Here is a 115,343-nt window from a genome sequence, read left to right on the forward strand (position 1 = left end):
TAATGGATATTCACCATTGGCTAAAATTTTCCACTTGTAGCATACTACATTAATCGTTGCGTTCATTAGATTTTGGTTGAACTCTTGGTTGAACTCGTAGGGTCAACTGTGGGTTCAACCGCTATTGCTACAAAACAAAAATCAGATAGAAATCTTGCGATAACTATCTGATTTTCAGAAGAGCGGAAGACGGGGCTCAAACCCGCGACCCTCAGCTTGGAAGGCTAATGACTTCCGCAATTTTAGTGGGCAAAGATGGATTCGAACCACCGAAGGCGTAAGCCAGCAGATTTACAGTCTGCCCCATTTGGCCACTCTGGTATTTGCCCTTTTGCTACCGAGAACTCCTTAAATCTCTCTTTAAGCAGCTTTGTTTCTCAATTGCGGTGCAAAGATACGACTATTTTTGTAAACTCCAAGCAAAATCTATCATTTTTATTGCAGTAATTGCACATTCATCGCCTTTGTTACCCAGCTTGCCGCCTGCACGGTCCTCTGCTTGCTCCATTGTATCGGTGGTAATTAATCCGTAAATTACTGGAACATCGCCACTTGCGTTTAATTGGGTGATTCCTTGCGTTGCGCCCATGCAAACGTAATCAAAATGCGGTGTATCTCCACGAACTACGCAACCAATCGCAATTACAGCATCGACTTCGCTGTATTCTATAATTTGATTGGCGCCGAAAGTCAACTCGAAACTGCCGGGTACGGTTTTTATCATGATATTTTCGTCTTTCGCTCCGTGTTTTTTTAAGGTATCGACCGCTCCTTTTAAAAGAGCGCCGGTGATATTGTAGTTCCATTCGGATACTACGATGCCGAATTTCATATTCTCTGCACTGGGTACTGAATTGAAATCATAATCCGAAAGGTTGTGATAAGCTGTAGCCATGATGAATTAAAGATTAAGAATTAAATAATAGGAAAGTATAAAAGAGGAGCACGGATTACACGGCGCTCACGGTTTTGACTTCCGTGTATATCCGTGTAATCCGTGCTCGAAATATCTTATATATAATAAGGTATAAATTACTTCTTCAAGAGCTTGGCTTGTTCGATGTATTTATCAATGTCCATAGCCTGATATGAACGGAAGTATTTATCCTTAATGGAAGTATATGCCTTGATAGCATCGTCGTACTTACCCTGCTTAACCAGGATTTCTCCGGCTTGCTTCAAGTAGATGGGGCTGAGCGTATTGTTATCGGCTTCGTCGGCGGCTTTCAGCAACATGGAAGATGCCTTGTCGAGTTGACCGAGCTGAGCGTAGCAGTTACCCATGGCGCCTTTCATGGCGGGAGCTACCATCTGGTCGTCTCCGTCAAAGCTGTCCAATGCTTTTACGGCTTCGTCGAATTTGCCGAGATGTGCATAGCAAAGACCTGCGTAGGCTTTTGCAAGGTTGGCTGCGTCTGTACCGCTGTATTGGTCGGCTATCTTGATGAAACCTACGTAACCGATGCTGTCACCGTTCAAGGCTTCTGCGAAAGCGTCGGCTTCAAAGTATTCCTGTCCTTTGAAAAGAGCTGCCTGCGCTTTTTCCTCACGAGGTTCCGCATAGAGGTTCTTGTACATTACTATACCTGCTATAATGATGATTATAGCCAAAATAGCACCGATGATTGCCTTTTTGTTCTTGATGAGAAATGCCTCTGATTGTGTAAGTGCGTCTTCCACGTTTAAGGCTTCGTTCGTCTTCTTTTGTTCTGCCATTTTTTATATATTCTTTTTGTTATTATTCATTAATAGCTGATTCGACCCGCAAAAGTAAGTTTTTTATAGCTATCAACGAAATTTAGCGGCATCTTTTTTTATTTTACATCTCAAAACCGCGGAATTATTTTGCTTTGTATTCTCTTTATTTAAAAATGAAGAGAAGCCGCACTTCGGCAGAATAAGATGAATGACTTCGTTTTATTCTGCCCTCGGTTTAAATGAATTCTTCACGCTTGTAAGAGGAAACAAGTATCCTCTTGACTCACTTAATCGGAATTTTGCATTATCTTTGCGTGGAAAAGCAAAGATAAGCCGTCATATGATACTGAAGCGTATATCCATACTCAATTATAAGAATCTGGAGCAAGTGGAACTCGCGTTCTCTCCGAAGCTGAATACCTTTTTCGGACAGAACGGAATGGGAAAGACTAACTTGTTGGATGCCGTTTATTTCCTTTCTTTCTGCAAGAGCGCGGGCAACCCCATTGACTCGCAGAATATAAGGCATGATGCGGACTTCTTTGTGATTCAGGGATTTTATGAAGCTGCCGACGGTACGCCGGAAGAAATTTACTGCGGCATGAAACGACGGCAGAAAAAGCAGTTCAAGCGGAACAAGAAGGAGTACACGCGTTTGTCCGACCATATCGGTTTCTTGCCGCTGGTAATGGTATCTCCCGCCGATTCGGCATTGATAAACGGAGGCAGTGACGAGCGCCGCCGCTTTATGGATGTCGTGATTTCACAGTACGACAAAGAATATCTGGATGCGCTGATTCGTTACAACAAGGCATTGGCGCAGCGAAATACATTGCTTAAAAGCGAAACGCCGGTAGAAGAAGAACTTTTTCTGGTGTGGGAAGAGATGATGGCGCAAGCCGGTGAAGTGGTGTTCCGTAAGCGGGAAGAGTTTATCAGGGAGTTCATTCCGATTTTCCAGTCTTTCTATTCGTTCATTTCGCAGGATAAGGAGAAAGTCGGGTTGACTTATGATTCGCATGCCCGTGACGCTTCCCTGCTGGAAGTGCTGAAAGAGAGCCGTACGCGCGATCAGATTATGGGATTTTCCCTGCGCGGCGTACATAAAGACGAACTGAATATGTTGCTGGGTGATTTCCCTATCAAGCGGGAGGGTTCGCAAGGGCAGAACAAAACGTATCTGGTGGCTTTGAAGCTGGCGCAGTTCGACTTTTTGAAACGGACGGGTACTACGGTTCCGTTGTTGTTGCTCGATGATATTTTTGATAAACTGGATGCTTCGCGCGTGGAGCAGATCATCAAACTGGTGGCAGGCGATAATTTCGGGCAGATTTTCATTACGGATACCAACCGCGAACACTTAGACCGCATTTTGCATAAGGTAGGCAGCGATTATAAGATGTTTCGCGTAGAGAAAGGAGCCGTTTCCGAAATGGCTGGAAACCAAACATTGATCGATGAGGAGAGTGAAGCATGAAACGGAATGATGCCGAACAGATAGGTAAACTGATACGGAGCTTCCTGCGGCAGGAAAGCTTGGAATCGCCGCTGAATGAGCGGCGGCTTATCAGTTCATGGGCCGAGGTGCTGGGACCGACCATCGCATCTTACACGCGCGAACTTTATATTAAGAACCAGGTGCTGTACGTGCATCTTACTTCCGCCGCTCTCCGTCAGGAACTGATGATGGGACGGGACTTATTGGTGCGGAATCTGAACCGGCACGTAGGAGCGCAGGTGATTACCAATATCATATTCCGGTGATATGTGTACGCTTTACGCAGCTTTCTTTTAGCGTATCATTCTTAGCGTGTCTGTTGTTTTAATCTTCAAATCTTTCAGTTCCTGTACGGCGCGTCCGTAATAAACGGGAGTTTCAAAATCTTTATTATTGTGCGCATCCATTCCGATAATGGCTGTACATCCCTCGTTGGCGGCAATGCGCCAGAAATCCGGACAGGGATAAGTGGTCAATCCATGCGCTTCGTTGTAGGCCACATAGCCTATATTGTATTCCAGCGGAATATTGAGACGCGCCGCAGCCCGGCAGATATGGCGGCTGATTGCGGTGCAGTGATGGTCGAACCGGGGATAAGAGCGCATGAACAGGTCGGGGTGGGCAAGGCAACTGTACAGGCCGCTTTCCATGCCTTCGACGGCGCTCTCCTCGTACAGGTCGAGCATATCCCGGCTGTCTGTGTGGTGTCCGAAGTAAGGGAACTTCTCGTCCGTATGGAAATGGTGGTTACCGAAAATGATATAGTCCAGCCGATATTGTTTAATCTGTTCTTTCAGCCAGGGAATATAGTCGGGGAAGTATTCGCATTCCAACCCTATCTTTATCCGGATTTGCTCTTGATACTTCTCTCGCAGATGTTGCAGGCTTTCGATATAGCCCGGCAGTTCTTCGGGAAGCATACGCATATCGGCTACATAGTCGGTACGGTATTTCCAGGGAGTGTGGTCTGAGAAACCGAGTATTTGAAAACCGCCTTTGATAGCGCTGAGAACGTACTCTTCATCGCTTCCGACGGCATGCATGCAGCGTGTGGTATGAGTGTGATAGTTAGTTTTCATTGTTGTGTTATGACTTCATCCATACGGATGTCGAAAGGCTCCGCAGGAACTTCTTCTACGAGTTGAAACGGGAAACAGATGCCGGCTTTGTATGCAGAGGGTATGCGGGGAAGCAGTCGGTCGTAATATCCCTTCCCGCGTCCTAAACGATTTCCGTTGCGGTCGAACGCTACGCCCGGAACAGCGATAAAGTCTATTGCGGCGTAGTCGGTGAACAATGCTCCGGTAGGCTCCTCAATGCCGTATGCTCCCGGGGTGAGGTCTGCGGGGCCTGTATAGACGCGAAGTTCCAAATCGTCACCTACGACGACGGGCAGAAGTATCTGTTTCTTTGTACTCCATTTTCGGATGAAGTCGTGCGTATCTACTTCATCCGGTAAGGAGTGGTACAGCAATATTATGTTTGCCGCCCTGAAAGCCGGGTGCGTTTCGAGGGCGGCAAGTATCTCAGCAGACTGCGACTGATGCGTAATGGTAGATTTGTGAAGGGTCTTCAACAAAGCCATACGCTTGCGCAGTTCTTTTTTCTTTTCCATCAGCATTCTCCTCTTCTTGGCCGGCTTGTAGCGGAGCTTTCGGGAAAGCCTCGTCACGTTCCAGAATTTCCAACGCTTTCTTTACGGTAGCGTCGCTCTCGTTGACATACCGGATATAGGCTTCTTTACCCAATGTATTGTAGATGATATTGCCGTAGAGGTTTCGTTCCAGCAGTTTATAGGAACGGTGTATCAGCAGATTGCGCCTTTTTACTCCTTTGGAATCGGCAAAACGTATGAATTGCTCTACGATACCTTGGTGACGCAGGTATTTCAGTAAATCCTGTTCATTCTCGAACGTACTCAACTTGGCACGGTTGCGGTCGGTATATTGGAAGCTGAACTGTATAATCAGCCCTTTGTTGCCGACCTCTATCAGATAGGAGGATACTCCGGTCGTGTCTTGCGGTACGAATACGTCGGGCATGATGCCGCCGCCGCCATAAACGGGGCGTCCCAGCCCGGTGGAGTAGCGCAGGTTTTCGTCGAGCTTGATACTGTCTTTAGAGAAGAACTCTCCATGTTCGTAGCGTGTCAGCCAGTCCATTTCGTATTTGGAGTCTTTTCCGCTTTCGTAGGGGCGTTGGATGCAACGTCCGGACGGGGTGTAGTAGCGGGCGATAGTCAGGCGGATGGCCGAACCGTCACTGAAGTCGATAGGTTGTTGCACCAACCCCTTACCGAACGAGCGACGGCCTACGATGGTTCCCCGGTCGTTATCCTGAATGGCGCCTGCAAAGATTTCGCTGGCAGAGGCCGAGCCTTCATCCACCAATACTACGAGCGGTGTCTTTTGGCAACTGCCCGTACCGTTGGCATACTCTTCCATACGGGGATATTTACGTCCCTGTGTATATACGATGAGCTTTCCTTCCGGAAGGAATTCGTTTACCATACGTGTGGCGGCTTCCATGTAACCGCCGGTATTGCCGCGCAGGTCGATGATGAAACCCTTGCACTTTTGGTGACTCAGTTGGGCTATGGCATTCAGCAACTCCACGTGTGAGGTACGTCCGAACTTGCTGACTTGTATGTAGCCGAAATCATCGTTGAGCATATAAGCGGCGTCAATCGTGTTTTGAGGAATGTCTCCGCGCGTAATGGTAAAGTCCAGCAACTCTTTTTCGGTGGCGCGCTTTACTCCTAATTTCACTTGTGTGCCTTTAGGGCCTTTCAGGTTGCGCATGGCTTTTTCATTAGTCAGCCCTTTACCGACGAACAAGCTGTCGTTGACCATGACGATACGGTCGCCCGCCATTAGTCCTACCTTTTCGGATGGGCCGCCCTGAATAACGCTGTTCACGTGTATGGTATCTTCCTGTATCGTAAACTGGATACCGATACCGCTGAAACTGCCTTCCAACTCGGAGTTGACTTCTTCCAGCTTCTGTGCGGGAATATAAGTGGAGTGGGGGTCAAGCTCCGCCAATATCTGCGGCATGGCTTTTTCTACCAAGTCGGTCATGTCGACACTGTCTACATACTGGTCGTCCACCACTCGCAGCAAGGCGTTCAGCTTGTTGGACGAGCCGTTGATAATACCCAAACGGTTTCCTGCGAAGTGTTTGGCATAAAACGTTCCGATAAGGATACCCGCTACTACACTGATTGCAATAATAAGCGGTGTGAAACGGGAAGAGTTCTTTGTACCCATAATGATATGTACTATTTTACAATTTACTATTTACTGTTTTGGCTGCGCATGAGGTTGGAGGCTGTCGACTTTCAGCTTTCAATGCTCCGCTGAAACAAATATTACCTCGATGCCTGCTCGTTTCAGCAGTTCGATACCGTCTTCCAGCCGATATTTTTCGGAGTATACGACACGCTTGATGCCTGCCTGGATGATGAGCTTGGCACATTCTATGCAAGGGGAAGCCGTGACGTACATGGTGGCTCCGTTACTGCTGTTGTTGGAGCGCGCTATCTTGGTAATGGCATTGGCTTCGGCGTGGAGTACATACGGTTTGGTGACATTGTTTTCGTCTTCGCATACATTCTCAAAACCGGATGGCGTGCCGTTGTATCCGTCCGAGATAATCATTTTATCTTTTACGATGAGTGCGCCTACCTGGCGGCGTTGGCAGTAAGAGTTTTCCGCCCAGATGCTTGCCATGCGTATATAACGCTTGTCCAACGCTTCTTGTTTGCTTCTCGTAGTCTCGTCCATATCTTCAGTTGTATTTAGCGGGCTGTGAATCCCATGACTTTCGTTGTATTTCCGTCTTTAAAGTAGAGGGTCAGATTGTGTATATCCCCCTCGTACTTGAATACGTTCAGCACGCCGTTGATGAATACCTTTGCCAGTTTATCGCTTTCCGTACCGATAACTTTTCCGCCGATGTTTATGGTATGTTCCTTGCCGTCTATTTTCAGGGTAGCGTCATCGATGCTTGATTTGACGGCATGGGCGCTGACGGTACCGGTTACTTCTCCGTTTACTTCGGCGCAGTTGAAGTTCAAAGTGAAGTTTCCATCTGTTTTGAGCAGTTCACGACTGGCTTTCTCTTCGGCTTCGTTATTCCACAAACCTTGATAGAATTGTTCTTTCCCTTTTTCGGTGGCTATGCGGCTCAGCTTCCAGGTTTTGTTGTTGAAGATTTCCATTACGTCATCCTCATTGTTGCAGGCGCTGAAACCGAGAAGTATAGCCAGCAGCATCAGGCTGCAGCCTATCGTCTTTATATTTATTTTCTCTTTCATTTCTTTATTCCGTTTCTGATTAATAGTGCGTCTATGGTCGGCTCTTGTCCGCGAAAACGTTTATAGAGTGTCATCGGATGTTCCGTTCCGCCCTTCGATAGGATGTTTTTGCGGAAAGAGCCGGCTACTTCCGGATTGAAGATACCACGCTGTTTAAAGAGTGAGAACGCGTCTGCATCCAATACTTCCGCCCATTTATAGCTGTAATATCCGGCAGAATATCCGCCGGCAAAGATATGTGAGAACTGGGTGCTCATACAGGTTTCCTCCACAACGGGAAGGATTTGAGCTTTTTTCCAAGCCTGTTTCTCATAGGCTTTGACGTCTCCTTCGAATGGAGTGTTACGCGTGTACCATGCCATATCCAGCAATCCGAAACTTACTTGGCGCAGGCAGGCATAGGCTACGTTGAAATTCGATGAGTCTACGATGCGCTGTACCAATTCGTCGGATATGAGTTCTCCGGTTTGGTAGTGGCGGGCAAAGGTGTGCAGGAACTCTTTTTGGGTGGCGAAGTTCTCCATGAACTGAGAAGGCAGTTCCACAAAATCCCAATAGACGTTTGTGCCGCTCAGGCTTTCGTAAGTGGAGTCGGCGAATATTTCGTGCAGGCTGTGCCCGAACTCGTGCAGGAAAGTTTCCACTTCATTGAAAGTCAGCAGGGCGGGAGTGTTCTGCGTGGGCTTGGTGAAGTTCATTACGATAGATACGTGCGGGCGGCTGTTTTCGCCGCTTGCTTCGTCTATCCACTGCCCTTTGTAGCTCGTCATCCATGCCCCCGAACGTTTTCCGGCTCTGGGATGGAAGTCGGTATAGAGCACGGCAAGATATGTGCCGTCCTTGTCGAATACTTCGTAGGCTTCCACATCTTTGTGATAGACGGGAATATCTGCGTTTTTCTTGAAGGTGATGCCGTATAGCTTGCTTGCCAGTCCGAATACACCTTCTTTTACTTTGCTCAGCTCAAAGTAGGGGCGGAGCATTTCGTCGTTGATGCTGAACTTCCGGTCTTTCAGCTTTTGAGAGTAATAACTCCAGTCCCACGGCATCAGGATAAAGTCGGCTCCTTCTTCACTGCGTGCCAATGCCTGTACTTCGTCATATTCTTTTTGTGCGGTGGGCGTATAGGCTTCCAACAATTGATTTAACAGTTTGTATACGGTATCGCTGTTTTGAGCCATTCGCTCTTTCAGGTTGTATTCGGCAAAGTTATCATAACCTAGCAACCGGGCTATCTCCATGTGGATGTTGGCAATCTTCTTTACGATTTCCAGATTGTTGCAGGCATTGTCGTGCGTACACTTCGTATTATATGCCATGTACAGCTCACGGCGTAGGTCGCGATTGTCGGCATACGTCATAAAGGGGCTGTAGCTTGGGGCGTGCAAGGTAAATACCCAACCCTCTACACCTTTTTCCTGTGCGGTTTCTGCGGCGGCGTCAATGGCGCTTTCAGGTAAGCCGGAGAGTTGGGACTTCTCGGTGAGCACCAATCGGTAATCGTTCGTTTCTTTCAGGGTGTTTTCACTGAATTGAAGTGTCAGCAGGCTCAGTTCCTTGCATAAGTTGCGGTACTGTTCTTTGGCGTCTCCTTGCAAGTTTGCCCCGTTACGTACGAAGCCGGTATAAATATCTTCCAATAATTTGGATTGTTCCGGGGTAAGTTTTGCCTTGTCAGCCAGCTCATATACGGTTTTGATGCGGGCAAACAGCTTTTCGTTGAGGCTGATGTTGTTCTCATGCTCGCTCATCAGCGGCATGATTTCCCGTGCGAGCTCCTGTAATTCGTCGTCGGTTTCAGCACTGAGCAGATTACCGAATACGGTATTGACACGATGCAGTAACTCACCGGACTTTTCATAGGGTACTATCGTATTCTCAAAAGTCGGTGCGTCGGGATTATTGATGATGGCGTCTATCTCTCCATTTTGCCGGCGGATGCCTTCGTGGATGGCAGGCGCATAATGTTCGGTCTTTATCAGGTTGAAAGGAACAGTCCCGTGCGGAGTAGAATAAATTTCAAAGAAAGGGTTTGAGGCTTGTATCTTGTTCATGATTAATAATGCAAATTAAATGTTAGTTTCGACTATGTTTACCCGTAATTTATCCAATTTATCAGGTAAAGAATATTCTAACTGCAAATGTGCAAAAAAAATAGGCGACTTCATAAAAGAAGCCGCCTATTTTTTATTATTTTCTAACTGTATATTAGCAGTTAACAGATGCCATGTGAGCGATCAGGTCAAGAACCTTGTTAGAATAACCGATTTCGTTGTCGTACCAAGATACAACTTTAACGAAAGTGTCAGTCAAAGCGATACCAGCCTTAGCGTCGAAGATAGAAGTACGAGTGTCACCCAAGAAGTCAGAAGAAACCACTGCATCTTCAGTGTAACCCAGAACACCCTTCAATTCGCCTTCAGCAGCTTCCTTCATGGCAGCGCAGATTTCAGCGTAAGTAGCCGGTTTAGCCAAGTTAACTGTCAAGTCAACTACAGAAACGTCCAAAGTCGGAACACGCATAGACATACCGGTCAGTTTACCGTTCAAAGCCGGGATAACTTTACCTACAGCCTTAGCAGCACCTGTAGAAGAAGGGATGATGTTACCTGCAGCGGCACGACCACCTCTCCAGTCTTTCATAGAAGGACCGTCAACTGTTTTCTGAGTAGCAGTTGTAGAGTGAACGGTAGTCATCAAACCGTCAGTGATACCCCATTTGTCGTTCAATACTTTAGCGATAGGAGCCAAGCAGTTAGTAGTACAAGAAGCGTTAGATACGAATTGAGTACCCTTAACGTAAGTCTTCTCGTTAACACCGCAAACGAACATCGGAGTGTCATCCTTAGAAGGAGCAGACATTACAACGTATTTTGCACCTGCTTCGATGTGAGCCTGAGCTTTGTCTTTGCTCAAGAACAAACCTGTAGATTCAACTACGTATTCAGCGCCTACTTCGTTCCATTTCAAGTCAGCCGGGTTTCTTTCAGCAGTGATGCGGATAGCCTGACCGTTAACGATCAGCTTGCTGTTTTCAACATCAGCTTCGATAGTACCGTCGAATTGACCGTGCATTGTATCGTACTTCAACATGTAAGCCAAGTAATCTACCGGGCAAAGGTCGTTAATACCAACGATTTGGATATCGTTTCTTTTCATTGCAGCGCGGAATACGAAACGTCCGATACGTCCGAATCCATTAATACCTACTTTAATCATTTTGTTTAAACTTTTAAGGGTTTTATAATGTTTATTTCAAACTTTTCCTACAATTCTTTTGGAATTGCGGTGCAAAAGTAAGAAAATGTTTTTATATTCGTACTTAAAATCATAATTAAATAATTGAAAAGATGGGAAAAAGTTCATTTTTACAGGAATTTAAGGCTTTTGCCATGAAAGGTAATGTGGTGGATATGGCTGTCGGTGTCATCATCGGCGGTGCGTTTGGCAAAATCGTGTCTTCTGTCGTGGCCGATGTGATTATGCCGCCTTTGGGTTTGCTGATCGGTGGCGTAAATTTTACCGACTTAAAGTGGGTGATGAAGCCTGCCGAAGTGGTAGACGGTAAGGAGATTGCCGCCGTAACGCTGAATTACGGTAACTTTCTGCAGGCTACTTTCGACTTCCTCATTATCGCTTTCTCCATCTTTATGTTTATTAAGCTGATAACCAAGTTGACGGAAAAGAAGAAAGCGGAAGCGCCTGCCGCTCCTCCTGTACCGCCCGCACCGAGCAAGGAAGAAGTGTTGCTGACTGAAATCCGCGATATCTTGAAAGAAAAATAATCATTGGTCCTTTATTTGTAAGGACAGTTCATGGGATGTGTCAAAATGATGATTAATCGTCATTTTGACACATCTTCTTCATTGGATAAAAAGATTGTTATTTAGTCTTCCTTTAAGTTGTATTTCAGTCTTTGATATTTGCGGGTGGTTTCCCGTTGAAGGCCGCTAAGCGTACTGATTTCAATGGATAGTTGTTGAAGGTCGGGATTGGTTTCTTTAAGAATGCGTTCTGTCTTATAATTGTAGATTTCCGGAACGATTTCCCGATTCTTTTTACATTCATTCAATAAATAGTAAGCGCAGGCAATGTAATGTTCTTTGATGGCTTTGCGTCTTTTTTCAAGTAGGGGGCGGTAAGCTTTATCCTCCTTGTATATACGCTGGTAGAAACCATCCAAAGCAACTTTACGGTCTTTCTTCTGCTCTGTGGTGATAGCTCTTTTATATAAGGAATCAAGGGTTATGTATTCGGGATAGGATTCCAGTAATGCGTCAAATTCTTTTTTTGCTTCTTCGTAAGCCAATCTCAACGGTTCCAGTTCTTGCGGTTTGATGGTGGTGGCAAGTTGTACTAACCGGGGTTCCTGATTGAAGTTTGTGATTCTGGAGAGCTTCTTGCAATACTCTATATACTTTTCCGTCAGTTCCCAATTGTACTGTAAAGTTTTCTCTTGTAAGTCGGCTTGTATATTTGTCAATGCATTTTCCAATAAAGCGATTTCGTTCTGTAATGAATCTGCCTTGGAGAGCGTTTGGGCTGTTACCGGTAATAGACAGCAAACAGCAAAGGTTAGAGATAGGATGCTTTTCTTCATGATAGTAGATTTACTTTGGTTAGTTATTTCGAGGGCAAATATAAATTCTTTACTTTATAAATCCAATAAATTCTTTATATTTTAGGTAAATACAGACTCCATTCGCAGGTAAAGTGTATTCTTTCCATACTGAAGTGTGGATATACTTTCCGGGAAGGCGGGAAAGGCGATACGAAGAATTCTCCCGCAATATTTCTTTCAGTTTTAGAAATAATCGTATCTTTGTGCTCCAAATTATTAACACCTCTGTTTCTATGCAAGAAAAGATTATCATTCTTGATTTCGGTTCGCAAACTACGCAGCTCATCGGCCGCCGGTTGCGCGAACTAAATGTCTATTGCGAGATTGTGCCTTACAACAAATTTCCTCAGGGAGATGCGAGTGTAAAAGGAGTTATCCTTTCGGGTAGCCCCTTTTCTGTTTATGACAAGAGCGCATTCAAGGTGGATTTGAGCGATATTCGCGGGAAATACCCCATTTTGGGTATCTGCTACGGTGCGCAGTTTATCTCTTATAGTAACGGCGGACGGGTGGAGCCGGCAGGAACCCGCGAGTATGGACGTGCTCATCTTGGCTTCTTCGATTCGGAGAACATCCTTTTCAAAGGGATAAGGAAAAATACCCAGGTATGGATGAGTCATGGAGATACGATTACTGCCATTCCCGATAACTTCAAGGTTATAGCTTCTACGGATAAGGTGGCGATTGCCGCCTATCAAGTGACCGGTGAGAAAATCTGGGGAGTACAGTTCCATCCGGAAGTGTATCATAGTGAGGATGGTACGCAGATGTTGCGCAACTTTGTGGTGGACGTTTGCGGTTGCAGCCAGAGTTGGAGTGCCGCATCGTTTGTAGATACCACTGTCGCCGAACTGAAGGAGCAGCTTGGCAATGACCGCGTTATCCTGGGACTGAGTGGCGGTGTAGATTCTTCGGTGGCCGCCGTATTGCTGCATCGTGCCATTGGCAAGAATCTGACCTGTATTTTTGTAGATCATGGTCTGCTCCGCAAGAACGAATTCAGGAATGTGATGCGCGACTACGAGTGTCTGGGACTGAACGTAATTGGTGTAGATGCCAGCGCGAAGTTTTTCAAGGATTTGGAGGGAGTGACCGAGCCCGAACAGAAGCGTAAAATCATCGGTCGTGATTTTATCGAAGTATTCGATGCCGAAGCGCACAAGATAACCGATGCCCGCTGGTTGGCGCAAGGTACCATTTATCCCGACCGCATCGAGAGCTTGAACATTACGGGCAAGACTATCAAAAGCCATCACAATGTGGGTGGTCTGCCCGAGGAGATGAATCTCCGTCTGTGCGAGCCGTTACAATGGCTGTTCAAAGATGAGGTTCGCCGCGTGGGACGTGAATTGGGAATGCCCGAACATTTGATTACCCGTCATCCTTTCCCCGGTCCGGGATTGGCAGTCCGTATTCTGGGAGATATAACGCCGGAGAAGGTACGTACCCTGCAGGAAGCCGACGATATTTTCATTCAGGGCCTGCGTGACTGGAAGGTTCAGGATACCGCAGGAAACGAGACATCACTCTACAATCAGGTTTGGCAGGCGGGCGTCATTCTTCTGCCGGTGCAGAGTGTGGGTGTGATGGGCGACGAGCGTACCTATGAACGTGCGGTGGCTTTGCGTGCCGTTACTTCCACCGATGCCATGACGGCGGACTGGGCGCATCTGCCCTACGAATTTCTGGGCAAGGTATCCAATGATATTATAAATAAGGTGAAAGGCGTGAACCGCGTAACCTATGATATATCTTCAAAACCACCCAGCACAATAGAGTGGGAATAAGACCGACTGAAATTATTAACTTAAAAAATAATATAGAAGAATGAAGCAGGATATGATTGTGATTCTGGATTTGGGAAGTCACGAAAACACGGTGCTTGCCAGAGCGATTCGTGCGTTGGGAGTATATAGCGAAATCTACCCGCACGACATTACCGCAGCCGAACTGAAGGCCTTGCCGAATGTAAAAGGCGTTATCATCAACGGTGGTCCCAATAATGTGATTGACGGGGTATCCATCGACGTACTGCCCGAGATTTATGAAGCGGGATTCCCTGTAATGGCTGCCGGTCATGATAAGGCTTTGTGCGAAGTGAAACTTCCCCGGTTTACAGATGATGTGGAAGCTATTAAAAACGCGGTCAAGTCTTTTGTATTCGATACTTGCAAGGCTGAAGCCAACTGGAATATGACAAATTTCGTCAATGATCAGATAGAACTGATACGTCGCCAGGTAGGTGACCGTAAGGTACTGTTGGCGCTGTCCGGCGGTGTGGATAGTTCTGTGGTGGCTGCGCTGTTGCTAAAAGCTATCGGTGACAATCTGGTGTGCGTACATGTGAATCATGGACTGATGCGTAAGGGTGAGTCGGAAGCCGTTATTGAAATTTTCAAGAATAAGCTGAACGCTAACCTTGTTTATGTGGATGCTACAGATCGTTTCTTGGATAAGCTGGCAGGCGTAGCCGACCCCGAGCAGAAGCGTAAGATTATCGGTGGCGAGTTTATCCGTGTCTTTGAGGAAGAGGCCCGTAAGTTGGACGGCATTGACTTCTTGGGACAAGGCACTATTTATCCTGATATTGTAGAGAGCGGTACCAAGACTGCCAAGATGGTGAAGTCTCATCATAATGTAGGCGGTTTGCCTGAAGATTTGCAGTTTGAATTGGTAGAGCCGCTGCGTCAGTTGTTCAAGGACGAAGTACGCGCTTGCGGTCTTGAACTCGGTTTACCGTATGAAATGGTGTATCGCCAGCCTTTCCCCGGACCGGGTCTGGGTGTACGCTGCCTGGGAGCTATCACACGTGACCGTTTGGAGGCAGTCCGTGAGTCGGACGCTATCTTGCAGGAAGAATTCCGGTTGGCAGGTCTGGATAAGAAGGTATGGCAATATTTCACTGTTGTACCCGATTTCAAGTCAGTAGGTGTACGTGATAATGCCCGTTCTTTTGACTGGCCTGTCATTATCCGTGCCGTCAATACGGTGGATGCCATGACTGCCACTATCGAACCGGTGGATTGGTCTGTCCTGATGAAGATTACCGACCGTATTCTCAAGGAGGTGAAGAATGTCAACCGTGTTTGTTATGATATGTCTCCGAAGCCCAATTCTACCATTGAATGGGAATAAAATTATAGACTGATTATTTTCAGACGCGCGATGACGCGGATGACACAGACTTTTCTTCTTAGGCTGCGTCATTCGCGTCATCTGCGTTAAAGAGATAGCAGATATAAGTTTTCAGACAGCTTCTCCGCATCGGGTATTACGATTTCTCCGCGATGTAATTCCGCCAATCCCTTGGCTTGCATACTATTGAGAGCTTTCGATACTCCTGCCCGGGTATCGTTGACGATTTGCGCCAAGTTTTCCATTTTTATTTTCAGTGCTTTCTCGCCCGATAAACGTTCTACATGGCTGAGGATGAAGTGGGCGATGCGGGCTTCGAGGTTATCACCGGACACAGCCCATAAACGGTTATGCAGCATTTGAGTACGGTTACTGACTATATTCATATAGTTCAAACGGAATATCTCATAATTAAAGAGTTCTTTCATGACGAACGCCTTGCTGATGCTGACGGTGTGCGCTTCCGTTTTTGCCCGATATGTAGAGGCATAATGCGTTTTCATACCGAACATCGAGTAAGCCTCAATCAGGTAGGGAGCCGGAAAGTATTCTGTAAAGCTGTAAGAAGAATCGACGGATGAGGTGGAAGATGCGACTTCTCCTTTTAGGACGAAGACCAGTTCATGACAGGAAGTCCCTTCTTTTAAAAGAAGTTCGCCCGGCTTATGTTTTGTGAAGTGCAATTTGACTTTTTCCAAAATACGGGTAAAGTCTTCCTGGGCAAGTCCTTGAAAGAGGGGTAATTGTAATAGCGTATCAAACATTGTTTCCATATCATTCTCATCTTCTGGTTTACGAGCAAAAGTAGATATAATCGAAGTCTGCCGTAAACACTTGCCCTCTCTTTTTGTTTTTTTTATTATTTCTTAAACGTGCTATTCATTCGCTTTTAAGAAATTTTGCGAAATGCATAAAAATAGATTATCTTTGCAGAAAAAAGGAGGGACGTATGTTTTCAGCATTTAATTGGCAACAGATGACCAGCGCTTTTATCGTGCTGTTTGCCGTGATAGATATCATTGGTTCTATTCCTATTATCATTAACTTGAAGGAGAAAGGGAAAGATGTAAACGCATTGAAAGCCACATTAATATCGTTTGGCTTGTTGATTGGCTTCTTCTATGCGGGTGATATGATGCTGAAATTGTTCCATGTGGATATTGAATCATTTGCCGTTGCCGGTGCATTCGTCATATTTCTGATGTCATTGGAAATGATTCTCGATATTGAAATCTTTAAAAACCAAGGACCGATTAAAGAAGCAACGCTGGTTCCGTTGGTTTTTCCGCTATTGGCCGGAGCAGGGGCTTTTACTACTTTACTTTCTTTGCGTGCCGAATATGCCAGCGTCAATATCATTATAGCGTTAGTGCTGAATATGATATGGGTATATTTTGTTGTCAGTATGACAGGACGGGTTGAGCGATTCTTAGGTAAAGGCGGTATTTATATTATCCGTAAATTCTTTGGTATCATTCTGTTAGCTATATCGGTACGTCTGTTCATGGCAAACATCTCGTTACTTTTGGAGAGCTTCCATCAATAAGGTTGTTTTGTTTCTTCTTCAGAGGAGGCTTCTTCCTCTTTCTCATCAATGTCTTCCTCGTCTGCGAAAGGTTCCGGACGTTGAGGACCGTATTTCATAAAAGCGATGGAACAGAGCGTTCCTGTTATGGCACCGCTGAGATGTCCTTCCCAAGAGGTCGTTTCTTTGGCGAACTGTGGAAACATGTTCCATACCAATCCGCCATACAGAAAAGTTATTAATAGAGAAATTGCTATGAGTGGTACGTGTTTTCGTAATAATCCGCTAAAAAACAGGAAGAATGCCAAGCCGTAAATAATACCGCTCGCGCCGATGTGCCATCCCGGTTTGCCTATAAGAAAGGTGAATACTCCGCAACCTATCCAGATTGTAAAAAAGATATAGGGCGCAATATCCCGATAGAAATAAAACAAACACCAAGACAAGAAGAAAAAAGGAATCGTATTGGCAAAAAGATGTTTAAAACTACTGTGTACTAACGGATGTGCAAATATACCGAATACTCCTCGCTTTTCCATTGGATAAACTCCCAGCTTTGTAAAGTCCCAATCCATGCCTGTTTCCAAGAATTTCAGTATATACAGGATGAATAGTAGAAATAGCGGTATAATCGCAGCCAGAACTATTCGTTGCACGTCACGCTTCATATATTGTACAGGGATTTGTTATTTTCGTACAATGCTACGAATTATTTACTTGAAAAACGAAAAAAAACTGACTTTTTATTTTGCGTATAGGCTTTAATTCGTATTTTTGGGCATCGCTACAAGCTTTGTAGCGCATATACCTGAATAATTAACCTTTAAATAATGCACAACTATGAGTTATTTACGATTTGACAAGACCTTGATGGTTAATCTGCAAGAATCTTTGCCAAGGGAGATACTTCGGACTAACAAATCGGGGGCCTATCATTGTACAACGATTGTAGATTGTAACACACGCAAATATCACGGCTTGTTGGTGATTCCTGTTCCCAACCTGGATGATGAAAACCATGTGCTGCTGTCTTCTTTGGATGAAACGGTAATTCAGCACGGTGCGGAGTTTAATCTGGGGTTGCATAAGTATCAGGGAAATAACTTTAGTCCGAATGGACATAAGTATATCCGTGAATTTGATTGCGAGCATATCCCGGCGACTACCTACCGTGTGGGAGGTGTTATCCTCCGTAAAGAGAATGTTTTTGTACATCACGAGAACCGGATTCTGATTCGTTACACCTTGGTCGATGCCCATTCGGCAACAACGCTCCGGTTCCGTCCTTTCCTGGCATTCCGCAGCGTACGCGAATACACGCACGAGAATGCGCAGGCAAGCCGTGACTACCAGTTGGTGGAAAATGGCATTAAAACCTGTATGTATCCCGGTTATCCGGAACTTTATATGCAGCTGAACAAAAAGAACGAATTTCATTATCAACCGGATTGGTATCGCGGCATTGAATATCCGAAAGAACAGGAACGCGGATATGATTTTAATGAAGACTTGTATGTACCCGGTTATTTTGAAGTAGATATAAAGAAAGGTGAAAGCATTGTTTTCTCTGCCGGTATTTCAGAGATTTCACCGCGTAAACTGAAACAGGCCTTTGAGGCCGAAGCCGCAGACCGCACTCCGCGCGACAGTTTCTATCACTGTTTAAAGAATTCCGCTCACCAATTCCACAATAAGCAAGGAGAAGAACATTATGTACTTGCAGGTTATCCCTGGTTCAAATGTCGTGCACGCGACTTGTTTATTTCCTTACCGGGACTAACTTTGGCAGTGGACGAACAAGATGAATTCGAAGATGTTATGAATACGGCGGAAAAAGCTATCCGCAATTTCATAGAGGATAAACCGGTAGGTTATAAAATCTATGAAATGGAACATCCCGACGTGCTTTTATGGGCAGTGTGGACTTTGCAACAATATGCTAAGGATACATCGCGCGAACAATGCCGCTTGAAGTACGGTAAGCTGTTGGAAGACATCATGAGATATATCCGTGACCGTAAGCATGACAATCTTTTTTTGCATGAAAACGGCTTGCTTTATGCAAATGGCAAGGAAAAGGCCGTTACATGGATGAACTCTACGGCTAACGGACATCCCGTAATTCCTCGTACCGGATATATCGTTGAGGTGAATGCGTTGTGGTACAATGCTCTGCGTTTTGTTTCGGATATTGTACGTGAGGGAGGAAATGACATTCTTGCGGATGAGTTGGATACTCAGGCGGAGATAACGGGTAAATCTTTTGTGGAGGTTTTCCGCAATGAGTACGGTTATCTGTTCGATTATGTAGACGGCTATATGATGGATTGGAGTGTTCGTCCCAACATGATATTTGCCGTAGCTTTTGATTACTCACCGTTAGACCGCACGCAAAAGAAGCAAGTTCTTGATATTGTGACAAAAGAATTGCTGACTCCGAAAGGTCTGCGTACGTTGAGTCCTAAGAGCGGAGGGTATAATCCGAATTATGTCGGTCCTCAGACCCAGAGAGATTACGCTTATCATCAGGGTACAGCCTGGCCGTGGCTTATGGGCTTTTACATGGAAGCGTATTTACGTATCTATAAGATGAGTGGCATTTCGTTCGTAGAACGTTATCTGATTGGTTTTGAAGATGAGATGACGAGCCATTGTATAGGTTCTCTGCCTGAATTGTTCGATGGAAACCCACCGTTTAAGGGAAGAGGCGCAATATCGTTTGCCATGAATGTAGCGGAAATTCTGCGCATTTTGAAATTATTGTCTAAGTATAATTTATAAGAGGAGGAACGAAGATGAAAGTTTTAATGTTTGGTTGGGAATTTCCTCCCAAAATATATGGCGGTCTTGCAGTTGCATCATACGGAATAACTAAAGGATTGAGCTTGCAGGGGGATGTGGAAACGACTTTCTGCATGCCCAAGCCAACAGGTGAAGAAGAGCAATTCTTGAATATAATCGGCATGAACCAAGTGCCTATCGTATGGCGTGACGTCGATTATGATTATCTGAAGTCGCGTTTGTCGACAATGAGTCCGGAACAATACTACGCTCTGCGCGACCATATCTATTCGGATTTCTCTTATATGCACGTCAACGACCTTGGCTGTATGGACTTTGCCGGCGGTTATCCGGGAAATTTGCATGAAGAAATCAATAACTTTTCGATTATAGCCGGAGTGGTGGCGCGTCAACAGGAGTTTGACATTATCCACGCACACGACTGGTTGACCTATCCGGCCGGTGTGCATGCGAAAATGGTAAGCGGCAAGCCGCTCTGCATTCATGTTCATGCCACTGATTTTGACCGTTCGCGAGGAAAGGTTAATCCTACTGTCTATTCTATGGAAAAGAACGGAATGGATTACGCCGATTGCATTATGTGCGTATCGGAGCTTACCCGTCGCACAGTTATCAATGAGTATCATCAAGACCCAAGAAAGGTATTTGCCATGCACAATGCTGTGTATCCGCTGTCGCAGGAGCTTCAGGATATTCCGCGTCCGGATCATTCTAAAGAGAAGGTGGTGACTTTCCTCGGACGTATCACCATGCAGAAAGGACCGGAATACTTTGTGGAAGCTGCTGCGCTGGTATTGCAACGTACCCGTAATATCCGTTTTGTAATGGCCGGTTCGGGTGATATGTTGAATGCCATGATTAACCTGGCTGCCGAACGCGGTATTGCCGACCGTTTCCATTTCCCCGGTTTTATGAAAGGCAAACAGGTATACGAGGTTTATAAAAACAGTGATGTGTTCGTTATGCCTTCTGTTTCCGAGCCTTTCGGTATCGCTCCGCTGGAAGCCATGCAGTGTGGAACTCCATCTATTATCTCCAAGCAGTCCGGATGCGGTGAAATCCTTGATAAGGTGATTAAAACCGATTATTGGGATATTCACGCTATGGCCGATGCTATCTATTCCATCTGTATCAATCCGTCTCTATTCCATTATCTTCAGGAAGAAGGAAAGAAAGAAGTGGACGGAATTACTTGGGAAAAGGTGGGCTTGCGAATTCGCGCTCTTTATGAGGATGTGTTAAGAAACTATGGTAAATAATAAAACAATAAATACTAATGAGAACTATCTGTCTTTATTTTGAGATACATCAAATTATACATCTGAAACGTTATCGTTTCTTTGATATCGGTACAAATCATTATTACTATGATGATTATGCTAATGAAACAAGTATAAATGAAGTTGCCGAACGCTCGTATATTCCTGCACTGAATACGCTTATCGAAATGGCGAAGAATTCGGGCGGCGCGTTTAAAGTGGCTTTATCTATCTCCGGCGTGGCATTGGAACAACTGGAAATCCATGCGCCTGCTGTAATCGATTTGCTGCATCAGCTCAATGATACAGGATGCTGTGAGTTTTTAGCCGAACCGTATTCTCACGGACTTTCTTCTTTGGCCAATGAGGATTGCTTCAAGGAAGAGGTTATGCGTCAGAGCGCTAAGATGAAACAGATGTTTGGCAAAGCTCCGAAAGTGTTCCGTAATTCCAGCTTGATTTATAATGACGAGATTGGCGCTGTGGTGGCCAGCATGGGCTTTAAAGGTATGCTGACTGAGGGTGCTAAGCATGTACTTGGTTGGAAGAGCCCGCACTATGTATATCATTGCAATATGAATCCGAATTTAAAATTGTTGCTACGCGATTTTAAATTATCTGATGATATCAGCCTGCGCTTCTCTAATTCGGAATGGAGTGAATATCCTTTGTTTGCGGATAAGTATATCAATTGGATTGACGCGTTCCCGCAAGAAGAACAAGTTATCAATATATTTATGGAGCTTTGCTCGTTGGGAATGTCACAACCTCTGTCTTCCAATATTCTGGAATTCCTGAAGGCGTTGCCTGCATGTGCTAAAGAAAAAGGCATTACTTTCTCAACTCCTACGGAGATTGTTACCAAACTGAAATCCGTATCGCAACTGGATGTTCCATATCCTATGTCATGGGTTGATGAAGAAAGAGACACAAGCTGTTGGCTGGGTAATGTAATGCAGCGCGAAGCTTTCAATAAACTGTATAGTGTTGCCGAACGCGTACACATCTGTGACGACCGCCGCATCAAGCAAGACTGGGATTATTTGCAGGCAAGTAATAACTTCCGCTTTATGACGACTAAGAATAGCGGGGTGGGGCTGAATCGTGGTATTTACGAATCACCTTATGACGCTTTCACCAATTACATGAATATTTTAGGAGATTTCATCAAGCGTGTCGATTCCTTATACCCGGTAGATATCGATAATGAGGAATTGAATGCCTTGCTGACTACAATCAAAAATCAGGGGGATGAAATAGAGGAACTCCATAAAGAGTTGGAAAAAGCGCAGAATAAGCTGGAGAAGGAAAAGGCCGCTGAGAAGAAGAAAGAAGCGAAAGCTGCTCCTAAGACTGCTGCGAAACCTGTTGCCAAATCTACTGCAAAAAAAGCCGCATCAAAGAAGAGCACCGCGAAGGTCGCCAAAGAGTAAAGTTTGACTTACAATAATGTGAGAAGTCCTCCATGCTTTTAAGTATGGAGGACTTTTTTTGCGTACAATTAACTTCTTTTTATTTTTTCATTTAATTATATACAATTAAATTTGCATCTGCCTTGTTGATTGGGCAATCTATATGATACTTACATGAGATTGGAGAATGACGATATATACCGAATTATAAATGGAGATGAATTTGCATTTGAACGTTTTATGCAATACTATTCTTCACGTTTATATCATTATTCTTTAGGGTTATTGGGAAATAAGGAAGCAGCAGAGGAAATTGTTAGTGATGTCTTTTTCGAGGTGTGGAAGAATAGACGGCAATTAGCAGAGATTAATAGTATGAGTGCCTGGTTGCAAACAATAACTTATCGAAAGGCAATCTCTTTTTTGAGAAAAGAAAACGGTAGGCATGATTTATCTTTCGATGAAATTGAGGATTTTACTTTTGAGCCGGTACAATCACCAGATGAGGAAATTATAAGTAAGGAAGAAATTCAAGAGATTAATAATGCCATAGAACAGTTACCGGCTAAATGTAAACATGTTTTCTTTTTGGCTAAAATAGAAGGATTACCTTATTTGGAAATTGCTGATATGCTTCATATTTCCGTAAAAACAATTAACTATCATGTAGCTTATGCTATAGATAGTATTGCCAAAAAGCTAAAAAAAGACTTTCGCAAGAAATAATTTGAAAAAAGTTCATTTCTGACCTAGATATCTTTTTGAAAATTGCGTCTATATTAATAGAACAACAATTTTCGAAAAGAAATATGAACATAGGAACGCGCGATAATAATTTGCCAGAACTATTTGATAAACTGAATTCTCATCAAGATATTGAGGAAGAATTTGTTTCAATACCGAAAGGAGAAAAGCTTCTTTTCTTTTGGAAGGAATGTAAACAGGATGAGGTGGATTCTGCTTCCATAATAGAGAAAACAAGGCAAAAGATTAGATACAATACAATAAAGCGTAAGAGAAGTCATTTCTTGGTTGTTTCAGCTTCTATTGCTGCATCTGTTTTAGTATGTATATCAACAATTTATTTCTTAAATCAAAAAAGTGAAAAAGGAATTAGAATTGAATTTAATACGATTGCAGAGCAGTTGGATAATAAAAGATTGGAAGACGTTACTCTTATTACTTCTAACGAGCAAGTAAAGCTAAATAATAATGCTTATGTACTATATTCAAAAGATGGTAATGTTGCTATTGACTCTCAAGAGATCTCAGTCGAAGAAAATAAAGATGAGATAAATTATAATCAGTTATTGGTTCCGGCAGGTAAACGAGCAAAAGTAAAACTTTCTGATGGAACAATTCTTACTGTAAATTCTCTGTCGAAAGTGATTTATCCTACCTCTTTTACAGGTAACGTTCGTAAAATATATGCTCAAGGAGAAGTGTTTTTAGATGTTGCTCATGATAAAAAACATCCGTTCATAGTTGAATCCAATGATTTTTCCTTGCGTGTATTAGGAACCAAATTTAATATTTCTAATTATAAAGAAATGGGTGAAACTACTATTGTTTTAGTAGAAGGCTCGGTAGAGGTGACTGATACTAATGAAAACAAAGCGAAACTTTCACCTAATGATTTATTGAATATAACTAATGGCGCTGTTAACGGACAGAAGAAAGTAGATGTAAATGAATATATTAGTTGGATGAATGGAATACTTTTTTTAAATGGTAAGGACTTGGAAAGTATTACTCAAAAGTTGAGTATTTATTATGGTGTTTCCATTTGTTGTTCTTCTGTAGTTGCAGATAAAAAAATATATGGAAAATTGGAGCTAAAAGAAAATCTGGCTGATGTGTTAGAATGTATTCAACAACTTCTTCCTGTTACAATAGAAAATAAAGATGCTATAATATATTTAGATAAATAATTAAAACAAATTGCCTATGATAAATGACTAATACTATGATAAAAAATCGGATAAATATTGGCGTATTTATCCGATGATAATTCCTTAATAAATTAATTAGATCCAAAATTGTTAACCTAAAAAGAAATTTTTATGGTAAAGAAAGCTATTTTTCTTAAATTAAGAAAGAAACTTGATTCCTTTTGCAAAATAAATATTGTTTTTTATACTTTTTTTTCTTCTCCTTTGATTTGGGCAGTTTCAATGTTTTCATTGTCCAGTCCGATTATTGCAGCTAATTCTGTAAATAATAATATAAGAAATGAGGAAAATACACTTCAAGGAAATATTGTTGTCACAATAAATCCAGATAAGGAGAATGTTATTCGTAATCCTTTGACTGGTTGGACTCTTTATTTAGGACGTAATTGGGATGAGAATTTTTGGACGAAAGAAGGGTATGACCATATGGTTGTTCCCGGGATGTCTAAACCTGTAAAGGTATCTGATTACGCGAATACTTGTTATATACGTACCAGTTGGAGTTCTTTAAATCCTTCGGAAGGAGTTTATATTTGGGATGATCCGAACGCCCGATTAACCAAACTGATACAAAGTGTACTAAATAGAAATATGCGTTTAGCTTTCCGTATTGTAGTGGATGGACGTGATCAAGGACAGAATACTCCTCTTTATGTATTTGAGGCCGGAGCAAAATGGTATTCGGACCCTAATAGCGGTAAAGAGACGGTTCGGAAATCACCTTATCCAGATGATCCTGTTTTCCAGGAAAAATATACAACTTTTATAGAAGCCTTCGCTAAACAGTTTAATAATCCTGATATTGTGGATTTTATTGATGGATACGGATTAGGTAAATGGGGTGAGGCACACTCTATGGTTTATGAAGATTATAGTAATAAGGCAAAAGTCTTTGATTGGGTGACGAGTTTGTATGCTCGTTGTTTTGACCGGATACCTTTGCTGATTAACTATCATCGTTTGGTGGCTGCCAACAATGTTACTGGTTGGGGAGAAGTTGCTCCTGATACAGATTATTTGTTGCAAAGTGCTATTGACAAAGGATATAGTTTACGTCATGATGCATTTGGTATGAATGGCTATTACCAAGATTGGGAAAAAGAATATGCGGCACGTTGGAATTATAAACGTCCTATTATTATGGAGGGCGGTTGGATAACTGGTGGTACACACCGTTATTGGATAGATCCGAGTGGTGAATATAGACAAGGTCATCCAGAGGATGTACGTCAAGGAGAGTTTAACGCATCTGCTGAGGCACATGTTAACATGATGGATTTCCGTATAGGTGATGAAACGAACTCTTGGTTTACTAAAAGTTTCTCTTTAGTAAAGCGCTTTATTGCTGAAGGTGGATATCGTTTATATCCTGATAGGATTTCTTTACCGGTAAAAGTTAATACTGGACAGGAAATCGTGATAGAACATCGCTGGAATAATTTAGGTTGGGGGTATTGTCCAACGAATATTCCGCAGTGGAATCAGAAATATAAAGTTGCATTTGCTTTATTAGATAGTAAAAACAGTGTAATGCGAATATACGTTGATAAACAAACTGATTTATCTAGATGGCTGAAAGGTACTCCGACGTCTTATAAGTTCAATTTAAAGTTGGAAGGTGCACCGACAGGGAATTATTCATGGGCTGTTGGGCTTGTAGATGTAACTAAAAAGAATAATATTGGTTTACAGATGGCTGTTAGTGAAGGTTTGCTGGAGTCTGGTTGGGTAAAATTATTGCCGGTAACTATCCGTTGAAAATGTATCAATCATAAATAATAATTTAAGTAAAATATATTGCCTATGAAGAACTAACAACGACTATAATAAATTCCAGATGACTATAAGTATACTCATCTGATATACCTCAAATTAATAAAATCCAAAATTGTTAACCAAATAAATAGTATATGTTTAAGAAAACTACTTTTTTACACTTAAAGAAGAGAATAAACTTTCTTGGTGTAATGAGCATCTTCTTGATGATTCCTTGCTCGGTTTTTGGCGAAACTGTAGTAAAATGGAATGCAGAAGAAAATTTGTTTACAGTACAAGCTACCAATTCAACGGTGAAGGACATCTTGAATTATATAGAAACACATAGTGACTATGTTTTTGTCTATTCGGAAAATGTACAAAAGGTACTTAATAATAAAGTTTCAATATCAGTTGTCAATAGGAAAATAGATACGATTCTGAAAGAACTTTCAACACAAACAAAATTAGAATATAAAATCTCCGGACGTCAAGTAATAATTTCCATGCCGCAGGTTGATAAAACTCAGCAGGAAATTAATAAGAAGAATGTAAAGGTTACGGGTAATGTAGCCGATGAAAATGGAGAAGCTTTAATTGGTGCTTCAGTCATGGTTAAAGGTAGCACTATGGGCACTATAACCGATATAGATGGTAATTTTTCGCTAGATGCATTTAAAGGAGCGACATTACTTATTTCTTATATTGGCTATACATCACAGGAGACGTCTATAGATAATCGGACTTCTTTTAAGATTGTATTGAAAGAAGATTCTAAAACACTGGAAGAGGTGGTAGTTATTGGTTATGGAACAGTAAAGAAGAAAGATTTGACAGGAGCTGTTGCTGCAGTGAAAGGTGATGATTTGGTTGCTAAAAAAACGACAACTCTTTCTACTGCATTACAAGGCTCTGTCTCTGGTATGATGGTCCGTCGTGATAACAATGCTCCGGGTGCTTCTGCTAGTAGTATTCATGTACGGGGTATTACGACAATGGATAATTCCGAACCGTTGATTATTGTTGACGGAGTTCAATGTGATAATATCGACTACGTAAATTCAAATGATGTAGAGAATATCTCTGTATTAAAAGATGCGGCGGCTGCTTCTATTTATGGTGCCAAAGCTGCTGCTGGTGTTATTTTGATTACTACAAAAAGAGGCTCTCAATCGGATTTAAATTTGACATATACGGGGGAGTTTGGTTGGGAAATTCCGACTAAACAACCAAGTATGGTGGGAGTTACTCGTTATCTGGAGATGAATAACGAACTGCTTTATAATGATAATCCTGGTGGCGGACTTTTCCAACTTTATACTTCAGATCAAGTAAAAAACTGGGTAAAGTATAATAAAACAGATCCCAATAATTATCCTATAGTAAACTGGCGTGATTTGATGCTGAATAATTCGGCACCAAGACAAACGCATACAGTTTCTCTTTCCGGGGGTAATAAATCTGTGAGAACCCAAGCTTCTCTTTCTTATGATGAAGTCGATGGATTATATGATGGTCGAGGTTTTCAACGTTACATGTTTCGTGTTAACAATGACTTTACTATCAATGATAAATTAAGTGCCACGTTGGATGTTAATATACGGCATGCCAAAAATAGAAATTCAATTTATGATCCTTTTGGCGATATGCGTAAGATGCCGGCCGTATATCCGGCAACTTGGGATGACGGACGTCTTGCATCGGGTAAGTCTGGCGCAAATCCTTATGGTCTGTTATTATATGGTGGCCGTACAGTTGCACATAGTACACAAATAGGTGGAAAGGCTGCTCTTAATTTCAAGCCTTTCGATGGACTTAGTTTGCAGGCAATTGTTGCTCCATTTATCAATTATCAAAAGAATAAAAAATTTAGAAACCAAGTTTCTTATACTTTGATGGATAATCCGGATGCAATAGGTGGTAATCTAGAAGGTGGTGGAGTGACGTATAGTACGAACGAATTGACAGAAGAACGTAAAGACAATTGGCATGTTACTACTCAGGTGATAGCCAATTATATGAAATCCTTCGGTAAACATGATATTACATTAATGGCTGGATATGAAAATTATGTGATGAAAAAAGAGGAATTGACGGCTGGTCGTGACCAGTATGAACTTACACAATATCCTTATTTGAATATCGGTCCCGAGGATTATATGGCTAATAGTGGAACAGGCAGTGAATATACTTCCAATTCTGTTTTTGGGCGTGCTATTTACAGCTATGCCGACCGTTATCTTTTTCAGGCAAATATACGTTATGATGGTTCTTCCCGTTTTGCAAGTCAATATAGATGGGGGACATTTCCTTCATTCTCTGCCGGTTGGGTAGTTAGTGAGGAGAAGTTTATGAAGAATGCCAATATTGATTGGTTGTCATTTTTGAAACTAAGGACCTCGTGGGGTATGCTTGGTAATGAGCGCATTGGGGATAACTATTTTCCATATATGGCATTGATGACATTTAATAATGCTTTGTTTTATAAAGATGGGGCTGTTGTCTCTGAAAAAACAGCTGCTCAGCGTAATCTGGCAGTAGAAGATATTACATGGGAGACTACCACTTCGACAGATATAGGTGTTGATTTGGGGTTTCTGAATAATCGCTTACGTGTAACTGCGGATTATTATTGGAAAAAGACGAAAGATATGCTTTTGTCTATTGAAATCCCTTATTCAATGGGATATGCTAATCCGAAGAATAATGCCGGTAAGATGTCCACCACAGGTTTTGACCTTGAAATAAGTTGGAATGACCGTATTAATGATTTTAGTTATGGTATTTCTGCAAACCTGTCAGATTTCAAGTCGAAAATAGATTATCTTAGAAATAGCGATATTATCAGTGATGGTAAAGTGAAACGTGCCGGTGTCCTGTTTAATGAATGGTATGGTTATGTTTGCGAGGGTATTTATCAGACACAAGAAGAAGTTGATAATTCTGCTACCTTAAATAACCAGATAACAGTAGGTGATTTGAAATATAAAGATATATCCGGCCCTGACGGAGTTCCGGATGGAAAAATTTCTGCAGACTATGATCGTGTACCATTAGGTAACTCCTTGCCTCGTTTCCAATATGGTGGAAATATTCATGCAGGTTATAAAGGAATTGACTTGTCTGTTGCATTTCAGGGTATTGGAAAGCAAAATGCTTATCTTACGAAAGAAATGGTGCAGCCATTGCGTGATAACTATGGCAATATTCCTTCTATTGTTGATGGTAATTATTGGAGTCCGTTTAATACTGCCGAAGAAAATGCCAAAGCCAAATATCCTCGTTTGAGCCAAGTCAATAGGGACAGCAACTACGCAACTTCCAGTTTTTGGTTGTTTAATGGCGCTTATTTCCGTTTGAAGAATGTTACTTTAGGATATACTTTGCCAAGTGTTTGGACACAAAAAGCGGGAATTAAGAAAGTACGTCTGTATGTCAGCGCTTCCGATTTATTCTGCATAAGCAATTATCCGGAAGGTTGGGACCCTGAAATGGGAGTATCCTCATATCCTATCACGACTTCTTTATTGTTTGGACTCTCAGTAAACTTTTAAATGAATATATTATGAAAAATCAACTGATAACATTTATGGCAGGCTTGAGCCTGGCCTTTACCTCCTGTGTTGACATGGATATGGTGCCTAAGTCACAGGGAAACAGTGAATCATGGTATACCACGGAAACAGAGTTAAAAATGGCTGTTAATGAATTCTATATACTTGGTTACTGGAAGATGGATTCTCCTGAGAGCATGGAGCAGTATTCTGATAACTTCACTTATCGTAATACGAACCGTAAAACTTTATTAGACGGTACATTGAATGGACAGACTTATGAAGTTTATCACCTGTGGCAACAGTCGTATAAACTGATAGCGCGTGCCAATTCATTACTTGAAGGCGTTGAACGAGCGAGAAATGCCGGTTTGTCTGAAGAGGTTATCAACCAGTACGAGGGTGAGGCCTATTTTGCCAGAGCTTGTAAATATGCCGATTTGATATTTTATTGGGGGGATGTTCCTTATTTGGATAAGTATATGACTATTACTGAAGCGGAGCGGATGGGGCGTAAGCCAAAAGCAGAATTGATACCATTAGTATATGAGGATTTTGATAAAGCGATTGAGTATCTTCCGGTTTCTTATGGTTCGGAGGCTGAACATTTCACTAAAGGAGCTGCCTATGCTATGAAAGCTCGTTTTGCTCTGTATATGAGTGATTGGGAAATTGCAGCTAAAGCCGCTAAGGACTGTATGGATTTAGGTATATACTCCTTGGAAGCCGATTTTAGTAAATTATTTCTGCAAAGTACTAAAAGTAATCCGGAAAAGATTTTTGTAATCCCTCGCTCTATTGCCAATGAAGTAGTATTGACCCCGTGGATTGTAAAAAATGAGTTACCCCGTAACGCAGGCGGATATGGTTCTGATAATCCGTCATGGGATTTGTTGGCGGCTTTTCTTTGTACTGACGGGCTTCCCATTGATGAATCACCTTTGTTCGATCCTCGTAATCCTTTTAAAAACAGAGACCCGCGTTGTGCCCAAACTATTGTAGAATTTGAAACTGCTCATTGTGGTTTTGAATATAATCCTCGCCCGGATGCAAAAGAAGTCATGAATTACTCAACAGGTAAGAAGCAATCCAATCAAGATTCGCGTGCAGTTCAGCAATATGCTTCATATAATGGGTTGCTTTGGAAGAAATGTATTGATGCTTCTTGGACAGAAAACGGACAACAGGTAGAATCTGATCAAATATTTATGAGATATGCGGATGTATTATTGATGTATGCAGAAGCAAAGATAGAGTTGAATGAAATAGATAATTCTGTACTGAATGCTATCAATTCAGTTCGTGCACGTGCTTATGGAGTAGATGCGGCTAATGTAGCAATGTATCCTGCTGTTACTACTACTGATCAAACAGAACTGAGAAAAACAGTAAGAATAGAACGGCGTATGGAGTTAGCTAATGAAGGATTACGTTATATGGATTTGATTCGTTGGAAATTGGCATCTAAAGCCTTGAATAGTTATAACTATATAATGTTGGCGCCGGATGATTTACAGAATAATATAGTTGCTAAAGGTTTATGGTTTTGGCCGTCAACCCCACTTATAGATGATGACGGACTGGCTGATTTTTCTACTATGTACAATGCCGGGCAAATTGCTGTTGGTGCGAAAAGAGTCTTTCCCGACCGTCAGTATTTGTGGCCGATACCTACTCATGATATGGAACTTTGTCCTAATCTGGGGAATAACGATGGATATTAATTTCTTAAGAAAATCGTAGTATGAAACAGAAATATGAAATAAAGAAAAGTTGTTTGAGGCTGCTGGGTATGACTGTGTTATCTTTCTTCTTTGTAGCTTGCGGCAATGACGATATAGATAATAATTATTCACGGAACAACTATGAGGTTAATTTGACAGCTTCTTCCGAGAATGTGATATTGGATGAAAGTAAACCGAATGAAGTAGCCTTAACATTAGAATGGACACCGTCTCATGACTATGGGAATGATTATATCGTTACCTATAATTATCAAATGGAATTGGTCGGCAGCAAAGCTGATGCCATTAAAGAATATGAGGATGGTGGAATGTTTATCCGTAACTATACGAATAAGGAACTGCAGGATTTATTGGTTGATAAGTTTGACCAATTGACCAGCACTAAAGGAGTAATGAAATTTACGGTTACGGCTTCTACTGAAGGGCCTCGCCTGATTGTACCTGATATTGCTACAGTTAGTGTGACGGTAAAAACTTATGGCGCGAAACAATTTATGGCAGACAAGGTATTCTTGGCTGTTGAAGGGCAAGAAGATATTGAACTTGTTCCGACTGCCAGCAATCCTCAACAATATGTGTATAGTGGTGAGTTACCTGCCGGAAGAATTTATTTCCCGGTATTGTATGGTGATGAAGAGAATGCTATATGCCCTGTAACGCCAGATATGGCTATAACTACCGAATCTATGGAAGCGACGGTGGTAGACCGTACCGAAACTAATGCATGGATTTTGCCGGAAACAGGTAATTATCGCATTACAGTAGACTTTGACGCTAAGACTGTGAAGATTATCGCATTAGGAGAAATAATAGAAATAGATAAGCTATATCTTGCAGGAAGTGCTGTAACAGGTGAAGATATAGAGGTTGCCCGTACATTGGAAAATGACAACTTGTATGCATTTAGAGGTGAACTGAAAGCAGGCTCACTGTATTTGCCAATATTATTTGCAGATACAAAACAATATGCTATTGCACCAAAGACAGAGGGTGTACAAGATGTTGAATATGCTCAAGATATGCCGCTTAAACAGATTGCTCTGGAGAAGGCTATGAGGGGAGCTTATTGGAATATTCCGGAGGATGGTATTTATCGTATTGTGGTAGATGCCGAGAATCAGAATATTAGAATTTATTCACAGGATACAGATATACAATCAAAAGTGGTGGGTCCGTGGAATGCACAGAATGCTTTTGGCAATACACAGGATGAGACTTTAAAAACATATAGCGGACCTATTGAAAAGTTATGGATGTACGGTACGTTTAACGGTCGGCAAACACATGATGACGGTGTTCCGGCGGGTTTCCAAGACAAATATACATTAAATCAAAGCTTAGCCAATCCTAATGTATTTGTTTATAAAGGTGCCAATTTACCTCGTCAGACGGCTGGGGATTATTGGGAAAAAAATCAAATAACGGGTTCGGTAATGTTCTTTGTGGGAGTTAAAACAGATGATGGAGTAGAGAGAACTAATAATAACGCTTATGCTTTTGGGTCTACTGCGGATGCTGACAGAGATGAGAAAAGATGTGGTTATATTACGGCAACCGCTGGCACTTCTTTGGAATTGGTTGAAGGACAGGATGATAATCGCTACGCTTACTTCATTATTCCTGAGAATACCAACTATGTTATGGTAGATGTTGAGAATCTGAAAGTCATTTTCGATCATAAATAATAAGAGCTATGTATACAATAGATAGGTTGAAATATAAAAAATACGGCTTCTTGTCCGGTATTATGTCTATATTATTAATTGTCATCGGAGCTTGCTCCGATGACAACAGTACAGGAACTGATGTTTGGGAAACTCCCGGTAATGTTGTTGTTTCTACTATTCCGGAACGTACCGCAATAGTTAAGAATCCCATGATGGGTTGGGTGCTCTACGCGGGGCTTGGTGATGGATTGGCTGATTCTTATTGGGAAGATTATGACAATATGCAGTCCTCCGCAGGAATTGTGAGAGTTTCCGATTATGCTACCACACTGTTTATTCGTGCTTCTTGGACAGATTTTAATCCGGAAGAAGGTAAGTATGCATGGGATGAAGATGTAAATACTAAGGCGGCTCAGCGTTTCAAGATGCTGGTCGAGGGTGCTGCCGAAAGAGGCTTGAAGTTGGCATTTGCGGTGATTATAGATAGTCAGGATAAGAGCTATGATTTCACACCTGCATATGTGAAAAATGGCGGTGCGGCCGGTTATACGTCTCAAACAGGTTCTAAAACAGTATGGTCTCCTTATCCGGATGATCCCGTTTTCCAACAGTATTATGAGAAGTTCATCATGGATTTCGCTAAAAAGTATAATGATCCGGATGTAGTGCAATATTTCAGTGGCCAGGGATTCGGTAAATGGGGAGAATCTCACACTGTATTCTATTCCACAGGAGACAATACTCCACGTGAAGCTGTATTCAATTGGTCTACCGATCTCATGCGGAATGCTTTTGACAAAATTCCTGTAGTAGTATATTATCATCGCTATATCGGATTACGCGGTACGGATTCCGGTTATGATGAAGAAACGGAACGTTTATTGCAAAGTGCAGTAGATAAAGGCTATTGCCTTCGTCATGATGCTTTTGGAATGAAGAGTTATTACTCAACCTGGGAACGTGCGTTTGCTACCAGCCAGCGTTATAAACGTCCTATCATAATGGAAGGCGGATGGGTGAAAAAGACTCATGGAAACTCTATTAAGGGAGATGGTTATAACGATTTCGCTGATGTTCGTCACGGAGAATTTGATGAAGGAAAAGGTTCTTATGTAAATATGATGGACTTACGTTACAGCAGTGATATCATAAACGGTGAAACGTACTCATGGTTCAACGATGCGTACGGTCTGGTGCAGGAATTTATTGCAGAAGGCGGTTACAGACTGTATCCAGATAAAATTTCGGTACCTTATGAAGTAGCTAATGGCTCAACATTACGCATCACTCATCGTTGGTCTAATTTGGGTTGGGGATACTGTCCGACTAATATTCCGCAATGGAAAGATAAATATCAGGTGGCATTCGCATTATTGGATAAAAACACACTTCAGCCGAAGTATACTTTCTTGGATTCAGAGCCGGCGCTGTCCGATTGGATTGAGGGTTCTCCGAAGACTTATACTTTCAATTTAAAGCTGACAGATGTTGCTGCCGGTGATTATCTTTGGGCTGTTGGATTGGTGGATACAACCAAAGACAATACTATCGGTATACAAATTTCAGCCAAGAAAGACAGATTGACTACCGAGGGCTGGTTGAAATTATGTGATGTTACAGTTCATTAATGCCTTTAATCTATGGTAAAAAATATATTAGTATACTTCTGTTTGCTTTTTGTTTGTTTGCAAACGAGAGCTGCATCCGTATGGTTAGAGGCGGAGAATTTCACGAATAAGGGTGGTTGGGTAGTAGACCAACAGTTTATGGATCTTATGGGATCTCCTTATTTGATGGCTCACGGTATGGGAGTTCCGGTAGAGGATGCTTCTGCAAAAGTGCAAATTCCGGAAAGTGGAGCCTACTGTGTATATGTCCGTACCTTCAATTGGACTTCTCCCTGGCATCAGGGGGAAGGACCGGGAAAGTTCCGTTTAAAAGTTGGTAATAAGAGGTTCTCTACCGTTTTAGGATGTGAAGGTAATGAGTGGAAGTGGCAATATGCCGGTAAAGTAAGTCTGAAGAAAGGGGAAACCACTATCTCATTGACAGATATGACCGGTTTTAATGGCCGCTGTGATGCCATTTACCTTACGACGGATTCTAAAGAAGTCCCTCCTGCTGATAAAGTCGGATTGGAAGCTTTCCGGCGAAGGATGCTGGATTTGCCTGTATCTCCCGTAATGCATCAATCTTATGATTTGGTTGTGATTGGCGGTGGTATTGCCGGAATGTGCGCAGCAGCAGCGGCTTCTCGTTTAGGATGTAAAGTGGCGCTGGTTAATGATCGTCCGGTTTTGGGAGGAAATAACAGTTCCGAAGTACGTGTACATTTAGGTGGACATATTGAAATTGGGCCTAATAAAGGGCTGGGGCGTATGATTCGTGAGTTCGGGCATTCACGTAAGGGAAATGCACAACCCGGTGAGTACTATGAAGATGAAAAGAAAGCAGCTTTCATAGCCGGAGAAAAGAACATTACCTTATTTTCCAATTATAGGGCTGTTTCCGTTACAATGGACGGCACGCGTATTGGTTCGGTCATTATCAAACACGTTGAGACCGGTGAAGAACAAAGCTTGCAAGCTCCACTCTTTTCCGATTGTACAGGTGATGGTACTATTGGTTATTTGGCCGGTGCCGATTATCGTATCGGACGTGAATCCCGTTCGGAATTCGGTGAAGAACTGGCACCCCCTACTGCTGATAGAATGACAATGGGAGCTTCTGCCCAATGGTACTCGGAAGAAACAGATAAGAAAACCTCTTTTCCGGAATTTTCTTATGGTGTGGACTTTAATGACACTAACTGTGAAAAAGTGACGATGGGAGAGTGGAAATGGGAAACGGGAATGAATTTTGACCAGATAAGTGATGCGGAACGTATTCGTGATTACGGGCTTATGGTAGTTTATTCGAATTGGAGTTTCTTGAAAAACCACTTAAAAGATAACGGAGTTTATAAAAAACGTTCTTTAGCTTGGGTAGCGTATGTTTCCGGTAAGAGAGAGTCCCGCAGGTTGTTGGGAGATTATATCCTGAAGCAAGATGACATTGATAAGAACGTTTTCCATGAGGATGCTTCATTTGCTACTACCTGGAGTCTTGATTTACATTTCCCTGATCCGGAGAATTCCAAAAAGTTTCCCGGAGCAGAATTTAAGGCTGCAACCAAGCACATTTATATACACCCTTACGCGGTTCCTTATCGCTGTTTGTACTCCCGGAATGTGGAGAATCTGTTTATGGCCGGACGTAATATCAGCGTGACCCACGTGGCTTTGGGTACAGTGCGGGTTATGCGTACTACCGGTATGATGGGGGAAGTGGTCGGTATCGCAGCTTCTCTATGTAAAAAGTATCAGGACTCTCCTCGTGGAGTATATCAACATCATTTGGCAGAGTTGAAAGAATGGATGCAAAGAGGAGTCGGTAAGGAGAGCGGTTTACCGGATAATCAACGTTTTAACGAAGCCAATGAGCTGTTACCGGTGCCCCGTGCTTTAATCAAACGATAAAACAGGTTATACTATGAGAATATTACTAATATTATTAGCCGTATGTTGCATACAGCCCTCTGTTTCCGCAGGCAATTCTTGCTATAGTAAATGGACAGGAGATACGCTGATCATTGGCAATAACCGTATTGAACGGAAATTTATTTGGAATGGAGGTAATCTGATAACTTATAGTTTGAGTGATAAGTGTAATGGAAAAACCGTATTATCGGCATCTGCCACTCCTGATTTTTTTATTTCTAAAGGTGATAAAACAGGACTTGGCGGAGATTGCCGGGTTGAGGATATAGCGGCAACGGATATTCATCCTGCCTATCAGCAGACCATTGTTACCTTTTCCGTAGGGACCTTGGATGTGAAACGAGTGTATCGTGTCTATGATGATTGTCCGGCAATAGCCTGTGATACGTATCTGAGAGGTACTGCTAACAGTGTTTTTGGCGGGAGAGAGACTGACATGGCCGATCGTAAGAATATTGAGTTTGCCGAAGATATGAAGTCCAAGTCGGTTACGGCTATTTTGGATCAGCTCCATTTTAAGGGACAGCATTGGCATGTCAAAACCGTTGAGTTTTGGGATGTAACAGACTGGAACAATAATTTGGTGACTGAACGGAATATCATAGCTTATCGTAAAAACAACTATCGCGGTAATCTTTTTTTTGCGCGTAACGGTGAAGACAACTGCGGTTTCTTTTTTTTGAAAGAAGCTCCATGCTCCGGTGTGCAGTTAGCTTATAACGGAGTGGACTTCATGGCAGAGTTTGGCAAATTCATGGTTACCGGTTTGGGTATTACGGAAAAAGATATTCAGCAAGATAGATGGATACAAACTTACAGTTGTGTAACAGGTGTTTATGGTGAAGGAGAATTGCAGGCTTTGACAGCGCTCCGTAATTATCAGAAGAATATTCGTCGTCATTTCCGTAGTCGTGATGAAATGATTATGATGAATACGTGGGGCGACCGTAGTCAGGACACTAAAGTAAATGAGAGTTTCTGTCTGCAAGAATTGGAGCGTGCTGCCAAGTTAGGAATTACTCATTTTCAGATAGATGATGGGTGGCAAGTTGGGAAAAGTCCTAATTCTGCTGTAGCCAAAGGTTCTTTCCGAAATATTTGGGATAACGAGGACTATTGGACTCCGGACCCGGTCAAGTATCCTCACGGACTGACTCCAATCGTTGAGAAAGGAAAAGAGCTGGGTATTGAAATCGGTTTATGGTTTAATCCGAGCGTTCAGAACGATTTTGCTGATTGGGAAAAGGATGCTGAAACTTTGATAGGGCTTTATCGTAAATATGGCATTCGTGTATTTAAAATTGACGGGCTGACTATTCCGACAAAAAGAGCGGAAGTTAATCTGCGCAATTTGTTCGATAAGGTATTGGCGGAAACGGGCGATAAAGTAATGTTTAATTTGGATGCGACGGCAAGCCGCCGTGCCGGTTACCATTTTTTCGGTGAATATGGAAATATCTTCCTTGAGAACCGATATACCGACTGGGGAAATTATTACCCTTATTGGACGCTTCGCAATTTATGGATGCTTGCTAAATATGTTCCGGCTGAAAAGTTACAGATAGAATTCCTGAATAAGTGGAGAAATACTGAAAAGTATGGTAATGAGCCGTTTGCTCCGAAACATTATTCGTTTGAGTATCTATTTGCAACTGCTATGGCAGGGCAGCCATTGGCATGGATGGAAGCTTCCAATCTGCCGGACGAGGCTTTCTCCGTAAAAGCATTGATAGACCGTTACAAAGAAGTTCAATATGACTTTCATCAAGGAGTTATACTGCCGATAGGTGAGGAGCCGTCCGGACGCTCTTGGACAGGATTTCAGTCTATCAGCGACGATAAAAGCGGCTATCTGCTTGTTTACAGAGAGAATAACGGACAGAATAAAAGCTGGATAGAAACATGGTTGCCTGCAGGTGCGAAAATTAAATGTATGCCGGTGCTTGGTAATGGCAAAGCTATGACTACGGTTGTGGGTAGACTGGGAACAGTGGAAATTTCACTACCTGCGATAAATGATTTTGTAATGTATAAGTATGAAATAAAATAAGTATATATCATGAAAAGTTATCGTTTTATTTTCTTGATACTGTTTGTTGGCTTGAGCATAATGTTATATGCCCAGCCGGCAGAGAGAATGGTGCAAGTGATTGTTTCTCCCGAACGTGCCGATTGGTTGTATAAAGAGGGAGAAAAGGTTAATTTTAAAGTTATGGTATTGAGATGTAACGTTCCGGTTCAAAATGTGGAGATACGTTATGAAGTATCTGAGGATATGATGAAAGCACATAAGACGGGAACACAGCTGTTGAAGGCGGGTACGGCGGATATCAATGCCGGAACCATGAAGAAACCGGGATTTCTGCGTTGTCGTGTATTTGCCAAATATCAAAATCGGGAATATGAAGGGCTTGCCACTGTTGGTTTCAGTCCGGAAAAGTTACAGCCGGTAACGGAGATGCCCGATGACTTCCTTGATTTTTGGAAAACAAATAAAGAGGCCGCTGCTAAATGGGATTTGGAGCCTACCATGACATTGGTTCCGGAAAGATGTACGGATAAGGTGAACGTTTATCATATTTCTTTTCAGAATAATGATTACGCTTCTCGTATGTATGGCATGTTGTGCATACCGAAAGCGCCGGGTAAATATCCGGCGATATTGAAAGTGCCGGGTGCAGGTATCCGTTCTTATAGAGGAGAGACAGAACGTGCAGCGAAAGGGGCTATCATTTTGGAAATAGGCATTCATGGAATTCCGGTAAATATGCCGGGAAGTGTTTATAATGACCTGTCTATGGGAGCCTTGAAAAGCTATCATTCATTCAATTTGGATAATCGCGATAAATATTATTATAAGCGCGTTTATATGGGGTGCGTAAAGGCTATTGACTTTATCTATACTCTTCCTGAGTTTAATGGTAATTTGGCCACCTTTGGTGGCAGCCAGGGCGGGGCACTTTCCATTATTGTTGCCGGTTTGGATAGCCGAGTAAAGGGATTGGTATCCTATTATCCGGCTCTGTGTGATATGGCAGGATACGCTTACGGGCGTGCAGGTGGTTGGCCTCATATGTTTAAAACGGAAATTAACCGTACTCCTGATAAGCTGAAAACTGCCGGATATTATGATGTAGTGAATTTTGCCCGCCAAGTAAAAGTTCCCGGATTTTACACTTTTGGCTATAACGATATGGTTTGTCCGCCTACCACTACTTATTCCGCTTATAACGTAATCAATGCCCCGAAAGAATTATTTGTGGCCGAGACTACCGGGCATTATGCTTATGCGGAACAGACAAATGCGGCGTGGAGATGGGTAATGAACTTCTTGAAAAACTGTAAGTAATCACACAAGAAAAGAAGAAGATGAAAAAACATTTGATACTATGTTTGCTATTCGCGCTGTTTACCGGTGAATTGGCGGCACAGGAGCTTATCACGAATGTATATGGACGTAGTGTGCGTTCGTTAAATGGTAAGTGGAATGCTATTGTAGACTTATATGACCAGGGACATCGCATGGAAGTTTATAAAAACATGTCTCCTCAAGGAAATACGGACTTCTATGAATATTCGTTTGAAAACGGATTGCGGTTGAATGTTCCCGGCGATTGGAATTCGCAGATGCCGGAGTTGAAGTATTATGAAGGAACAATTTGGTATGCCCGTCATTTCGATGCTCGTCGTGAGCCGGGTAAGCGACAATTTCTGTACTTTGCCGCAGTCAGCTATCGTAGCCGTGTCTATTTGAATGGAGTGGAAATTGCCGACCATGAAGGTGGCTTTACTCCCTTTCAGGTAGAAGTAACGGACTTATTGAAAGAAGGTGATAATTTCCTGACAGTAGAAGTCAATAATCGCCGTATCAAAGATGCTATTCCCGCACTGTCGTTCGATTGGTGGAACTATGGCGGTATCACTCGCGATGTATTGCTTGTAACTACTCCGCAAACTTATATTGAAGAATATGTCGTCCAATTGGATAAAGAACAACCGGATCGATTGATTACTAAAGTACGGCTCTCCGAGCAAAAAGCCGGCGAGAAGGTTTCGGTAACCATTCCCGAATTGAAAATCACATTCGAGTTGTATACCGATTCGGAAGGAAAGGCGGAAGCTGTGAAAACAGTGAAGAAGTTTCAGCGTTGGTCTCCCGATACCCCGAAATTGTACGAAGTCCGGGTTACTTCTGCTACTGATTGCGTAACGGAACAAATAGGTTTTCGTAATATTACGGTGAAGGGTACCGATATTTATCTGAACGGTAAACCCATGTTCATGTGTAGCATTTCTTTCCATGAAGAAATACCTCAGCGAATGGGACGCGCTTTCTCGGAAGCGGATGCTGCCATGCTGCTGAATGAAGCCAAAGCATTGGGAGTAAATATGATTCGTTTGGCGCATTACCCGCAAAATGAATATACTGTTCGTCTGGCGGAAAAGATGGGATTTATTCTTTGGCAGGAGATTCCTATTTGGCAAGGTATAGACTTTACAGATGATACAACTCGCCGGAAAGCGCAGAATATGTTGTCTGAGATGATTAAGCGTGACCGTAACCGTTGTGCGGTTGGCTTTTGGGGTGTTGCTAATGAGACGCAACCTTCCAAAGAGAGAAATGCTTTTCTGTCTTCGTTGCTTGAAACCGGTAAACAGTTGGATACAACACGCTTGTATGTGGCCGCTTTTGATTTGGTACGTTTCAATGCCGAGAAGCAACGCTTTGTGATGGATGATTCGTTCACCTCTCGGCTGGATGTGGTAGCTGTCAATAAATATATGGGATGGTACCACCCTTGGCCGGTCGAGCCGAAGGATGCCATTTGGAATGTTGTTCCCGACAAACCGCTGATTATTTCAGAGTTCGGTGGTGAGGCCTTGTATGGGCAGTCCGGTAGTGAAGATGTAGTCAGTTCCTGGAGCGAAGAATATCAGGCGCGTTTATATCGCGACAACATTCGTATGTTCGATAATATTCCTAATTTGCGTGGAGTTTCGCCATGGGTATTGTTTGATTTCCGTTCCCCATTCCGTTTCCATCCGACTAATCAGGATGGTTGGAACCGCAAGGGATTAATCTCTGATCAGGGAATGAGAAAAAAGGCCTGGTATCTTATGCGTGACTACTATCAGAAGAAAAAACTTACTAACAGATAATTAACCAAAAACTAATGATAATGAAGAATTTACTATTAAAGAGCAAAACATTGCTAAATGTTTTGTTCATACTGATGGTTACATTGACCGGTTCGGTAACCCTGTTGACGGCATGTTCGGAGGATGATGATACTACTCAGAATTTAAGTAATACATGGATGAAATCTGCTTCTGACGAGGTGGAACTTGAAATAGGTGTTCGTACTCCGGTGAATTTATTATTTAAGGATGCGGTAGCCGAGAAATTAGAATATACATGTACTTCTTCTGATGCGGCTGTTGCCACGGCAGCGTTGAGTAAGGGTAATAAAACAGTTACCATTGAAGGACTTGCCGAGGGGACTGCTGACATCAAGATAGCTTATGCCTCCAGTGCACTTGATAATCTGACGGCAACAATCACAGTGACAGTAAGCAAACCGAGCGGTGATTATGAAGCCGAATATGCGGACAATGGACGCTGGATGAAAGCGGCTGTTGAGAAAGCGGAAGTAAATATAGATGAAGAAACTCCGGTGGCGCTTACTTTCAGCGATGATGAAATGAAGGCGTTGGAGTATGAGTGTAAATCGTTCGATGAGGCTGTTGCCATTGCAACAGGATTCTCAATGGATGCCGATAATAATAAGATTGTCAATGTAAAAGGTGTAAAGGTTGGAACCACTAAAGTCAAGATACAGTATTGGAAACCTCTTGAAGGTGGCGGTAGAAGAATTATCCGTTGTTTGTCCGATACTATAGAGGTTTCTGTAAAGGATAGATTGGCAGGAGCTACTATGACACTTGCCAAGGAGGAAATGAAATTGAAACCATCTGAAGAAATGCAGATTCCGATGATATTCGGAACAGAGGAAACGATTATCGCATCGGACTATATTTGTACACCCTCTGATGAGGCTATTGCTACTGCGGAAGTGAAAGAGGTGGAAGGTAAATTGTTTTTAGCGGTAAAAGCGAAGGTCGACGGAGAAACAACTATTAAAGTAGAGTATAATAGGAATGGAAGAAAAAATGCGGCTCTTTCTGGAGATATAAAAATTAAAGTTGTGAATGGTCTCACTCGTGTGCTTACAATAGGTAATAGCTTCTCTCAAGATGCAGTAGAACAATATTTATATGAGTTGGCCGAGGCAGCAGGACAGGATTTGGTAATTGGAAGTATGGTGATTGGTGGTTGTGACTTAGACAAACATTGGACAAATATGCAGAATGATAATGCAGACTATTTTTATCGGAAAATAGATAGGCGGGTTGATAATGGAGAAAAGAAAGAAACGAAAGATTATAAACTGTCCCAAGCATTAGTTGATGAAAAGTGGGATTATATCAGTTTGCAGCAGGTGAGTGGTAAATCTGGATTATATGAAACATACACAAATCTTCCAAATTTGATTGCAGGCGTGAAGAAAGTAAGACCGGATGCTAATATTGTCTTACATCAGACTTGGGCGTATGCATCTAATTCTACTCATAGTGACTTTAAAAACTATAACCAAAATCAGAACGCAATGTACACTGCAATTGTTGAGACGGTGAATAAGGCAAAATCTGATAATCCGGAAATCACTATGATTGTTCCTTCAGGAACAGCTATTCAGAACGGACGTACTTCTTATTTGGGGGATACGTTCAATCGTCCTGATGGTACCATGTACTACCACTTAGAAACAACTTATGGGCGCTACACAGCGGCATGTACCTGGTTTGGTGCTCTTCTGGGAGACGTGCGACACAATACTTACCAACCGGAAACTGTAAATGATAATCAAGCAAAGATAGCACGGCAATCGGCTTATGCAGCAATACAGGAGCCGGATAAGGTGACAGATATGAGTCGATACGATCCGCCTATTAGTTTTGAATCTCCAGTATATGTTGACTTTGGCTCTGGAAAAAGCTCATCTCCGTGGAATAATGTGACGATATCTGCAGCAACCGTTCCTGTTACTTTAGTGGACGCTAATGGAAATAATACAGGCTTAAAACTGACCGTTTCAAATGATTTTGAAAATTATGAAGGACATGGTGGAAAAAATGAAGCTACTATAGAGGAGATTGTATTCCCAACAGCAGTATGGAATGATGGCCTATTAGTGAAAGAAGAAAATGCGAAAGGAACTGTGACTATTTCTCATTTAGACCCAGCAGCTTCCTATAATTTCATGATTCAAGTGGCTCGTTATAATAGTAATAACATGGAAGCTCGTAAGTCTTTAATTTCATTGAATGGTGGGGATGTTAGAACAGTGCAACAAGCAGTTTCTACAACTGCTCCTAATAGACCAACAGTAGATAATACAACGACATTTATAGGTATAACCCCAACAGAGGAAGGTCTTGTTGTAATAGAAATTGGTGCAGGTGGCACATTGTTTGAAGGACGTATTAATTCCTTGGTTATTACTCCTATTCTAAATGATTGAAAGGGGTAAGGTAAGGGTAGGTTTATAATCTAGTTGGATTAAATAATACAATCACTTAATATCCATTGCTATACAAGTACCAATTTTATATCACCCTTTGGTATTGGAAGTACCATGTTTTGGTACGACAAATACCAAAGGCTGATACTCCTTGTACCAATCGTCGGTACCTCTCGTACCTACGGTTGGTACGAAAGTTACCTTGTGGAAGGAGTTAGGAATAGACGGGGCGTTTGTCCTTTTTAAATACAGACCAAATGAATATCAGTAAGAGAGTTTTTTTGAACATATTATTGCTTTATTGTTATATGCTTGCTGCCGACGCTCAAGTATACATCACTCCCCAAGCGGAACAGCGTGCCAAAGCCTTAGTTTCCCAAATGACTTTGGAAGAGAAGATTGATTATATCTCCGGTCCCAAGTCATTTTATATTCGTGCTGTTCCCCGATTGGGGATTCCCGAAATAAGAATGGCTGACGGACCTCAAGGAATACGTAATAATACCCAAAGCACTTTGTACCCTTGTGGTATTCTCTCCGCTTCAACATGGAACCGGAGACTAGTCCGGGATTTGGGTAATGGCTTGGGACAAGACGCAAGAGCTCGCGGAGTTAGCATTCTGTTAGGTCCTGGTGTCAATATCTACCGTTCTCCCTTGTGCGGACGTAATTACGAGTATTTCGGTGAAGACCCTTATCTGACGGGTGAAGTTGCTAAAGAATATATATTGGGCGTTCAGGAAGAGGGAGTGATGGCTACGGTGAAACATTTTGCCGCTAATAACCAGGAATGGAGCAGGCATCATGCAAGCTCGGACGTAGACGAACGTACTTTGCAAGAAATTTATTTCCCAGCTTTTCGTAAAGCGGTACAGGAAGCCCGGGTAGGAGCGGTGATGGATAGTTATAATCCGCTCAACGGAGTACATGCCACCGAGAACCGATGGCTTAACATTGATGTGCTGCGTAAGCAATGGGGATTTAAAGGGATTCTGATGTCGGACTGGACTTCTGTATATTCCGGGGTGGGAGCCGCCAATGGCGGGCTGGATTTGGAAATGCCTGTCGGCCGATTTATGACAAAGGAGATTCTGATTCCGGCAATAGCGAATGGTATTGTAACCGAAACAACGATTGACCTTAAAGTACAGCATATTCTTCAGACATTAATAGCTTTTGGAGCCTTTGACACCCCAAGAGAGGATAAGTCGATTGCCAAAGATAATGTCCGGTCTAAAGAGATAGCCCTCAATCTTGCCCGGGAAGGGGTTGTTTTGTTGAAAAATGATAATCAGACCTTGCCTTATCGGAAAGGCAGGACACTGATTCTCGGTCCTAATGCTGATATTATCCCGACAGGTGGCGGAAGCGGGTTTGTCACTCCTTATTCTACCGTATCACTTTATGACGGTATGGTTCAATTGAAAGGAGAAAAACAAGTAGAGTTGCTGCCCGACAATATTCTGTATAAAGATATATCCGGGCGGATTTACACAGACGAAAGCCTCACCCGAAACGGATTTAAGAGCGAATACTATAATACTCCTAATCTTACCGGGAAACTTTTTAAAACGTCGATAGAACAGAATATAGATTATACCTGGAAATATGGCGCACCCTTTGAAGGTATGCCGGCGGATAAGTTTTCTGTTTGCTGGAACGGTCTTTATCAGGCTGATAAAGACGGTACGATTAAGTTTCAGTTGGCGGGAGATGATGGCTATCGCTTGTTTGTGAACGATAAAATGGTAACCGGGGATTGGGGCAATCATTCGTTCAGTACCCGTAGTGCATTTATGCAAGTCAAAGCAGGGGAGTTGTACAAATTACGCATCGAATATTTCGATAATGCAGGTGAAGCAACTGTAAAATTCCAGGCCGGCATGCTGGATGAAGAACGTTTGTCGGCTTCTTTGAGGCGTGCGGCAAATGTGATTGTATGCGCCGGGTTCAATAGCAGTACCGAAGGAGAAGGGTTCGACCGTCCGTTTGCATTGTCTCATGGGCAGGAATATCTTATAAATAAGGTGGCATCGCTTCATAAGAATGTAACGGTGGTTGTAAATGCCGGTGGCGGTATTGACTTCCGTAACTGGGGAAAGAATGTGCAAGCCGTTCTGATGGCCTGGTATCCGGGACAAGAGGGGGGAAAAGCCATCGCTGAGATTATTACGGGAAAACTCTCGCCAAGCGGAAAGTTGCCTGTCAGTATTGAAGAAAGGTGGGAAGATAATCCGGTATATGATAATTATTATGATAACCGTAACGTGCCTCACAAAAGAGTACAATATGCGGAAGGTGTTTTTGTAGGCTACAGGGGATACGACCGGACAGGAAAGCGACCGTTATATCCTTTCGGTTACGGACTTTCCTACAGTCGTTTTGAGTACAGTGATATGACCGTAGAGAAGCTTGGCGACAACCGTGTCTCAGTAAGTTTCGATGTGAAGAACATCGGAAATATGGATGCTGCGGAAGTGGTGCAGGTATATGTGCGGGATGTGAAGTCTTCTGTGCCACGTCCGCTGAAAGAACTGAAAGGATATGATAAAGTTTATTTGAAAAAAGGGGAGACCAAGCGTATCGGTATATCTTTGGATAGGGACGCTTTTGCTTTTTACGACATAAATACCCGGAGCTTTATCGTGGAAGAAGGAGAATTTGAAATCTTGGCAGGAGCTTCTTCCGAAGATTTGCCTTTAAAACAAACTATTACTTTATAATATGAAACAATCTCGAATATTAAAACTGTTACTTGTCTGCCTGTTGTTTTGTTTCGCGGGTGAGACTTATGCCCGGCAGAAGGCCGTTAAGATTCTTGCTATCGGCAATAGCTTCTCACAGGATGCTGTGGAACAATATTTGCACGAACTGGCCGAGGCTGACGGTATTTCTACTATTATCGGCAATATGTATATCGGCGGGTGCTCTTTGGAGCGCCACGTAAAAAATGCACGTGCTAATGACTCCGCTTATTATTACCGTAAGATAGGTCTTGACGGAAAGAGAGTTGAAAAAAAGAAAGTTTCATTGGAAACAGCTCTGGCGGATGAAGAATGGGATTATGTCAGCCTTCAACAGGCCAGTCCGTTTTCCGGTATGTATGAAACGTACGAGGTGTGGTTACCCGAATTGGTACAGTATGTGCGCGAACGGTTGCCAAAGAAAACTAAACTGATGTTGCACCAAACTTGGGCTTATGCGGCTGATGCCAAACATACGGGTTTTAATAACTATAACCGCAATCAGCTGACGATGTATCACTCTATTGTGGATGCTGTGAAGCAGGCTGGTAAGCTGGTAGGTATAAAGATGATAATTCCTTCGGGTACCGCCATACAAAATGCGCGTACTTCTTTTGTCGGCGACCACATGAACCGTGACGGTTATCATCTGGATTTGAAAATAGGCCGGTATACGGCTGCCTGTACATGGTTTGAACGTATCTTCAAACATTCTGCCGTTGGTAATGCTTATGCGCCGGAGGGCTTGGACGACGCGCGCCGTAAAGTGGCGCAGCAGGCTGCTCACGAAGCTGTGTTGCATCCTTATCGGATTACCGATTTGGGCGGTGAAAAGAATCCCTTGTACAAAGACCCGAAAGCTCCGATTGAAGAACGTGTCAATGATTTGGTTGCACGAATGACATTGGAAGAAAAAGTTCTCCAACTGAACCAATACACATTGGGGCGTAATAATAATGTAAACAATGTGGGAGAGGAAGTGAAGAAGCTTCCGGCAGAAATCGGTTCCGTGATTTATTTCGATACAGATGCTGAGCTGCGTAACGGTTTGCAACGTAAGGCGATGGAAGAGTCCCGCTTGGGCATTCCTGTTTTGTTCGGTTACGATGTAATTCATGGTTTCCGTACCGTTTATCCTATCTCTTTAGGACAGGCATGTTCCTGGAATCCCGGATTGGTGGAACAGGCTTGCGCTGTTGCCGCCCAAGAGGCGCGTATGTCGGGAGTAGACTGGACTTTCTCTCCGATGATTGATGTGGCGCATGACGGTCGTTGGGGACGTGTAGCCGAGGGGTACGGAGAAGACCCGTATACCAACGGGGTTTTCTGTGTGGCTTCGGTGAAAGGCTATCAGGGTGATACCTTGGCGGATGAACGGAGAGTGGCTGCCTGCCTGAAACACTATGTGGGGTATGGAGCTTCGGAAGCGGGACGCGATTATGTTTATACGGAGATTTCCAAACAGACGCTTTGGGATACCTATATGCTTCCTTATGAGATGGGAGTTAAGGCCGGAGCTGTTACTTTGATGAGCGCATTCAATGATATTAGCGGAGTTCCCGCATCTGCCAATCGTTATACGATGACTGAAATACTGAAAAACCGTTGGAAGCATGACGGATTTGTTGTATCCGACTGGGGAGCAGTGGAACAGTTGGTAAATCAGGGTGTGGCATCGTCAAAGAAAGAGGCCAGTCTGAAAGCCTTTCAGGCGGGTATGGAAATGGATATGATGTCTCACGGTTATGATAAATATCTGGCGGACTTGTTGAAAGAAGGGAAAATCTCGGAAGAAAGGCTGAACGATGCGGTTCGTAGGGTGTTGCGTGTTAAATTCCGGTTAGGGCTGTTTGATAATCCTTATACTAAGAAGAGTACGGAGGAAGAGCGGTTTCTGCTTCCGTCAAGTTTGGAGATAGCCGGAAAGCTGGCGGAAGAATCAGTCGTGTTATTGAAGAATGAAGATAATGTACTGCCGCTTTCTGCATCTGCCAAGATTGCAGTGATTGGTCCGATAGGTAAGAATAAGTGGAACTTACTGGGCTCTTGGTCCGGTCATGGTCGTGACGGTGATGTGGTAAGTGTATATGAGGGTTTGGAAGCGGAGTTTAAGGATAAGTCCCGGTTATTGTATGCTAAAGGATGTGACTTTGAAGGTGAAGATGAGTCGGGATTTGCCGAAGCTGTAGCTGTTGCCAAGCAATCGGACGTTATTCTTCTTTGTCTGGGTGAGAAAAAGACCTGGAGCGGTGAGAATGCCTCGCGTTCTACACTGGCATTGCCGCAAATTCAGGAAAAGCTGGCTATGGAGTTACAGAAAACAGGCAAACCTATTATATTGCTTCTTTCTAACGGACGTCCTTTGGAGTTAAATCGGTTGGAACCTGTCAGTAAAGCTATTGTAGAAATATGGCAGCCGGGTGTTGCAGGGGGCAAACCTATTGCCGGTATTCTTAGCGGCCGAATCAATCCTTCCGGAAAGTTGGCTATCACCTTCCCGTACTCTACCGGACAGATTCCCATCTATTATAATCAGAGGAAGAGTGGACGCTCGCATCAGGGATTCTATCAGGATATAACCAGTAAGCCGCTTTATCCGTTCGGTCATGGTTTGAGCTATACGGAATTTGAGTATGGTGCAATCACTCCTTCTGCCACAGTGGTAAAACGTGGTGAAAAGCTGACGGTGGAAGTACCTGTCACTAATGTGGGAGAGCGTGACGGCGCAGAGACTGTACTTTGGTTTATCTCCGATCCGTACAGCTCGATAACCCGTCCGGTAAAAGAACTGAAATTTTTTGATAAACAGCTTATCAAAGCCGGAGATACAAAGGTTTTCCGTTTTGATGTTGATTTGGAACGTGATTTCGGCTTCGTAGATGAGAATGGAAAACGGTTTTTGGAAGCAGGCGAATACTACATCATGGTGAAAGACCGGAAAGTGAAGATCGAGCTGGTTGATTGAGAGTCTTGACTTCATAGAAATAAATAAGCCCTTCAAAAATAATCATTTTGAAGGGCTTATTTATTTCTATGAAGTATTTCGCTTTATTTGTTGAAAGAAGTATAGGTAACTTCTATCTGCAAGTTGCTTCCGCCATAGGTCGGATCTCCACCTTTTAGCTTGGCATACGTAGGTTTCAGGTCATGCTGAATGCCAATCATGGAAGGAGTGGTGCTGTTCGTATCATACGTCACGACTACGGGGATTAATACAACCTTATCCCAGTTCTCCCCTTCACCGCCGGGCTGGCTCCATCCCGCTTCCCATGCCGCTTCATCCCACGCTGCGCCTGCGTCTTCTTTTGCTTTCTGTTTGGCGGCCTTTTTCTCGTTGATGCAAGCGGAGACTAAACGGGCGATATTCTTAAATGTATATTGGTTCGTTTCCACACTGTTGTGAGTGGCGACAAAAGAGGTAACATTGTCCGTAAGTTCGTTATTGACAAAGAAAGTGTCCATGTCTTTCTTGCGCAATAGCAAAACCGTTTCCGGCGCACTCATGCTGAACTTATATTTGTTGTTATTCTCCTGATTATAATTCGTGAAAGTCAGTTTAACGGCATTCAGCGTGTCGTTGGTCAACTCTTCATGTATTTTATCGTAGGGCAAAGTAGCCTCTGTGAAGATGCCGGCGGGCGATTTGAGATAACTCCAGCCTTTCTCGCTGTCGCTGGTCACTTTCTTTTCCAGTTGCGGGGAGTTCTCGAATCTGTTGGCTTGGACAACTTCTTTCGTAGAGGCAAATACGGTTGCCGTACTGTAATATAAAGAGTCGGCGGGTTTGCCTTCCGCATTCAATGTACCGTCTTTCTTAGTGAGTTTTACCCCTAAGCTGTCCACATAATGGAAACGGAATTGCATTTGTAAGTCCACGCGGTCGACATATAAAATGGTTCCATCGCCATAATCGGTTTCAATATATACGCCTTTCAATACATTATCGATAAACTTATCCGAGTTCTTGAAGAAGTCGTTCTCTCCTCTCTGATAAGCTCTGTTTAACTGCAGCAGCTCGTTACCGAACTCTTTGCTTAAAGGCAGGGTTACATTCGGATAGAAAAGACTGTTACCATTGGAGTCGGTGGCGTTTCTTACCGAATCGGGTACGGAAGTATCGTAGGCCGTATACGCTTTGTGCAGTTGGAAATATCCGGTTGTAAAGTTCGGCTTATTCGCTGTTACCTTGCTGAAATAATCTTCCGGATTAATATCGGTATAGTGGTTGTTCGTTAATCTTCGGTTCAATTCGTATACCGACATTCTGCATGGATTCAAAGAATCTCCGTACCATGAAGCGTAGTATATTGTCAGTTGGGCGGAAGATACGGTATCGCCGGCCATCGTTCCCGTATGGGTCTCGTCGTTGTATTCCGCAGGAAATCTAAAGTCATCGGCGCAGTTCAACTCTGTCAGAAAACTGGCTTTATAATTCCCGAAACCGTTCGGATCGGGGTCGGTGAACGTACCGACGTATCCCGTGCTCGTCTTGGCATAAACAGGTCCTGCAAGAATGGATTTTGTAGAAACCTCGAAAGTCTTGGTTTGGGCGGAAATACCATCCGAATCGGGCAGCATACCCATACCCAGTGTTCCGGTATTATCATCGCATCCGTAGAAAGCCAGGAGTGCCAGAAACAATATCCCTAAATATTTTACTTTCATAATTCTTCGTCTTGAAATCAACTTTATTCTTGTTCTACTCCCCAAACCCGGTCGTAGAAGTCGTTGCAGGCATCCGCGAAGTTTTCGGGAGATTGATAGCCTAAGATAGGCTTACCGATTTGACGGGCATACTCCATGACTTCCTCATTCACGTGTTCGCTTTGCTGGATAACACCGTCGGAATAGTCTACCGCTAATTTGCAGAGAGCCGTATAATCAATCGGTTCTTTCAAATCGGCGATATCTTTCTTGCTGATGCCCTTCAATAGGAGCTTGCTGGCAAAATCGGGATGGAACGGCTCTTTAAAGTCATTGTCATACAGTGAAAAGACAACTTTTGCATCTCTGAACGATGGTTCGTCTTTATACGCTTTTTTGATATATAGCGGCGCCAATGCGGTCATCCAGCCATGACAGTGGATGACGTCCGGACACCAGCGTAATTTCTTAACCGTTTCCAGTACGCCGCGGGCATAGAAAATAGCGCGTGCGTCGTTGTCTTCATATTCGACGCCGTTCTCATCAACCACTTGCAAGCGGTTCTGGAAGTAATCGTCGTTGTCGATGAAGTAAACTTGCATGCGGGCAGACTGTATGGAAGCCACTTTAATGATAAGCGGATGGTCGGTATCGTCGATGATAAGGTTCATACCGGAGAGACGTATCACTTCGTGCAACTGGTTCCTGCGCTCATTGATGTTTCCCCATTTGGGCATAAACGTTCTGATTTCTCTGCCTTTTTCTTGGATTGCTTGCGGCAGGTTTCTGCCAACAAGGGACATCTCGGATTCTGAAACGTAAGGGGTAATTTCTTGTGTTATAAATAAAACCTTGTTCGCCTTTGTCATAATAACAATGTTCTCAATTATTCTGCAAAGATATAAAAAAAATCGGGCAATAAAGCAAGACGAGCTCGTCTATAATTCCTTATGAATTGTTAAGCGGTTGTGTATCAGTGGTAAATGCGTCTACTGACATCTCTTGGTACAGGGTAACTTTTGCATTAATTTACGATATTTCTTCTTTATATGGTAAATAATAGCTTATTTTGCACCGTTTTTGCGAACAACCAAGTTATTATATAACCGAAAAAATGGAAATAGTACATACTATCAAGGACTTGCAGGCCGGACTTTCGGCTATGAGAGCCCAAGGTAAGAAGGTGGGTCTGGTACCTACGATGGGAGCCTTGCATGCCGGTCATGCTTCATTGGTAAAACGTTGTGTGGCGGAGAATGATGCCGCTGTGGTAAGTGTTTTTGTAAATCCTACTCAGTTTAATGACCGGAATGATTTAATCAAATATCCCCGTACGCCGGAGGCCGATTGTCGTTTGCTGGAAGAATGCGGGGCGGCGTTTGTCTTTGCTCCGGCGGTGGAAGAGATGTATCCGGAACCGGATACCCGCAGGTTCAGCTACGCGCCTTTGGATACGGTAATGGAGGGAGCCTTCCGCCCGGGACACTTCAACGGTGTATGCCAGATTGTGAGCAAGTTGTTTGATGCGGTGCAGCCGGACCGCGCTTATTTCGGTGAAAAGGATTTTCAGCAATTGGCTATAATCCGTGAAATGGTGCGTCAGATGAGTTATCCGCTGGAGATTGTGGGCTGTCCTATCGTACGTGAGGAAGATGGCCTGGCTCTGAGCAGCCGTAACGCCCGTCTGTCCGCCGAAGAACGTAAAAATGCCTTGAAAATTTCGCAGACTTTATTTGAAAGTCGTACCTTTGCGGCCTCGCATACGGTTGCCGAGACACGGAAGTTTGTGGAAGATGCCATTGCGGCCGCTCCCGGCTTGCGTTTGGAATACTTTGAGCTGGTGGACGGCAATACGTTGCAGAAGATTGCCGATTGGGAAGACACTGCGTATGCCGTAGGCTGCATTACGGTATTCTGCGGAGAAGTCCGTCTGATTGACAATATCAAGTATAAGGAGTAATAAACATAAAAAAGCCAATCTTATGATGATTGAAGTGTTGAAGTCGAAAATCCATTGCGCCCGTGTCACGGAGGCTAATCTCAACTACATGGGAAGCATTACGATTGACGAGGACTTGATGGATGCCGCTAACATGATTGCCGGCGAAAAGGTTTATATTGCCGACAATAATAACGGTGAACGTTTTGAAACTTATATCATTAAAGGCGAGCGCGGTTCGGGTAAAATCTGTTTGAACGGCGCGGCGGCCCGTAGGGTTCAACCGGATGACATTGTTATTATCATGTCGTATGCATTGATGGACTTTGAAGAAGCCAAGACGTTTAAGCCGACGGTGATTTTTCCCGATCCGGCGACAAATAAGGTGGTGAAGTAGTCCTTTATCAGATAGAAAGAAAAAGTCCCGTTTGCCGAATGGCGAACGGGACTTTCTTTTTATGGTGAAGTAACTTTAGTGCTTCAACTGCTCATTCATGGCTGCGGCGGCTTTTCGGCCGTCACCCATGGCGAGGATTACGGTAGCGCCACCACGAACGATGTCGCCGCCGGCATAAATGGTCGGGATGGACGACTGCATACTGTCGTTTACGGCAATTGTTCCTTTACGTCCCAATTCGAGCCCTTTGATAGAGCTGGGAACGATAGGGTTCGGGGATACGCCTACGCTGACGATGGCAAGGTCTATGTCAATCGTTTCGGTGGCTCCCGGAATGGGCACAGGACTGCGGCGTCCGGATGCGTCGGGTTCGCCCAATTCCATTTTTTGGAGAACTACCTGTTTTACTTTTCCTTGTTCATCGGCAATGTATTCTATCGGGTTGTGGAGTGTCAGGAATTCTACTCCTTCTTCTTTGGCATGTTTCACTTCCTCAATACGTGCAGGCATCTCTTCTTCCGAACGGCGGTAGATAATCATGGCACGTTCGGCACCCAGGCGACGGGCCGTGCGGACGGAGTCCATGGCCGTGTTGCCGCCGCCGATGACGGCTACGCATTTGCCGAAAGGCACAGGTGTATCGGAATCCTCGCTGGCAGCGTCCATAAGATTGACACGTGTCAGGTATTCGTTGGACGACAGAATGTTGATGGAATTTTCACCGGGGATATTCATGAAGTTCGGCAGTCCGGCGCCGGAAGCGACGAATATGCCTTTGAAATCTTCTTCTTCCAGTTGCTCCACGCTTAATGTCTTACCGATGATGCAGTCCTTGACGAACTTTACACCCATTTGGGCAAGGTTCTCGATTTCGACATCCACGACCTTGTTGGGCAGACGGAATTCGGGAATACCGTATTTCAGTACACCGCCGATTTCGTGCAGTGCTTCGAATACGGTAACATCGTAGCCGTATTTCGCCATATCCCCTGCAAAAGACAGGCCGGCAGGACCCGAACCGATTACGGCAATCTTGATGCCGTTCTTTTCTTTGATTTCCGGTACGGAGATTTGTCCGCTTTCACGTTCATAATCTGCGGCGAAGCGTTCCAGATAGCCGATGGCAACCGGCTTTTCGTTCATCTTTAAGTGGATACATTTGGACTCGCATTGCTTTTCCTGCGGACATACGCGACCGCAAACAGCGGGCAATGCGCTGGTTTCTTTCAGTGTCTTGGCGGCTTCCAGAAACTCGCCGCGTTCTATATTCTTGATGAAACGGGGGATATCTATACCCACGGGACATCCCTCGGTACAGCCCGGATTGGCACAGTCCAGACAACGTTTGGCTTCTGTTAAGGCTTGTTCCTCGGTCAATCCCCGGTTTACTTCTTCCTTACGGCTGTGTGAACGGTATTCGGCGTCCAACTCGTTCATTTCCACGCGGGGAATGGCGGTACGCTCTTTTGCTTTCATGGATTTGCGCAGCTCTTGACGCCAAGCGGCATTACGGCTTTTTTCGTCCTCTTCCGGGGTGTTTTCTCCGGTTGCCTGACAAGTTTGCGGTTCTTCCAGCTTATGCATTTCTTCGCGTTCGATGTTTTTGAATGCGCCCATACGCTTCAGCATTTCATCGAAATCTACCTGATGGCCGTCAAATTCCGGTCCGTCTACGCATACGAATTTGGTTTTACCGCCGATAGTGATGCGACAGGCGCCGCACATTCCTGTTCCGTCTACCATGATGGTATTCAGGGATACATCGGTAGGTATCTCGTATTTCTTCGTCAGCAAACAAACGAATTTCATCATAATGGCCGGACCGATGCAGAAGCATTTGTCTACTTTCTCGCGGTTGATGACGCTTTCCACGCCTTCCGTAACCAGCCCCTTATTGCCGTACGAGCCGTCGTCTGTCATGATAATGACTTCATCGGAACTTTCCCGCATCTCTTTTTCGAGGATAATCAGCTCTTTGGTACGGCCTGCCAATACTGTAATCACACGGTTACCGGCAGCTTTCAATGCCTGTACGATAGGAAGCATCGGAGCTACGCCCACACCGCCACCGGCGCAAACAACAGTTCCGAAGTTCTCGATATGGGTGGCTTGTCCCAACGGACCAACAACATCGGTTATATAATCACCCTCGTTCAGCTCGCACAAACGGGTAGATGAGAGACCTACCTCTTGTACAACCAAAGTGATAGTTCCTTTTACAGGATCGGCGGAGGCGATGGTCAGCGGCATACGCTCGCCTTTTTCGCCTACACGTACTATTACAAAGTGTCCTGCCTTGCGTGATTTAGCAATTAACGGTGCTTCGATTACTAACTTGAAGACCTTTTCTGAGAAATGTTCTTTGCTAATGATTTTATTCATTATCTTATAATTTTGTTGGTATAATTACGTAATCTCTTTCAGAATGATAGATTTTGCAAAGATACGGGTTATTTGTTAATAACAAAGAATGTATAGGGAAAAAAGAGTGCGGTGGGAGTGGATAAGGCGATTTTGAAGATAGAGAATAGTTTTCTGGGAGAGGGGTGCTTGGGGGGGGAAGTTGTTTTGGGAGAGAATAGCTATTTTGAAATAAGGTTACTTATTTGCTTAAAGATTTTTATTGGCCTGAATAATATTATTAGCTTGAATAATCTTAATTTGCTTAAGAGCTTTTATTTACTTGAAGATTTTTATTTGCTTAAAGATTTTTATTGGCTTGAATAATCTTATTTGCTTAAAAACTTTTATTTGCCTAAAGAACCTTATTTGCTTGAAGAATCACTTTTATACAGGAAGGCTGGAAGCCTTCTATCTTATAGCCCGGGGTATCACCCCGGGGAAGTATATATTTCTCTTTTGCGCCCTGAAAGGGCATAAGAATCAAATCCACAAATATTCTTCTTTATATTCAATTTTATAATTTTTTAGGAACTCCACAAATTCTTCTTTAAAACTTTTCTTTGTATGATGCTCTTTCTGGTTTCGGATATAATTGGTGACGGTATCCACTTTTGATTGGCTGACTGAAAATGCGGCATAACCGTTTTGCCATGCAAAGTTGGGATGTTGGGGGTAGGCGCATTTTATCCATTTGGAGGAGCTTCTTTTGATTTCTTGTAACAGTATGGCGGTAGAAACGGTGCTTGTCAATTCACAAAGAATATGTATGTGGTTGGCGGTACCGCCTATGATAATGCTTTTACATAGGTTTTGATTGATGATTCCTCCTATATAAGAGTGTATTTCATTCAGATTTTTTTCGGGTAATAGGTCTTCGCGATTTTTGGTGGAGAAGATGATATGTATGTAGATTTTGTTTAAGGATTGTGACATGATGTGGGGTTTTGCCCTTTCAGGGCGTAATAGAAAATAGGGGGATGATTTGATAATTACCCCAGGGTGTTACCCTGGGCTGTAAGATATAAGGCTTTCAGCCTTCAGTTCTGTATTTCAGCTTTTCAGTTCAGTGTTTTCAGTCTTCAGTTCTGCACCTCAGCCTTCAGTTCTGTATTTCAGCTTTCAGCTCAGTATTTTCAGTTCAGTTCTGCATCTCAGCTTTCAGCCCAGTATTTTCAGTCTTCAGCTTTGTACCTCAACCTTTAATTCTGTGTTTCAACCTTCAGTCTTGTATTCTTAGCTTTTAACGTCATGGCTTTTTGTTCTAATTTTCATGACTTTTATCCTTATTGCTTTACCTGTCTTAGTTTTTCTCGAAAAAAGGTGCGTCAGAATATGAAATTCCTATATTCTGACGCACCTTTTATTATTTTGAATTTGAAATGACGCTTCTTCAGTCAATCATTTCGAATCCTGTATACGGAACCAATGCTTTCGGAATACGGATACCTTCCGGAGTCTGGTTATTTTCCAATAAAGCTGCTACGATACGCGGCAGTGCCAGTGCGGAACCATTCAAGGTGTGGCAAAGCTCTGTCTTCTTTTCTGCCGTACGGTAACGGCATTTCAGTCGGTTGGCCTGGTAAGTATCGAAGTTGGATACCGAACTTACTTCCAGCCAGCGTTTCTGTGCTTCGGAATATACCTCGAAGTCGAAGCAAAGGGCAGCGGTAAAGCTCATGTCGCCACCGCACAGACGCAGGATACGATAGGGTAATTCCAATTTCTGAAGCAATCCTTCCACATGGTTCAGCATTTCCTGATGAGATTCTTTGGAATGTTCCGGCTTGTCGATGCGTACTAATTCTACTTTGGAGAATTCGTGCAGACGGTTCAGGCCGCGTACGTCTTTACCGTATGAACCTGCTTCGCGACGGAAGCATTGTGTATAAGCGCAGTTTTTGATAGGCAACTGCTTCTCGTCGAGGATAACGTCACGATAAATATTCGTTACGGGAACTTCGGCGGTCGGAATCAAGTACAAATCGTCTACCTCGCAATGATACATCTGACCTTCTTTGTCGGGTAACTGGCCTGTACCGTAACCGGAAGCGGCATTAACCACCGTCGGAGGCATTATCTCGGTATAGCCGGATTTGCGTGCTTCGTCCAGGAAGAAGTTGATAAGCGCGCGTTGAAGTTGTGCGCCTTTGCCTTTGTACACGGGAAAACCTGCGCCTGTAATCTTAACGCCCAGGTCAAAGTCTATCAGGTCGTACTTCTTGGCCAATTCCCAATGGGGGAGCGCGTCTTTGGGAAGTTCGGTCTCCATGCCGCCCATTTTCTCTACCACGTTGTCGTCGGCGCCTACGCCTTCGGGTACGCTGTCGTAAGGAATATTGGGGATTGTATACAGTAAATTCTGTAAATCGGTTGCAGCCTGATCCATTTCTTCCTGCAACGCTTTGTTGGCTTCTTTCAATTCGGCTACGCGGCTTTTTGCGGCTTCCGCTTCATCTTTCTTACCCTCTTTCATTAACAGTCCGATAGACTTGGAAAGGGAGTTTACTTCCGACAGGTTCTTATCTAAGATTGTTTGGGTATTGCGTCGTTTGTCATTGGTTTCCAGCACTTGCCCGATGGTTTCTTGGGCGTTTTTGAAGTGCTTTTTCTCCAGTCCACGGATTACCGCGTCGGTGTTGTCTGTAATTTGTTTAATGGTAAGCATATCTTATACTTGTTTTTATGATACTCGGGATTTGCGAGGGCAAAGATAGTGCAAATCAAAAGTAATACAAAAAAGAAACTTGCTTATTTTTAAGTATAAAAAGAAAGGGATGCAATCAATCGGATTGCATCCCTTCGCTTTATTTTTTTGTCCGGAAACTTATGCTTCTGCGCTTTCAGCGGGAATAACAGAAACAGAACGTCTGTCTGCTCTACCTACTTTGAACTGTACAGTTCCGTCTACCAAAGCGAAAAGAGTGTGGTCTTTACCCATACCGATGTTTTCACCCGGATGGAATTCAGTACCTCTTTGACGAACGATGATGTTACCTGCCTTGCAAGCTTCGCCACCAAATATCTTAACGCCTAATCTCTTACTCTGTGATTCGCGGCCGTTCTTAGAACTACCGACACCTTTTTTATGTGCCATTTCTTCTTACTTTTTTAATTGATTAAGCTACTACTTCCTTAATTGTTAACTCTGTGAATTGTTGACGGTGACCGTTCAGTTTGCGATAACCTTTTCTTCTTTTCTTGTGGAAAACAAGAACTTTGTCGCCTTTTACCAGACCTGAAACAACTTCGCAAACTACTTTTGCGCCTTCTACGGTAGGAGCACCTACAGTGATGTTACCGTCTTTGTCTACCAAAAGAACTTTCTCAAATTCTACCGTTGCACCGGCTTCTGCATTTTGCATGTGGTGTACAAACAGCTTTTTGCCAGCTTCTGCTTTGAATTGCTGACCGTTGATTTCTACAATTGCGTACATTTCTTATATATAATGTATAAGTTAGAATCACTTAGAAAGCACTTAATTAAACCCGGTGCGGAATAATCGGGCACAAAAGTACCTCTTTTATTTGTAATGGACAAATCTTTCTTTCTCTTTTTTAAGACAATTAATACTTTATAAGTAAGGCCATAAGAATTGATTCCTATCAAGAGCATCTGTCATTCGGAGCGTGGCGCTAAGCGGCGGAGATACGACTGTTTATTCGTTCCATCATGGTGAACATTTTGTTCCGCTGTGAGGGAAGTTTTGTTCCACCATGGTGGAACAAAACTTTCTCCATAGTGGAACGATTTAATTATAGCAAGGAAATTCCTTGAACGTCATACCAAAGTGAGAAAGCAAATGAGGGCGGCGAATGCGGCGAAAAGTACTAACAGAAGTACGATACGGCGTACACCTATATTCTTCGGCGATGCGGCGGGTAATGGTTCCCGTTCCAATAATTCTTCCAGACTGCTCATTATTTTCTTGTGCGGGTATTGCCGCAGTTCTTCGGCGGTAGTCATGCCATGCGTGATACCTGCAAAATCCACTCCTGCCTTTTGTGCGGTTTCTGCGTCTACCGTACTGTCGCCGATGTATAATGTCTCGGCTTTGGTAGCATGGAGTTGCTTGATGGCAAGCAACAAACCTTCCGGAGACGGCTTAGGGGTTTTTACATCTTCTCCGCCGATAATGATGTCCAGAAAATCATCGGGAAAGTGCTGATTCAGTAATTCCTTGATGCGGTAACGAAATTTGGTGGAGATGATTCCGATACGGGCTCCGGAATCTTTTAACGCCATCAGCACGGATTTGGTTTCGAGGAAAAGCACCGTATTGACAGTCATATGTGTATCTGCCTCTTTTACATATTCCTTTTTGAATTCTGCAAGCTGCTGAGGGTCGGTTACACCGGAAAGAATGGAAAAAGAATCTTCCAAGGTCTTGCCGATAGTACGCTTGATGTCGTCATCAGTGGGGTGAATGTAGCCGTGACGGTTCAGTACATTGCGGAAACAGGTAACGATGCCGCGCGAGGAATCGGCAAGCGTATAATCGAAGTCGAAGAGGTAGGTTGTATAATTCATATGCCTTTTTGCGGCAAAGTTATGAATAAATTGGCATTTTATATTTGTTTGTTACTCTTTTTCATTTTACTCTTCCGCCGCAAAGCCAGTGTTGCGTGTAATATTTCTCCTTGAGACTGCTCACGATAACTCCTTGGCTGGTACTGGCATGGATGAATTTTCCGTCTTTCAGATAGATGCCTACGTGAGCTACTTTTTTACGGGACGAGCGACTGGTGAAGAATACCAAATCACCTTCACGCAAGTTGCGGCGGGCTATTTTATTGCTTTCTTTTAATTGTCCGTCCGTGCTGCGCGACAGACGCATACGGTAGGTCTTTTTATAAAGCTGGGATACCAAGCCCGAACAATCCGTCCCATGCCTACTGTCGCCACCCGCACGATAGGGAGTGCCTATCCATTCGGCGGCGTTGACATACAATTTATGGTTGTCCGTCAGCTCGATATCCATACCCAGACGTACCGAGGCTTGCGCCAGAGCTTTATAATCGAGCCGGGGAGCGGAAGTATGGCAGGAACTTAAACAGAACATTAGTCCGAGAAGGACAATTATATAAGAAAAGGATTGCTTCATGTTTATTCTTCTGTCGATATTTCTTCGTCCGTATTATTTTCAACTTCAACGGCTTCTTCTACGCTGACATTGAAATAGGCTTCCAATTCTTTTTCAGCCGAATTGTTTTCGTTTTGTATGTCACGGATAATGACGCCGTGCTCCAACAAGGCGATACGCGGGCATACGTCTACCGTATGGTTAAGGTTGTGGCTGGAGATGATGACGGTCGCTCCGTGCTCCTCGTTGTACTTTTTCAGCAGTTGCTTGATGATGGATTGCGAGCTGGGGTCGAGGAAATTGAAAGGTTCGTCCAGTATCAGTAGTTGCGGATGGTGCAACATGGCGGAGATAATGCCTATCTTTTGTTTGTTTCCCGCAGAGAAATTGCGTATGAACTTTTTCTGTCCCATGACCTCGCCGTTCATAAAACGTTCGAAAGGAGCGATGCGTTCATCTACTTCTTCTTTTTTCAGGCCGTACATCTTGCCGATGAAATGGAAATATTCTTCCGGGGTGAGATAGTCTATCAGGAAGCCGTCGTCAATGAAAGCGCCGGTAAAGTTCTTCCAGTCTTCACTTTTGCATACGTCTATATCATTGATGGTGACATTTCCGCGGTCAGCTTGCAACAAATCCAGTATCAGGCGGAAAAGGGTGGTCTTTCCGGCTCCGTTATTACCTACCAAACCCAACATATCACCTTGATTGATGATGTAATTGTCAATATTTACAGCGGTCTTTGCGCCGAATTTCTTTTGCAAATTATTTATCTGAATCATAACCATAAATCTTAAATAGTAAATCTTACTGTCTGCTGTCTCTGAATCCTTCCATGTTTTTGTAGCGCCGCTTCATAAAGCGGTGATATACATTTTTCAGCCAAAAGCGGGAAGTGAGTATGAAGCCCGCGCCGATAACAATCAATATCCAGGCTGTGACTGTGGGGCCGAAAAAGGTTGTCAGCACAAAGTTCATAAGCAGAGGTACGCCGAATGCTGCTCCGGAAATCAGATTTTGCAATCCGGTTCCCATATTCTGGCGATTGGTCATTTTAGCATTCAGGTCTACGGTCTTGTTATTGTAGACGGCCAATTGGAACAGGCAGAAATACACACCGCCGGCAACGAATATAGCCCAGGCGATACAGCTCAGGACGGACAGTTTACCGGTTGCCATAGCCGGTATCATCAAGATTAGAGGTATGAGTATGGCGATGCTGTATAGAATATATTTGGCGCGGAGCAATGTGTAGATGGATTCCTTACGGCTCATCAGGCCATCGATGTAGTTGCCTTCGTAACTCATCAGGCTCGATAAAAACAGAATACCGAAAATCACAAAGTTGTAGACCATGATAAAGTTTTTCATTCCCTGGCCATCGTATGCTTCGGTAAAACTCAGGATACAGGTGAAAGCGACGACTACCAGGAATACCGTGCGCAGAGCTGTCTTGCAGACTTTGTTGCGCAGTAACATTTTCAGTTCCAATCGCATGTATTCGCCGATTTCTCCGTAACGGTCCAGGAATTTGTATTCGGATACGTGTTTGACTTTGGTGTCTTCCACTTTATTGATTTCATTATAAATCAATTTTATCATCAGTCCGCGGTTGATGAGCCATAGTGCCACGATAGCCGCGAATGTTCCGATGAAAGTAAGAAAGTGTCCGAGGATAAATCCTTCTCCCAGGTCGATAGACCAGTCGAACAACGGGCTGTCATCCGGTATGAACATTCCGGCAGCGATAATCCCGTATACCAGTATAGGCAGGATTATCCACCATACACGCTCGTTCATCAATGTCCGGCATAGCAGGAACCAATAATTGTTGAGTATCATCAATAGCCAGATTCCGATGCTGTAGGTCAGTACCCCTGTTATTCCGTAAAATTTAGTAATGCTGATGATAGCGAACGGAACAAAGAAAAACAGCCATATCAGGTTGAAGCCGTTCAATCCGGAGCGTGTCAGCAGGAAATCGATAAGACGGTTGCGCTTTACCGGTAATAGCAGATAAGGCTTTACTTCCTGAGCGGGTGTTTTCTGAAATGGAAAGCGCATGAGAAAGTCCAGGAACAATACGAATATCAGTCCGCTGTTCAAGACATGATATGCTTCCGTTGCCCCGTCGCCGAATGCAAAAGCGAAAGTCGTTCCGAAGAATATCAGGTAGCCGGCCCAGAATACTGCCATGAAGTACATCCAGAACTTTCCGAATTTGTTCTTCTCATACATCGGATTCCGTTTGGCAGCCAACTTTCCGTGCTTACGTAATTCAATAAAGAGGCTCATAATGGATGGGGGGTTAATGTATATGAAAAAGGCTGCGCTGCTTCACGAACAACGCAGCCTTTGGGTAAGCTCTATTTTTTATTTCTTTTCGGGACTGATCATTGAAACAGTGATTTGATTCTGCTGCTTCAGGAGCTCATTGGCAAATTGACGGACATCTTTTGCTGTGATGCTGTTGACGATTTGCTCGTAGTCCTTCACCGGGTCGATGCCTGTATACAGATATTCGTCTATGCTGTTCAGCCAGTAGCCGTTTTCTTTCAAATCCTCGTTATGTTTCTTCAGCATATATTCTTTCACTTTGTTCAAGCTGGCTTCATCAGGACCGTTCTTGGCGAAAGCGTCCGCTTCGGCATAGATAATCTTCATCAGTTTTTCCTGCTTTGCGGGGGCTGTGTTGAAGAAGATTTGCAGAACGGCTCTTTCGACAGGGTATTTAACGAGTTGCCCCATAGGATATACACCGTAAGTACCGCCTTCGTCTTCACGTACTTTCTCCGTATAGATTAAGTTGAGAAGCTGGTCGGTCATGCTCATAAGGATGTCGTTGCGGAGATTATATTGGCAGGTGCCGCTATAACAGATGAAGTTGTTTACTTTCGGAGTTTCCTGTTGGCGGATAAACTCGTTTTTGTAGATACCCTTACGCATGGCGATATGGTTGTCCTTGAATGTCTCTTTACGGTTGATGGAGGGTAATGAACCCAGGTAAGACTCAATCAGAGGTTTCACAGCTTCTACATCGACATTACCAACTAAAATAAAGGTAAAGTCGCTGGCATCTTTGAAACGGTCTTGGTACATGGACAGAATCTTGTCATAATCCATCTTGTCTACCATATCGGCTTTCATTCTTAACGTTCTGGGATGCTTCATGTAGAGAGTGGACGTGATGGAGTCGCTGAAAGAGGAACTTGGATTCAGGTCCATATTCTGCAGTTCGGCCTTGCTGCGGTTTTTGTAAGACGCAAAGGCGTCGTTGTCGCGTCTCGGAGCTGTGAAAGTCAGATAGGTGAGTTGCATCATTGTTTCAAAGTCCTTGGGAGAGCAACTGCCGGTTACGGCTTCGGTCTTGTCGCCGATGCCATAGTTTACGGAAGCCTTTTTGCCGGCCAGAACTTTTTCCAGTTCAATAGCGCTGAAATTGCCAAGACCGCCTAATGCTACCGCGTCCAGTCCGTTGATATTGATGATTTCCGAGTCGGGGAAGAGTGAACTGCCACCCATACTTACACCTTTCATACGGATTTCGTCGGCTTTGAAATCTGTCTTTTTAATGATAACCTTAACTCCGTTGGACAGTGTCAGCATGGTGGTTCCGAAGATATCGTCTTTCTTTTCAGAAACGATTTTACCGCCTTTCGGGGCTTCTTTCATCAAAGGCTCGTTAGATACTTTGTCTACATACGGAGTAAGCTTCTCTGATTTCACTTCTTTCAGGAGATTCTTGATATCTTCCTCTGTCGGGAGTTTCAAACCCTCTTTCTCAGGACCGAACAAAGCTACTACCTGGTTACTGTCTGTCACCATTTGCTGCATCATCTGGTTCAGGGCGGTTACCGGAATGGCCGGCGCTATCTGGTTGATGATAGTATATTCGTTGGCGATTCCCGGAATAGGCTCGTTATCGAGGAAATGGCGGACGTATTCTTTTACGTAATTCTCATTTTTGCGTTTGTCGCGTTCCTGGAAAGCCGATTCCAACTGGCGCAGATATTCTGCGCGGGCGCGACTGTATTCTGTTTCGGTGAATCCGAATTGGCGGGCACGCTCTATTTCACGGAGGATGGTTGAGATACCGTTCTCAATCGCATCTTCTTTGCAGACTACAATGCCGGTGAAGGCGTCCTTTGTCTTGGCTACGAAGAAATCGTCATCATAAGTCGCGGCATAGATGTAAGGTGGATTGGCGGCCTGGAGCAATTCGTTCAAACGTGCGTTCAGCATATTGGTAATCAAGGTTACCGCGTAGTCCTGCATCAGATAGCCTACGTTATTCTTTTCTTCTCTGGGAGTGGCTTCGTGCTTGTTGAAGATAAAGGTCTGCACGTATGGCTGTTCCTTATCGCGGGCAACCAGCACGATAGGTTCCTTGTTGTCGTTTACAGGATAGTATTCGCGTTTGGCGCCGTTAGGCTGTGCCGGAATATCGGCGAACATCTTTTTGATTTGAGCTTCGACGGCATCTACATCGATGTCACCTACCACTATTACGCCTTGCAGGTCGGGACGATACCATTTCTCATAATAATCCCTTAATGTTTGAGGTTTGAAGTTCATTACGACGTCCATTGTTCCGATAGGGAAGCAGTTGGCGTATTTGGTTCCGGCAAACATAACCGGAAGCATCTTTTCCTGAAAACGCTGCATGGCGCTCATACGGGTACGCCATTCTTCGTTGATAACACCGCGTTCTTTGTCGATTTCTTTCGGGTCCAGAGTCAGGTCGTTGCTCCAGTCATGCAGAATCAGCAGGCAGGAGTCGATAGCCCCCGGAGTGTTGACCGGTACGTTGGAGATATTATAAACCGTTTCGTCTACGGAAGTATATGCGTTCAGGTTTTCACCGAATTTTACGCCGATACGTTCCAGATACTGTTTCAAGGCATCTCCGGGAAAATGGGTCGTTCCGTTGAAACACATGTGCTCGAGGAAGTGGGCAAGACCGCGCTGGTTGTCCTCTTCTTGTATGGAACCTACTTTTTGGGCGATATAAAAGTCTGCCCGGTTGGCGGGAAGACTGTTTTTACGGATGTAATAAGTCAATCCGTTATCCAGCTTGCCGATACGGACATCTTGGTCGATGGGAATGGGCGGTAATTGTTGCGCAAATACCTGTTGGAAGTTACAGCATGCGATGAGTGCAACAATCCATAAGTTACGTAATAAATGTTTCATCATTATTTGATTTTAAAATGTTTTGCCTTATCTGTCGGAGTGATAAATAATAAATCACAAAAGCGTCTTGTTTTTTTATTTAATAGCTTCCCGTATGCGCACCAATTTGGTTAAAAGTCCTTCCAGCAAATCCAACTTCAACATATTGGCGCCATCGCTTTTGGCTACGGCGGGATTCTCGTGTGTCTCGATAAACAGGCCGTCCGCACCCACGGCGATACCGGCTTTCGCTATGGTTTCAATCAGTTGCGGCATGCCGCCTGTGACGCCGCTGGTCTGATTGGGCTGTTGCAGGGAGTGGGTAACATCCAGGATAACGGGGAAACCGAACGTTTGCATTTCCGGTATTCCGCGATAGTCCACCACGAGGTCTTGATAGCCGAACGTTGTTCCGCGTTCTGTAATCATAACGTTCTTATTTCCGGCCTCTACCACCTTGTCTGCCGCAAAACGCATGGCAAGCGGAGAGAGGAACTGTCCTTTCTTTATATTGATGACTTTGCCGGTTTTGGCTGCGGCTACCAGGAGGTCGGTCTGCCTGCAAAGGAAAGCGGGAATTTGCAGGATGTCTACATATTCGGCGGCCATGGCGGCTTCTTCGGCGGCATGGATGTCCGTCACGGTGGGTACTCCAAATGTATCGTGCACTTTCTTTAGGACTTTCAATGCTTTTTCATCGCCTATCCCCATGAATGAGTCCAGACGCGAACGGTTGGCTTTACGGTACGAGCCTTTGAATGCGTAAGGAATCTGTAATTTTTCGGTAATGGCTGCCACGCGTTCGGCGATACGCATTGCCATATCTTCTCCTTCGATAACACAAGGACCTGCTAACAGAAAGAAGTTGCCGGCAGGATTATTTTTCAGTTCAATCATACGTTTTTATGAATTATGGGTTATGGATTGCGAGCTATGAAAAGGTCATATCTCAGTTTGGTATAATCAATGTTATCGCTTCGTGCAACACGCCGATGTCCAATGGAAAATGACGGTCGAGGATGCGTCCGTCCAAATCGACGGAAGCATTTTGTGCACGTAGTACTTTTATCTTTTGAGTGCGGTAGGGCTTTACTACTTTATGGTTTAGAATCCGTCCTTCCATCAGCATCCATATTCCCGAAAAGAGTTGCAATAATTCGGGACGATAGATAACCGATACGTCCAGCCAGCCATTGTAGGGTACTGCGCTGGGGGCTTGTCCGTATCCCCATGCACTGCCTATACACACCGTCATAATGCGTCCGCGTATATGCTCACCGTTGATTTTAAGGTGCATACGATATAATTTCCGTTCAAAGATTAAGGAGATGAATGCCATAAAATAGGAGAGGAACTTTACGCCCCAGAAACGTTTGCATTGGTCGGTGATTTTTACAATGCTGGCGCCGAGACCGATGTTGATGGCATTCAGGAAATAGCGGGTCATATGTTTTTCACCGTCATAGTAGTAGCAGGTGCCTACGTCTATTTTGCGGCGGCGATTATTTATGATACAATCTACGGCTTCCTTGTATTCCGAACTCATCTCCCAATATTTGGCAAAGTCATTTCCGATGCCGTTGGGAATAATGCCGATGGCGATATTCTCTTTATCTTCCGCATTGGAAAGCATAATGCCGTTGATCGCGTCGTTCAGTGCACCGTCACCGCCTACCACGACAATGGTGCGGTAACCGTTGTTGGCAAGTATGCCCGCCAGGCGCTCTACCGAACCGAACCCTTCGGACTGTACGTAGTCATAAGACACGCCTTTGCTATCCATATACGCCTTAATCTCTTTCCACCGTTTCTGCACTTTGCGCGTTCCGGCTTTGGGGTTATAGATTACGCCCCATTTATCGGGTTCTACACTCATATATCCGTTCCTTTCAATCAGTCCAATATTTTCATAATCCGCCGTTTAATCGGTGCCGCCGTCAAAGATACTAAATCTCTTTGAGTTTTGACTTTACAAAAGCTATCTTTTCTTCCATAGGCCACCGGGCATCCATCCAATGAATGGTAAAGCCTCGTCTCTCCATTCCCCGGAACCAGGTCATCTGGCGTTTGGCAAACTGATGGATGGCTATTTCCAATTGGCTGAACATTTCGTCGTAGGTCAGTTGGCCGATGACGTAAAGCGTCAGGTATTTGTATTCCAATCCATAGTAGATAAGGTCGTCCGGATGAATGCCTTGGGTTATCAGCCGACGTACTTCGTCTACCATTCCTTCGTCCAATCGTTGGCGCAGGCGACGGGTGATTTTCTCACGCCGAAGCTCCCGGTCTATGTCTACACCGATGATGAGGCTGTTCAGTTGTGGAAACGAACGCTCGTCTACCGGAGTATGAGCATAATATTCTTCGATTTCAATAGCGCGGATGGCGCGTTTCACCGTATCTACATCCGTTGTATTGTGCAGGCTTTTATAGGTTGCCAATACCTCTGTCAGCTCATCCAATGATTTATTCGCCAGACGGTTGCGTAATTCCGGATTCTCGGGTACAGGCAGTAGCTTGTATCCTTTGAGTACGGATTCCAGATACATTCCCGTTCCGCCGCATACAACGGGCAGGCTGCCTTTTTGTTTAATGCTTTCGTAGGCATTCAGGAAATCGCGCTGGTATTCAAATACATTGTATTTATATCCCGGGTCGGCTATATCGATAAGGTGGTAAGGTACTTGCTTTCCGTTCACAATGTAATCGGCCAGGTCTTTACCGGTACCGATATCCATACTCCGGTATATTTGCCGGGAGTCGGCGCTGATGATTTCTGTATTGAGTTCTGCTGCCAATGCGGCGGCAAATGGAGTTTTGCCGGATGCTGTAGGGCCTAATATGGCGATTAAATCATAGTCAGGCATATAAATAAGTATTTATTAATTTGAATACAAAGATAATGTAATTTGCGGGCAGAATAAAAAGAACCGGTTCATTTTATTCCGTGAAGGCACAACTTATTTTTACATTTACGGCTTACATCTGAAAAAGGAAGTAAAAAAAGGAATGCAGCTTCTTAAAAGGTGTTATAAAACATATCTTTCCCCTTGAATAATTTGCAGAAATGCCAAAAGTCCGTACCTTTGCAGTGTGTTTTTCATAGTATTAGATTTAAGGTTAACAAAGGTTGGAGTACAGCGGTACTCCTTTTTTTTGCTCTAAACTTTCCTTTTTTTGTCTTATACTGCTTCGGAAAAGGCGTCTTCAACAATCAAACATTGCGGAATGCGTCGTAAATGTGTATATTTGTAGAGTTTTTAAACCTTTATTTATGCTGATAACCCTTATAATTCTTGTTCTTTCCGCCGCTTTCTTTGTAGCCGGTAAAGTCCGTTCGGATATTGTTGCACTTTGTGCATTGATTGGTTTGCTTGTTTTTCAAATTCTGACTCCGGAAGAAGCCCTGTCCGGATTTTCCAATTCGGTTGTGATAATGATGGTGGGACTGTTCGTGGTAGGCGGCGCCATCTTTCAGACGGGCTTGGCAAAGATGATAAGTTCCCGTATATTGAAGCTGGCGGGTAAAAGTGAGTTAAGGCTTTTTCTGCTGGTGATGCTGGTAACATCGGCCATAGGCGCTTTTGTCAGTAATACGGGAACGGTGGCCTTGATGCTCCCTATTGTTGTGAGCCTGGCGGTGAGCGCCGGTATGAATCCGGGACGATTGTTGATGCCTTTGGCTTTTGCCAGCAGTATGGGTGGTATGATGACGCTTATCGGTACGCCACCGAACCTTGTTATTCAGAATACGCTGACGGGTGCGGGGTTCGAACCTTTGTCTTTCTTTTCATTCTTGCCCGTCGGTATCGTTTGCGTGATAGTGGGTACATTGGTACTGTTACCCCTGACCAAGTGGTTTCTTTCTAAAAAGGGAAAAGGTGAGAGCGCATCCTTATCCGGCAAATCCCTGAACCAACTGGTGAAAGAATACGGATTGTCGAATAATCTGTTTCGTTTGCGCGCCATTAATGATTCACGTTTGATAGGGAAAACGGTTATCGAGTTGGATATTCGTCGTAAATATGGGCTGAATATCCTGGAAGTACGCCGTAGCGAGGCTTCACAGCATAAATTCTTGAAAACGATTACCCAGAAACTCGCATCGCCCGATACCACGATATGGGTAGGGGATGTGCTTTACATTACAGGAGATGTCGCAGATGTAAATCGCTTTGCCGGAGATTATTTGTTGGAAATGATTGACGGTCATACCACCGAAGAAGCGGTCAAGGCAGATAACAAACTTGACTTCTATGACATCGGGATAGCGGAGATAGTATTGATGCCTTCCTCTAATATTATCAACCAGACGGTAAAGGAAGCCGGATTTCGTGATAAGTTCAATGTCAACGTATTAGGCATCCGCCGTAAGAAAGAGTATATCTTGCAGGATTTGGGACGCGAGCATATGCATAGCGGCGACGTATTGCTGGTGCAGGGGGCATGGCAGGACATCGCGCGTTTAAGCAAGGAGGATACGGAATGGGTGGTGCTGGGACAACCTTTGGATGAGGCCGCTAAAGTAACGCTGGATTACAAAGCTCCCGTAGCTGCGGCTATCATGGTGTTGATGGTAGTGATGATGGTATTCGATTTTATTCCCGTAGCTCCTGTTACGGCTGTGATGATAGCGGGATTGCTGATGGTATTGACCGGATGTTTCCGTAATGTGGAAGCTGCATATAAAACCATCAATTGGGAAACTATCGTACTTTTTGCAGGTATGTTGCCGATGTCGTTGGCGTTGGAGAAGACCGGCGCTTCGGAATATATATCCAATAGTTTGGTAAGCGGACTGGGAAGTTACGGACCGATTGTGTTGATGGCAGGCATTTATTTTACCACTTCATTAATGACGATGTTTATCAGCAATACGGTGACAGCCGTTCTTATGGCTCCTATTGCGCTTCAGAGTGCGATACAAATCGGCGTCAGTCCTGTACCTTTCTTATTTGCGGTAACGGTAGCGGCAAGCATGTGTTTCGCTTCTCCCTTCTCTACACCGCCCAATGCGCTGGTGATGCCGGCAGGACAATATACTTTTATGGATTACATAAAGGTGGGACTTCCTTTGCAGATTATTATGGGAGTAGTAATGGTATTTGTACTCCCCTTGCTGTTTCCTTTCTGAAGAAGCGGGATAGAAAAAAGTTTCAACGGTTGGTACCGGAAGTTTACCCTGTTGAAACTTTTAGTTTCCCCTGTTGAAACAGTTTGTTCCACACCGGGAAACAAACTGTTTCCTGATGCAAAACACTTTGTTCCTCGGTGTGAAACTTTTTAGAGCTCTCTTATGAAACTTTTTAGAGTTGCCGGTAAAGCTAAAAGCGTTGTGGGTATAAGTGAGCTTTAATATATACTTCTTATTATCTGTTTTTATTCAGCAGTTCTTTCGTAGGACATTCAAAGTTACTGATGGGAAGATGTACTTTCTGCAAATCCTTTAATTCGTGTACGGGTCGCTCAATATCGAAAGGAATGGGCATGCCGGAGAATTTCTGGAAGTAAAGCAGGCAGGCGTCTTTCCACCAAACAGCATCGCGGACTTGTAACTTTAAGTGAGACTGTACTTCGTGAAAACGCTCCGCGTCGATATATTTCTCCGCTGCATCCCATGTCTTTTGGAAGTCTCTGACTTGCCGGACACCTTGGTCATAACGATAACAGAGCTCATCCCATAGGTTGCGGCCGCTTTTCATGCGATGTGTCCAGGGAACATGGTGAAACCACAGGAGATATTCTTCGGGACAGGTTTCGATATTGTCATATTGTCGGGCCAAAGCTTCGGGATACTGCGCAACGGCATTACTGCCTTTACTGCTGCGGTCGAAGCCTATTCCTCGTTTATTGGCTTTGTGATAGTAGGACGGAAGCCAGTCGGGACGGGCGCCGGGAATACTGCACCACGGTTCGGGGCCATAATGATGTCCCCATGCAAAAATATGATGCAAACCGAGCGGCATCATGTAATTTACAACCGCTTCATGACTGTCGAGCATCATCTTCTTGAGTTGAAAGTCGGGCGTTGAAGGTTGAGAGCCGGGAAGTATCGAATCAAAAGTTTGTTTTAGCCACTCATCAGCAATTTCTTCAGCCGATAAGGCAGGTTGCCATGTCAGTCGCCCGAAAGCATACCAGTTGGCTTGTGCGAAAGTATGTCCGCACCAGTTCGCGTCCGTACCTATATTGGCGACACCGGCTATCGCTTTTAGGGAAGCGGGGGCGACAAAACCGAAGAATTCTTTCCACATCGGAGCCAGATAAGCAAGATGATTGGAATGTCCCAGATATTCTTGTGTCACTTGAAACTCTGCCATCAAGGGGGTGTGCCGCATAGCGCCGAACAGCGGGCTGTACGGTTCGCGGGGCTGGAAATCTATCGGCCCGTTCTTTACCTGAACAATGACATTGTCCCGAAACTGTCCGTCTAAAGGCTTGAACTCCAGATATGCCTGTTTGGCGCGGTCGGCATCGGAAGGACTATACACGAAAGCGCGCCACATGACGATACCCTTGTAAGGCTTCAGTGCATCCGCCAGCATGTTGGCGCCTTCGGCATGAGTGCGTCCGAAGTCACAAGGACCGGGCTGCCCTTCGGAATTGGCCTTTACCAGAAAACCCCCGAAGTCGGGAATGATACGGTAGATTTCTTTGGCTTTGTTTTTCCACCAACGGATGACTTCTTTGTTGAGAGGGTCGGCGGTGCTTAAACTGTCGAGCGCCATAGGAGATGCGAAATTGACGGAAAGATAAACACGCAGTCCGTATGGACGGAAAACGTCTGCCAACGCTTTTACCTTTTGCAGATATTCGGCGGAAAGAATTTTGGGAGAGGCGTTTACATTGTTCAGTACCGTACCGTTGATGCCGATGGAAGCATTGGCCCGGGCGTATGCTTTGTATCTGTCGGAAAGGGTGTTCGGCAGTTCTTCCCAATTCCAAAGTGACTGTCCTGCATAACCGCGCTCTATGGTACGATCCATATTATCCCAATGGTTGAGGATACGGAGATTGTAGGCCGGGTTCTCCGTTAATTGAGTGTTGGAATCCGAGAGTGGAAAATTGGCGGTTTGCTGCAATCTGAGCAGGTGATAGGCGGCATAGAGCAATCCTCTCTCGGTGGGGGCGGAGAGAATGACTGTATTGTCTTTGCAGCGGATGCGGAAACCTTCGGGTTGCAACTGCTTGTCCTTTTGTATGACAAGCCGGACGGGAGCTCCTTGCCATGCTTCCTGCAGTTCTTCGACGGCGATGTTTAATGTAGGCGATTGGTAGGGAGCCGAAACTTGCGCACGGGCATCGGCCGGCAGTCGAAGCCACAAATGGCTACCGTCTTCGGCAGCCATTTGGGTAACGAATACTATTGCGATATAGAAAAGCGAAAATATTCTGTATTTCATGTTATATCCGGGTTTATTGTCCGTCAATAGTGATTATCTTTCCATCGGCATCGTATTCCAGTTCGCAAACTTTCAGACTGCGGAGCCAGGTCTTTCCGTTGGAAGGTACACAGTCGTGGTGGAACAGATACCACTTTCCTTTATATTCTACGATGGCATGGTGTGTAGTCCAGCCCACAACCGGAGTAAGGATAACGCCTTGATAAGTGAAAGGTCCGTAAGGATTATCGCCAATGGCGTAGCACAGACGATGCGTATCACCGGTGGAGTAGGAAAAATAATATTTACCGTTGTACTTATGCATCCAACTGGCTTCGAAGAAACGGCGCCCGTTATCACCCGCGGTCAGCGGTTTACCGTTTTCATCCAGAATGATTAGGGCTTTCGGCTCTTCTGCGAATTCCAGCATGTCTTTGCTGAGCTTGGCTACACGAGCGGGCAAAGCTTGTTCATCGCCTTCGGGCAAGACTGCGCATTCCAATGCCTTGTTGTCGCGATAGCGTTGCAATTGTCCGCCCCATAGGCCACCGAAATAGATGTAGAAATCGCCGTCTCCGTTATCAAAAACAGCAGGGTCGATACTATAACTGCCTTTCATCGGATTGGCTTGCGGAATGAACGGTCCTTCGGGTTTGTCGCTGATAGCCACACCGATGCGGAAAATATCATTTTGGTCTTTCAGAGGGAAATACATATAGTATCTTCCGTCTTTCAGAACTACGTCGCAATCCCATAGTTGGCGGCCGGCCCAGGGAATGTCCTCTACCTGAAGAACTACTCCGTGGTCTTTGATTTCACCGTTCATAATGTCGTCGGTGGAAAAAACATGATAGTCTTTCATGTTGAAGTGATCGCCATTATCGTTTTCTCCGATGCCGCTCTCCCAATCGTGGCTGGGGTAGATGTAAACTTTATCGTTGAAAATATGTACGGCAGGGTCTGCCATATAATCTCCCGGAACCAGGTATCTCATTTCTTTTTTCATGGTGGAACAAAATTAGTGATAAGTTATTGAATTATTCGTTTATAGGATTTGAATCATTATTTTCCTTTTTTCATATTGCTGTAATCTCCCTGTTCATTGTAATCCCCTGTGGCATATATACCGACCATAGTGCCTGTAAAGCCACCGGCAGTTTGAGTGCTGAGTAAATCGGCGGAAACGGCTTCGCCTGCCTGTACCCAATCTGTTTTGGGGCTGAAGGAGTAGGAGAAAGTATAATAAACGCTTTCGCCTGCCGTTTGCGGTTCATTACCGGTTACTTTCAGGCAAATCTTTTTATTGGCATCCGATTCTCGCAAAGGTATTTCAGTTTCCGTATTGAGCTTGTCCATACTGTAAGCAATCAGCTTCAAGCAAGGCTTGCTTTGTTCGTCCAGCGCCTTGCCGAAACGGATATTACATTCATCATTATGGAACAGGATGATGCCCGCAAAGTCTTCCGGAGCCGTGGGTAAGAAGTTGACGGCTGTTTGCGCATCGAACTCGTTATTGGTAATCCAGCGGCCGATGACCGACGGCTGTCTACGGTCGTTGATTCTTATACTGCGGGCTGTCAAGGTCAGTTTTCCGTCTTTACCTATCTCATAATAAGAACTCTGTGGGGTGCGGATGAAGAATGCTTCATCAGTCAGCCCGTTACTTGTCCAAAGCGGAGTGGGAGCTAGGGAACGATTGGTGTAATGGAGGGTTTCACCCGCAGGAAGAATAATAGGTTGTCCGTCTTTCCAATCGACAGGGAGGAGGTATGTTTCGCGCCCCATTACATCGTGTCCGTCGCGATAGGGGCGTACAGCAAGGAATACGGCATACCAATCACCTGTGGGAGTTTGCACCAAATCGGCATGGCCGGTACAAGTGACAGGATTAGGACGGTCTTGGGGCAGGTCACGTTGTGTCAATATCGGGTTGGTACCGCACGGCTTGAAAGGCCCGAAAGGAGAGGAAGCCGAGAAGATGACCTCGCAATGATTGGGACCTGTACCGCCTTCGGCTGCCATCAGGTAGTAAGTACCGTTGATATGGTAAAGGTGAGGGCCTTCTATCCAACTGGGATGTTGCGATTTGTCTACACCGCCGTCTATAATCACTTTTTGTTCTCCTGCGGTACGGTTATTTTTCCAGTCGAATTCGCGTATCCAGATAGCGCGGTGCCCGCTGTATTCCGGTTTTCCGGCCGGGGCGTCGTTGTTTACAATATAGGCTTTACCATCTTCATCAAACAAGAATCCGGGGTCTATACCGCCTACTTCGGGTAGAAAGACCGGATCGCTCCATTCTCCTTTTTTAGGATCATCGGTTGTTACGAAGAAGTTACCGCCACCGTCTACTGCGGTAGTAATCACGTAGAAGAGCTTGTTGTGCGGATTGTATTTGATATCCGGAGCATAAATGCCTCCGCTGATGCGCAAACCGTCTTTCAGCGGTAATTGCGAGGGACGGTTCAATACATAGCCCAGTTGTGTCCAGTCTTTAAGATTGGTGCTGTGCCAGATGGGAATTCCGGGATAGAATGCAAATGATGAGTTCACCAGATAGTAGTCATTTCCTGCACGGCAGATGCTGGGATCGGGATAACAACCGGGAAGCAGGGGATTGACCGACCGGGAACCGGAAGTACTGTCATTCCGTACATCGCTTTCGGTACCGTTTTCAACGGAATAAGTAAAGGTGTCAAAGGTGGCGGTTTTGGGCGACAACAGCTCGCGCAAGAACGGTTTGGGCTGATGATTGCGGTCGAAGAGAAGGGGATACTCCTTACGGCCTTTTACGGGGAAATCGTTCTTCCACGAATCACCGTCGCTCACGCCCCATACGGTTACGCGGTCTATAACGTCGGCATGTTTCACGAACAGGTCGAAGAACGCTTTCATACGTGCGTTCCAGATTTTGGACACTGAATCGGGCAGTGCATCAGGATAGGGGTTCATGGCTGCCTTAAAGGCAACGGTGTCACTGATATTGGCGCCTTCGTGTACGGTAGGCAGTGCGCTCATTTCCCATTCGGTAATCATCAGTTTCACACCGGTAGAGGCGAAAGCAAGCATGCTCTTCTCGAACTCTTCTATGTTGGGATAGTCCATACCCATATGTCCTTGCATACCTATGGCATCGATGCGCAAGCCCCGTTTCTTCAGGTCGTCGATGATTTTCACGTAAGTGTTTCTTTTAGCGGGATTGCTCATGCCGTAATCATTGAGGTAGAGTTCTGCTTCCGGATCGGCTTCATATGCATATTGGAAGGCGAGCGGTATGTATTCCTCACCTAAAATTTGGTAGAACAGGCTGTTACGGTACGAGCCGTCGTCTGTTACCGCTTCGTTCACCACGTCCCAACCTTTGATGCGTCCTTTATAGCGGCTTACAAGCGTCGTGATATGTTCTTTCATCCGTTGCTTCATGATGTCCGGCGAAACGTTCTTACCCTCTTTGTCTACACAGAACCAGGGAGCGCATTGCGAGTGCCAGATGAGGCAATGACCGATAACGGCCATGCCGTTCTTTTCACCATATTCTACTATGGAATCGGCAGCACCGAAATTATATCTGCCTTCTTCTGGGTGAATATTTACGCTTTTCATGCAGTTTTCTGCAACGATAGAGTTGAAGTGTTGTTTTATGAGCCTTGTTGCCGCACTGTCTTTACCGGCTACCTGCCGGGTGTTCAATGCTACGCCAACAAGGAACTTGTCACCGAACGCCTCTTTCAGGGATAGGCTTTGAGGTGTCGTTTGCTTGGTACCGCAACCTGCCAATAACAGAGTAACGGCAAGCGCGGACAATAAAGTCTTTTTTACTCTCATGGTATCTTGTTTAATGAATGATTATCTGTTTCTGTTTTCTATCTCCTTGTTGATTTCGTCAATCCGTTCGTCGTCCAACTCATATTTTGAGATGATAAGCATGGCAACTATCAATAATATGGCAGGGATGATGGCTACTAACCAGAGAATGCCTTGTTCGGCAAATGAAGATTGGCTGACGGCATTGTTCTTATCGAATCCCACATAGGCAAGTACCAGTCCCGGTACTACACCGCCCAATGCCATTCCTGCTTTATAGAATATACCGGTAAGAGCATTTACAATACCTGAAATACGTTTTCCGGTGGTGTATTCGCCATAGGAGATAACTTCCGGAACTAAGGCCCACATATAGCCTGTAGCGACGATAACTCCGGTGGATTTTATAAATTGCGCCACATAAACAAGCCATATCTGGCTCTTTAATGACGGTATCATCGATATGATATAGAGTAGAGCCATACCTACGATTGCTATGGACAGAAATACATTGAACATGGCACGTTTGCCTATCTTCCTCTTAATCCACGGGACTAATGGCATGAAGATAAATGCCGGGATTGAGCCGAGCGCCATAAAGTTCGCCATTTGGTCGCTGGTGCCGTGTACATTGTACAACATATAATAAGACCCTGCCGAATTACCCACAGCCATCATGGCAAATGCTGTAATGAAGAAGAACGCAAGAATACGCAAGGGTCTGTTGCGCTTGAACTCCACCCAGAGGTCTGATACCTGTACTTTTTCAGTTTCTTTGGCATCCATAACGACGCGTTCTTTGCATTGTGTAAAACAGAACACCAGTAAAAGCAGTCCGGCAATCGCATAAATCGCCATGGTATAAAACCAGGCATCGGCGCTTTCTGCCGTATTAGTCATTCCGTCGGGCGACAGACTTGCCACCAGCTTAGGAATACCATAGGCTACCGCCAGCCCGCCTGTATTGGCAAGAAACATACGTACGCTGGTCAGTGTGGTTATTTCGTCCGTGTCACGTGTGAGCGATGCGTTCAGTGCGCCATAGGGAACGTTAATCAGCGTGTAAAGCATAGACAAACCTACATAGGTAAAGTATGCATAGACCAGCGAACCGGAGAATCCGTTCCAAAAGCAAAGTATGGCGAAGCCGGTGAGAGGGATTCCCGCCAATATCAGATAAGAACGGTATTTACCGAGTTTGGGGTTGTGTTTGTCTACGAATGCGCCTACCAAGGGGTCCCACAGCACGTCTACTACCCGGACTATGAGGAACATGAATGCGGCTGCCGACGGTTCCAACCCATATACATTCGTATAGAATATCAGCAGGTACATACATACTGTCTGGTAGATAAGGTTTTGTGCCAGATCGCCCGAACCAAACCCGATTCGTTGAAGCCATGACAGTTTGTAAAAACCTTTAGACTGTTCATTCGTTTTTATTGACGTTTCCATAATATCAGATTATTATTAGTTCTTTGATTTCACTTTTTTAATAGGCAATGTTTCCAATACTTTGTCTGCTACGCGTTTGCCCAATGTCTTCTTGTCGAGCGGATGAATATCGTTCCATTCTCCTAAATCGCTGTTACGTATAAGAAAAGCATTAGGAGTGGCTTGGGCTGCTTTTGCCTGTTCTAAACGCATTTCTGCCCATGCCTTGCGGCCGCCGATATCTTCTTTGGATAGATAGTCTGCCAGTTCCACTATATAAAAAGGCAATTCCGGTTGACCGAAAGTACGCCTCCAGTCGGCAATCATGGTTGTAAGGAGAGTAGCGTATTCATTCCGTCGTGATACGTTTGATTCGCCCTGATACCATACTGTGCCCCGCAACGTGTAATGTTGCAAAGGAGCTATCATGGCATTGTACAGACATACGGGCTTGTAACAGAAAAACATCATGTTCGGAGCCGACGGCATAGGGGCTCCCAAACGGTATTTCCATTCTTCTTTCAGATCGATGCTCTCATTATCGCAGATGAGCTTGTACGGCTTTTCCTGTACAAATCCCGGTTGTCCGCCGTTGCTGATGATGCGTACAGTGATATTGTTAATTCCCGGTTTCAGTGTCCCAGCCGGAATACGGTAGATACGGGGCGGATATTGATAGCCGGTAGTTCCTACAAATGTACCGTTTACGTATACGGAATCCGCATCTATGATGCAACCTAACCGCAGAGTGACTTCTTTGTCGCTCCAGGTGTGCGGTATTTCCACGTTTTGGCGCAGCCAGTGTGAGCCGGCAATGGGATTCAATCCGTTATTGCCCCATGTACGGGAAAACATGTTCACTGTTTGCCAATCGCTATCATCATAGTTTGAGGCATACCAGGGAGTCCGTTCGTGTAGCCCGGCATCGCTGCGATAAAGTGATGAGTTCCAGCGATAGAAACATTCGCCTTCCAGCTTCTTGATATGTGCGCAATAGATATCATCTTCATACAGGCGTTTATCGTTGATGTAGATGGGAAATTCCTTTAATCCCTCTTCACTGATCCAAGCTTCTATGGGGGTACCACCCCAACTGGAGTTGATAATACCTACGGGCACTTCGGTTTTCTCATACATCTCTTTGGCAAAGAAGTAGGCGAGGGCGGAGAAGTTCATTACGTTTTCTTGCGTCATCGGTTTCCAGCTTGTAGTGGAAAGTGTTTCTTGCGGTGCATGGAAGTTGTAGACTTTAGGTACGATAATCTGCCGGATTCTTTCATTGCTGTATTCGTTAATCTCTGTGGCGAACATATCTGTCACCCGGCTGACAGGCAGTTCCATATTCGACTGCCCTGAACAGAGCCATACGTCGCCTATCAATATATCGTTCAGTTTGATGTCGTTGATTTGCATTAGATACGGACCGCCTGCTTTCATTGGCGGTAGTGTTACGTTCCAGTGTCCGTTGTTGTCAGCGGTGGCGGCATACTTCTTTTTCATGAATGTTACACTGACCCTTTCGCCTGCGTCAGCAGTTCCCCATACTTTTACAGGCTGTTCACGCTGCAATACCATCCCGTCCGAAATCAAAGCAGGCAGCTTCACCTTTGCATCCGTTTGTAAGGCGGTGCAAAAGCAAAGCAGCACTGCTACTCCTAACCTAATCTTATCATGAATCAAATATTTCATATTTCAAATCCTTTTATGGTATATACTTATCAATTTTATTGATATTCGTACAATCGTACATGCAGTATCTTGAATTCTCCTACCGATATTCGTACGTGGCGCCCCTGATGGTCTTGGTCGCCGTTCAATCGGCGGATATAACGGAACTTTCCTTCTTTGTCCACCTCTACTTCATCCACATGACCGATGCCGCAACGCATTCCTTGAAACCTTTCTTTTTTTGTCTTTATCTGTTCGTTACTTAAGGCGAATCCGTCTTCACCCAGTTGTTTCCGTATCTCGGAACTAGCTTTCTCCGAGGCCTTGGTAAATTCCAAAACGATACCGCTACCGGCTACAATATATTCGTTCTTGGATAGTTTTAGGATGAGGCCGCCACCTTCGGGCCATGCGCTGCCATCTGTGGCGCGTGGGTCCCATGGTAATGTGAAATAGTGTCGGCAGGTTATTGATAAGTCATCATCCGTAATGATACGCTCTTTGTCTTTTTGGTTGAAAAGAACTCCTTTTATCATACCTTTGCCTTGATATTCAGTGAGTAAAGGCATTAGTTCCTTTAGTCTGGCATAGCTTTGAACTAAAGGAGAATCGGAAGAGTCGGAACCATCCTCTATGGAGAACGGGCTGATACCGATGGCGTCATGTTCGCCGAAAATATAGAAAGCTCGTACTCCGTTATTATCTGTCAGACGGATTTCTGGGATAAAAAGAGGGTTGTTATGCAGTTTGTACTGTGCTACCCAATTGGTGAAACCGTCATCGTACAGGTCTGGCGCTAAGATGTCGATATTGGGTGCTCCGCAGCGCCACACGTCGATAAGATGTGCCAACGGACCTGCCGAAGGATATTCACCCGGTTTACGTCCGCGACTGTTCATGGCGGCGTTGACGTATAAAGGTACGTTATAGATGGAACGGGCGGTTTGTGCCATTCGTTCTACGTAGCGGGCGTAGTGCCATGCCATGAAAATTTCGTCGGTATAGATGTCTGCACCGAATACTTCTTGCCATGTGCCTTGTTTCTTGCAGCCTTGGCTCTCCCATTTTTTTATCATTTGGGGATGCAGCGTCTTTTTGTTTTTTTGCAGATAGTTCATTAATTCTGTGGGAACAGGAGCACGGAACGCTTTGTCAGCTTCTTGAGAGTAGTCGCGCGCATCTTCCAGCATGCCTATCTCATTTTCTATTTGTACCATGATGACGGTACCTTCTTCTTTGTCAATTGCAGCGATGTGTTGTAGCCATGCCGAAAAGGCACGATTGTCTGCTTGATAGACATTTTCGGAGAAAGCGCTGGCTATTTCCAATGGTTTACCTGTTTGCGTGTAAGCGCGGGGATATTTCTTATGGTTTTCTTTGAACCAGAGAGGAGCATAACAACTCATGGAGTTTTTCCAGGCTCCGAACCATAAGAAGACGACTTTCAGATTGTTCCGGCGTGCTTGTTGCAGGACTTTGTCGGTAAGTGTAAAATCGAAGTGACCTTCGGTTGGTTCTGTTAAATCCCAGTATGCAGGAACGAGAACGGTATTTAATCCCATTCTTTGTAATTTAGGAAAAATCCGTTCGATGTCTTGTACGGATGAGGCGGATGAATTACCGAGCTCGCCGCCTAATATGAGGAAAGGTTTACCGTCTACGATAAGTTGGGTGGCAGTGCCTTGTGACTGCAAGAAACTTTTTTGAGCGACAGCCGGTTCAACAGTAAAGAAATGGATGATAAAAAGTAGAACTAAATATCCTCCTATCTTTTGCGGATAAGCTTCGAAGTTATGGAAATATGTTCCGATGTTTTGCCGATATGTTTTGAATATGCTTTTCATGTTACAAAGATAACGGGTAATTTATAAAGGGGCTTTCGTTGCTATTGTACAATGCTTTGTTTTTGTTACATACTGTTTGCCGGATGTTACATAAAATGTTGCTTATGTAACAATCGGTTTTAGGATGCCTTTTTAGGGGGATTATACATCATCTATCGAATGATAAGAATATGATGTAGTCTTATTTGCGTCGATAGATGATGTATAGGGTGATTTTATTTATTCTTCAGAAGTACTTTCTTCTTTTGAAGAGATGTTCTTCCAATCATCCCCACTGAATTCTTCACTTATATCTTTCCCTGCAATTCCATCGCATACGCCTTTGTAAGCATGTTTACGGTTGTAATTGCCGTCAAACAGGTTGGGCGATTCATCGGGCAGCCAGTATTCATGTTCGGCTGCATTATCGCTTAATGTCCAGATGGTGATACCTGACTGTTGTGCTTCGGGAACATTTGCCTTGTATGATTCGAAAACCATTTGATATACATTTGCCTGAAGTTCCAATTGTTCGGCGGACGGTGAAGCTGTTCCTAATGCGACATCAAGTTCGGTGACGCGGACTAACTTGCCTGTAGCGGCCATTGTTTGAAACATGGCATCTATCTGTTCACGGGTGATACTGCTTGCGGTTACGTGCATTTGTGTGCCGATACCATCGACGATAGGCTGGCCGGTTGCATTGTTTTCATCAATGTATTTTACAAAGTCAATTAGGGCTGCTAATTTGTTGGGACTTGTTTCTAAGTTGTAATCGTTGACATAAAGACGGGAACCCTGCGCGCAATATTTTCGAGCATATTCAAATGCTTTGGTGGCATAATCTTTGCCAAGATAGTAACCCCAGTAGAAATGACCGTTGCCGGCTTCGTTCGACCAGTTTAAGTTTAGCCCGTTAGTAGTATCTTCCGTAGGTGCTGTATCAGCTTTCCCTTCGCTGTCTGTGCTACCGAAGGCACCGTCTATACCACGCCATCGGCCATCATCAGTTATAGGTTCATTAATGACATCCCATTCTTGAATACGGTTACCTACGTGCTCTGCCATACCTTTTATCCAGGATTCCATAGCATCTAATAGGATTCTTTTCTTTTCTTCATCAGATTTTGGGGTATAAGTTATGGTGGTACCACGAGTAGCAAATTGGGCTTTAAATTGTTTAGCTTGTCCTTCTGTATACTCTACTACTTGTACATTATCAATATAATAAGTGACATTTGGCTTAAAACCAAAATCAAAGTTTATTTTCCAAGTCGTTCCTCCCTCTTCAAAATCTGTACTGAAGTTTTGTGGGATTACATTAATTAATTGCCAATTTGTAGATGTATTAAATGACTTAGTCCAGCTTGATTGAGATCCAGTCCAGTTCATATATGGATAATTATTAGTCATACCTGAGAAGGACAAACGTCCTTCTCCATCTTTATCAGATTTTACCCAGAATGAAATCTGTACTTTTTTATTGGTTAAAGTGGGCATTGGATCAGTAATGATTTGTAAGTCATATTCCTTTGTAGATGTGCTACTCGCTGTCATCTTTAGGATTTTTTCCCCTTCAATAGCATCATCGGAATCAATGACTTCTATGCCTGCACCTTTATTCTCTGAGCTCCAATTCTCCATTCCGTTTTCAAAAGAACCGTTAACACAGTAATTGCCATCTCCACTACTGTCAAAGTCTACTTCGGGTGCAATTAAATTCTTTAGGTAATTTTGATTTTGTTGCGTATGCCAGATAAAGTTATGCCCATAAATTTTGATGTCTGTCGGTACAACTTCCAAAAAAGCGTCAACGGTAGTGAAATCAAGTGAACCATCACCTTGCACTATTGACTGATGTTTCATTGCATTGCCAGCTGTAAACATTTGGAAATTTTCATCGGCAATTTTTTTGTAATCGGCATTGCTGATATATTCTTCTGCACCTAAGCCCAAACCTATAGTCATGTTAGGTGTATATTGCTCTGCGTATGTCTTGATACTGTTGTATAAAGCTATCTTTTCATTCAGTTCCAAAGGTATTTCCGAACTGTTGATATTCCCGTCCGCTTTTTGCCATTCCATTATCTGGTCGTCACAGCCCGTCAACGTAAGCGTGCAAGCTATTAACGAAAGAATAATCCTATTTCGTTTCATAATCAATAATCTTTAATGTTTTTCTATTTGATTTATTCAGTCTCTTCTTCGTCTTCCGGATAGTCGGAGATTATAATGTCTTTGCAAGGTACTACGCGCCAATTATCAAGATAGATGTGGGTTGCAAAGGTGTTGGATTCCACAGTAACATCCTTGTAAGTAAAATCTGTATTAACAAATCCGATACCGAAGTTCCGGTAGCTGGCAGAATTCCGGTCTGTTACCACGTCTTCAAAGGTAGGTGTCTCCTTATCAGCTATTAATGTGGCATATTTATTAAATTCACTGAATGGGATTGTAACTGTTTGCCAGCCTTCTGTATAGAATGGTACGATTTCTCCGTCTTGTATATAAGGTACATAGAAAGCCACCTGGTTAGAAGAGCCGTCGTCATCCGAACCGATTCCTGCAAAGTTGAAGTTATTGAACAGGTTGATTTGTATATGTCCGCAATTACTCCAGGGTTCGTTTTCCGCTACATAGATATCAAATTGCAATGCGACTTCCGTAAGAGGGGTTTCTTTCGGTATGTATTGATACATCCGGCTCCAGTCATCGGCAGCGTCATCATTACCGGCAGTCCAACATTCGGATGCCCGAGGTTTACCTGACATGATTCCACCGGCTGCAATCAGTCGTTCGGGAATTAATTGCAGGCATTTGCCGCGATTGCTGCCGGAAACCGGGTCGGTAACCAAGTCATCTGCATTAATCATAGATCCGGTTTCGCTCCAACTCCAAAAACCTTGAGTGCCGCTACCGTCGAAATTAAGTATCATACAATCTGCGTTATTGAAGTAGGCAGGAGTGGCAGCTTGACCATTGGCTCCTTCCGAATAGATACTTCCCCCGGTAGTCACTCCCGAAGGCATAGTAAAGGAATACCATTCTCCATCTTCATCGCTTTCTATACCGGTTGTTATTTCTATACTTCCGGGCAGGGTTACTTTGGAAGTCTCTTCCAATCCGGTACCGTATACCGTAACTTTTTCACCTGCTGCAGGCAGTGTATTGCTGATACTTGTGATGGTGGGGGAAGCGGCGCGTATCGTGAAATTGTAGGATAATTCCGTGTTGTTTTTGACGAAACGTATAATGTTACGCTCTTCGGGTTCTGCATCAGATACGGGGGTATCACTATTAATGGAAACCAACATAGAGTTGTCTGTAACGTAAGCACGGTTGAAGTATGTGTCGTATCCGTTGATATAGACTTTTTTCATACCATAGAATCCACTTCCTTCTATGCGAATCAGTTGTCCGAGACGTGCATAGGTAATAGGTCGGTCGGGTACGGAAGATTCATAGTCTTCCAAATAAACTTGGGTTACGGTTATCGGGGTACTTTGATATTTCTCATCAAAGTATTCGTCATCTTTATTACATGAAATGAAAACTGTAGGTAGTAATAACATGCACAACAACTTAATATATTTTGTACTTTTCATATCTGTCTGGCTTAATCAATTGAACAAATCTTCTTCTGAAACTTCCCTTTCACCAAACGTATAGGCTTCGGGTTCTTGGTTTAGCAGCGGATTACGACCACTATCCACGTCGGATATAGGTAGAGTGAGGTTACTGACAGTAGCTGTTGCCACACTAGTTCCGTCGTCTGTCTTGGCATATTGGCAATCTTCTGTTTCATCCCATTTGTAACTGGCGTTGCGCTCTTGATTGTTGAGGTAGTTTACAACTTCCTGTTGCTGATAGTAAGAGCGTCGTAAGAGGTCGTACCAGTATTGTCCTTCGAGAGCAAATTCTATACGGCGTTCGTAGTGGATAGCATCGTATGTAATAGTATTTACTTCAGGCATTCCGGCACGTCTGCGCACTTTATTAAAGTACTCTAAAGCAATAGCATCACTGGTAGAAGTGTTATTACCCATAATTGCTTCTGCTAGGTTTAAATAAACTTCAGCCAAGCGCATCATATAGGTGTTTAAACCACTACTCTGTGAATAACTTTGTCCATTGTCATCGATCTTACCGATTACATACTTTTTAAAATTGCATTTATTTTCATAACCGGTTTCAGTTACATTGTATGTATATCCGCCATTTTTTGTATTGAGGTCAGGATAGTATTCTCCCACAGTCGCAATAGTGTAATGGCGACGAATACGGTCCTGCGGGTCGTAGGTGCGGACAAGGTCATACGAAGCATACGTAGCATTGCCCCAGTTCTGCTCACCTACCATGGTAGACCAGCCAAAATAAGTGGTCATGGAGTTGTTGCATCCCCAGCCTATTGCATCAGTGCTACCGCTTAACCATTGCAGTTGAAAAATAGATTCACTATTGTTATTGGTCGTAGCAACGGCGAAGAGATCACCATAATTCTCGAGTAATTGGTAGGGGCCTTCTTCTATAACTTTCATGGCTGCTTTACGTGCCAACTCAAGATAATAACTGTTGCGGGTACCCCGGTTGAAATCGGTAGCAATGTTGCTTCCGTCATATTGACCGTCAGTAGTGAGCCCTGCCATAGACAGGTATATACGCGACAAAAAAGCGTAAGCGCTATAACAGGTGACTCTTCCTTCATTAGAGGCTGTTTTTGAAAGATTGACTGCTGCATATTCAAGATCTCGGATTGCAAATTCTATTACATCTACTCCTCGATTGGCGGGCACAACGGAATTGCTGACTAATTCGGCTGTATTTTCATAGATAATACCTTTTCCCCATAGAGATCCGATATACCAGTAGGCAAGCCCACGCATGAAGCGTGCTTCGGCAAAGGCTTGTGTTTTGGCTTCTTCACTAATCTGAGGACTTGAATAATCTTTGATGTTGTTAATGGTATAGTTAGCCTGTGCTATGACAGAATAAAAAGAACCCCATGCATCTTCCAACCCCGGGCTTAATGCTGTTTCTGTGAAATTAGTGTACGGATAAATATAGTCGGACCAACGAGCGGTAATATTATTGGCTCGCCCATCTCCCATACTATAATATGCTTTGTCGTTAAAACTGTTCCATACATAGTTATAAAGTGGAGCCGTGGCCGTTTCTAACGCTTCTTCGCTGTCGAAGAATGTTTCCTGATTGGCATTGGTTGTGTTTTCGTGTGTCAGGAAGTCTTCACACGAAGAAATAAACAGTGAACCGGCAACTACTGTCAGGGTAAATATTTTATTTTTCATTGTGTAATTCATTTTAAGAGTGATTTAGAAAGATACATTTAATCCGAATGTATAGATACGCGGTGAAGGATAACGTCCATAATCGACTCCTGTCATCAGTGCATCACCATACATTGCACCCACTTCCGGATCAAGTCCGCTATATTTACTCCAAGTACATACGTTTTGTATATTGGCATAAAGTTTCAAGTTACTGAGATGTATCTTATTGATTAACTTCTTGGGGAATGTATAGCCGATAGATATATTTTGTAGTCTGAGATATGAGGCGTCTTCTATAAGCATATCACTGATGCGCGTAAAGTTTTGGTTGGCATCTGATGCTTGTAAAGCCGGCATTGTAGTGGATGCGCCATTAACTACGTGGAGGTTACGGTAATCGCTGTCGGAACCGTTGGGATCTATTAAATCTACCTGTGCATAGTTTAGCGATGATTTCAGAATATTACCGTTAGAACGTGGATCTTCAATGCGCATACGAGTCAGATTCAGTGCTTTATTTCCATAAGAGCCGGAGAAAAATATAGTGAGGTCAAACCCTTTGTAAGAAAAAGTGTTACCTATACCATAAGTAAACTTGGGACTGGGATTACCGATAAACGTACAGTCTTCACTGTTAATTACACCGTCACCGTTAATATCTTCGTAAATATAATCACCAATCCATGTACTGTTCTTGGCTATGGTATTACCTTCAGGAATGGCAACTTGTTTTACATTACCGTTAGCATCCTTATAGTAGAAGTCGGTTGGCTCATTAAAGCGTCCGATAACTTTGTAACCCCAAAACTGTCCGATAGGTTGGCCTACAGTTGTCTTGGTTACAATGTAGGATGTGGAACTGGGTTGATAACTTTTTTCGATGGATGAATTATCAGTATCGAGTTGCACTACTTTGTTACGGTTTAAGGAGAAAATAATATTTGATGTCCACTGGAAGTCTTTTTTGATGATATTAGTGGTATTCAGTGTCAGTTCAAATCCTTTATTCTCCAGTGAACCTACATTTCCCCAAGGATTGGATGCGGCACCTTGCCCACTTGAACCCAAATATGAAGGAAGTGGAAGCTGGAGTAACAGGTTCTTTGTCTTTTTATAGTATACATCAGCGATAAGCTCAATACGATTTTGGAATAAACCGAGGTCAATACCTAAATTATAAGAATTGGTTGTTTCCCAAGTTAAATCGGGATTGGCAGTGTTTCCGGTCAGTACGCCGGTACCCCATGGCGTTGTCTTATAAGAGAGTAATGCCATGTAGGCGTAATCACTAACGTTTTGGTTACCTGTAGCTCCCCAACCTGCACGTACTTTCAGATTATTAATGACAGGGTTGTCACGCAGGAAACTTTCTTGAGAGGTGCGCCATGCTAAAGCTACTGATGGGAACCAGCCCCACTTATTACCTTTGGCAAATTTGGATGAACCGTCACGACGGATGGTAGCGGTGAGCAGGTAGCGTTCATCGAAAGAATAAAATGCACGTCCGAAGAATGATGCAAGGGAATTAACAATACGGGAACCTGTTGTGGTAGATGATGTAACGTCACCGGCACTTAAGTCGGGAGTTGTATTTGTTAGAAATCCGGTAGCTGTACCAACCTGAGTTTCATAATTGTAGTGTGACATTTCTTGGCCTATCATAACATTAATGTTATGCTTTTCTGCGAATGTATTATTATACGTTAAGATATTACGCCATGACCAATATTTAGTATTTGTTTTAGTCCATTTAGAAGTACGTGTATCACTTGTTTTAATACCAAATTGATAGTCGGGTTGGTAATAATAGTAGTTGTTGTAATTCCAATCTGTTGATATTTCTGTCTTGAAAGTCAGACCTTTCAGAATGGTCGCTTCTAAATAAGTGTTGAGGCGAAAATTCGTTTTACGATTCTCATTTGTACGGATGGATGCAAGACCTACCGGGTTTTCAGGCATCCATGTATCATCAGGACCATCATATGTGCCGTCAGGAGATGTAACAGCAACGGTAGGTTGTTGAATCAAAGCGCTGATAATGGTATTATTATCAGTTCCAACTTTTTGTTTTGATTCTGAAAATGAAAAGTTTACTCCACCACGGAGCCATGATTTGATCTGTGTATCAATATTGGAACGTAATGACAGACGACGGAAACTGGAATTTATCGCTATACCATTTTGGTCAAGATAACCTCCACTGAAAGCGTAAGTTGTCTTTTCATTACCACCACTTACAGACAAGTTATGGCTGTTCATAAAAGCTTTTTGGAATAATTCATCTTGCCAATTGGTACCTTGTCCAAGCATATCGGGACGAATAAAAGAACTGCTTTGATCTACGAGTCCAAGCGCAGCTCGCGCATTATGATGTTGGGCATATTCCTGTAGATTCAGCATGTCTAATTGTTTTGGCATTTCTTGCCAGCCTGCATAACCGTCATAAGTGATACTTGCTTCACCTGCTTGTCCGCGTTTGGTCGTAATCATGATGACTCCGTTAGATGCTCGCGAACCGTAGATCGCTGTTGCCGAGGCATCTTTTAATACATCCATTGATACGATATCCGATGGGTTGATGCTTGACAAAGGGTTACTGTTTTCATCATCTGTTGCAGAATCTACTACTACGCCGTCAATTACAAAAATAGGCTGATTAGTAGCATTTAGTGAATTAATACCACGAATCTGTATAGAAGTTGAAGCGCCAGGCGTACCGGAGTTCGCTTGGATTTGTACACCAGCTGCACGACCTTGCAAGACTTGATCGATAGAAGTTGGAACTGACTTCTTTATGGCTTGGTCATTTACTGAAACTACTGAACCTGTTAAATCCGAACGTTTCATTTGGCCATAACCAACGACTACGACTTCATCCAGCATTTCTGTATCTTCTTTTAAGATAATCTCAACTTGTTTTTTTCCGGATACAGGTATTTCTTGTGTTTTATAACCGATAAAAGATATGACAATAATACCGTTTGATGGAAGTGATAGAGTAAAATTTCCATCAATGTCAGTAACAACGCCGTTTGTTGTTCCTTTTTGTACTACACTGGCACCAATAACCGGGCCAAATGCGTCTTTTACTGTTCCTTTTACAGTGATATTCTGTGCCTGAAGCGTAATAGGCAACAAAAACAGAAGAAGGATAAATCCTAAATACTTAATAAAATGATTTGTGCATTTCATAATGAAATTAATTTAGTGGATAACTTTTATACTCTCATTTCTTAATTCTCCTTATGTTATATATAAATAAGGTGAACTTTTTAGTGTGCCTTTCTTTAAGTACTCATTTGTTTCATTGAATTAATGATTAAACATTGTTTTTTTGTCTGATACAAATTTATAATGTTATCCATGAAACATCTGTTTGGAATGTTTCCGGTGTTACATATTCATGTAACATCATTTTTCTGTGCGTAACAAAATATACTTCAGATGTTACATTTATGTTATATGGCATACAAAGCTATCTATTATTTTTCATACTTTTGTTTTGACTTTTAATTCTGTAGTATGAAAACATCATTCAAAATATTATTTCCATTTGTGATATATGTTATTTCTTCTTTTACTGCTTATGCGCAGACCGGGAGATTTTATACCACAGATGGAGGATTATCCAGCAGCCTAATCAACCATTTCTTTCAAGACAGTAAAGGGTTCATGTGGACAGCGACAGAATACGGGCTGAACAGTTTTGACGGCTTGCGTTTTGCAAATTACTGGCACGTATCGGGCGATTCTACTTCCATAAAGAATAACTATGTACGTACGTTGTTTGAAGATAGCCGGCAAAACCTGCTGATAGGATGCATTGACGGTCTGATGAGATATGACCGTGAGACGAATACCTTTTCTGAAATACCGATGATACGTGCTGGCAAGCAGGTTTTTCCGCACGTTACACAGATGCAGGAACTGCATAATGGTGAAATATGGATGACTACTACCGGACAGGGAATGTTCCGGTTGGATGAACAACGGAAACAAGCCGTTTCGGTGGATGAGCTTTTGCGACAATCCAATTATAATTTTCAATCTTGTTTTTATGAAGATTCTTATTACAATCTTTGGATAGGAACTTATGGTAACGGATTGATTTGTTATATGCCCGCTACAAAAGAAGTACGTGTGTTCAAATACCCCACTCTCAATGATAATAATATAGCAGCTATTATAGAAGATAAACAAGGCAATCTTTTCGTTGGAACGCAAAAGAGGGGGTTGTCATGCTATAACAGGAAGAAGAACACTTTTACACCTGTTCCTTATGTAGGAAATGGCGCTTTGTCTGTTTATTGCATGGCATTAGTAGACGGGCAACTTTTGGTCGGTACCGACGGCCAGGGGTTGAAGTTGTACAATCCCATCAAGAAGCAATTGGAAGATTATACCATCAATACTGCTCCGATGGATTTCTCGGAAGGGAAGATACATACAATATTGGAAGACAAGGATAAAAACTTATGGTTGGGTTTGTTTCAAAAGGGCATTGTCCTGATACCGAAACAGAGTAACCCCTTTGAGTACTATGGCAGCAAATCCACCTATTATAATCCTATAGGGCAGGGATGCGTCATGTCTATTTTTCAGGATAGCAATCAACACCTATGGATAGGCGCTGATAATGAAGGTATCTATGAACTGGATGCTGAAGGCGGCTGTCTGAGACATTACCAGCCGGGAAGTTCCTCTCATTCTGTGGCTAATACGATAATGTGCATATATGAGGATTCGGAAAAGAACCTATGGCTTGGTTCTTATACACGCGGTATTGCGAAATTGAACAGAAAAACCGGAGTATGTGATTACTCTCTGCCTGTTGACAATGAAAAGATACTTTCTATAACCGAGGATAAACAGAAAAACTTATATATCGGTACACTGGGCTCCGGTTTTTATCAGTATAATTTACAGACCGGCAGTTTGAAACATTATGAATCTGCTAAGGATGAAACCGGTGATTTAAAAAGAAATGAACTGGTTAACGACTGGATTAACTATATATTCTGTGATAGTGAAGGATTTATCTGGTTGGGGCATTATAAAGGAGTAAGTTGTTTCAATCCTTTGACCGGGAGCTTTATAAACTATCGGCAGGTGAATACTTTGATTTCAGGCTGCGTGGGATATGCCATTCAAGAGGATTATTCCGGTAATATTTGGGCGGGCACGACAGACGGACTTTACTGTTTCAACAAAAAGACGGAAGAACTGAAACGATTTACAACGGCAGACGGACTCTCGAATAATGTTATTTGCGGTCTCTGTGAAGATTCCCGGCATGATATATGGCTCAGTACCTATATGGGTATCAGCAAGTATGATGTCAAGAATAACCGTTTTGTCAATTATTACTCGGGAGATGGATTGCAAGGCAATGAATTTACGCACGGAGCTTTCTATAAAGATAAGAAAGGAAAGATATATTTCGGCGGTATTAATGGCGTTACCTATTTTTCTCCGGAGCGTATAGGAAGTGTTTCTAAAGAAACGAATGTGTGGGTTACGGACTTTTACGTATTCAATCATCCGATACATAAAAACAGCCTTTCGGGCGGAGAACCCGTAATTGATACATCGGTACAAGACGCCAATCAGTTTCGGCTATCATATAAAGACAATACATTCAGTATCGTTTTCTCCACATTACAATACAATAATCCCGAGCAGATTTCCTATCAATATAAAGTGGACGAATTAGGTTCCCAGTGGCTCAGTACCGAGCCGGGGGTAAACCGTGTGACTTATAACAATTTGCCGCCAGGTCAATACACTTTTCAGGTGCGCGCCCTCAATTACGGCAATTACTCAGAAACGCGTACCGTCAAGATTTTGATTACTCCCCCTTGGTATCAGACTTGGTGGGCGTATTGCGTTTACATTACTTTAGCCGGACTGTTGGTGTTGGGTATTGTCAATTATATCCTGTCGCGTATGCGGCATCGTCGTGAAATCATGAAGCGGGAACATGCCGAACAACTGAATGAAGCGAAGTTACAGTTCTTTATCAATATATCCCATGAGATACGTACGCCGATGACGCTTATCATTAATCCCTTGGAGAAACTGCTGGCGGATAAAAGAGATGGGGAGTTACATAAAACATATCTGATGATTGATCGCAACGCACAACGCATTTTGCGTTTGATTAATCAGTTGATGGACGTTCGTAAGCTGGATAAGGGACAGATGTTCATGAAGTTCCGTGAGACGGATATGGTAGGATTCATTGCCGACTTGATGCAGACATTTGAGTATATGGCGCGTAAAAAGAATATCCGTTTTGTTTTTAAGCATGAAATGCCTCAATTGAAAGTATGGATAGACTTGAATAACTTTGATAAAGTGCTGATGAATATTCTGTCCAATGCTTTTAAATATACTCCGGATGGGGGTGAGGTACAGGTTAGTTTGTCAACAGGCCGGGATATAACACGCCGGGATGCGTTGCGTGACTATTTTGAGATTGTGATAACGGATAGCGGTATCGGTATCGACCGGAATAAGATAGAACGCATTTTCGAACGCTTTTATCAGATAGATAATGATGTAACGAAATCCAATTTCGGTACAGGTATCGGTTTGCATCTGTCCCGTTCGCTGGTACAGCTGCATCATGGAATTATTTTTGCTGAAAACAGGGAAGATGCTCCCGGAAGCCGCTTCATCATACGTATACCGTTGGGTTCGGCACACTTGCGTACCGATGAACTGGAAACTGTGGATGCGGATACTGTTATGTTTCACACAGTCGATAAACCTGTTTTAGCGAAGCTGGAAGAAGAACTCATGATGGAAGAGGAAGAGCCCCAAACCGGTACTAAAGCAAAGACGCGTTTACGGATTTTGGTAGTGGAAGATGAAATTGAAATCAAAGCCTATCTGAAATCGGAACTGTCGGATGAGTACAAGGTAGAGACTTGCAATAATGGTAAGGAAGCATATGATTTGATTTTGCGTGATACTCCCGATTTGGTTATTTCGGATGTTATGATGCCCGAAATGGATGGACTGGCTTTATGTCGTAAGATAAAGCAGAATACCAATGTAAATCATGTTCCTATAATCTTATTGACAGCCAGATCCAAACCGGAGGATACTTTGGAGGGAATGGAAACCGGTGCCGATGCTTATATGGTGAAACCTTTCAATACGGAATTACTGAAAAGGACTATCGCCAATCTGATAGCCAATCGCAGGCTGTTGCGTAACAAATTCAGCGGTGCACAACAGCAAGAGGATAAAATAGAAAAAATTACTATGAAGTCCGGTGACGAGATATTGATGGGGAAGATTATGAAAGTGGTGAATGAGCATCTGGATGACCCTACTCTGAACGTTGAGATGCTCGCTTCCGAAGTTGGATTAAGTCGCGTGCACGTTCATCGTAAGCTGAAGGAATTGACTAACCTTTCCACTCGCGATTTTATTAAGAACATCCGTTTGCAACAGGCTGCAACTTTATTGGCGCAAGACCATAAACTTACCGTCTCTGAGATTGCTTATGCCACAGGATATACCAACCTGTCTCATTTTTCCAGCTCTTTCCGCGAGAAATATGGAATGTCGCCGAAAGAGTATATGAACCAGCACCGATAATATCATTTTGAGAACGGAAGGATACTAAAAATACCTTGACGGTTGAGTGTGAGAGGCAGGTTGTACGTATTCCTTTTCAAAACGAATTAAGAGATGAGAAAAGCTATATTACTTTTACTGTTATCGGCAGTTACGGCATTGCAAGCACAAATCGATATCCGTACCCTGCAACTTCCCCAATCGCATCCCCGTTATCTGACGAATGCAGATGGGAAGCAGGATACGCGTGATTTAATCGAAAATGAATCATGGGCAAAAGATGTATTCGGTAAACTGAAAGCAAAGACTGATGCCTATACCCGCCTGACAGAGGCGCAACCGGACTGGCTCTTGTCGCGTCTTGCCATGTACTGGGATTCTCATGCTACCGATGTGTATATAAAAGGTGAAAGTTTCGACCACGCTGGCGGAGCGAAGGCTCCCGTGCCAACAGTGCGCTATACCGGAACACGCGGTACATTCGCTACTCACGGACGTCCCAAGCTGGCAGATATCATTCCATACGATGATGATAAGGACGGTAATGTTACCTTTCATAACAATTCCCTTCCCGGCCGGCCTTTGGAAAAAGTTCATCCCGCCAAAACAGGACGTAACATCGAAAGTCTGAACCGTGAGATTATGGGAATCGCCCGTGACGCGGCTTTCCTTTACTGGTTGACCGATGAAGAACAATATGCCCGCCTGGCAGCCGGTGTTTTCGATACCTATATGCAAGGTATCTATTATCGCAATGTCCCCGTCGACTTAAATCACGGCCATCAGCAAACATTGGTCGGTATGAGTTCGTTTGAGGTAATCCATGAAGATATACTTTATGATATTGTTCCTCTGTACGATTTCCTACATGGATATCTGGTTGCCCATTATGCCGATAAAATGAATATTTATGCCGGGGCTTTTAAGAAATGGGCGGATAATATCATTGCTAACGGAGTCCCCCATAATAATTGGAATCTGATGCAGGCGCGTTATGTAATGGACATCGGCATGATACTTGAAGATGATAATCATTATGCCGACGGTAAAGGACGCGGATACTATATAGATTATGTACTCAATCAATCCAGTATCCGGCAATGGAGCTTGAAAAAACTTGCCGACTACGGATATGACCCTCATACGGGCATTTGGGCGGAATGTCCCGGTTATAGCGGTGTGGTGATGAATGACTATGCCAACTTTACCAATCTCTTTGACCGTAACCTACATTGCGACTTGACAAAAGAGTTGCCGATACTTCCCACAGCCGTTGCGGCTACTCCCCAGTATTTATTTCCCAATCGGATGATATGCGGTTTTGGAGATACCCATCCGGGGTATCTGAAAACCACACCTGTTATTCGGATGATTGAAAACGCCCAAGTTAATGGAAAAAAAGAACAGGAGAGGTATTTTACCGCTCTATTAAAATGTCTTGACCCTGATGCCGGGAAAGCTGCGGCAAAGAAAGATGTGCGCGTATCCATCAATTCCTTCTTTGACGACAAGCCTTTGGAATTGAAAGAAGATGTCCGGGCGGGCAAGATGGAAGACTATGTATCTCCTTTATTTTACGCTCCAAACGTATCGTGGCTGGTACAGCGGAATGGTATGCATCCGCGTAACAGTTTGATGATTTCTCTGAATGCCAGCGAAGGTAATCATATGCATGCCAATGGTATTTCAATGGAGCTTTACGGTAAAGGATATGTGTTAGGTCCTGATGCCGGTATCGGCTTATATCTGTATAGCGGATTGGACTATGCTGAATATTATTCACAGTTTCCCAGTCACAATACGGTATGTGTCGATGGAATCTCCAGTTATCCGGTGATGAAGAGTAATCATTCATTCGATTTGCTGTCCTGTTTTCCTGCATCTTCCGCGGCTACGGCGGTAAAGGAAAAATTTCCTTCCGTAACGTACAGCGATGTTTATTTCCGTGAACCGGAAAGCCGTTCGGACCAGACACGTATGATGAGCATCGTTACCACCGGTCCCGAAACCGGTTACTACGTAGATGTTTTCCGTAGCCGTAAAGAACGTGGCGGAGATAAAATGCACGATTATTTCTATCATAACCTGGGACAGGAAATGACCTTGACCGCTGCCGACGGCACTGATTTGTATCTGCAACCTACCGAAGAGCTTGCCTTTGCCGGCGCGCATCTGTATGCCTATTCCTACTTGTTCGATAAGAAATGTGCCCGGACAGGTAAAGATGTAAAAGCTGTTTTTACAATCAAGATGCCCGATAAGGATGATATCCTGATGAATATGTGGATGAAGGGTGAAAAAGACCGTACGGTGTTTTCTGCTCTCAGCCCTATGACCGAAGGATTGAGCCGTACGCCGGGAATGCCTTATAATATTAAGGAACAACCCACCCTTACCTTTGTAGCCCGTCAGGAAGGTGAAGCATGGAATCGTCCTTTTGTAGCCGTTTATGAACCTTCGACTGTGAAGGAAGCCGAACGGATTTCTTCCGTTACTTTTCCGGAAGTGGAGTGTAAACAGCCGGGCAGCCATGTGGGGATTTGCGTAAAACAGAAAAACGGTCGCATGGATTATATTCTGTCTTCGGATAGTGCTGCATATCTTAGTTCGATGAACAATGGTATGAAAGCCTCTTCTACCTACGCTTTATGGGGCAACCGGCGAGGAGAGGATTGTACTTTCTTTTTAGGGAACGGCACGTTGTTACAAACTCCCGCTATATCAATTAAGGCTGACGCTCCGGTGAATGTGTTGCTCGAGAAAGAATCGAACGGATGGTATTATACGGCTTCCGGCGCTTGTACAATCACCTTGAATGGAAAGACATATAAGATAAAGAAGTGTGTGATGGAGAAAACGAAGCTCTAGAGAAAGATATGCAATGAAACATTTATTATTAGTAGTATTGGTAAGTTTCGGCATGGCGGTCCAAGCGCAGTTGAAAACTTATCCGGTGGGATTGCATACGGGTATGCCTCACAATGATGATTATACGGTTCGTGTCCGTATGCTTGGCGGGGAATGGCAGGACGTGTTTGAATATAAAGTGCAGGTCGATTTGGATAAGCCGCAAGATGCTTCCATGGTACAGTTCGATATGGGAAGCCCAGTGGAAGTTATGGTAAAAAAGAATAACGGTACGGTGCGTGAGGTTGCCATACGCCCTCTGAATAATAATATAGCCTGTCGGCAAGTACAAAACGCCGTTTTTTTCACTTTGGACAAGCCTCAAAATCTTTCAGTCGAGTTTAACGGAGACCGTTTGCACAATTTGCATCTTTTTGCCAATCCAATGGAAGAAGAGGTTTACTCGGAGGAAGCAAAAGGCGTTATGTTCTTTGGGCCGGGGATACATCGTCCGAAAGATTTACCCAATAATCAGATACGCATACCAAGCAATACTACGGTCTATTTGGCTCCGGGTGCAGTGCTGAAAGCTAAACTGTTGGTTGATAATGCTGAAAATGTGCGTATCATTGGTCGCGGAATATTAGACCATCCTGTCCGCGGTATTGAAATAACCGATGCCAAGAATGTACTGATTGATGGAATTACGGTTGTAAATCCCGAGCATTATACAGTGTTCGGTGGCGGTTCTTCGGAGATAGTTATCCGTAACTTGAAAACTTTTAGTTGCAAAAGCTGGAGTGATGGCATTGACATGATGTGTTGCCGTAAAGTACTTGTTGATAATGTTTTTCTTCGTACGGGGGATGATTGTATTGCGCTCTATAATCATCGCTGGAACTGGTGGGGTGGTTCAAGCGATATTACCGTACGGAATTCCGTGCTGTGGGCGGATGTTGCGCATCCTATCAATGTAGGCGGCCATGGCGATCCGGATTCTTTAACGGGCGAGGTGATTGAAAATCTGACGTTTCACAATATTGATATTCTGGAACACGATGAAGATGATCCGCTGTATCAGGGGTGTATGACGGTAGATTGTGGCGACAAGAATTGGGTGCGTAATGTCTTGTTCGAGGATATCCGTGTAGAGAATATTCAGGAAGGCCGTCTTTTCTATGTGAAAGTCCGTTTCAATCCTAAGTACGATAAGCAACCCGGTAACGGTATTGAAGGGATTACGTTCCGTAATATCACTTATACAGGAGTTGGTGAGAACGCTTCTTTGGTGCAAGGGTTGGATAAGAATAGATGTGTGAGAAATGTAGTTTTTGATAGTATTATGATCAATGGTGTGAAAATGAAGCACCTGAAAGGGATTATAAAAAATGAGTTTATAGAAGACATTGAGATTAAGTGATTGGTAGTTTAATAACATTTTCTTCGTGTGAAAACTATTTTATTGTTTTATTGCTTCCGCTCCAAATGCTTGTAATTTTCCTGCGTATCATCATAATATTCAGTAAAGACACTGCGAAAAACAGGATACAGCCTATTATCCAGCATGGAAGTAACGTTCCCGTCTCCAATTGTGGAAAAAGCGTGCTGATGATTTTCGTGTAATAACCACGCAGCCATGCTACTCCACCGACAGACAGTACCAACACTAATAGATTTAAACCGACTGTCAGTATATTGTAGGGAAGCGCTACGCGATTCGGACTATATCCTATAAGAAGCAGATTCTCCAGTTTTCCTGTATTCTTTTGCAATAATAGGAAGATACTTAGCATCAGGATGTAAAAGGATAAAATGCTGATGAATAATCCTACTCCCATGACAATACCGGTGATGAGACGCAGGAAATAAGTTGTTTTTCCGGCATCCAGACCGTCACCTTCGGTTTCGTAATGCTTTTGTTGAAAGTAGTTGCTGATGGCTGTGTCGGTAGGGTTCTTTACTTCAACGATGAGGCGGGAAGGTTGGGCTTCTTTGCCGGGAGCAAAGTTCTTGTTTGCCCAATCCATAAATGTTTGGGGAACAAGAATTGTATTCAGACGATTGGAGAAGCCTACAATTTTACCTTTGAATTGCTCTACACGTCCGTTACCCCGTAGACTGATATCCATTTGTATAAGGTTCATGAGACCTTCGGAAAGTTTTGGTAGACTGCGACTTTGTGCAAAGCCGAAGTTATATAAATTCAGGTAATTACGGGGAATGATGATAGGAATGACTTGAGAAAACTCATCAAAATGCCATTTATCTAAGTTTACATCTACATATTCATCGGGTACCGACTCAAAAAACATTTCGGTGGAGAGGTGTATTCCGGCTTCCTGCATACCTAAACCTGCGGATACTTTGAATAAGGAAGGGGTGAAAGCTCCCACGCTTTTAGTGAAAGATTGCGCTTTCATTTCTTCGATATCCTTTAGGGAGAAAGTATTACTTCTTCCGGTAAAGCTGCCGAGTGTACTGATTCTTTTGGTGGCGATGATATAATTCTTCTTCATGAAGCTGTCTCCCTGTGTGAAAATGGGGAGTACGTCCCGATAGAATTGTACGCTCAGCAATACAATCAGCATACCGAAGAGGTTGGCGAGAAAAAAGCCGGTCAGTTGGCCTATACTGATATGTTGACGGAGAAGTTTCCAAACAAGTTTGTTCATGATTTGAATGATGGTTTATGAATTATAGACGGAAAGTTTCATCATATTCAAGCTCCGGATGCTTTCCAATGGATGTTACAATAACTCCTGCTCCTTGCTTTCCTGCTTCTTCCATGAGCAAAGTACTCATAATGACACTGTTTTCATTATCGAGGTGGCTGATAGGTTCATCCAAAAAGATAAAGTCGAATGGTTGGCAAAGGCTGCGTATAAAAGCAACGCGTTGCTGTTGGCCGAAAGAAAGCTTCCCGGCTCTTTCATTAATCTTATCGGGAATACCGATTGCTTCGAAAAGAGTAATAATCTCTTTATTCTTCTTGTAGTTGGTCAGGCGATTTTTTAATAAGATATTTTCAAGTGCAGTCAGTTCTGGGAAAATACGAAGTTCCTGAAAAAGAATACTGAGCGAATGTTTTCGTATATCTACCCATTCGTTAACGGAGAATGAACGGATATTGCGTTCATCAAAATTAATGATACCCTGATAGTCGCGGCGATACCCGTAGATATAGCTGCATAGAGATGATTTACCGGTACCTGAAGCAGCTTCTATCAGATAACGTTTTCCTTTGCTGAAAATTATGTCCTGATGCCATATTTGTGAAGTGATGGCATCGCGACGGGCAAAGGCTTGAGGCAAAGTCTGCTGTAAATGAATGTGGTTCATTGGTTGTTCAAGTATGTTTTATTATCTTATCCAATCTGTCATTCAGAGCGTAGCGAAGAATCTATTGACAATTAAGCTGATTTGACAAATTCTAAGGCTGAAAGCCTTCTATCTCTAAGCCCGGGATAATACCCCAGGGATAAATGTTCTCAGTATTCTGTGTTAAAGGCAAAAGACTAATATTCGGAGATTTTGCCCTTACAGGGCGCAATGTTAGTCATATTCGCATTCCCGGGGTGTTATCCCGGGCTTAGAGATAGAAGGCTTTCAGCCTTAGGTTACTTTATTATTAACTTTTGATTCGTATTAATTGCTAATTATTAATTACTAACTACTACTGCTACTACTTTATCCCCGCGAACAGTTTGGCGAAGTCGATAAGTTGTTTCAGGGCATTTTCATTCTTCTCGTTCAGAACAACTGTAAAGTTTGTCCGATTCTTGTCTCCCCGCAGGTTCAGTTCTTCTATTTTCATGATTAGCATATAAAGGATATTGATTTCCGGTTCGTCCGACGCATATTCCATAAGAACACGAAGATTGCTTAAGGTCAACAATTCATCGCTGGTTAATGAGATGTTGAAAGCTCTTCCATGTATCATACTCATCATGGCTTGTTGTAACTCTCGTGAGTTTTGAGGATGGAAAGGCTGATTGCTTTCTTGAGTCTCTCCTTTAAAGTCGGCGCTTTGCAAGGTAGCGTATATACGTCCGTTCTCAAACAGGACATAACCCAGTAATTGTGTGCCATGCGGCCAGTTCAGTACACCACGGACATCCATGGGGAGAGCATCGGGAGTTGCCAATAGCCGTATATCTCCCTTTTGTTGCATCATCGGGGTGAAATATTTATTTGTATGGATACTCTTGTCGGCTGGTTGTTGCATGAGGGCGGTGATAGCCGGTTGCAACTTCTGCAGTTGTTCGGAGCTGCCTCCGTAAACCACAAGCAGAGTACCGTCGTTGTAGGCAAACAGTACTCCTGTATCTTTTATTTCAATACTTCGGTAACCATCGGCTTTTACCGGGTCGGTACAGAATTGTTCTTGAACAAATATTTGAAGCATGGCTTCAAATTTCTTTAAATCGGCAATCTTCAAAGTGACTGCAGTATTGTGTAGCGTAGGAGCTTCGAATACGTAAACCGGAGCGCTCCAGTCTATTCCACTTTTGGCGGGATTTTTCAGAAGAGGTTCCACTTCTTTTTTCAGGTTGGCGTTTCCGCCTTCGAGAAGCAGGCCTAACAACTTTTGCAAAGTAGCTTGGGTGTCTGAATTGTTCAGACCTGCTTTATCGACAATGCTGGTTAAGTCAAGTGCCGCCACTTCTGTGGCATTAGCGGGAATCGCATGGGTATATTCTGTCTTTTTCTCGGTTTTACTACATGAGCTTAGGCATAGTACTATAAATAAGAACGGCAGTAAATAGAAGGAAATACTCTTTCTCATTATATTATTGGTTTTGTAAGTTCAATATATGGCAAGCAACGAGGGCTGCTGTTTCAGTACGTAAACGGGAACGACCGAGACTTATAGGCTCGAAACCGTTTTCAATGGCTTTTTTCACTTCTTCTTCGCTAAAGTCGCCTTCCGGTCCGATGAGTACCAATGCATCTTCTCCCTTACGAACAATATCTTTTAATAAAGGTTTCTCTCCTTCATAACAATGTGCAATGAATTTGCGGCCGTTGAAAGATTGACTGATGAATTTATTAAAATCAGTCATTTCATTCAGTCGGGGCAAACGCGCTTTTAACGATTGCTTGATGGCAGATACCAATATCTTGGCAATACGCTCCGTTTTGATTATTTTGCGTTCCGAAAAACGACAGTTCAGAAAGGTAAGTTCATCGAAGCCTATTTCAGTAGCTTTTTCTGCGAACCATTCTGTACGGTCCATATTTTTAGTGGGAGCCATTGCGATGTGCAAATATCCGCTCCATAAAGGTGCCTGAGGGATGGTTTCCAGTATGTTGACAAGGCAACGTTTATTGGTGGCAGTGCTGATTTCCGCACGATAAAAATTGCCTTTACCATCGGTTAATGTTACTTCGTCACCTGTTTGTAATCTCAATACACGGATTGCATGAGCGGCTTCTTCTTCGGGTAATTCAGCGTGCGATTGTATATCGGGAGTATAGAATACGTGCATAGTTGTTTATTGTTTCTTGTGTTGATTGATAATGTCCCTTAGTTGTGCAGCCCGTTCATAGTCTTCTTCGTCTATGGCGTTTTGAAGGGCAGTTTTTAACTGTTCTAAAGTCTTTTGCTGTGTAGCGGGGGCTTCATCGGGATCTTGTTCTTTCATAGGAGTGATGCTATGCTCTGTTTTTAAGCATTCGGCTTCTAAAATATCATCATATACGAAGATAGGGGCATCCATACGTAAAGCGAGAGCTACGGCATCACTGGTACGTGCATCGATGCGCAGGATTGTTTCTTCCGCTTTCATATATAGATATGAGTAGAAAACGCCATTATCTACTTTATAGATGAGTACACGTAATAAATTTGCCCCCAGAACTTTGAGAACCGATGCGAATAACGTATGTGTCAATGGTCGAGGCGGAACGATTCCTCTCATTTCAATCATCATGGATTGCGCTTCGGCACTGCCTATGATAACAGGTAATTGTCGCGGGCCGTTTATCTCGCCCAGCACCATAGCGTAGGCACCGGCTTGTGCCTGGCTATTTGAAATATTCAATACTTGCAGTTCAATCTTTTTTTTGTTCATTCTATCATTTTACCACCTTGTCGGTCTCTTTTTCCGTAGTATGCTTATAACGGAATACGATTCCGAATAAAATTCCAATAACTAATGCATAAGCCGCAAATATAAGCCATACGGGAGTCCACTCACGACTTATCAAACCGCCGCCGGGAGCATATACGGAGAATGCGTCTACTACGGCACCGCTGGCATATCCGCCTATGATTGCTCCCAACCCGTTTGTCATCATAAAAAATAATCCTTGCGCACTGGCGCGAATACTCGGATGAGCTTCCATCTCTGTGAATAATGAACCCGATACATTGAAGAAGTCAAAAGCCATACCGTATACAATCATAGACAGGATGAGCATCCATAAGCCACTGCCGGGGTCACCCAGGCCAAATAGTCCGAAGCGGAACACCCAGGCAAACATACTGATAAGCATAACACGCTTGATTCCGAAATGTTTCAAGAAGAAAGGGATGGCGAGGATGAATAATGTTTCGCTCATTTGTGAAATGGACAGTAGAATTACAGAGTGTTTTACTCCGAAAGAATCTGCATATTGGGGAATGGAAGCGAAAGAGCTTAAGAACAAATCACCATAGGTGTTTGTGATTTGTAACGCCGCACCTAACAACATGGAGAACAAGAAAAAAATGGCCATCTTCTTACGTTTGAAAAGTACTAATGCATCGAGACCGAAAGCGGAGAGCATTGTCTTTCCTTCGCTACGTGCCGGCGGGCAACCGGGAAGGGAAAAAGCATAAAGTCCTAAAAAGATAGCTGAAATTGCTGCTACATAGAGTTGTGCGGGGCCTGTCTTGAATCCGGTGAGGTCTACAGCCCACATGGCACAAATAAAACCTACGGTTCCCCATACCCGTATGGGCGGGAAATCTTTTATCAAATCCAGTTTGTACTGTTCCAATGCATTGTACGAAACTGTATTGGCTAATGACAGCGTAGGCATATATACGAGCATATTGAGTAACATTGCCCAATACATATGACTATATGTCGTAGCAGTGGATGCGTAAATCAGAGCACCGGCGCCGATAAGGTGAAGTATACCGTAAAGACGTTCGGCATTTATCCATTTGTCGGCGATAATTCCCATGAGGCCGGGCATGATAAGAGAGGCAATTCCCATAGTCGCAAAAATAGCGCCAATCTGGCCGCCTTCAAAATGTAATGTACCGCCCATGTAACCACCTAATGAGATAAGCCACGCTCCCCAAATAAAGAATTGAAGAAATTGCATAGCCGTGAGTCGGAATTTGATGCTCATAATATTAGTTTTTGAATATTGTTGAATTGTGTAATAGGTGCAAATGTACGACGCAGACGGCAGAAAAACAAGAAGTGTATATAAAAAAAGAAGGCTATCTATCCCAGACAGCCAATCTTTATTAACCTTAAATCTAATACCATGAAAAACACAGTGCAAAGATAATGGGTTTTATGTTATAAAACATAATGTTTTACTAAATTTCTTCTTTATATTAACATGATTTAAAATTTTAGCCGTTTATTCTACATATAATACAAGTCCTTTCAGATATTCGCCTTCGGGATGATAGATACTTACAGGGTGGTCGGCAGGCTGCGTCAATTGATGTAGAATACGTACACTACGGCCGGACATGGCAGCGGCGGTGAATACGGCTGTACGGAAATTCTCTTTGCTGACAGCTTGTGAACAAGAGAAAGTAAAAAGTATACCGCCCGGTTTGATTTTCTCAAAAGCTTTGACGTTGAGTTTCCGATATCCTTGAAGGGCATTGCGCAATGCATCACGATGTTTGGCAAATGCCGGCGGGTCCAAAACGATAAGGTCGTATTGGTCGCCCATACGGTCAAGATATTTAAAAGCATCCTCAGCATAAGCTGCATGGCGGTTATCACTGGGGAAATTCAATTCGATGTTCTTGTTTGTCAAGTCAATGGCCTTGGCCGAACTGTCTACGGAATGCACCAGTTTGGCATTACCGCGCATGGCGTAAACGGAGAAACCGCCGGTGTAACAGAACATATTCAGTACACTGCGACCATTGGCATAACGTTCCAGTAGCGAACGATTCTCCCGTTGGTCTACAAAGAAACCTGTTTTCTGACCTTTCAGCCAGTCAATATGGAACTTCAGACCATATTCCATGGCGATATTATCCGTACTTCCGCCTTTCAGAAAACCGTTTTCCGGATAAAGGTCGGCTTTGAAAGGCAGGGTTGTTTCGGATTTGTAGTAAATATTGTCGATTTTATCACCCATAACCTCGGTCAGAGCATCGGCTATTGCCATACGGTCGAGGTGCATGCCGGCAGAATGCGCCTGCATCACGGCCGTACGAGCGTAGATATCAATTATAAGTCCCGGTAGGTTATCACCTTCGCCATGTACCAGACGATAAGTATTGTTGGTAGGGTTTCCGGCTATGCCAATGCTGCGTCGCATATCGTAGGCTATGCTGAGCTTACGTTTCCAGAAGTCGGCATCGATGGTTTCATCCTGAATGAAGCTAAGCACACGAACGGCGATACTGCCAATCTGAAAGTGACCTTTAGCTATGAATTCTTTCTTGGATGTATAGATTTCAACAACTTCTCCTTCCTCGGGTTCTCCGTCGAAGTGTGCGATGGCGCCGGAAAACACCCAAGGGTGGAAACGTTTTAATGATTCTTCTTTACCTGACTTTAGATATACTTTATACATAAATTATGATTAAGATGTGGTAATATTATAATGTGGTTGTGCGGCAACTTTCTTCAGCGGCCATTTCAAAGTCACCGGTGCGTTTCAGTTCCTGTAACCGATTGTATATGTTCAAGCAAGCCCATGCATCGGTGGCTGCATATTGTTGCTGAGACGGTGTCAGCACTTCGGCTTCCCAGTTGGAAAGACGCTGGCTCTTTGAAATTTTTTCTTTAAAAAGAATCGCATATATCTTTTGCAAGCTTTTGTCTTGAATGCCGAATGTGCGGACGTATTCTTGTAATTCGATACAAGCGCGTTGTTCAAACGGAGCGCGTTTGTGCAACATCATGAAATCATCGCGCAGGGAAAGTCCGACTTTGGTTACACCGGGATTTTCAAGTAACATGATAATCGGAAGAGTCAGACCGGTGAGATTGAGGCGGAAAAGAAAACAGTGTTCTTCCGATGAAATCTGCAATAAGGCCACTTTATGAGATTGTCCCTTGGTGAAGGACGGACGTGTTTCGCTGTCAATGCCCAGTATGGAACATTGTTTCAGATAAGCTACGGCACGTTCTGCCTCTTGGGGGGTCTGGATAACATGTATCTGCCCCGGAAAGAAAGCTTTCGGCATGTCCTTTACTTCTTCTTTATCTATACTTCTTCTGATAATCATAGTTTAAAGTTTATTCATCATCTTCTTCATTATCTTCTTCATCCGGTTGGTTGTACTTTACGTCATGTAAGGCACGCAGGGTATTCACCAACTTTTGTCCCCAGTATAGGGCGAAGTGTTCCTGACAGACGGCAAGTGAATCGTTCATCGTTTCATTGAGTCCCAACTGGAATACGAAGATAAAATCTCTGATGTCTTGATAGATATCGGCCAAGTCTTCGGAAATGTTTTTTGTGATAGGCTGGTCGCTGTATTTCATATCCGATACGAATACATCCAGATAGTCGTCCTTTTCGGCGAGAATACCTGCCAGATTCATACGGAGTATTTCATAAGTTTCTTCTGTTACGAATGTTTCGAGGGCTTCATCGCCTATCGTTTCGCATTGGGGCAACATGGATGCTTTGAGATAAAGTAAGGGAAGTATCTTTAAAGATGTATCGACAAAGGCGGAACGTTTCATCGTTTCCGTCTGTTCCAAGAACTTGCAGAACTCGGCGGCTACGGTTACGAATTCCACAACATTACGGTCGAATATCACTTGACTTTCTTTTTTCATATCTTCTTGATTTGAAACGCAAAGGTACGAAAAAGGTTTGAAAGCATTACTGCATAAGCTTTTTTTTGTTACTTTTGCGTCATTATACGGATATTAGCGGAATACATTTTATGGTCAAAAAAAATACAACTAAAGATACAGAGCGGTCTATCTCTTTTTTCGGAAAGATAGCAGCGGTTTTAAAGAATGAAACCATCCATTTCGTTGCCGGTCTGATACTGGTAATCTTTTCGGTTTACCTGCTGTTGGCCTTTTCGTCTTTCTTTTTTACAGGGGCGGCAGACCAGAGCATTATAGATTCCGGAAATGCGCAGGATTTGATTTCTACGCATAACGGCGTGAAAAACTATGCCGGTTCACGTGGAGCCCAACTTGCCAGTTATTTAATAAACGAATGTTTTGGCATATCCTCTTTCTTTATTCTGATATTTTTGGCCGTGGCCGGATTAAAGCTGATGCGTGTCCGTGTGGTACGTTTGTGGAAGTGGTTTATAGGGTGCTCGTTACTGTTGATTTGGTTCTCGGTATTCTTTGGTTTTGTGTTTGTAGACCAATACAAGGATTCTTTTCTCTATTTGGGCGGCATGCATGGATATAACGTCAGCAATTGGTTGGTATCTCAGGTGGGAGTACCGGGAGTGTGGATGATATTGCTGATTACCGCTATATGTTTCCTTATATATTTGAGTGCCCGTACTGTTATTTGGTTGCGTAGACTTTTTAGCCTTAGTTTCTTAAAACATAAAGAAAAGACCGGAAGCGGGTCAGGTGAGACTCCGGAAGAATTTACGGACTCTTGGACAGTGAAAGGAAAGAAGATGCCGGTCGCAGCAGAAACGACTTCTGATACGAAAAAAGAAGAGACACTCGAGAATCCGGAGGAATTTGGAAAAGAAGAAGAGGAAGATGATGGCACTCACGAGATTATGCTTGACTTGGGAAATGCGGCAAAGGATAAAGTTGCGATAGCCAAAGAAGAAGGTGAGGTACTTATGACAATTGAAACTCCACCGTCTGATACCGCTGCAACTATTTCGGTATCAGGGCAGCAAGGGGGAAAAGAACCTGCTTTTGAAGTGGAGACAGTGGAAGATGAAGAATATCACGGTCCGGAGATAGAACCTTATAATCCTTGTCTTGATTTGGAAAACTATCATTATCCGACCATTGACTTGATGAAGCATTATGATAATGCCGAACCTACGATTGACATGGCAGAGCAGAATGCCAATAAGGATAAGATTATTAATACGCTACGCAGTTTCGGTATCGAAATCAGCACTATTAAGGCTACGGTCGGTCCTACGGTAACGTTGTATGAGATTACACCGGAGCAGGGAGTTCGTATTTCTAAAATACGCGGCCTGGAAGATGATATTGCGCTTAGCCTTTCTGCATTGGGTATCCGTATTATTGCTCCGATACCCGGAAAAGGAACAATCGGTATTGAAGTGCCTAATTCCAACCCGAAGATTGTTTCGGGTCAGAGCATTATCGGTAGCAAGAAATTTCAGGAATCTACGTACGACCTGCCTATTGCGTTGGGTAAGACTATTACCAATGAGGTCTTTATGGTGGATTTGTGTAAAATGCCCCACGTACTTGTTGCCGGAGCTACCGGCCAGGGTAAGTCGGTGGGATTGAATGCTATCATCACTTCTTTATTGTATAAGAAGCACCCCGCAGAATTGAAGTTTGTGCTGGTAGACCCGAAGAAAGTGGAATTCAGCATCTATTCGGTGATTGAACATCATTTCCTGGCCAAGTTGCCTGACGGCGAGGATGCTATTATAACGGACGTAACCAAAGTCGTTCAGACTTTGAATTCTATCTGTATTGAAATGGATACCCGTTACGACCTGTTGAAAGCTGCGCATGTACGTAATATAAAAGAATACAACGAGAAGTTTATCAACCGCCGTCTAAATCCCGAAAAGGGACATAAATTCATGCCATATATCGTGGTAGTGATTGACGAGTTCGGTGATTTGATTATGACAGCCGGTAAGGATGTGGAGCTGCCTATCGCCCGTATCGCCCAGTTGGCACGTGCTGTAGGTATACATATGATTATTGCTACCCAGCGTCCTACAACGAATATTATTACGGGTACGATCAAAGCTAACTTCCCGGCGCGTATTGCCTTCCGGGTATCGGCTATGGTGGACTCCCGTACTATCCTTGACCGACCGGGAGCTAACCAGCTGATCGGTCGCGGTGATATGTTGTTCCTGCAAGGTGCCGATCCTGTTCGCGTGCAATGTGCGTTTATCGATACGCCGGAAGTTGCGGAGATAACAAAGTTCATAGCTCGCCAGCAAGGCTATCCTACGGCATTCTATCTGCCTGAGTATGTGGATGAGAATGCGGCAGGTGATTTGGGCGATGTTGACATGGGACGTCTTGACCCGTTGTTTGAAGATGCCGCCCAGTTGATTGTTTATCAGCAGCAAGGCTCTACTTCACTTATTCAGCGTAAATTTGCTATCGGTTATAACCGTGCGGGGCGTATTATGGATCAGTTGGAGAAGGCGGGAATTGTAGGTCCGGCCCAAGGCAGTAAGGCGCGTGAGGTATTCTGTGCGGACATAACGGATTTGGAAGCGCGGTTGAACAATTTGTAATAAATCAACGTTTGAATTACATGAAAATCAAAAGTCTTTTATTTACTTTTTGGATATTCTGCCTGGCTTCTCCTATGGTTGCGCAACAGCCGGATGCCAGAGACATACTTGATCGTGCGGCAGATGCTTTCCGTAGAGAGGGTGGAATAAAAATCACTTTCTCCGTGCGTGCGCCCGAAGGAAATTCTAATGGTTCTATTCGTTTGAAAGGTGATAAGTTTCTTTTGGAAACAGAAGGCGTGACGACATGGTTTGACGGACGTACGCAATGGAGTTATCTTGCTTCAAGTGATGAAGTTAATGTTTCCGAACCTGCGCCGGAAGAATTGCAGAGCATTAATCCTTATTCATGGTTGTCGCTCTATAATCAGGATTATAAACTGAAAGTGGTTAAAGTAGGCAATGCCTCAGATGATACGACCTATAAAGTGGTAATGACTGCCACCAAACGCAGCCAAGATATGCAATGTGTTATCTTGTATATAGAAAAAGGGTCATTCCGCCCTTTAAAACTTAGTATGGTTCAGCGAGGAAGCAAAGATGCGGTAATAGTGTTTATAAACTCTTATCAGACAGGTAAGAATTATGACGACAGCCTCTTTGTGTTTGACAAGCAGGCTTATCCTACTGCTGAGATCGTTGATTTAAGATGATAAAGTGTAATTAATAAAAAGAATAATATGGAAACAGAAAAAGTAAAGTGTTTAATTATAGGTTCCGGCCCTGCCGGATATACCGCAGCTATTTACGCTGCACGCGCCAATCTTTCTCCGGTGCTTTATGAAGGCTTGCAGCCCGGTGGACAATTGACTACCACCACCGATATCGAGAATTTTCCCGGATATCCGGAAGGTATCAGCGGTACACAGATGATGGAGGATTTGCGCAAGCAGGCTGAACGTTTCGGTGCAGACTTGCGTTTCGGTGTGGCTACGGCTGCCGATTTGAGTAAATCCCCATATAAGATAACCATTGATGAAGAAAAGGTTATTGAAGCGCAAACTATTATTATTGCAACCGGAGCCGCCGCTAAATATTTAGGATTGGAAGATGAAAAGAAGTATGCAGGCATGGGTGTCAGTGCTTGCGCTACTTGTGACGGTTTCTTCTATCGCAAGAAGGTTGTAGCGGTAGTCGGTGGTGGTGATACGGCTTGTGAGGAAGCTTCTTATCTGGCCGGTTTGGCAAGTAAAGTATATTTGATTGTCCGTAAGCCATTCTTACGTGCTTCTAAGATTATGCAGGAACGTGTAATGAACAATGAGAAAATTGAAGTATTGTTTGAACACAATGCGGTAGGATTGTACGGAGACAATGGTGTAGAAGGCGTACATTTGGTAAAACGTATGGGTGAATCGGATGAACAACGCTATGATTTGGCTATTGACGGTTTCTTCCTGGCTATCGGTCATAAACCTAATTCTGATATATTCAAGCCTTATGTCGATACGGACGAAACAGGGTATATCCTGACAGAGCCCGGTACTCCCCGTACAAAAGTTCCCGGTGTATTTGCTGCAGGAGATGTTGCCGATCCTCATTATCGTCAAGCTATCACAGCGGCAGCTACAGGATGTATGGCAGCGATTGAGGCGGAAAGATTCTTGTTAAATTGAGAATTGAGAATTAAAAATTAAAAAATAGGCTGCGCGGTATAAATGTTATATAACGAATACCGCGCAGCCTATTTTTTAATTTTTAATTCTCAATTCTCAATTTCCTCACCCTATTTTACTTATCTTCTTCAACTTCTCTTCATCGATAATTTTGATTTTTCTTCCGTCAATGGTGATTAGGCGTTCCGTGGCGAATTGTGAGAGGGTACGGATGGCATTGGATGTTGTCATGTTGGAAAGGTTGGCTAAATCTTCACGGGACAGGTAGATACTCAAAGTAGAACCGTCCTCTTCCAAGCCGTAACTTTCTTTCAAGAAAATAAGTGATTCTGCCAAACGGCCACGAATATGTTTTTGGGTGAGGTTCACAGTACGCTCATCAGCGATACCGAGGTCGATAGATAATTGTCTGATGAAGAACATTGCCAGTTCGTTGTTTTGTGATAGCAATGTCATAATGGCTGTCATGGGTATCAGACATACTAATGAAGGTTCGAATGCGCAAGCTGCGGTTACATAATCCGCTTTTGCGAAGTAGGGACGATATCCAAAGTATTCGGTGGGTTTAATCATGCGGATAATTTGGCTTCTTCCACCTACACCGTCTTTATAAATCTTGACTTTCCCGTTCAGCAGACACATCAAGCAAGTGGGTGTCTCGCCCTCACAATGGATAATCTCATTTTTCTTATAATTCTGGAGCGTAAAATGGTTAGCGAGAAACTCTCGCTGTTCTTCATTCAGGGGTGACCATATATCGGGAATCAACTCCGGAACATTAATATCGGATAAATTTACTTTTACCATAACTGCTGCAAAACTGTGTTGTACAGCACAAATGTAGAAAGAAAAAATTAAAAATGACACATTTGTATCAAAAAAGTGCAAGAAAGAGGGGAGGAATAATAAATTATGAATAGTGGATTATGAATGATGAATCGCCGTTCGGCATAGCAGTGCGGCTGATTCATCATTCATAATTTATAATTCATTTAACGGCAAAGCCGTCAAATTATCATTTAGTGAATAACAGTTCCCTATATTTGGGTAACGGCCATATCTCGTCGTCTATTTCCATTTCAAGATTATCGATATGTTCACGGATACTTTCCAGATAAGGACGTACGGTTTCTTCGTATGCAAAGGCTTTGTCTTTGTAATTATCCATGTGGTTGGCAACTTTACGGGCTTCCGTCATCTCACGTACCTGCATTTTGATAGCGGTTACACGGTGGGAAATTTCACGTATCAGTTCCTTGCGGTCGGCACTAAGTACTTCATACTCTTCCGGAGTGAAAGTTTCGCGTAGTCCTCGTAAGTTTTCCAGCAAACGGTTTTGATAAATAACGGCAGTCGGTACGATGTGATTAATGGCAAGGTCACCCAAGACACGGCTTTCAATCTGTACTTTCATCGTGTATTTCTCTAACTCTACTTCAAGGCGGCAAGCCAGTTCTGTTTCGTTGAAGATACGTTCGCCGATAAGTACGGAACGAGCCTGGTCGTCCATATAACGCATTAAGGCTTCCGGTACATGGCAGATATTAGTCAGTCCGCGGCTGGCGGCTTCCTGTTTCCATTGTTCGGAATAGCCGTCTCCCTCAAAACGAATGGGCTCCGAAGCAATGATTGTTTCTTTCAAAATACGGAAAATAGCTTCGTCTTTGCCAACTCCTTCTTCCATGAGTTTTTCAATGGATACTTTGAATTCGTTCAGCTGGTTGGCCATTGCTGCATTTATGGCAATCATGGCAGCGGCGCAGTTGGCCGACGAGCCGGCAGCACGGAATTCAAAACGATTACCCGTGAAAGCGAAAGGAGAGGTGCGGTTACGGTCTGTCGTGTCTAATAGAATCTCAGGGATACGTCCGATACCCAGCTTTAAAGTAGTCTTTTCCTCAGCTGTCATCTTACTGTTGCTTACCTGACGGGCTATCTCATCGAGGATGGAAGATAACTGCTTGCCCAAGAATATGGATAAAATAGCAGGAGGAGCTTCATTGGCGCCTAAGCGGTAGCTGTTCCCGGCGCTTGCAATGGACGCGCGGAGCAAATCCTGGTTCTTGTATACCATCATCAGTACATTCACAAGGAATGTGAGAAATAGCATATTACCTTTCGGATTTTTTCCCGGAGCAAAAAGATTTATCCCCGTATCGGTGCAGAGCGACCAGTTGTTGTGTTTACCCGAACCGTTCACGCCGCTGTATGGCTTTTCATGCAGCAGCACGGCAAAGTTGTGTTTGCGTGCAATGCGTTTCATCAAATCCATAACCAGTTGGTTGTGATCGTTGGCGAGATTGGCGTTCTCAAAGATGGGAGCCAGTTCAAATTGGTTGGGAGCTACTTCGTTGTGGCGCGTCTTGACGGGAATGCCCAGTTTGTGGCACTCAATTTCCAACTCTTTCATAAAGGCCGTAACACGCGGTGGAATGGAACCGAAATAGTGGTCTTCCAACTGTTGGTCTTTAGCGGAAGAGTGTCCCATCAATGTACGCCCTGTCAGGCATAAGTCGGGGCGTGCGTTATAGAGGGCAGAATCAACGAGGAAGTATTCCTGTTCCCAGCCTAAATTGGTATATACGCGTGTTATGTTTTTATCGAAAAGCTGGCAGACATCCGTCGCGGCTTTATCTACCGCAGCGAGTGCTTTGAGCAAAGGAGTTTTATAATCCAACGCCTCACCTGTATAGGAAATGAAGATTGTTGGGATGCAGAGCGTAGTTTCCACGACGAAAGCCGGTGAAGAAACGTCCCATGCTGTATATCCGCGCGCTTCGAATGTGTTGCGGATACCGCCGTTGGGGAAAGAAGAAGCGTCCGGTTCCTGCTGGATGAGCA

At 43.6% G+C, this 115,343-nt stretch carries 81 protein-coding genes, 2 tRNA genes and 2 pseudogenes (2 of these 85 only partly in view); 34 read left to right on the forward strand and 51 right to left on the reverse strand.

Going from position 1 to position 115,343, the window contains the following annotated elements; genetic code table 11:
- From BHV73_RS02120 to BHV73_RS02140, 5 genes are all read right to left on the reverse strand, one after another.
- Nucleotides 1-66 carry the 5' portion of a site-specific integrase gene (locus BHV73_RS02120; RefSeq protein WP_195500543.1) on the reverse strand. 1,149 nt of this gene lie to the left of the window's left edge, so 66 of the gene's 1,215 nt are visible here — the first part of the coding sequence; the start codon lies at nucleotides 64-66; its stop codon lies off the left edge, out of view.
- A gap of 115 nt (nucleotides 67-181) precedes the next feature.
- Nucleotides 182-238 (reverse strand) — tRNA-OTHER (locus BHV73_RS02125).
- An 8-nt stretch (nucleotides 239-246) separates the two neighbouring features.
- Nucleotides 247-329 (reverse strand) — tRNA-Tyr (locus BHV73_RS02130).
- A gap of 71 nt (nucleotides 330-400) precedes the next feature.
- Nucleotides 401-895, reverse strand: coding sequence for a 6,7-dimethyl-8-ribityllumazine synthase (ribH, locus tag BHV73_RS02135; RefSeq protein WP_087412956.1), 495 nt, complete (start codon nucleotides 893-895; stop codon nucleotides 401-403).
- A 137-nt stretch (nucleotides 896-1,032) separates the two neighbouring features.
- Nucleotides 1,033-1,716, reverse strand: coding sequence for a tetratricopeptide repeat protein (locus BHV73_RS02140; protein ID WP_009122565.1), 684 nt, complete (start codon nucleotides 1,714-1,716; stop codon nucleotides 1,033-1,035).
- Nucleotides 1,717-2,038: 322 nt separating this feature from the next.
- Between BHV73_RS02140 and recF the strand changes: the two genes are divergently transcribed.
- Together recF and BHV73_RS02150 are read left to right on the forward strand one after the other, a co-directional pair.
- Nucleotides 2,039-3,175, forward strand: a complete 1,137-nt coding sequence (gene recF / locus BHV73_RS02145) for a DNA replication/repair protein RecF (protein ID WP_087412977.1) — start codon at nucleotides 2,039-2,041, stop codon at nucleotides 3,173-3,175.
- Nucleotides 3,172-3,462, forward strand: a complete 291-nt coding sequence (locus BHV73_RS02150) for a DciA family protein (RefSeq protein ID WP_009122563.1) — start codon at nucleotides 3,172-3,174, stop codon at nucleotides 3,460-3,462. Before recF ends, BHV73_RS02150 begins: the two co-directional genes overlap by 4 nt.
- Before the next feature lie 27 nt (nucleotides 3,463-3,489).
- Here the strand turns inward: BHV73_RS02150 and BHV73_RS02155 are convergent, their stop codons facing one another.
- From BHV73_RS02155 to gap, 7 genes are all read right to left on the reverse strand, one after another.
- Nucleotides 3,490-4,275, reverse strand: coding sequence for a histidinol-phosphatase (locus BHV73_RS02155; protein WP_087412957.1), 786 nt, complete (start codon nucleotides 4,273-4,275; stop codon nucleotides 3,490-3,492).
- The gene (locus BHV73_RS02160) at nucleotides 4,272-4,781 is read right to left on the reverse strand and encodes a 5-formyltetrahydrofolate cyclo-ligase (protein ID WP_022217568.1); all 510 of its coding nucleotides are present in this window, start codon (nucleotides 4,779-4,781) and stop codon (nucleotides 4,272-4,274) included. Before BHV73_RS02160 ends, BHV73_RS02155 begins: the two co-directional genes overlap by 4 nt.
- The gene (locus tag BHV73_RS02165) at nucleotides 4,723-6,465 is read right to left on the reverse strand and encodes a S41 family peptidase (RefSeq protein WP_087412959.1); all 1,743 of its coding nucleotides are present in this window, start codon (nucleotides 6,463-6,465) and stop codon (nucleotides 4,723-4,725) included. Before BHV73_RS02165 ends, BHV73_RS02160 begins: the two co-directional genes overlap by 59 nt.
- A gap of 78 nt (nucleotides 6,466-6,543) precedes the next feature.
- On the reverse strand, nucleotides 6,544-6,981 hold the full coding sequence (locus tag BHV73_RS02170) for a dCMP deaminase family protein (RefSeq protein WP_009122559.1): 438 nt from the start codon (nucleotides 6,979-6,981) through the stop codon (nucleotides 6,544-6,546).
- A gap of 14 nt (nucleotides 6,982-6,995) precedes the next feature.
- Nucleotides 6,996-7,514, reverse strand: coding sequence for a DUF4847 family protein (locus tag BHV73_RS02175; protein WP_022217566.1), 519 nt, complete (start codon nucleotides 7,512-7,514; stop codon nucleotides 6,996-6,998).
- Nucleotides 7,511-9,568 carry a M3 family metallopeptidase gene (locus tag BHV73_RS02180; protein ID WP_087412960.1) on the reverse strand — a complete coding sequence of 686 codons (2,058 nt, stop codon included), beginning with the start codon at nucleotides 9,566-9,568 and terminating at the stop codon, nucleotides 7,511-7,513. Before BHV73_RS02180 ends, BHV73_RS02175 begins: the two co-directional genes overlap by 4 nt.
- Nucleotides 9,569-9,722: 154 nt before the next feature.
- Entirely contained in the window at nucleotides 9,723-10,733 is a 1,011-nt protein-coding gene (gene gap / locus BHV73_RS02185; protein WP_009122556.1) for a type I glyceraldehyde-3-phosphate dehydrogenase, read from the reverse strand.
- A gap of 131 nt (nucleotides 10,734-10,864) precedes the next feature.
- Between gap and mscL the strand changes: the two genes are divergently transcribed.
- Entirely contained in the window at nucleotides 10,865-11,299 is a 435-nt protein-coding gene (mscL, locus tag BHV73_RS02190) for a large-conductance mechanosensitive channel protein MscL (protein ID WP_087412961.1), read from the forward strand.
- A 101-nt stretch (nucleotides 11,300-11,400) separates the two neighbouring features.
- On the opposite strand, the gene BHV73_RS02195 is transcribed toward mscL, so the two are convergent.
- Nucleotides 11,401-12,114, reverse strand: a complete 714-nt coding sequence (locus BHV73_RS02195; protein WP_087412962.1) for a DUF5039 family protein — start codon at nucleotides 12,112-12,114, stop codon at nucleotides 11,401-11,403.
- 254 nt (nucleotides 12,115-12,368) lie between these two features.
- Here BHV73_RS02195 and guaA (BHV73_RS02200) point away from each other — a divergent pair, with 254 nt between their 5' ends.
- Both guaA (BHV73_RS02200) and guaA (BHV73_RS02205) read left to right on the forward strand, forming a co-directional pair.
- Complete coding sequence (gene guaA, locus BHV73_RS02200; RefSeq protein WP_087425122.1) at nucleotides 12,369-13,922, forward strand: glutamine-hydrolyzing GMP synthase; 1,554 nt, start codon at nucleotides 12,369-12,371, stop codon at nucleotides 13,920-13,922.
- 40 nt (nucleotides 13,923-13,962) lie between these two features.
- The gene (gene guaA / locus BHV73_RS02205; RefSeq protein WP_009122551.1) at nucleotides 13,963-15,270 is read left to right on the forward strand and encodes a glutamine-hydrolyzing GMP synthase; all 1,308 of its coding nucleotides are present in this window, start codon (nucleotides 13,963-13,965) and stop codon (nucleotides 15,268-15,270) included.
- Nucleotides 15,271-15,356: 86 nt separating this feature from the next.
- Here guaA (BHV73_RS02205) and BHV73_RS02210 read toward each other — a convergent pair whose 3' ends face one another.
- Nucleotides 15,357-16,043 carry a Crp/Fnr family transcriptional regulator gene (locus BHV73_RS02210; protein ID WP_009122550.1) on the reverse strand — a complete coding sequence of 229 codons (687 nt, stop codon included), beginning with the start codon at nucleotides 16,041-16,043 and terminating at the stop codon, nucleotides 15,357-15,359.
- Between the two features lie 176 nt (nucleotides 16,044-16,219).
- Between BHV73_RS02210 and BHV73_RS02215 the strand changes: the two genes are divergently transcribed.
- The gene (locus tag BHV73_RS02215) at nucleotides 16,220-16,816 is read left to right on the forward strand and encodes a MarC family protein (RefSeq protein WP_087412845.1); all 597 of its coding nucleotides are present in this window, start codon (nucleotides 16,220-16,222) and stop codon (nucleotides 16,814-16,816) included.
- Here BHV73_RS02215 and BHV73_RS02220 read toward each other — a convergent pair.
- Nucleotides 16,810-17,463: a rhomboid family intramembrane serine protease gene (locus BHV73_RS02220; RefSeq protein ID WP_087412844.1), complete on the reverse strand. Its 654-nt coding sequence runs from the start codon at nucleotides 17,461-17,463 to the stop codon at nucleotides 16,810-16,812. The genes BHV73_RS02215 and BHV73_RS02220 overlap by 7 nt on opposite strands.
- Nucleotides 17,464-17,635: 172 nt before the next feature.
- Here BHV73_RS02220 and BHV73_RS02225 point away from each other — a divergent pair, with 172 nt between their 5' ends.
- The 18 genes and pseudogenes from BHV73_RS02225 to BHV73_RS02305 all read left to right on the forward strand — a co-directional run bounded on the left by BHV73_RS02225 (nucleotide 17,636) and on the right by BHV73_RS02305 (nucleotide 49,772).
- The gene (locus tag BHV73_RS02225) at nucleotides 17,636-19,576 is read left to right on the forward strand and encodes a glycogen debranching enzyme N-terminal domain-containing protein (RefSeq protein ID WP_087412843.1); all 1,941 of its coding nucleotides are present in this window, start codon (nucleotides 17,636-17,638) and stop codon (nucleotides 19,574-19,576) included.
- A gap of 14 nt (nucleotides 19,577-19,590) precedes the next feature.
- Nucleotides 19,591-20,856 (forward strand): glycosyltransferase family 4 protein, encoded by a 1,266-nt coding sequence (locus BHV73_RS02230; protein ID WP_009122546.1) that lies wholly within the window; start codon nucleotides 19,591-19,593, stop codon nucleotides 20,854-20,856.
- Nucleotides 20,857-20,873: 17 nt separating this feature from the next.
- The gene (locus BHV73_RS02235) at nucleotides 20,874-22,289 is read left to right on the forward strand and encodes a glycoside hydrolase family 57 protein (RefSeq protein ID WP_087412842.1); all 1,416 of its coding nucleotides are present in this window, start codon (nucleotides 20,874-20,876) and stop codon (nucleotides 22,287-22,289) included.
- A 153-nt stretch (nucleotides 22,290-22,442) separates the two neighbouring features.
- The gene (locus BHV73_RS02240; RefSeq protein WP_087412841.1) at nucleotides 22,443-22,994 is read left to right on the forward strand and encodes an RNA polymerase sigma factor; all 552 of its coding nucleotides are present in this window, start codon (nucleotides 22,443-22,445) and stop codon (nucleotides 22,992-22,994) included.
- A gap of 83 nt (nucleotides 22,995-23,077) precedes the next feature.
- Nucleotides 23,078-24,199: a FecR family protein gene (locus BHV73_RS02245; RefSeq protein WP_087412864.1), complete on the forward strand. Its 1,122-nt coding sequence runs from the start codon at nucleotides 23,078-23,080 to the stop codon at nucleotides 24,197-24,199.
- Nucleotides 24,200-24,331: 132 nt separating this feature from the next.
- Nucleotides 24,332-25,978: a DUF4832 domain-containing protein gene (locus BHV73_RS02250; RefSeq protein WP_229116215.1), complete on the forward strand. Its 1,647-nt coding sequence runs from the start codon at nucleotides 24,332-24,334 to the stop codon at nucleotides 25,976-25,978.
- 209 nt (nucleotides 25,979-26,187) lie between these two features.
- The gene (locus BHV73_RS02255) at nucleotides 26,188-29,529 is read left to right on the forward strand and encodes a SusC/RagA family TonB-linked outer membrane protein (protein WP_087412840.1); all 3,342 of its coding nucleotides are present in this window, start codon (nucleotides 26,188-26,190) and stop codon (nucleotides 29,527-29,529) included.
- Between the two features lie 11 nt (nucleotides 29,530-29,540).
- Nucleotides 29,541-31,253, forward strand: coding sequence for a RagB/SusD family nutrient uptake outer membrane protein (locus BHV73_RS02260; RefSeq protein WP_087412839.1), 1,713 nt, complete (start codon nucleotides 29,541-29,543; stop codon nucleotides 31,251-31,253).
- 20 nt (nucleotides 31,254-31,273) lie between these two features.
- A complete protein-coding gene (locus tag BHV73_RS02265) occupies nucleotides 31,274-32,959 on the forward strand; it encodes a SusE domain-containing protein (RefSeq protein ID WP_087412838.1) in 1,686 nt (561 codons plus the stop codon).
- An 8-nt stretch (nucleotides 32,960-32,967) separates the two neighbouring features.
- Nucleotides 32,968-34,569 carry a DUF4832 domain-containing protein gene (locus BHV73_RS02270; RefSeq protein WP_087412837.1) on the forward strand — a complete coding sequence of 534 codons (1,602 nt, stop codon included), beginning with the start codon at nucleotides 32,968-32,970 and terminating at the stop codon, nucleotides 34,567-34,569.
- A gap of 12 nt (nucleotides 34,570-34,581) precedes the next feature.
- Entirely contained in the window at nucleotides 34,582-36,459 is a 1,878-nt protein-coding gene (locus BHV73_RS02275) for an FAD-dependent oxidoreductase (RefSeq protein ID WP_087412836.1), read from the forward strand.
- A 13-nt stretch (nucleotides 36,460-36,472) separates the two neighbouring features.
- Complete coding sequence (locus BHV73_RS02280) at nucleotides 36,473-38,530, forward strand: alpha-galactosidase (protein ID WP_087412835.1); 2,058 nt, start codon at nucleotides 36,473-36,475, stop codon at nucleotides 38,528-38,530.
- Between the two features lie 6 nt (nucleotides 38,531-38,536).
- Entirely contained in the window at nucleotides 38,537-39,829 is a 1,293-nt protein-coding gene (locus BHV73_RS02285) for an acetylxylan esterase (protein WP_087412834.1), read from the forward strand.
- Between the two features lie 20 nt (nucleotides 39,830-39,849).
- Nucleotides 39,850-41,640, forward strand: a complete 1,791-nt coding sequence (locus BHV73_RS02290; protein ID WP_087412833.1) for a glycoside hydrolase family 2 protein — start codon at nucleotides 39,850-39,852, stop codon at nucleotides 41,638-41,640.
- Nucleotides 41,641-41,660: 20 nt separating this feature from the next.
- Nucleotides 41,661-44,063: a DUF4886 domain-containing protein gene (locus BHV73_RS02295; RefSeq protein WP_162609570.1), complete on the forward strand. Its 2,403-nt coding sequence runs from the start codon at nucleotides 41,661-41,663 to the stop codon at nucleotides 44,061-44,063.
- Between the two features lie 257 nt (nucleotides 44,064-44,320).
- A complete protein-coding gene (locus tag BHV73_RS02300) occupies nucleotides 44,321-46,786 on the forward strand; it encodes a beta-glucosidase (protein WP_087412832.1) in 2,466 nt (821 codons plus the stop codon).
- Between the two features lies 1 nt (nucleotide 46,787).
- A pseudogene (locus BHV73_RS14725) lies at nucleotides 46,788-47,588 on the forward strand (DUF4886 domain-containing protein); the annotation flags it as partial.
- Between the two features lie 12 nt (nucleotides 47,589-47,600).
- Nucleotides 47,601-49,772, forward strand: coding sequence for a glycoside hydrolase family 3 N-terminal domain-containing protein (locus BHV73_RS02305; RefSeq protein ID WP_373129776.1), 2,172 nt, complete (start codon nucleotides 47,601-47,603; stop codon nucleotides 49,770-49,772).
- Nucleotides 49,773-49,855: 83 nt separating this feature from the next.
- Here BHV73_RS02305 and bamH read toward each other — a convergent pair whose 3' ends face one another.
- Together bamH and BHV73_RS02315 are read right to left on the reverse strand one after the other, a co-directional pair.
- On the reverse strand, nucleotides 49,856-51,472 hold the full coding sequence (bamH, locus tag BHV73_RS02310) for a BamH family beta-barrel-assembly machinery protein (RefSeq protein WP_087412830.1): 1,617 nt from the start codon (nucleotides 51,470-51,472) through the stop codon (nucleotides 49,856-49,858).
- A gap of 23 nt (nucleotides 51,473-51,495) precedes the next feature.
- A complete protein-coding gene (locus BHV73_RS02315; protein ID WP_009122543.1) occupies nucleotides 51,496-52,320 on the reverse strand; it encodes a glycogen/starch synthase in 825 nt (274 codons plus the stop codon).
- Nucleotides 52,321-52,565: 245 nt separating this feature from the next.
- On the opposite strand from BHV73_RS02315, the gene panC reads away from it, so the two are divergent.
- Nucleotides 52,566-53,411 carry a pantoate--beta-alanine ligase gene (gene panC / locus BHV73_RS02320; protein ID WP_022219215.1) on the forward strand — a complete coding sequence of 282 codons (846 nt, stop codon included), beginning with the start codon at nucleotides 52,566-52,568 and terminating at the stop codon, nucleotides 53,409-53,411.
- A gap of 22 nt (nucleotides 53,412-53,433) precedes the next feature.
- Entirely contained in the window at nucleotides 53,434-53,787 is a 354-nt protein-coding gene (panD, locus tag BHV73_RS02325; RefSeq protein ID WP_009122541.1) for an aspartate 1-decarboxylase, read from the forward strand.
- A gap of 75 nt (nucleotides 53,788-53,862) precedes the next feature.
- Here panD and BHV73_RS02330 read toward each other — a convergent pair whose 3' ends face one another.
- Nucleotides 53,863-56,169 carry a bifunctional dihydroorotate dehydrogenase B NAD binding subunit/NADPH-dependent glutamate synthase gene (locus BHV73_RS02330; protein WP_022219214.1) on the reverse strand — a complete coding sequence of 769 codons (2,307 nt, stop codon included), beginning with the start codon at nucleotides 56,167-56,169 and terminating at the stop codon, nucleotides 53,863-53,865.
- A gap of 111 nt (nucleotides 56,170-56,280) precedes the next feature.
- Between BHV73_RS02330 and BHV73_RS02335 the strand changes: the two genes are divergently transcribed.
- Complete coding sequence (locus BHV73_RS02335) at nucleotides 56,281-56,514, forward strand: hypothetical protein (RefSeq protein ID WP_087412828.1); 234 nt, start codon at nucleotides 56,281-56,283, stop codon at nucleotides 56,512-56,514.
- Nucleotides 56,515-56,670: 156 nt separating this feature from the next.
- Here the strand turns inward: BHV73_RS02335 and tnpA are convergent, their stop codons facing one another.
- The 12 genes and pseudogenes from tnpA to miaA form a co-directional block, all read right to left on the reverse strand.
- Nucleotides 56,671-57,123 (reverse strand): IS200/IS605 family transposase, encoded by a 453-nt coding sequence (gene tnpA, locus BHV73_RS02340; RefSeq protein WP_022219211.1) that lies wholly within the window; start codon nucleotides 57,121-57,123, stop codon nucleotides 56,671-56,673.
- A 457-nt stretch (nucleotides 57,124-57,580) separates the two neighbouring features.
- On the reverse strand, nucleotides 57,581-58,855 hold the full coding sequence (gene serS / locus BHV73_RS02345; protein WP_009122537.1) for a serine--tRNA ligase: 1,275 nt from the start codon (nucleotides 58,853-58,855) through the stop codon (nucleotides 57,581-57,583).
- Between the two features lie 159 nt (nucleotides 58,856-59,014).
- Entirely contained in the window at nucleotides 59,015-59,284 is a 270-nt protein-coding gene (gene rpmA, locus BHV73_RS02350) for a 50S ribosomal protein L27 (protein WP_009122536.1), read from the reverse strand.
- Nucleotides 59,285-59,306: 22 nt separating this feature from the next.
- Nucleotides 59,307-59,624, reverse strand: coding sequence for a 50S ribosomal protein L21 (gene rplU, locus BHV73_RS02355; RefSeq protein ID WP_009122535.1), 318 nt, complete (start codon nucleotides 59,622-59,624; stop codon nucleotides 59,307-59,309).
- Between the two features lie 386 nt (nucleotides 59,625-60,010).
- Nucleotides 60,011-60,718 (reverse strand): annotated as a pseudogene (locus tag BHV73_RS02360) (HAD family hydrolase); the annotation flags it as partial.
- A gap of 61 nt (nucleotides 60,719-60,779) precedes the next feature.
- Nucleotides 60,780-61,292: a C40 family peptidase gene (locus BHV73_RS02365; protein ID WP_009122532.1), complete on the reverse strand. Its 513-nt coding sequence runs from the start codon at nucleotides 61,290-61,292 to the stop codon at nucleotides 60,780-60,782.
- Between the two features lie 2 nt (nucleotides 61,293-61,294).
- Nucleotides 61,295-62,053, reverse strand: coding sequence for an ABC transporter ATP-binding protein (locus BHV73_RS02370; protein WP_129618981.1), 759 nt, complete (start codon nucleotides 62,051-62,053; stop codon nucleotides 61,295-61,297).
- A gap of 25 nt (nucleotides 62,054-62,078) precedes the next feature.
- Nucleotides 62,079-63,566 (reverse strand): DUF5687 family protein, encoded by a 1,488-nt coding sequence (locus BHV73_RS02375; RefSeq protein ID WP_087412827.1) that lies wholly within the window; start codon nucleotides 63,564-63,566, stop codon nucleotides 62,079-62,081.
- Between the two features lie 78 nt (nucleotides 63,567-63,644).
- Complete coding sequence (locus tag BHV73_RS02380; protein WP_181993177.1) at nucleotides 63,645-66,464, reverse strand: M16 family metallopeptidase; 2,820 nt, start codon at nucleotides 66,462-66,464, stop codon at nucleotides 63,645-63,647.
- Nucleotides 66,465-66,539: 75 nt separating this feature from the next.
- Complete coding sequence (gene kdsA / locus BHV73_RS02385) at nucleotides 66,540-67,340, reverse strand: 3-deoxy-8-phosphooctulonate synthase (protein WP_009122528.1); 801 nt, start codon at nucleotides 67,338-67,340, stop codon at nucleotides 66,540-66,542.
- Between the two features lie 52 nt (nucleotides 67,341-67,392).
- Nucleotides 67,393-68,319, reverse strand: a complete 927-nt coding sequence (locus tag BHV73_RS02390) for a diacylglycerol/lipid kinase family protein (protein WP_009122527.1) — start codon at nucleotides 68,317-68,319, stop codon at nucleotides 67,393-67,395.
- A 70-nt stretch (nucleotides 68,320-68,389) separates the two neighbouring features.
- On the reverse strand, nucleotides 68,390-69,310 hold the full coding sequence (gene miaA, locus BHV73_RS02395; RefSeq protein WP_286736220.1) for a tRNA (adenosine(37)-N6)-dimethylallyltransferase MiaA: 921 nt from the start codon (nucleotides 69,308-69,310) through the stop codon (nucleotides 68,390-68,392).
- A 407-nt stretch (nucleotides 69,311-69,717) separates the two neighbouring features.
- On the opposite strand from miaA, the gene BHV73_RS02400 reads away from it, so the two are divergent.
- Entirely contained in the window at nucleotides 69,718-71,577 is a 1,860-nt protein-coding gene (locus BHV73_RS02400; protein WP_009122525.1) for an SLC13 family permease, read from the forward strand.
- Between the two features lie 235 nt (nucleotides 71,578-71,812).
- On the opposite strand, the gene BHV73_RS02405 is transcribed toward BHV73_RS02400, so the two are convergent.
- The 10 genes from BHV73_RS02405 to BHV73_RS02450 all read right to left on the reverse strand — a co-directional run bounded on the left by BHV73_RS02405 (nucleotide 71,813) and on the right by BHV73_RS02450 (nucleotide 91,034).
- On the reverse strand, nucleotides 71,813-73,792 hold the full coding sequence (locus tag BHV73_RS02405) for an alpha-glucuronidase (protein ID WP_286736385.1): 1,980 nt from the start codon (nucleotides 73,790-73,792) through the stop codon (nucleotides 71,813-71,815).
- 67 nt (nucleotides 73,793-73,859) lie between these two features.
- Nucleotides 73,860-74,831, reverse strand: coding sequence for a glycoside hydrolase family 43 protein (locus BHV73_RS02410; protein WP_286736223.1), 972 nt, complete (start codon nucleotides 74,829-74,831; stop codon nucleotides 73,860-73,862).
- A gap of 56 nt (nucleotides 74,832-74,887) precedes the next feature.
- Nucleotides 74,888-77,650: an endo-1,4-beta-xylanase gene (locus tag BHV73_RS02415; RefSeq protein ID WP_286736224.1), complete on the reverse strand. Its 2,763-nt coding sequence runs from the start codon at nucleotides 77,648-77,650 to the stop codon at nucleotides 74,888-74,890.
- A 21-nt stretch (nucleotides 77,651-77,671) separates the two neighbouring features.
- The gene (locus BHV73_RS02420) at nucleotides 77,672-79,084 is read right to left on the reverse strand and encodes an MFS transporter (RefSeq protein ID WP_087412821.1); all 1,413 of its coding nucleotides are present in this window, start codon (nucleotides 79,082-79,084) and stop codon (nucleotides 77,672-77,674) included.
- Nucleotides 79,085-79,099: 15 nt separating this feature from the next.
- Nucleotides 79,100-80,752 (reverse strand): sialate O-acetylesterase, encoded by a 1,653-nt coding sequence (locus BHV73_RS02425; protein ID WP_087412820.1) that lies wholly within the window; start codon nucleotides 80,750-80,752, stop codon nucleotides 79,100-79,102.
- Between the two features lie 35 nt (nucleotides 80,753-80,787).
- Complete coding sequence (locus BHV73_RS02430) at nucleotides 80,788-82,575, reverse strand: GH35 family beta-galactosidase (RefSeq protein ID WP_087412819.1); 1,788 nt, start codon at nucleotides 82,573-82,575, stop codon at nucleotides 80,788-80,790.
- 219 nt (nucleotides 82,576-82,794) lie between these two features.
- The gene (locus BHV73_RS02435; RefSeq protein ID WP_087412818.1) at nucleotides 82,795-84,711 is read right to left on the reverse strand and encodes an endo-1,4-beta-xylanase; all 1,917 of its coding nucleotides are present in this window, start codon (nucleotides 84,709-84,711) and stop codon (nucleotides 82,795-82,797) included.
- A gap of 32 nt (nucleotides 84,712-84,743) precedes the next feature.
- Nucleotides 84,744-86,159 carry a glycan-binding surface protein gene (locus BHV73_RS02440; RefSeq protein WP_087412817.1) on the reverse strand — a complete coding sequence of 472 codons (1,416 nt, stop codon included), beginning with the start codon at nucleotides 86,157-86,159 and terminating at the stop codon, nucleotides 84,744-84,746.
- A 15-nt stretch (nucleotides 86,160-86,174) separates the two neighbouring features.
- Nucleotides 86,175-87,860: a RagB/SusD family nutrient uptake outer membrane protein gene (locus BHV73_RS02445; protein WP_087412816.1), complete on the reverse strand. Its 1,686-nt coding sequence runs from the start codon at nucleotides 87,858-87,860 to the stop codon at nucleotides 86,175-86,177.
- A 24-nt stretch (nucleotides 87,861-87,884) separates the two neighbouring features.
- Nucleotides 87,885-91,034 (reverse strand): SusC/RagA family TonB-linked outer membrane protein, encoded by a 3,150-nt coding sequence (locus BHV73_RS02450; RefSeq protein ID WP_087412815.1) that lies wholly within the window; start codon nucleotides 91,032-91,034, stop codon nucleotides 87,885-87,887.
- A gap of 330 nt (nucleotides 91,035-91,364) precedes the next feature.
- On the opposite strand from BHV73_RS02450, the gene BHV73_RS02455 reads away from it, so the two are divergent.
- From BHV73_RS02455 to BHV73_RS02465, 3 genes are all read left to right on the forward strand, one after another.
- A complete protein-coding gene (locus tag BHV73_RS02455) occupies nucleotides 91,365-95,453 on the forward strand; it encodes a hybrid sensor histidine kinase/response regulator transcription factor (protein WP_286736228.1) in 4,089 nt (1,362 codons plus the stop codon).
- Nucleotides 95,454-95,546: 93 nt separating this feature from the next.
- Complete coding sequence (locus BHV73_RS02460; protein WP_087412813.1) at nucleotides 95,547-98,300, forward strand: heparinase II/III domain-containing protein; 2,754 nt, start codon at nucleotides 95,547-95,549, stop codon at nucleotides 98,298-98,300.
- A 13-nt stretch (nucleotides 98,301-98,313) separates the two neighbouring features.
- Complete coding sequence (locus BHV73_RS02465; protein ID WP_087412812.1) at nucleotides 98,314-99,699, forward strand: glycosyl hydrolase family 28 protein; 1,386 nt, start codon at nucleotides 98,314-98,316, stop codon at nucleotides 99,697-99,699.
- A gap of 34 nt (nucleotides 99,700-99,733) precedes the next feature.
- Here the strand turns inward: BHV73_RS02465 and BHV73_RS02470 are convergent, their stop codons facing one another.
- The 9 genes from BHV73_RS02470 to BHV73_RS02510 form a co-directional block, all read right to left on the reverse strand.
- A complete protein-coding gene (locus BHV73_RS02470; protein ID WP_087412811.1) occupies nucleotides 99,734-100,951 on the reverse strand; it encodes a transporter in 1,218 nt (405 codons plus the stop codon).
- Nucleotides 100,952-100,973: 22 nt separating this feature from the next.
- Nucleotides 100,974-101,618: an ATP-binding cassette domain-containing protein gene (locus BHV73_RS02475; RefSeq protein ID WP_087412810.1), complete on the reverse strand. Its 645-nt coding sequence runs from the start codon at nucleotides 101,616-101,618 to the stop codon at nucleotides 100,974-100,976.
- 343 nt (nucleotides 101,619-101,961) lie between these two features.
- Nucleotides 101,962-103,065, reverse strand: a complete 1,104-nt coding sequence (locus BHV73_RS02480) for a DUF4836 family protein (protein WP_087412809.1) — start codon at nucleotides 103,063-103,065, stop codon at nucleotides 101,962-101,964.
- Between the two features lie 4 nt (nucleotides 103,066-103,069).
- A complete protein-coding gene (locus BHV73_RS02485; RefSeq protein ID WP_087412808.1) occupies nucleotides 103,070-103,768 on the reverse strand; it encodes a 16S rRNA (uracil(1498)-N(3))-methyltransferase in 699 nt (232 codons plus the stop codon).
- 6 nt (nucleotides 103,769-103,774) lie between these two features.
- Nucleotides 103,775-104,353, reverse strand: a complete 579-nt coding sequence (locus tag BHV73_RS02490; RefSeq protein ID WP_009122518.1) for a bifunctional nuclease domain-containing protein — start codon at nucleotides 104,351-104,353, stop codon at nucleotides 103,775-103,777.
- 4 nt (nucleotides 104,354-104,357) lie between these two features.
- Nucleotides 104,358-105,623 (reverse strand): nucleoside permease, encoded by a 1,266-nt coding sequence (locus BHV73_RS02495; RefSeq protein ID WP_022219070.1) that lies wholly within the window; start codon nucleotides 105,621-105,623, stop codon nucleotides 104,358-104,360.
- 240 nt (nucleotides 105,624-105,863) lie between these two features.
- Nucleotides 105,864-107,045 (reverse strand): class I SAM-dependent rRNA methyltransferase, encoded by a 1,182-nt coding sequence (locus tag BHV73_RS02500; RefSeq protein ID WP_022219071.1) that lies wholly within the window; start codon nucleotides 107,043-107,045, stop codon nucleotides 105,864-105,866.
- 25 nt (nucleotides 107,046-107,070) lie between these two features.
- Complete coding sequence (locus tag BHV73_RS02505) at nucleotides 107,071-107,703, reverse strand: 3'-5' exonuclease (RefSeq protein ID WP_009122515.1); 633 nt, start codon at nucleotides 107,701-107,703, stop codon at nucleotides 107,071-107,073.
- A 10-nt stretch (nucleotides 107,704-107,713) separates the two neighbouring features.
- The gene (locus tag BHV73_RS02510; protein ID WP_009122514.1) at nucleotides 107,714-108,262 is read right to left on the reverse strand and encodes a DUF5063 domain-containing protein; all 549 of its coding nucleotides are present in this window, start codon (nucleotides 108,260-108,262) and stop codon (nucleotides 107,714-107,716) included.
- Between the two features lie 110 nt (nucleotides 108,263-108,372).
- On the opposite strand from BHV73_RS02510, the gene BHV73_RS02515 reads away from it, so the two are divergent.
- The 3 genes from BHV73_RS02515 to trxB are packed head-to-tail and all read left to right on the forward strand — an operon-like array spanning nucleotide 108,373 to nucleotide 112,502.
- Complete coding sequence (locus tag BHV73_RS02515) at nucleotides 108,373-110,886, forward strand: FtsK/SpoIIIE family DNA translocase (RefSeq protein ID WP_195620583.1); 2,514 nt, start codon at nucleotides 108,373-108,375, stop codon at nucleotides 110,884-110,886.
- A 20-nt stretch (nucleotides 110,887-110,906) separates the two neighbouring features.
- Nucleotides 110,907-111,539: an outer membrane lipoprotein periplasmic chaperone LolA1 gene (gene lolA1 / locus BHV73_RS02520; protein ID WP_118466756.1), complete on the forward strand. Its 633-nt coding sequence runs from the start codon at nucleotides 110,907-110,909 to the stop codon at nucleotides 111,537-111,539.
- A 27-nt stretch (nucleotides 111,540-111,566) separates the two neighbouring features.
- Nucleotides 111,567-112,502 carry a thioredoxin-disulfide reductase gene (gene trxB, locus BHV73_RS02525; RefSeq protein ID WP_009122511.1) on the forward strand — a complete coding sequence of 312 codons (936 nt, stop codon included), beginning with the start codon at nucleotides 111,567-111,569 and terminating at the stop codon, nucleotides 112,500-112,502.
- Between the two features lie 105 nt (nucleotides 112,503-112,607).
- Here trxB and BHV73_RS02530 read toward each other — a convergent pair whose 3' ends face one another.
- Nucleotides 112,608-113,309, reverse strand: a complete 702-nt coding sequence (locus BHV73_RS02530; RefSeq protein WP_009122510.1) for a Crp/Fnr family transcriptional regulator — start codon at nucleotides 113,307-113,309, stop codon at nucleotides 112,608-112,610.
- Between the two features lie 208 nt (nucleotides 113,310-113,517).
- Nucleotides 113,518-115,343 carry the 3' portion of a glutamine synthetase III family protein gene (locus BHV73_RS02535; RefSeq protein WP_022219077.1) on the reverse strand. It continues 364 nt past the right edge of the window, so the window shows 1,826 of its 2,190 coding nt (coding positions 365-2,190); the start codon falls outside the window, past its right edge; the stop codon is at nucleotides 113,518-113,520.

Origin of the sequence: Bacteroides sp. 44_46, from assembly GCF_001915465.1 — a bacterium.
Taxonomy (GTDB): Bacteria; Bacteroidota; Bacteroidia; order Bacteroidales; family Bacteroidaceae; genus Bacteroides; species Bacteroides clarus.

What these genes read in the sequence shown, in the direction of transcription:
- BHV73_RS02195 (WP_087412962.1), bottom strand. Translation starts at nt 12,114, where the DNA reads ATGAAGAAAAGCATCCTATCTCTAACCTTTGCTGTTTGCTGTCTATTA.
- guaA (WP_087425122.1), top strand. Translation starts at nt 12,369, where the DNA reads ATGCAAGAAAAGATTATCATTCTTGATTTCGGTTCGCAAACTACGCAG.
- BHV73_RS02405 (WP_286736385.1), bottom strand. Translation starts at nt 73,792, where the DNA reads ATGGCTGCCGAAGACGGTAGCCATTTGTGGCTTCGACTGCCGGCCGAT.
- BHV73_RS02435 (WP_087412818.1), bottom strand. Translation starts at nt 84,711, where the DNA reads ATGAAACGAAATAGGATTATTCTTTCGTTAATAGCTTGCACGCTTACG.
- BHV73_RS02295 (WP_162609570.1), top strand. Translation starts at nt 41,661, where the DNA reads ATGAAGAATTTACTATTAAAGAGCAAAACATTGCTAAATGTTTTGTTC.
- BHV73_RS02415 (WP_286736224.1), bottom strand. Translation starts at nt 77,650, where the DNA reads ATGAGAGTAAAAAAGACTTTATTGTCCGCGCTTGCCGTTACTCTGTTA.
- BHV73_RS02510 (WP_009122514.1), bottom strand. Translation starts at nt 108,262, where the DNA reads ATGAAAAAAGAAAGTCAAGTGATATTCGACCGTAATGTTGTGGAATTC.
- BHV73_RS02440 (WP_087412817.1), bottom strand. Translation starts at nt 86,159, where the DNA reads ATGAAAAGTACAAAATATATTAAGTTGTTGTGCATGTTATTACTACCT.
- tnpA (WP_022219211.1), bottom strand. Translation starts at nt 57,123, where the DNA reads ATGTCACAATCCTTAAACAAAATCTACATACATATCATCTTCTCCACC.
- BHV73_RS02505 (WP_009122515.1), bottom strand. Translation starts at nt 107,703, where the DNA reads ATGATTATCAGAAGAAGTATAGATAAAGAAGAAGTAAAGGACATGCCG.
- BHV73_RS02465 (WP_087412812.1), top strand. Translation starts at nt 98,314, where the DNA reads ATGAAACATTTATTATTAGTAGTATTGGTAAGTTTCGGCATGGCGGTC.
- BHV73_RS02425 (WP_087412820.1), bottom strand. Translation starts at nt 80,752, where the DNA reads ATGAAATATTTGATTCATGATAAGATTAGGTTAGGAGTAGCAGTGCTG.
- BHV73_RS02235 (WP_087412842.1), top strand. Translation starts at nt 20,874, where the DNA reads ATGAGAACTATCTGTCTTTATTTTGAGATACATCAAATTATACATCTG.
- BHV73_RS02160 (WP_022217568.1), bottom strand. Translation starts at nt 4,781, where the DNA reads ATGGCTTTGTTGAAGACCCTTCACAAATCTACCATTACGCATCAGTCG.
- BHV73_RS02530 (WP_009122510.1), bottom strand. Translation starts at nt 113,309, where the DNA reads ATGGTAAAAGTAAATTTATCCGATATTAATGTTCCGGAGTTGATTCCC.
- rplU (WP_009122535.1), bottom strand. Translation starts at nt 59,624, where the DNA reads ATGTACGCAATTGTAGAAATCAACGGTCAGCAATTCAAAGCAGAAGCT.
- gap (WP_009122556.1), bottom strand. Translation starts at nt 10,733, where the DNA reads ATGATTAAAGTAGGTATTAATGGATTCGGACGTATCGGACGTTTCGTA.
- BHV73_RS02470 (WP_087412811.1), bottom strand. Translation starts at nt 100,951, where the DNA reads ATGAACAAACTTGTTTGGAAACTTCTCCGTCAACATATCAGTATAGGC.
- BHV73_RS02455 (WP_286736228.1), top strand. Translation starts at nt 91,365, where the DNA reads ATGAAAACATCATTCAAAATATTATTTCCATTTGTGATATATGTTATT.
- kdsA (WP_009122528.1), bottom strand. Translation starts at nt 67,340, where the DNA reads ATGATTGAACTGAAAAATAATCCTGCCGGCAACTTCTTTCTGTTAGCA.
- recF (WP_087412977.1), top strand. Translation starts at nt 2,039, where the DNA reads ATGATACTGAAGCGTATATCCATACTCAATTATAAGAATCTGGAGCAA.
- BHV73_RS02170 (WP_009122559.1), bottom strand. Translation starts at nt 6,981, where the DNA reads ATGGACGAGACTACGAGAAGCAAACAAGAAGCGTTGGACAAGCGTTAT.
- BHV73_RS02140 (WP_009122565.1), bottom strand. Translation starts at nt 1,716, where the DNA reads ATGGCAGAACAAAAGAAGACGAACGAAGCCTTAAACGTGGAAGACGCA.
- BHV73_RS02445 (WP_087412816.1), bottom strand. Translation starts at nt 87,860, where the DNA reads ATGAAAAATAAAATATTTACCCTGACAGTAGTTGCCGGTTCACTGTTT.
- BHV73_RS02365 (WP_009122532.1), bottom strand. Translation starts at nt 61,292, where the DNA reads ATGAAGCAATCCTTTTCTTATATAATTGTCCTTCTCGGACTAATGTTC.
- BHV73_RS02250 (WP_229116215.1), top strand. Translation starts at nt 24,332, where the DNA reads ATGGTAAAGAAAGCTATTTTTCTTAAATTAAGAAAGAAACTTGATTCC.
- rpmA (WP_009122536.1), bottom strand. Translation starts at nt 59,284, where the DNA reads ATGGCACATAAAAAAGGTGTCGGTAGTTCTAAGAACGGCCGCGAATCA.
- trxB (WP_009122511.1), top strand. Translation starts at nt 111,567, where the DNA reads ATGGAAACAGAAAAAGTAAAGTGTTTAATTATAGGTTCCGGCCCTGCC.
- BHV73_RS02290 (WP_087412833.1), top strand. Translation starts at nt 39,850, where the DNA reads ATGAAAAAACATTTGATACTATGTTTGCTATTCGCGCTGTTTACCGGT.
- mscL (WP_087412961.1), top strand. Translation starts at nt 10,865, where the DNA reads ATGGGAAAAAGTTCATTTTTACAGGAATTTAAGGCTTTTGCCATGAAA.
- BHV73_RS02150 (WP_009122563.1), top strand. Translation starts at nt 3,172, where the DNA reads ATGAAACGGAATGATGCCGAACAGATAGGTAAACTGATACGGAGCTTC.
- BHV73_RS02420 (WP_087412821.1), bottom strand. Translation starts at nt 79,084, where the DNA reads ATGGAAACGTCAATAAAAACGAATGAACAGTCTAAAGGTTTTTACAAA.
- BHV73_RS02490 (WP_009122518.1), bottom strand. Translation starts at nt 104,353, where the DNA reads ATGAACAAAAAAAAGATTGAACTGCAAGTATTGAATATTTCAAATAGC.
- ribH (WP_087412956.1), bottom strand. Translation starts at nt 895, where the DNA reads ATGGCTACAGCTTATCACAACCTTTCGGATTATGATTTCAATTCAGTA.
- BHV73_RS02370 (WP_129618981.1), bottom strand. Translation starts at nt 62,053, where the DNA reads ATGATTCAGATAAATAATTTGCAAAAGAAATTCGGCGCAAAGACCGCT.
- BHV73_RS02515 (WP_195620583.1), top strand. Translation starts at nt 108,373, where the DNA reads ATGGTCAAAAAAAATACAACTAAAGATACAGAGCGGTCTATCTCTTTT.
- BHV73_RS02330 (WP_022219214.1), bottom strand. Translation starts at nt 56,169, where the DNA reads ATGAATAAAATCATTAGCAAAGAACATTTCTCAGAAAAGGTCTTCAAG.
- BHV73_RS02485 (WP_087412808.1), bottom strand. Translation starts at nt 103,768, where the DNA reads ATGCACGTATTCTATACTCCCGATATACAATCGCACGCTGAATTACCC.
- BHV73_RS02175 (WP_022217566.1), bottom strand. Translation starts at nt 7,514, where the DNA reads ATGAAAGAGAAAATAAATATAAAGACGATAGGCTGCAGCCTGATGCTG.
- BHV73_RS02480 (WP_087412809.1), bottom strand. Translation starts at nt 103,065, where the DNA reads ATGAGAAAGAGTATTTCCTTCTATTTACTGCCGTTCTTATTTATAGTA.
- panD (WP_009122541.1), top strand. Translation starts at nt 53,434, where the DNA reads ATGATGATTGAAGTGTTGAAGTCGAAAATCCATTGCGCCCGTGTCACG.
- miaA (WP_286736220.1), bottom strand. Translation starts at nt 69,310, where the DNA reads ATGCCTGACTATGATTTAATCGCCATATTAGGCCCTACAGCATCCGGC.
- BHV73_RS02210 (WP_009122550.1), bottom strand. Translation starts at nt 16,043, where the DNA reads ATGGAAACAATGTTTGATACGCTATTACAATTACCCCTCTTTCAAGGA.
- BHV73_RS02300 (WP_087412832.1), top strand. Translation starts at nt 44,321, where the DNA reads ATGAATATCAGTAAGAGAGTTTTTTTGAACATATTATTGCTTTATTGT.
- BHV73_RS02430 (WP_087412819.1), bottom strand. Translation starts at nt 82,575, where the DNA reads ATGAAAAGCATATTCAAAACATATCGGCAAAACATCGGAACATATTTC.
- BHV73_RS02220 (WP_087412844.1), bottom strand. Translation starts at nt 17,463, where the DNA reads ATGAAGCGTGACGTGCAACGAATAGTTCTGGCTGCGATTATACCGCTA.
- BHV73_RS02230 (WP_009122546.1), top strand. Translation starts at nt 19,591, where the DNA reads ATGAAAGTTTTAATGTTTGGTTGGGAATTTCCTCCCAAAATATATGGC.
- lolA1 (WP_118466756.1), top strand. Translation starts at nt 110,907, where the DNA reads ATGAAAATCAAAAGTCTTTTATTTACTTTTTGGATATTCTGCCTGGCT.
- BHV73_RS02450 (WP_087412815.1), bottom strand. Translation starts at nt 91,034, where the DNA reads ATGAAATGCACAAATCATTTTATTAAGTATTTAGGATTTATCCTTCTT.
- BHV73_RS02215 (WP_087412845.1), top strand. Translation starts at nt 16,220, where the DNA reads ATGTTTTCAGCATTTAATTGGCAACAGATGACCAGCGCTTTTATCGTG.
- BHV73_RS02390 (WP_009122527.1), bottom strand. Translation starts at nt 68,319, where the DNA reads ATGAGTGTAGAACCCGATAAATGGGGCGTAATCTATAACCCCAAAGCC.
- BHV73_RS02500 (WP_022219071.1), bottom strand. Translation starts at nt 107,045, where the DNA reads ATGTATAAAGTATATCTAAAGTCAGGTAAAGAAGAATCATTAAAACGT.
- BHV73_RS02180 (WP_087412960.1), bottom strand. Translation starts at nt 9,568, where the DNA reads ATGAACAAGATACAAGCCTCAAACCCTTTCTTTGAAATTTATTCTACT.
- BHV73_RS02400 (WP_009122525.1), top strand. Translation starts at nt 69,718, where the DNA reads ATGCTGATAACCCTTATAATTCTTGTTCTTTCCGCCGCTTTCTTTGTA.
- BHV73_RS02460 (WP_087412813.1), top strand. Translation starts at nt 95,547, where the DNA reads ATGAGAAAAGCTATATTACTTTTACTGTTATCGGCAGTTACGGCATTG.
- BHV73_RS02475 (WP_087412810.1), bottom strand. Translation starts at nt 101,618, where the DNA reads ATGAACCACATTCATTTACAGCAGACTTTGCCTCAAGCCTTTGCCCGT.
- BHV73_RS02410 (WP_286736223.1), bottom strand. Translation starts at nt 74,831, where the DNA reads ATGAAAAAAGAAATGAGATACCTGGTTCCGGGAGATTATATGGCAGAC.
- BHV73_RS02165 (WP_087412959.1), bottom strand. Translation starts at nt 6,465, where the DNA reads ATGGGTACAAAGAACTCTTCCCGTTTCACACCGCTTATTATTGCAATC.
- guaA (WP_009122551.1), top strand. Translation starts at nt 13,963, where the DNA reads ATGAAGCAGGATATGATTGTGATTCTGGATTTGGGAAGTCACGAAAAC.
- bamH (WP_087412830.1), bottom strand. Translation starts at nt 51,472, where the DNA reads ATGAAAGTAAAATATTTAGGGATATTGTTTCTGGCACTCCTGGCTTTC.
- BHV73_RS02245 (WP_087412864.1), top strand. Translation starts at nt 23,078, where the DNA reads ATGAACATAGGAACGCGCGATAATAATTTGCCAGAACTATTTGATAAA.
- BHV73_RS02260 (WP_087412839.1), top strand. Translation starts at nt 29,541, where the DNA reads ATGAAAAATCAACTGATAACATTTATGGCAGGCTTGAGCCTGGCCTTT.
- BHV73_RS02280 (WP_087412835.1), top strand. Translation starts at nt 36,473, where the DNA reads ATGAGAATATTACTAATATTATTAGCCGTATGTTGCATACAGCCCTCT.
- BHV73_RS02495 (WP_022219070.1), bottom strand. Translation starts at nt 105,623, where the DNA reads ATGAGCATCAAATTCCGACTCACGGCTATGCAATTTCTTCAATTCTTT.
- serS (WP_009122537.1), bottom strand. Translation starts at nt 58,855, where the DNA reads ATGCTTACCATTAAACAAATTACAGACAACACCGACGCGGTAATCCGT.
- BHV73_RS02315 (WP_009122543.1), bottom strand. Translation starts at nt 52,320, where the DNA reads ATGACAAAGGCGAACAAGGTTTTATTTATAACACAAGAAATTACCCCT.
- BHV73_RS02375 (WP_087412827.1), bottom strand. Translation starts at nt 63,566, where the DNA reads ATGAGCCTCTTTATTGAATTACGTAAGCACGGAAAGTTGGCTGCCAAA.
- panC (WP_022219215.1), top strand. Translation starts at nt 52,566, where the DNA reads ATGGAAATAGTACATACTATCAAGGACTTGCAGGCCGGACTTTCGGCT.
- BHV73_RS02270 (WP_087412837.1), top strand. Translation starts at nt 32,968, where the DNA reads ATGTATACAATAGATAGGTTGAAATATAAAAAATACGGCTTCTTGTCC.
- BHV73_RS02155 (WP_087412957.1), bottom strand. Translation starts at nt 4,275, where the DNA reads ATGAAAACTAACTATCACACTCATACCACACGCTGCATGCATGCCGTC.
- BHV73_RS02265 (WP_087412838.1), top strand. Translation starts at nt 31,274, where the DNA reads ATGAAACAGAAATATGAAATAAAGAAAAGTTGTTTGAGGCTGCTGGGT.
- BHV73_RS02255 (WP_087412840.1), top strand. Translation starts at nt 26,188, where the DNA reads ATGAGCATCTTCTTGATGATTCCTTGCTCGGTTTTTGGCGAAACTGTA.
- BHV73_RS02380 (WP_181993177.1), bottom strand. Translation starts at nt 66,464, where the DNA reads ATGAAACATTTATTACGTAACTTATGGATTGTTGCACTCATCGCATGC.
- BHV73_RS02275 (WP_087412836.1), top strand. Translation starts at nt 34,582, where the DNA reads ATGGTAAAAAATATATTAGTATACTTCTGTTTGCTTTTTGTTTGTTTG.
- BHV73_RS02225 (WP_087412843.1), top strand. Translation starts at nt 17,636, where the DNA reads ATGAGTTATTTACGATTTGACAAGACCTTGATGGTTAATCTGCAAGAA.
- BHV73_RS02240 (WP_087412841.1), top strand. Translation starts at nt 22,443, where the DNA reads ATGAGATTGGAGAATGACGATATATACCGAATTATAAATGGAGATGAA.